Consider the following 115343-nt stretch of genomic DNA (forward strand, 5'->3'; position numbering starts at 1 on the left):
TGACTTATCCACGGAACCAGAAGTATCTATGGCAATAACAATACGTAGCAGATCTGACCCAAGGCTTGGCAGACAAATACCATGGTGAAGATATTTCATATTTGGTGGCATAAAACTATAGGCACTTTTGGCAAATTCGGCAATGTAGCGATAGAGTAATTCACGCCAATGTAGCTTGTGTACAAAGTACGCGGGAACAAGTATCTCTATTCCTTTGGGTAGTGCTTTTTGGCGTTTAAACTTTTGAAATATCTGCTCAAAGTACTCTTCAGCTTCTTTCTGCAATGCTGTCATCTCTTCTGCATCAATCTCTAGAAGAGAAGTCTGTTCATTGGGTGGTGTGTAGTTGCTATGGTGTTCTTCTTCACACTTTTGTTGTGATTCTTGTTCTTTATTCTGTTTCTCTGCTTTACTTTTGGCATCATCAGGCGTAGGTGCTTCAGCAGTATCAAGTGTCTGGTTATATATTAGCTCATCTTTAAGTACATCATAAATCTCTTCAGCATACATTCCATCAAACCGCTCATCATAATAGACATAGGGAGGAAGAATAAAGTTGTTCTTTACTAGTATATTGTTAACCAGCAGATCGGTTGCTGCTTGCCAGATACGACCAACCCGGTCATGTTGGCGTTGGGCATGTTTGAATACTGCATGCATTGCTCCATTAGCAAGTGCAAACTCTATCTCATCTAATGGTGCCTTTTCAATATATTCATTATTATATTTTAGGCTCACCCCATCACTACTAAAGGTTAGTGTCTCATGATTAACATCAAGATTCAGTACTGTTGCAATCGAACCAATATAAGGATGCTCAAGCATCAATTTTGCTTTTGCCTTGGCTAGCTTATCTTTATGTGTCATGGTACGATTATAACAAAGAATTTTACAAAAAAGAAGTAGAGGGAAAACGCTAATATATTTATATATTTTCGCTACAATATAGGACATGAAACGGATTGTTATCACTATTTTTCTTACCAATATTCTTTATGCTAATTTATCTACAATCGTAAGTATCTTGCCTGAAAAAATATTTGTTAAAGCCATTGGTGGTAACCGTGTCACTGTGTCACTCATGGTATTACCAAGCAATTCTCCACATACTTACGAACCCAAACCCTCTCAAATGAAAAAAGTATCACAGGCACAACTCTACTTTGCTATTGGTGTGGGATTCGAGAAGATTTGGTTACCCAAGTTTAAAAATCTCAATTCCAATATAAACATTATTGACCTTTCACAAGGTATTGAAAAATTACCCATGACAACAGGGCACCTTCATGAAGATATACATCACCACGAAAAAGAGGGTGAACTAGATCCGCATATTTGGCTCTCTCCTACCAATATTGCAAAGATGGCAGAGCATATCTATACTGCTCTTTCCCAAGCCGATCCCAGCAATCAAGCCTATTATCAAAAAAATCTTAAAATATTTCTTGCTACAGTTCAAGCAACTGACAAAAAAATACAAAAGATACTCTCTGTTAAACCAAAAGGGACGGCTTTTATGGTCGTTCATCCTTCATGGGGCTACTTTGCTAAAGCATATGGACTCACACAGCTCCCCATAGAAATAGAAGGAAAAGAACCTAAACCCAAAGAACTTATTATGCTTATTAAAAAGGCAAAGAGAAAAAAGGTTCATGCTATCTTTACACAACCCGAACTCTCTGACAATACAGCAAAAGTTATTGCTCATGAACTGCATATCTCCCTCATTAAGATTAGTCCACTTGCTTCAGATTGGTCTACTAATCTTATACGTATTGCCAAGGCAATCGTAGGAGAAGAGTAAATGGCTGTCATTGAGATAAAGAATCTTCTGTTCTCCTATGAAAAAGATATTATTTTGGAAAACATAAACCTTACCGTTAAACCACTTGACTTTCTTGCCATCATTGGTCCTAATGGTGGAGGAAAATCCACGCTCATTAAACTCATACTTGGGCTATTGAAGCCCACCAAAGGTACCATATGTACCCTTGGCAGATTATCCTCAAAACCCCTCTCCTCTATTGGCTATGTTCCACAAAACACTAATATCAATACCGATTTCCCTATCAAAGTACTTGAAGTAGTACTCATGGGACATGTAGACGGCAAAAAACCACTTTGGGGGTATGGCAAAGAGGAGATTGTGTGTGCCATGGGTGCACTCACTCAGGTTGGTATGGAACATTATGCCCAAAGCAAGATAGGTGATCTCTCGGGGGGTCAACGTCAACGTGTGATGATTGCCCGTGCACTCTGTGCATGCCCAAAGATCTTGATGCTTGATGAACCCACCTCTAGTATTGATATCAAAGGACAAAAGGAGATCTACGAACTGCTAAAGCAACTTAATAAAACCATTACTATCATTGTCGTTAGTCACGATATTTCAGTCATTCTTGAGTATGCCAACAAGGCTGCACATGTCAATAAAAGGCTTGCCTTTCATGATATTAGCAATAAGCAGAAGACATTCCATACACATGGAAATAATGAGCATTTCTGTGAGATAGAACTGTTACAACTTCTTGGAGCCGAGAACTGTGAATCTTGTTTACCTGCAGATACCATACCAGATGACACACCCTTAAATGGTATCATGGAGGCAAGAACATGATAGAGGCACTCCAGTTCACTTTCATACAACATGCGCTTATTGCAGGCATACTTGTTTCACTTGCAGCAGGAATTATTGGTTCACTGATTGTAGTCAATCGCATGGTCTTTCTTGCCGGTGGTATTGCACATGCCTCCTATGGAGGTATTGGCATGGCAGTCTACTTTGGTTTTCCTATATTTTTTGGTGCCTCCATTTTTGCAGTACTTTCCGCACTTATTATAGCCAACCTGACCCTATACAAGCGTTACCGTATTGATACCTTTATTGGTCTTATCTGGACAGCAGGTATGGCAATTGGTATACTCTTTGTCGATATGACGCCAGGCTACAATGTTGACCTCATGAGCTACCTCTTTGGTTCTATTCTCACTGTCAATACACAAGATCTCTACTTTATGGGTGCTCTACTACTCTTCATCATTTTTTCTATCACTTTTTGGTATCGAAACATTTTAGCTGTTAGTTATGATAGTGAATATGCAAGACTTAGAGGTATTTCTGTACGCTTCTTCTATACACTAATTCTCATTCTTTCGGCACTGACAGTAGTCATTGCCATCAAGGTAGTTGGACTTATTTTGGTAATTGCTATGCTCACTATCCCTGTTTACATTGCCGAGAAAATCTCCAATACACTATGGCAGATGATGATACTCTCTGGACTCATCTCCATACTCTTCACCGTAATTGGACTTTGGTTATCCTATACCTATAATCTCACTTCTGGTGCTTCTATTATTGTTGTTTCATCTATATCATTGGTTATCTTCTTGTTTCTTATTAAGAATAGATCATAAAAATATAACCATTTTCTTTACATTCACATATCTTGACAAGTAAAATATTTGGTGCTATAATGCCGTCCACATAAGCCAAATAGGTTAACATTGGGGTATAGCCAAGCGGTAAGGCAACTGGTTTTGGTCCAGTCATTCGGGGGTTCGAATCCCTCTACCCCATCCACAATAGATTTCAGCTTGAATATAATTATTCGGGCTATAATCGCATACTTCATTTGACGCGGGATAGAGCAGTTTGGTAGCTCGTCGGGCTCATAACCCGAAGGTCGGTGGTTCAAATCCGCCTCCCGCAACCAAAATCTTATCAAATACAATGATTATACTACTACAGATAAACAATATTTAGGAAATATTGACAACAATCTTACCATTTTGTACATCAAACTCAACACTACTGCCATCAATAACCTTATCTTCAAGAATAAGCTCAGCAAGTCTATCCTCAACCACTTCATAGAGTGCACGTTTCAAAGGTCTTGCACCATAAACAGGGTCAAATCCTGCCTCAGCAATATAGGTTTTGGCAGTAGTAGTAAGTGTAATAGTAATATCACGTTCTGCTAACTTGTTTTGAATACCCTTGAAGAGAATATTTACAATATGAGTAATTGCATCCAGATCAAGTGGATTAAAAATGACGATATCATCAAGACGATTAAGGAATTCTGGCTTAAAATAAAATTTCAACTCATCATTGACTGCTTTTCTTCTCTCCTGAGGATTATCAAATTCTACAATCTTGTCAGAAGCAATATTAGATGTCATGATGATAATGGTGTTCTTAAAATCTACCGTTACTCCTTTATTGTCTGTTAGACGACCATCTTCAAGTACTTGAAGTAGTATATTGAAAACATCTGGATGTGCTTTCTCAATCTCATCAAAAAGTACAACAGCATATGGTTTTCTTCTCACAGCTTCGGTTAGCTGACCACCCTCATCATACCCAACATATCCTGGAGGTGCACCAACCAGCCTACTTGCTGCATGCTTCTCCATATATTCACTCATATCAATACGGATAAGTGACTTTTCACTGTCAAAGAGGAATTTTGCCAATGTCTTGGCTACTTGTGTCTTTCCAACACCAGTGGATCCAAGAAATATAAAGCTTCCAATAGGGCGATTGATATCACTCAGACCTGCTTTATTGCGCTTGATAGCACGTGCGATGGCTCTCAGTGCCTCTTCTTGTCCGATGACCTCCTCTTCAAGGACATCCTCAATATGGAGAATTTTCTCTTTTTCACTTTGAAGCATCTTGTTAACAGGAATACCTGTCCAGCGACTAATAATACTGGCAATCATCTCTTCATCAACTGAGTTCTTTAGTAAAGTTCCCTCTCTCATCATATGTGTCCACTTCTCTTCAAATGACTTGAGTTCTGACTGCTTCTTGGGAATTTGACCATACTCAATCTCTGCTGCCTTATTAAAATCACCCTCTCGTTTTACAGTCTCTGCTTGATGCTTAAGTGATTCAATAGCAGACTTAGTCTCTGCAATATGACTAAATACCTGTTTCTCACTCTCAAACTGATTCTGGAGACTCATGCGATGCTCTTCAAGGTTGGCAAGCACTTTTTCAATCTCCTCAAGACGTACAGCATTTTTATTACCCTCTTCCATCTTGAGTGCCTCCTTCTCTACTTGAAGTGCAGAGATCTCACGCTTAACGCGTGCCAATTCGGTCGGCTCACTCTCAATTTGCATCTTTAGCTCTGCTGCTGCTTCATCAATCAAGTCAATTGCTTTGTCTGGTAGAAATCTGTCGGTAATATAACGGTCTGAGAGCTTCGTTGCCACAACAAGTGCACTATCAGTGATGATTACATTATGATGTGTTTCAAGACGCTCTTTAATTCCTCTGAGTATCTGTAGTGCTTCATTGATATTTGGCTCATCCACCTTAACTGGCTGGAAACGTCTTTGGAGTGCAGTATCTTTCTCAAAATACTTTCTATACTCTTTAAGTGTGGTTGCACCAATGGTATGCAACTCTCCGCGTGCAAGGGCAGGCTTAAGGATATTTGCCGCATCCATACTTCCTTCACTTGCACCCGCACCCACAATGGTATGAATCTCATCAATAAAGAGGATGATATTACTTGCCTCTTTCACCTCATCAATCACTGCCTTAAGTCTATCTTCAAACTCACCACGATACTTTGCACCAGCAATAAGACGGCTCATATCAAGTGAGACGACACGCATATTTTGTAAACTCAGTGGTACCTCTTTGCTAACAATACGTTGTGCCAAACCTTCGACAATGGCAGTCTTTCCTGTACCTGGTTCTCCAATGAGAATTGGGTTATTTTTGGTTTTACGAATCAGAATCTGCATCACACGCTGCACCTCTTCATCACGCCCAATCACTGGATCAAGTTCACCATCAATTGCTTTTTGATTCAGGTCTATTCCATACTGTGCTAGTGCCTCAAATGTTTCATCTGCAGACTGTGAGTCAATCTGCTTACCACCCCTGATGGACTCAAGTGTTTTTTTAAGCTCAGTAATATCCACATACTTTCCAATGGTATCTTCAATAAAACTCTCATTGATATTGGCAACGAGCCATGTGTCGACCGCAAGATACTGGTCTCCATTGGTTACCATAGTTCCTTCGGCTTTTTGAAGTGAATGTACAAAATTCTGACCAAGCCTAATGTTCTCCTTGGTCACAGTCGAAACCGAAGATAGTTTTTGTGCCATACTCTTGGTCTCAAGTTCAATGGTTGCTCTTTCTGTATTCATTCTATTGAGTGCTTGATTGAGAATGGAGTTACTATTGGTCAATAGTGCCCAAATAAGATGAATTGGTTCTACTTCTTGATTTTTATTATGTAGCGCAAGAGAAACCCCAGATTCGATGGTCTCTTGCATTTGATTGGTTAGTTTTTCTAAAATACTCATCATGACTCCCTTTTGGTTCATTTATATCGATAAATGCATTATATACCTTTAGTCATATATTGTCAAGTTTCTTTATAGAAATAATTTAATTTTAGTTACTTTTTCAAAATAAACCAAATTGATCCTAGTACTAGAACCATAATCATAGGTACCATCCACAGTCTTTCTTGCATGGTACTAAAAAAAGCTATGATTGTCTCACTGGCAAAATAGGCACTCAGCCCAATGACACAAACAAAGAAAACCGATGCAAATAGGTTGAAAAATATAAACTTTTTAAAATCATACTTTGCCAATGCCATAGAGATAGGTACGATTGTTTTTACCCCATAAATAAATTTTTGAATAAAAATTGCCAAAATACCATATTTCCGCATGATAAGTGTTGCTAGTGCTAATTTTCGTTTATGTTTGGCAAAGTATGGTTGTATCTCTTTTTTTTGATACTTTCCTAAATAAAACAAAACATTATCTCCCAAAAAGTTTGTTGTAGCCGCTATGACCAATACCGTAACAAGATCCATGTGTCCCATATAAGAGAAAACCCCTGCTGCTGCAACAATAACAAATGAGCCACCAAAAGAGAAAAATGCAACCGCAAGATATCCCCAAGTTTCAAGTAATGAAAAATCCATACATTATCCTATATTAAATTGAGAAATCATAACGAATTTTAGTTAATGCCAGCCCACAGGTACTAGATGAGTATTATAAAATTGTCTAAAGGAATGGGGGGGGGATTAAAGGGAAATATAAATAGATATGTTAGAGATAACATTTTATAAAACTTGGTGTACAGTTTTAGGGAAAGTAAGAAAGTGTATCATTTTAGTATACGATGAAGAAGTTTTGTATCTATCTCACTTAAGAGATAGATACAATAATTTAAAAAAGAGTCTTATTTGAGACCTGCAATATAGTCAGCAACTGCTTTGATATCTGCATCACTCATAGAAGCAACTTGACCTTTCATTAACTTACCCATACCATGTGTATTAAGTGTACCTGCTTTATAGCCTTTAAGTGCCTCAACTGTTTTTGCAGCACTCTGTCCTTGAATGACATTAGATTTACCAAGTGCTTTTTTCTCACCTTTTTGTCCATGGCATCCTGCACATTTAGCAAATAGTGCTGCACCGTCAGCCATAAGAAGTGTTGACCCTGCGAAGAGTGTTGCAATTATAATTTTTTTCATTTATGTATCCCTTAAGTTTGAATTTTGGCATTATTATGCGACATGATTATAGCGTATGTAATTTAAATAAATATTTAATATTGCATCAAATTATAACCACCTATCCTAAATGATACTCATAATATTATAGCAATTAGCAGGATGGAACATTGCCAGAATCAGAAGCATACTCATATGCAAAATCATACACATCATTTACATATTTGTTTTTCAATTTTGCCTTTGGGCATATCTTTTGAACCTCTTTTTGAAACTTACCCTCATCTTTAAGCTTTTCCCACTCATCTTGAGTATGCTTTATTGCAAACTTAGCACCATTAAATCCACATACAGATTTAAGTTTTTTCATGTAGATCTTTTTACCTTTCTCCACACTAGCAGATGCAGTCGATGAGAATACCACTACTCCAAGAAGTATTGCTACAATAAATTTAGTCATATGTATCATGATTTTTCTCCTTAATGTTTGTTGTAAAACAAAAGAATCATAACATATAATTGTAAAAGTATTATTTAGTATATAAGCAATTTAAAAATAAAATCTCTGATTATTTTTTAAAAGAATAGTATACCTCCAAGAGGAAAGCAAAAAATCAAAAAAAGGATAGAAAATGGCAATAAAGGAACTCATTGTAGGAGGTGGATGTTTTTGGTGTACTGAAGCAGTATTCGAAAGACTCAAAGGGGTCAGCGATGTAGAGAGTGGTTATGCCAACGGTGACACACCAAACCCAGACTACCGTTCTGTCTGTCGTGGTAACACTGGCTATGCAGAAGTAATCAAAATCACCTATAACAACGAGGTAATAGATCTTGACACTCTTTTTGATATATTTTTTGCCACACACAACCCAACACAGCTCAACCAACAAGGTGCCGATGTGGGTACACAGTACAGAAGTTGTATTTGCTATCAGAGCAATGAAGAGTTGGAAGCTGCAAAGTATGCCATGGAGCGCGCGCAGAAAGATTACACCAATCCTATTGTCACAACACTTGAGCCCCTAAAAAATTACTACCGTGCAGAAGATTACCACCAAGATTACTATCGCCAAAACCCTATGCAGGGCTACTGTAATGCTGTCATCCCGCCAAAGATTGAAAAACTGATGGAAAGGTTTGAAGACAAGGTAGCAAAATAAAAGCTACAGTTTTTTTTGGGGGGGGGTAGTAGCTTCAAGTAATCTCTTTCTCGCTCATACATAATATTAAAATATTTTACCTAAAACCACTTACCGGTCTCCCAACGGATTATCACTACGTTTTTTAACCTTATGCTTTTGCTCTTGATCAATGTGTAATTTACTGAAGGTTACCTGATTGGCAATAATGCACCCTTTGCAGCCTGGTTCACAGACATGGTGAAGTTTCATGCACCACTCTTTGATCTCACCATTTGTACCCAAAAATTGACACCCCCATCCACTTGACACTCTAAACTCCTTTTGCTACCTAATGACAAAACCGTCACTCTCTACTTCTACATCACCTATGCTCTCATAGTGAATATCTTCAACATCACTCGTGGGAGATCCCTCTTTAAGTATCTGCAATACACAAGGAAAGTCGGCATCTTCATCAACAATGAATGCCACTGTCTCCACTGTACCATCATTAAGATTCTGTATGTAACCATTGAAACCTGCACGCATCATCGCCTGAGAAACAGACTTTCGATAAAAGACACCCTGCACCTTGCCTATTGAGATAAATCTATACCACTCCATGACTAAACCTTGCACTCTTCTTTGAGCCCCTGAAGAAACTCAATAATACGAAGTTGAAAAAGGCGTTCCTCCTCATCTTTCTCATCAAGACACTCGTGCAGTTTTATTAAAAGTCCAATGTTAATCTTTTCACAAAAACGCTTCACTTCACACGCCTCTTTATTTACCTGCTGAACAAGATGCTCAAAGTCTAAACCATTATCTGTAATAATCTTTGCATGATACTCTTTAACCGTATCAATCAATAATGCTGCACGCTCTTGATCATCACCATAAATCTCATAAGCAATCTCTTTCATTTTCTGTTTTTCGCATTCACACATCTCTCCATTGCTTGAAATCATGAGTGTTAATATCTTTGCCCTAAACTCTAAAGAGCTGTGGTGATAAACCAGAAATTCACGAAACATCTTCATGATGGAACGCTTAAATGATTTAAACATTACTAATCCTCTGCGTTAATTAACATCATTTTAACAAAATAATACTATAGTTTTATAATTTTTCATAACTCAAATCTTGAAATAGGCTTCTTTAAGCATACACATAACATAAATCATTGTGGATATTATTTCAAATTTGAGTTAAAATGAGGAAATACATGAATAACATAGACCTTGTCATCATTCTCACCACAGCATTTCTTGGCAGTATTGGACACTGCATCGGTATGTGTGGCGGTATTGTTGTTGCTTACAGTTCTAGCAAAATTAATCAAAACTCCCCTTGGAGCCGTCAAGTTCTTTCACATCTAGCATACAATTTTGGGCGTATTACTACTTATGCTGTACTGGGAGCAATTTTTGGTTTTATAGGAAAGGTAATTGCCTTTACGCCTACCACCAAAGGAGTACTTTTTGTACTAACGGGAACCTTAATGATTCTCGCAGGTGCTTCATTGCTTGGTAATTTTACACTCCTCAGCTCTGCGGAGTACTCTATTTCCAAACAAGGGTGGTTTAAGAAGATGTTTCAAAAACTGATTAAAGATAGTTCTCTTTTTAGCTTCTATACGCTAGGAATGCTCAATGGCATCATTCCCTGTGGTCTGGTCTACTCTTTTGCCATCTTTGCTGCATCAACTGCCAACCCTCTGTGGGGAGCCATTGTTATGGCAACCTTTGGACTAGCAACCATCCCTGCCCTTTTCTTTCTTGGGGCCATTACCAAGTTTCTTCAGCATGGCAACCTACGTGGTACCATGATGAAACTTGCTGCTATGCTGGTAATTTTCTATGGGATTCTTACTCTTTACAAAGGGTATAAATTCATTGTCTACCCCAAAGAGACACAAAAGATGATAGACCAGATGCAATCAGGTAGTATCAAGAGTAAATTAGAGGGAAAGTGTGGTGGTGGCATGAAGTGTGAGCCAGGAAAATGTGGGTAAGTTGCTGCTGGTGGCTTTTACGCTATACTACACTTCATGAATCACATCAAACACTACGCCTACCCCCACACCCCTATACACTTTAATTTCAAGCAAACTATTACCAGATTTTTTGTAGAAGAGATACCTCTTTATTGCTTTACTCACAGTGGAAACCACCTTATACTCAAGATAAAAAAGACTGACATGAGTACTTGGAAACTTATTACTGTACTTGCCAAGGCAACAGGGCTTTCTGAGCGTGACATTGGTTATGCTGGACTCAAAGACAAAAGTGCCACCACTATTCAATACTTTTCCATTCCAAAACAGGCAGAAAAGATGCTCAATAAAAATCTTTCAACTGAGCGGGTAGAGGTACTTGAGCGTATACTCAACAAGGCGCCACTAAAAGTTGGGCATCTCAAAGGTAACCGCTTTTGCATCATACTGCACAGCATAAATGAAAAAGATGCAAAATGCTTTCATGTTACTGCCAAGATGATGCAGACAAAAGGTATTCCCAACTACTACGGCTACCAGCGTTTTGGAGAGGATGGCAAAAGCTATCTTCAAGGTAAAGAGATTGCTCACTCAGGAAAGAGACTCAAAGGAAGCCGTGAGAAACTGATGGTTGCCGCCTATCAAAGTTACCTGTTTAACAAATGGCTACAAAGTCGTGTGAAGCTCTCAAAGGTTATTCAGTCTGAAAAATTGAATATTGCTAGCAAAAAACTGAAGTATCCATTACCACTTGTAGAAGTACTTGCCAAACAGACACAATTTTTCAAACTCTTTTTAGGCGACATATTAATGCCTTATCCGTATGGAAAACCAGTATGCATTAAAGAGATGAGAGAAAGTGCAAAACAGTTTGAGAAGAAAAAGATTTCACCAACAGGGTTGCTGTGTGGTGCCAATGCACTGCGTGCACAAAATGATGCGTACCATCTTGAAGGATTTTTTGATGATGATGAGCTAACCAGTCTCAAAGGCGATAGACGTTTTGCTTGGATTTGGCCAAAAGAGGTCGAAACAGAATACAACAAAGAAAAAAAACAACTTACAGTAAACTTCTATCTTCCCAAGGGAGCTTATGCTACTACTTTTTTGGAAGAGATAGGAAAGTTTTCACTCAAAGAGTAAACTACTGCTTTTTCTTGGTCGTATCACAAAGCCTCCAGCCATCACGCTTAGTGGTTTTTCGCTTTTTTCCTCTTTTGTTTATGCCTTCTTTAGAAATAGGTTTCTTAAAGGCAGGTTTTTGTTTACGTTGTGAGGGTTGCAATAAATAGCCTCTAGATTTTACTTCTTTGGGAGCATACTCTGGCAGAATTACCTCTTTAATCTTACCATGAAGCACCTTCTGTAGATCATGAAGCTGCTCGATCTCGTCGGGGCTGACAAGGGTAATTGCTACCCCCTTCTTGCCTGCTCTCCCCGTGCGTCCAACACGATGAATAAAGTCATGCTTAACATGGGGGATATCATAGCTAATAACCACATCCAAATTGGTAATATCTAGCCCACGTGCAGCAATATCTGTAGCAACAAGTATCCGATAATGCCCATTTCTAAAAGAGAGTAGTGACTTTTTACGTTCTTGATGCATCCGTTCTCCATGGAGTATTCCAACCTTGTAGTCCCACTCTCTTAGCCCTTTGGCAACACCATCTGCAATCTCTTTTTTACGGACAAAAATAAGTACTTTTTTAAAATGATTAGAAGAGATAAGCCATGCTAGCAGTGCACCTTTTTTACTACGAACAACAGGATAGAGATACTGCGTAATAGTATCAGCAATCCTCCCAAGAGGATCAATCTCAATGCGTTTGAGTGGTTTAATATAAGTTTTAGTAAGCTTTACCACACGTGGCGTAATGGTTGCAGACACAATCACCTTCTGAGAACGTTCTGTCATCACTAAAAATATCTTTTTCAAATAAGGAACAAACCCCATATCAAACATCATATCAGCCTCATCCACAACAAGATGCTTAATACCTTTAATATCGATACGGTGTGCCTCTATGTGTTCAAGTACACGTTGCGGTGTTGCCACCACCACATCCATCCCATGCTCAAGACGCTTGATCTCATCTGTACGCTTACCTCCCCCTTGAAGCAGCACAATACGCAACCTTAGTGCCTCAACATAAGGCTTTGCCACTTCATACAGTTGTTGCGCCAGCTCTTTTGTTGGAGAGAGAATGAAAAGTTTAGGATAGTGGTGCATTGATGGTTCTTGGGGTACAATCATATCAAGTAATGGCAATAAAAAAGCAAGTGTCTTACCGCTACCTGTCTGTGCTGACGCAATAATGCTACTACCATTTTTGAGTACTGGTATCAGTTTTTTCTGAATGGGTGTTGGCTCTTTCAGTTCCTGTATCTCAAGGATTTCGAGTAGTGACTCAGAGAGCCCAAAAGAAGTAAAAGACATACTAATCGAGATTAAGGTCTTTTTTCTGCTGACGCCTTTGGAGACGCATCTTAAGCTTGGCAAGTTCACGCATATCAACATGCGTATCACTTTCATCAACAATCTCAACACCGAGAATGGTTTCAACACAATCTTCAAGTGTTACAATCCCTTCCATCTGATCATACTTATCGAGCACAAGAAACATATGTTCTTTCTTCTCAATAAAGAGATCAAGTGCCCACGAGACAGGCACCTGTTCATTAATACGATAGATATCTTTCTCGATATCATTGATTTTTCTGCTATCATCTTCAAGTGCTTGCTTAAAGAGTTGTTTTGTCAGTATCATTCCAGTAACATTCTCTATATTGTCATGATAAACTGGAATACGGGAATATTTAAAGATATCAGGCTCATTAGCAATAACATCTTGAATGGTACGGTTGTGTTCAATGGCAAAAACCACGCTTCTGGGTGTCAGAATGTTATGCACTTTAATATCGTCGAGTTTGAGAATATTCTCGATGATATCAGACTCCTGCTCGTCAAGTACTCCCTCATCTTCACTTAATAGTGCACTCTCAAGTAACTCTTCCTTACTTAAGCTTTGCCCTTCATTATCCTTTTTAATACGGTTTGTTACAAAGAGTGTTAGAAGAATAATGGGGTAGGTAAGCCAAATAAAAAATTTGATAATATATGCCGCCAAGGGTGAAAGTTGTTTCCAGTAGGTTGCACCAATAGTTTTTGGAATAATCTCTCCAAAAAAGAGGATGGCAAAGGTTAAAACAGCAGAGACCCAAAAAAGTGCTCCAGAACCAAATACATGTTCTGCCTGTACACCTACTGCTGCCGCACCAACAGTATTTGCAACAGTATTAAGAATGAGAATGGAGGCGATAGACTTATTGATATTCTTTTTATGCCATTTAAACAGTTTTCCCACTTTGGGATTCTCTTTTTCTAGTACAGAGATAAATGGTATCGTAATTGAAAGAAGAACCGATTCCAATACCGAACAAACAAAAGAGACAATAACTGCACCTAAAAAATATATTACCAGTAAATCCATAGTGTATTGCTATCCTTTTTAAAGTAAAATAATAGTCGCAAGACCCAAAAATACAAAAAATCCAACAATATCTGTTACTGTTGTCAGAATGACCGTACTACCAATGGCAGGGTCAATTCCAAATCGTTCTAGTAGTAGTGGAATAACTGAGCCAAAAAAACCGGCACTAAGTAGATTAATAATCATTGCCATTGCAATAACCACACCAAGCATCCCCTTATTAAACCATATTGCAGCAATAATACCAATAATAAGTGCAAAAATGAATCCATTAACAAGTGAAAGGATGACCTCCTTTCTAATAGTGCGATAAGCATCATTCTTGGCAATCTCGCCTAGTGCCAACTGTCGCACAACGACAGTTAAAGATTGTGTGCCAGCATTACCACCCATAGAGGCAACAATGGGCATTAGTACCGCTAGCGCCACATATGCTTGAAGTGTCTCTTCAAATATTCCAATGACCAGCGAAGCAATAATGGCTGTAGAGAGGTTAATTCCTAACCATATTGCACGTGCCTTTCCTGCTTTAAGAAGACCATCATCCTCTTCAGCATCATCATTAACCCCTGCTAAGTGGTATATTTGATCTGTCGCATGTTCATTAATGATATCATAAATGTCATCAGAGGTAATACGCCCAAGTAATTTACCATACTCATTGACAATTGGCATAGAGTTTAAGTCATATTCCTGAAACTTTTGAACAATCTCTTTAATATCATCATGATCATGTCCAATAATTGGTTTATACTTCTCAGGGTTCTCCCAAATATCCTCTCTGAGTGTCTTTTGCGGATCAAAAACAATCAAATCATCAAGCCCAACACCATAACGCAAATAGTCTTCATCGTCGGTTACAAAGAGGTAGTTAATATTCTCTAGTGCTCCTTCACGTTTAAGTTTGGCAAACCCTTTAATAACATCTTCAACCTTTTGATCAAGTTTGGCAGAGTAAACCTCCACCTGCATGTAAGCACCAGCTTCATCTTCTTCATACTGCTTAAGCTGAAGAATATCCTTCTGATCCTCTTTATCAAGCTTCTCAAAAACCTCTTTTGCCACAGAGTCATCATGCTCTTCAAGCTCCTGAATAAAGTCGGTCTGATCATCAGATTCCATTTCCGAAAGTGACTCTGCAATTTCCTGTGGGGTGAAGCTCTCAACAATATCCCCAAAGTAGCGATCAGGAAGTTCCAATGCAACATCGGCAATAAGCTCTTTGGGGATATGCTTCAGCGCTTCACCAAAGTCACTCTCATTCATATCCTTAAGAAGATTGGCAATCTCAGAAGGATGAAGCTCATCTTGTGGATGAATATTGAGATAATGTTTGAGCTTATCCATGCTATGCTTCCTTATTATAAAAATACGCAGTATTATACTCGAATTTGAGAGAGAATAAAAGAGATAAAGATTGTATCTATCTTGTTGTTTTAGTATAAAATCATATTGTAATACTTTAGAATTAATTAACTTCTACTATTTTTGTTCATAAAGGGGCACCCCCCTAAGCAATAGAGGGAAGATAATTTAAAGTTGTGGACCAGCAGATGCAAAATCAAACTCTCCACCTTTATCATCATAGCGGTGGAAGTTCTCGATAAACATCTTAGCAAGTTTTGCTAACATTGTGTCATATTCTACTTTATTAGCCCAAGTATTTCTCGGGTTTAGCACCATATTATCTTTAACGCCATCAAGTGTTTTGGGAATTTTCAAATTAAAAGTTGATAGTGTCTCAAACTCAGCATTATTAATGGAGCCATTGAGAATACCATCGATACATGCTCTAGTATCCTTGATGCTCATACGTTTACCTATGCCATAAGGACCACCTGTCCATCCAGTATTCACCAGATAGACATTGACGTTATGCTCATCAATCTTCTTCCCAAGAAGTTCTGCGTAGACAGTCGGGTGCAATGGTAAAAATGCTTCACCAAAACAAGCAGAGAAGGTTGCAACTGGTTCAGTAATGCCACGTTCAGTACCAGCAACTTTTGCTGTATATCCACTTAAAAAATAATACATTGCCTGTTCTTTAGTTAATTTACTAACTGGTGGCAACACCCCAAATGCATCAGCAGTAAGGAAAATAATATTATTAGGGTGACCTGCCTGCAAGTCAGGTTTATGGTTTTTAATGTGTTCAATAGGGTAAGAAACACGGGTATTTTCTGTTTTAGAGCTATCAGAATAATCAACATTTCCATTTTTATCTGCTACAACATTCTCAAGTAGTGCGTCTTTAATAATGGCACCATAAATTTCAGGCTCAGACTTAGGATCAAGATTAATTACTTTAGCATAACATCCACCCTCAAAATTGAAGACACCGTTATCATCCCATCCATGCTCATCATCACCAATGAGTGCACGATGCGGATCAGTAGAAAGTGTCGTTTTTCCTGTACCAGAAAGTCCAAAGAAGAGACAAACATCCCCTTCTTTTCCAACATTGGCAGAGCAATGCATAGAGAGCTTTCCTTCAAGCGGTAGCCAGTAGTTCATCATAGAAAAAATACCTTTTTTCATTTCACCACCATACCAAGTCCCACCAATAATAGAAATATTGTCTTCAATATTAAATACAACAAAGACATCAGAATTAAGTCCATGCTCTTTGTATTTCTCATCGACTACTTTACAAGCATTATAAACAGTAAACTCAGGCTCAAAACACTCCAATTCCTCTTCTGTAGGGCGAATGAACATATTTTTAACAAAGTGTGCCTGCCACGCTACTTCTGTAATGAAACGAATAGAACGCCTACTTGCCTTACTTGCGCCGGTAAAGACATCCATGATATATATCTTCTTGCCTGAAAGCTGATTTCTCGTAAGATCTAAAAGTTCTTCATAGACTTCTTTTTTAATTGATCTATTGACATCACCCCATGCAATATGCTCATTTGAAGGTGGCTGATCCACAAAATACTTATCTTTTGGACTTCTTCCAGTAAAGATACCTGTATCACACATTGCTGTGCCTGAAGTAGAAATCCTACACTCTTGTTTGTTTATCTCATACGATTGCAACTCATCATAACTCAAATTGTAATAGACTTCTTGAATGTCTTTTAACCCTAGTTTATCAAGTCTATTGGGCGTTCTGGTACTCATTGGTATCCTCTTTTATTTAAATGCTATGCCAAAAGCATATCTCAAAAAAAATACCTTTTCTGAAATATACCTTTTTATTATAAAGCAAGAAACCCTTACTTTATAATAGATTTCTATTTAAAAATAGAAAGAAGCACACCAGCTGCAACTGCTGAACCAATAACTCCTGCCACATTAGGACCCATCGCATGCATCAGTAGAATATTTCCTGGCTTTGCCTCGGAACCAACCTTGCTTGAAACACGTGCTGCCATTGGTACTGCAGATACCCCTGCAGACCCAATCAGTGGGTTAATAGGCTCGCTAGAGAACTTATTCATAACTTTTGCCATCAATACACCAGCTGCTGTACCTGCTGCAAATGCAAGTAGGCCAATAACCATAATACCCAGTGTCTCAGGAACAAGAAACTTATCTGCCTGTAGTGTCATACCAACACCAAATCCAAGAAAAATAGTTACAATATTAATCAGTGAGTTTTGCATCTCATTACTCAATCTATCCACCACACCAGACTCTTTAGCAAAATTACCAAACGCAAAGGATCCCATCAGTGGTGCTGCATCGGGTAGCACTAAAGTAATCATCATAATCACCACCAAAGGAAAGACAAGTTTTTCTAGTCTATGTACCTTTCTGCTCGTCTTCATCACAATCTTACGCTCTTCTTCTGTCGTTAATGCCTTCATAATTGGAGGCTGAATAACTGGCACAAGTGCCATATAAGAGTATGCTGCAACAGCAATTGCTCCTAACATCTCAGGAGCCAATGCTGAAGCAATGAAGATTGAGGTTGGACCATCCGCACCCCCAATAATAGAGATAGCTGCAGATTGTTTCAAAGTAAAGTCAACCATACCAGTGTATTGTGAGAGTGCTGCAGCACCAACCAAAGAACCAAAAATACCAAACTGTGCTGCACCACCAAGTAGTGCTGTTTTGGGGTTAGCAAGTAGCGGACCAAAATCAGTCATTGCCCCTACTCCCATGAAAATCAACAAAGGAAAAAACTCATTAGCAATACCCATACCATAAATAATCCCCAGCATTCCATGTGGTCCTGTCATATTGGCAATAGGAATGTTTGCCAGCAATCCACCAAAGGCAATAGGTAATAGCAACAATGGTTCAAATCCTTTACCGATCGCAAGATAGAAGAGAATAAAGATAATAATGAACATAATTACACGTCCCCAACTTTGGGAAAATTTACTCACCTCCACACCCTGACCATTTTTTACACCCTCTTTAGGATTGATGATTGCATCCAAACCTGTGGTGTGAAAAAAACTAACAATGAGCTCGGTCACACTTTTTGGATGATAGCTTGCTTTCTCTTCAGCGATTAACTGCTCTTGTGTCTTAAAGTGACGCATGCCACTTTCTTGTTCATTAGCAGTTGCTGTATTTGTTAAAAAGGCAAATATAAAAAGTGTAGAGAACAACAGATACTTAATCTTCATAATTACTCCATTGTAGCAAGTAGTTGTCCATCAGTGACCGCATCATTCACGTTGATATTAATAGACTTAATCGTACCTGCCTGAGGTGCTGCAATATCAATCTCCATTTTCATTGCTTCAAGAATCATAATCACCTCACCTTCTGCAACATTGTCTCCTGCATTTTTCAAAATCTTCCAAACATTACCTGGGGTCTGAGAATGGATTTCAATACTTCCCTCTCCACTAACCACAGGTGCTGCTGGTGCTGGTGTAGACGTAGGTGTTGTTGTCATCGGTGCAATTTGAACATCACCACTTCCCTCTGCCACTTGAACGCTATACTGCTTACCGTCAACTACTACCGTATAATTTCCTGCCATATTTCTTTCTCCACAATTATTTTCTTTACCTTTTCTTACCATCAATGGTGATTCACCCTTGAGGAACGCAATACCTTTCTGGTCACATGATGCTGCAATAAAAATATTTTCTTCAGTTGTTTCTAGACCTTCTTCTTCAAGAATTTTTGTCCAGTGCACGATAGATTTTGTCTCATCCCTGTCAGCAATATCAAGAGGATTTTCTATAGTCGGATCAAGCTTAAGCTTCTGGCTTGCCAACTCAACAATCTTACGATCTGGCTCCACCGGTGTCTTACCAAAGTATCCTAATACCATTTTTCCATAACCTGGAGCAATTTGCTTCCATGGTCCAAACATCACATTGGCATATGCTTGTTGCCAATAAAACTGACTGACAGGTGTTACTGAAGTACCATAACCGCCACGCTCAACAACCTCTTTCATTGCCTTAATGACTTCATCAAATTTATCAAGATCACCATTATCTCTCATCATCTGTGTATTGGCAGTCAGTGCGCCACCTGGCATTGGAGAGAATGGAATAAGTGGACTAACTTGTGTTGCCTCTGGTGGAACCATATATTCGGCTAAACACTCCTTAAGTCTCTCTTCATATTTGAGAACCTTGTCAAGCTTCAAATCACCAAGATTGTAGTTTGTCCCTTTTGTTGCATGTAACATTGTTAGAATATCAGGCTGGGAAGTACCGCCACTAACTGGACTTGCTGCCATATCAATACCATTGGCACCTGCTTCAAGTGCTGCAAGATAGGATGCTACAGAGACACCTGCTGTCTCATGTGTGTGTAACCTCAAATGAATACTGTCGCCTAAAAGATTTCTTGCCATTGCAATGGTCTCATAGACCTTATGAGGATTGGCTGTACCTGAGGCATCCTTAAAACAGACAGAATCAAACTCTATACCACTGTCAAGTATATTTCTCAGTGTTTTCTCATAGAATGGCACATCATGTGCTCCTTTGCATCCTGGAGGTAGATCCATCATGGTTACGACTACTTCGTGGTTCATGTTGTGCTTCTTGATACACTGTGCTGAATACTCAAGGTTATTAACATCATTGAGTGCATCAAAGTTACGTACCGTTGTAGTACCATGCTTGGCAAACATTTTTGCAAAAAGGTCAATCATCTCACGACTTCCGGTATCAAGCATAACCGTATTGATACCACGAGAGAGGACCTGAAGATTTGCTTCAGGTCCTACAATCTCACGGAATCCATCCATCATCTCAAATGCATTCTCTTGAAGATAAAAGAAAAGTGACTGAAAACGTGCACCACCACCAAATTCAAAGTGCGTAACTCCTGCCTCTTTCGCTGCCTCAACCGCTGGAAAAAAGTCGTCCATTAATACACGACCACCAAAGACAGACTGAAAACCATCTCTGAACGTCGTATCCATTACATCAATATATTTTTTAGCCATTTAAAACCTTTTATTTGTATTTATCTTTACGAAATTCTGCAATTGTTGCAACGATAGCAGCTATATGATGAGTGTCTTGTGTCTGATCAGATTGTAAAGATGAAGTTGATACTTCTGGTGTTTTTTCGAGGAAATACTTATTAATAATCTTTGCTTGAAGCTTCATGACTTGTACCAATACAAGTAAAAAAATAAAGACAATCAGCATACCAAGCATCATAAACTTGAGAGCTTCGCCTACGAGTGAATATTCCATTTATGGTTACCTTTATCAATTGGTTTACAAATTTTAAACCCGTTTTGCTTTGGGTTAGTTAAAAAATTTTGGTTATCTTCGCTTTTTTCTACGATTGTTGGAACGGGTAGCTTTTTGTTTATTTTCATAACCTTCTAACATGCCATCTACAGTCTGCTGATCAAAGCCTATCTGATCTCCAGTATTATACCGCTCTTGCTCAATCACCCTAGAAACAAGCTTTTCAAGAAGTACTTCCTTGTTTATGTCTCCAAGCACTTCAATAACCTGTTTTGCTTCAGTGTGAACCGATAATGCACGTATCTGATCAGCAAGATACCCTATGCTCGTATCATTCAGCTCTTCGTTGTCCTGAATAGTTGCCAAACACATCTGGGCTCCTACCTCTTTTTGAATACGCTGCAATTCTTTAAACTCTTCAGTGGTCACCAAAGTAATTGCTTGCCCTCTTTTGCCTGCACGTCCTGTACGACCAATACGATGGACATAGCTTTGTGGGTCAAAAGGAATATGATAGTTAAAAACATGGGTTACATCCTTGACATCCAACCCTCGTGCAGCAACATCGGTAGCAACCATAATTTTTGTCTCTCCTCTGCGGTAAGATCGAATGAGTACTTCACGATCTTGTTGCTCAAGATCTCCATGTAAACCCGTAGCATTAAAACCCAGTGCATTCAAGTGCTCTGTTAGTCTATCAACTTCACGCTTCATGCGACAAAAGATAATACATTTATTGATATCTTCTGTTTCTAACAGCTTTACAATGGCTGTATCACGTTGACTCTCATTAATAACACAATAGCGTTGCTCAATCACATTATTGGTTGTCTCTTCTTCACCAATAACTGAGATAAATTCTGGCTGATAGAGAATATGATTAGCAAGCTCCTTAATGGGTTCAGGCATCGTTGCTGAAAAAAGCAATGTTTGACGATTTTGTGGAATATATTCAAAAATATCCTTAATCTCATCAAGAAAGCCCATATCAAGCATCTCATCTGCCTCATCAAGTACAACAATCTCGGGATTGAGCACATCAATCTTTCCTTTATGATAGAGATCTTTCAATCTGCCTGGTGTTGCTACCACAATCTGTACTCCTTTATGAATAAGTGCAATCTGTCGACCATACCCTACCCCACCATAGACAGTCAGAGTACGTATACCAGCAAAACGCCCAAGATGATAAAGCTCATCACTCACCTGCGTAGCAAGCTCACGTGTAGGGGTAATAACAAGTGCACGCTCAATCTCACCTCTAGCAAGTTTGTCCATCATTGGTAGTCCAAAAGCTGCAGTTTTTCCTGTACCTGTATGCGCTTGTGCAACTAAGTCTTTTCCTTCCTCAATGATTGGAATTGCCATTTTTTGAATAGGACTTGGCTCTTTAAACCCTGCAATCTTTACCCCTTTAGCAATATCATGATGAAAGTTAAATTCATGAAATTTCATTCTCTTCCTTTGAATAGATACAAATCTACTTTTGCAAAATTTTGTCCAAAAGAACTTTTGAACTTAACCAAAGCTCCCAAAGGAGATTTTATAAATTCAATTATCCTATATTTACCAATAGGATGACTCCAAATATAATCCGATAGATACCAAATGCTACAAAGGTAAAGCGTTGTAAAAATACTAAAAAGAGCTTAATAGTCATATAGGCAACTATAAATGCTATCACAAATCCAACAAAAAATGCTCCCCAATTGGCATTGAAAAACTCGTGGTAGTATTTAAGCAATTGATATCCACTTACTGTTGCCATAACAGGAATAGCAAGCAAAAAACTAAATTCTGTTGAAGTCTTCCGGTTAAGCCCTACGAGCAGTCCTCCGATAATAGTAGCTCCTGCTCTACTCGTTCCAGGTATCAGTGAGAAAACTTGTGCTATACCAATCCAAAGTGCTTGCATATGAGAAACCTTTTCTGTATCCTTGATATGTATCTCCTTTCCTTCATAAAAGTACTCGACCGCCAGAAAAACAATACCACCGATAATAAACATCCATGCAACCGTCTGTACATTTAAAAGGGTTTTAATCTGGTCTTTAAAAATAAAGCCGACAACAGCAAGGGGAAGAAAGGCAACAAAAAGTTTCATCCACAAGTCAATCTTCTTGAAGGTAATCTTTTCTCTGTAGATAAGCATGACTGCCAAAATGGCAGCAAACTGGATAATAATCTCGTATGCTTTAATTAGGTCATTCTCCATTACCCCAAGAAATTTTAAAGCGATAATCATATGTCCTGTTGAGGAGATAGGCAGAAACTCCGTAAACCCTTCGATGATCCCAATGATCACCGCCTGAAAAATATCCATATATCAATTCCTTTGGAATTAAAGTGAAGAGTGAATGTCCTATATTTTTTAATGCTCAATGTTTTATTTTAATCACATTAAACACACATAAAGCACCATTGTATCATTAAAGAGTTTAGGGTGTTGCAAGATAAAAATAAATATTTCTCAAATAATCAATTTATCACACGCTTCCTAGATACACTTTAGTATCTCGCACAAATCCTTTACATCGACACAGTGTGTTGCCGCCTCCTTCAGTATAGACTTGGCACAAAATGCTATACGCGTATTGGCATGAGCAAACATACTTAAATCATTGGCACCATCTCCCACAACAAGTGTATCTTCATATCCAACACCAAGTAGCTTTTGTATGCGGATAGTCATATCGCCTTTAGCGTCAGAATACATCATCTCGCCTCCTACTTTTCCAGTTAATATACCATTTTCATCATGTAGGAAGTTAGAAAAATCTGCATCAATACCTAATCTCTCACAGATAGGCTTAGTAGCATTACGAAAACCGCCAGAGAAGCAGACAACAGTATAGCCTCTCTTTTTCAGCTCAGCCACTACTTCAGCTGCTCCGGGCATCAAAGGTAGATTTATACAAATATTATCAACTTTGACTTTCTCTAGTCCTTCTAGTAGTGCAACTCTAGCAACAAGTGATTTGAAGAAATCAAGCTCCCCTGCCATAGCACGTTCAGTAATAGTAGCTACTTGTTCTTCTATCCCTAGTGGCTTTGCTAAAAAATCAATGGTTTCTCCATCCATCAGTGTTGAATCAAAATCAAATATAGCCAACTTACCCATTTATGGTTACCTCTATGTATTATTTGGGTAAAATTATAGCCAAATGAAGCTTCTGAACTTTCTACTTCTTTATTGACGCAAGTAGCAAGAAGGAGAGAGTTTAAATGAAAGTGCTTAATGCAAAAATACTGTGATAATTCGCAACAATTATAAATATATTAATGTATAAGATAGGAAAATATGTTCGAAACATTCTGTGATTTTTTATGCAATAAAACCAAAAAATTTATTACTGTTGAAGTCAACCCGCCTCATGGGGCTTCTCTTGATAGCATCATCAAGGATATACGCAAACACAATCTACATGAAAAAGTTAGTGGTTTCTCTTGTACCGACAATCCTCTTGCTAAGCTCAAGATGAGTGGTGTACTCTCTGCCATTAAGCTTCAACAGACCTTTGGTAAACCTGTATTAGCTACCATGAGCATGCGCGATAAAAACAAGCTATCCTTGCAGTCAACACTACTTGGTGCCAATGATTTTGATTTGCGTTGTATTCTTGCGCTCACGGGTGACCCTGCAAAGTACTCTGACCAACCAGAGGTTAAGGGGGTGCTTGAACGTGACTCAACACTACTCTTGAGTATTATCTATCATCTTAATAATGGGGTGGACTACTCTAATAAACCACTTAATCCTTCCCCTAAGCCCATCTATCCCTTTGCGGTAAGCAATAGCTATGCTAAAGATATAAAAAAGCTCCAAAAGCGTATGGTTAAAAAACTTGACTATGGTGCACGTGCCATCATTACTCAACCCGTCTACGACATAAATAGTGCCAAAGAGCTTCTTGCTCTCTTTGAAGAGGCAAAAGAGATGAGTATCCGTGATACTGCCAAAGAGGCACAGATGGTTCTAGGACAATTTCCTATTGTTCGTGCAAAAACAGCAAACTTTATTGATGATAAAGTACCAGGTATCTCTGTCCCCAAGGAGATTATTGACGAGATGAATCTTGCAGCAATGGATAGCGAAACCAAAGAACAAGAGGTTGGATTTTCCCTCTCAAAACAGATATTTGATGCTGTAATGAAAGCACATGGAAAGGTACATTTGATGACACATAACCGATTTGATCTGTGTGCTAATCTTATTGGTGGCTGATAAAAAATAGATTTCTACTATATTCTGATGCTACAAAAAGTATATACATAGCATATTTCTAGGATATACCCCACGCATATCCACCTATAATAATACTATAGCGTACTCCTTTTGCTACAAAAACAATCCAAATAAACTTCTTAAGATCATACTTTAATACCCCAGCAACAAAAGTGAGTGGGTCACCAATAATAGGCATCCAACTTAATAGCAGTATCCAGCCACCCCATTTTTCAAAATACCTATGTGCTTGTGTCATCTTTTCCGAAGAAAGGTAATCCCGTTGCTTCAAAAAGTGCTCCCCTTTCAAGCCCAACCAGTAATTAAATAGTGAACCAAGCATATTGCCCATGGTTGCAAAGAGCCACAGAAGTATAGTAGAATAATTTTGAGAGAGATCATAAATCAATAATACTTCACTCCCTACAGGAAAGAGCGTAGCAGAGACAAATGCTACAAGGAAAAGACTAAGATAAACCATCAATATCTACAAATAAAATATTGCCCCCCTTGATGACTGCTACTTGTTTCTGGCAAGCGAGTGAAGGGAGTGAAACGTAGTCTCCTATCACCTTTGCTTGATGAAAATGCCCTTCAATCACCAAATCAACATTATCATAGTGTCTCATAATTGCCTCTACACGATCTTTGAGACCCTCAAAAGAGTAGCAAATATACTTTTGTGAGAGCTTTTTTATACGATGATTAATAATCTGTTTTTGAAAAGGACGAAGCACTTTAAGTGTAACAGCATTGCGTAGTAATTTGCAGTAAATATCATACACTAGCCCTGCAGCATACTTGTCTCCATGGGAAATGGCAACCTTTTTACTACCCATGGCAAACATAACAGGCTGTGCTTCTCTATTATAAACATGTATATTTGGAAAAATTTCTTGGAGACAGAAATCATGATTACCTTCAAAATAGTAGATCTCCATAGTTTGAGAAAGAACCTGTAATAGGCTTATTGCTTTCTTGGAAAAGGTTTGAATATAGTCATTGTATCCAAACAGAAGATCAAAGTTATCCCCCATCAAAAAAAGCTGCGAAGCTCTAATATTGCCAGAGAGAAGCTTCTGAAGCAAAAACGGAAATTCCTCCCCGTGATGAGGGTAATGGGAGTCCGCAATAAACAAGGCATCTTCTTTTAGTATCAACATTCCATCATCCTCTTCACCCATTAATCTTTCATTTTAACTATGGGACATATGCGATTGTAGGTATCCCCATCCCTTCATCATATCCACACATCAGGTTTGCTGCAACAAGTGCTTGCGAACTGGCACCTCGTAACAGATTGTCAATAGCAGAGCTAACAAAAAGTGTGTTACCATTAACCATAGCATAGATATCACAAAAGTGAGTGCCTGCAGTACTTTTAATATCAACTGGTTTTTCACATATACGAATAAATGGATCATCTATATAGATCTCTTTAAGTACTGCCAGTGGATCAATATCATCTTTAAGGGTTGCATAGATGGAGACAAGCTCTCCTCGTGTTGCAGGAATGAGATGTGGTACAAAGTTTACCTGCATCTTGGCACCGTGTATCTTCTCTATTTTCTCAGCTATTTCAGGTGCATGACGATGTTTGAGTGGATTATAGGCAAAGATATTATCATTAATGCCTACAAAGTGGGTCTCATTGCTCAGCTTCTTTCCTGCCCCACTCACTCCTGATTTGGCATCAATAAAAAGTGGCGCAGAGACATCAAGATAGGGAATAAATGGTAAAATACCGAGCAGGGTTGCTGTAGGGTAGCATCCCGGTCCTGCAGCAAGATTGGTATTTTTAAGCTCTTCGCGGTAGTACTCGATGAGTGCATAGACGGACTTTGAAAGGTGTGTCTTATCCTCATGTTTACAGTAGTATGCCTCGTAAGTTTCAAGCTCCAAACGATAGTCAGCTGAAAGATCAACCACCTTCAAGCCTGCCTCAATAAGATACTTAGCAAAACCCATAGAGGTTTTGTGAGGTAGTGCCAAAAAGACTAAATCACAATGTTTAATAACACTATCGATATCAGCTTTATCTACTGACATTGTTACTACCCCATTCAAAGAAGGATGAAGTTGTTCAATCATCGTATCACCTCGTGAAGTTGCCAGATAACTCAACTCAAAACCTGGATGCATTACCAACATCTTAACCAGTTCCAACCCTGTATATCCACTGGCACCCACAATACCTACTTTTACCATAAAAACTTTCCTTTACTTTATGTACTTAACAATAATTTAAAACTACTTTACAAACAGAAGTATTGTAAAACAATATATTAACACTTTTCATTCTTTACAGCTTAAGGACAATCTCCTCAAATAGCACCTCTTCAATCTCATATACTTTTTTACCACTTGGAAGGTTTAGCTCTACCTCATCTCCCTCTTCTTTTCCAATAAGCACGCGTGCCATGGGTGACTGGAATGAAATGAGTCCCCTCTCAGGCTGTGCCTCCATACTTCCAACAATAGTATATTTATTTTCCTCACCACTCTGCTGGCAGGTCAGGCAAATTGTTGAACCAAAGCTAATACGCTCATGTGCCAGCGCTGAAGGGTCAACCACCTGTGCACGCCCAATAATATCAGTTAATTCAGAAATACGTGCTTCCATTAATCCCTGTTTCTCTTTCGCAGCATGATACTCTGCATTCTCCTTAAGGTCGCCAAGTTCCCTTGCTTCATCTATCACCTTGGCAATCTTACCTCTTTCGTGAGTCTTCAGTTGTTCCAATTCTTCACTCAGATTGACATAAGTTTCACGCAACATCGGCTCTTTTTGCATGACTTTTCCTTTAAATATATTTAATTTAAGATAAACAATTAAAGTATTATAGCAAATATATTTATAGTGATAACTACACACAAATTATATCTCTAAGTTATCAAGGTATACAAAAGTCAAAAAATTTTTAGTATACTTCCTTTCAATATTTAAGTAAAGGCGGTCTATTATGAAAGTGCTTGTTTCTGCCCTTGAACCCTCTTCTAATCTCCATCTACATGAAGTACTTAAACATACACAAGGCATTGAGCTTATAGGGATTTTTGATAAGCACATTGATCAGGGAAGACCGCTCTACGACATTACCGAAATGGCAATCATGGGTGTGGTTGATGCCATTAAAAAGCTACGGTGGTTCTTCAAGGTGATAGATGAGATGGTTGATTTAGCGAAAGAAGCAGACAAGATACTTCTAATGGACTCTTCAGGCTTCAACCTGCCTCTTGCCAAAAAACTTAAAAAACGCTATCCAAACAAAGAGATTATCTATTATATCCTTCCTCAGGTATGGGCAAGTCGTCCTAAACGAGTCAAAAAACTAGAAAAATATTGCGATAACTTGCTAGGTATTTTGCCATTTGAGACTAGCTGTTATCCTAGTGGAAAAGCACGTTATATTGGACATCCATTACTTGATGAGATCACCTCTGCCTGTAACCCTAAAGAAAATAGAGGCTGCATTGCCTTCTTTCCAGGAAGTCGAAAAAGTGAGATAGAGCGTCTCATGCCTATTTTTCTTAAAGTACGCAAAAAATTACCCAATATCCGCCCTTTACTAGTCATACCGCCACACTTTAGTCGTAACCAAATTGCCAAGCTCTATATCGGTAACCGTAATTTTGAGATTGTCCGCAATACACACGAAGCTCTCATGTGTGCCGAATTTGCCTTTATTTGCTCAGGTACTGCCACACTTGAAGCGGCCCTCATGGGTACCCCTTTCACTCTCGCCTATATTGCTAAGCGTTTTGATTTTTTTATTGGTACAAAAATACTAGGTATTACACAAGTAGGACTGGCAAATATCATCCTTTCTCATTATAACAATACTACATTACACAAAGAGCTACTCCAGGAAGATGTTACTGTCAACAATCTTCTTGCAGAATATTACAATACCGACCAAAAACAATTTGCTAAAAAAGCCAAAGAGCTCAAAAAATATCTTGGGTATGGCAGCAGTAAAAATGTAGCAGAGATACTAATGAAGAATGAGGAGTTTTAATATAATGAAATATATATTTAAAGTTTTTTTTCAAAATAGAACTACTACCTTAGCAAGGAATACAACTTGCTAGTACATATCTGCTGTGCTGTTGACAGCCACTACTTTCTCCAAAAACTCCGTAATGATTATCCAAATGAGAGGCTAATTGGATTCTTTTATGACCCCAATATCCACCCCTACTCTGAATACTATCTACGGTTACTCGACGTTAAACGAAGCTGTAAAATACTCGATATAGAGCTCATCGAGGGAGAATACGATACCAAGGCATGGCTTGAGGCGGTTAAAGGATTAGAAAAAGAACCCGAAAAAGGTGCACGTTGTGCGGTTTGCTTTGATAGACGCTTTGAAGTAAGTGCACAAAAGGCTGCTGAGATAGGAGAAGAAGCTTTTACTTCTACCCTGCTTACTTCCCCCAAAAAGTCACTCAAACAGCTTAAAATTGCAGGTGAAACCCTTGCCAAGCGTTTTGGCGTACAGTTTCTTACCCTCGATTACCGTAAAGCCTCTGGTACACAAGAACAAAATGTTATAGCAAAAGAAAATCAACTCTACCGTCAAGACTACTGCGGCTGTCTTTTTGGGTTGACAATGCAACGCGAACAACAGCAAAAACTTGCTGACGAACTCTTTATGCCCATATCAGGACAGGTACAACCAGAGTCTATTGAAGCACGTATTGCATTATATGAAGAAAGGTGGCAACTCGAGACAAAGAAAACCCACTACCAAATTGTCAAACAACACTTTTTAAACTGGCGATTAAAATTTGCCACACTTCGTGTACGCAAGGAAGTCATTCCTGCACATATTCTACCTTACTCGGTACTCAAAAATAACTATACTAGAGGTAAAATAGAATACAAGATAGATACACTACACTACATGAACCGCAATGAGGTAAAATTTATTACACTTGAAAGCTATAATACCTTGAGCAAAACACACTATAAAAATGTAACCGAACTAATATTCTCTCCGCCCTCTTTTGATAAGGAAGTAGATATTAGAAATAAGCTAAAAATGGGTGCATACGATCTTTCTACTATACTTATTGTAGATGAGATACCAAATCATAAAATAGAACTATTTATTGAGAGTGAAATTTATAATGATGTTAAAGAGGTACTTATTACACTCTAATAAACTTTACGATAAAATACTCAAAATTTGATATAACAAAAGGTTTTTGCGTGCTTTATAATGTTGTTGATATTCAAAAAATTCTTCCTCATAGGTATCCCTTTCTTCTGGTTGATCGTATTACCAAATTAGAAGAGAAAGTTTGTATCGAAGGATACAAAAATGTCTCTATCTCTGAACCTGTATTTCAAGGACACTTCCCTGATCATCCTATCTACCCTGGTGTGATGATTATTGAGGGTATGGCACAGGCTGGTGGCATATTGGCATTCAAAAGTATGGATAATATAACCCAAGAAGAAATTGCCAACAAGGTAGTCTACTTTATGAGTATTGACAAGGCAAAGTTTCGTTCTCCTGTCACTCCAGGTGACCAATTGGTCTACAAGATTAATGTCATCAAAAATAAAGGTGCGGTATGGCAACTTAGTGCTGAAGCTTATGTTGATGATAAAATAGCTGCCCAAGCTGAGCTCAAAGCTATGATTGTGGATAGATAATTCCAAATGAAACATATTCATCCAACCGCTATTATCGAAGAGGGGGCTATTCTTGGGAAGAATGTGACTGTAGGTCCATTTACTTATATTGGATCACACGTCAAAATAGGTGACGAAACCTCTATTGCCTCCCATGCTGTTATTGAAGGTTTCACTACTATAGGAAAACACAATCATATCTTCCCACATGCAGCAGTAGGAACAGTCCCTCAGGACCTGAAGTATAGTGGAGAAGAGAGTGAGCTTATCATCGGTGACAATAACACTATCCGTGAATTTACCCTACTCAACTCTGGCACTAAGGGTGGTGGCATGGTTACTAAAATCGGTAACCATAATCTGCTGATGGGATATGTTCATTTGGGACATGATGTTATGCTTGGCGATCATTGTATCCTTGCCAATGGTGCAACCTTAGCCGGTCATGTTGAATTGGGTGACCATGTAGTTATCGGTGGGTTAACACCAGTACATCAATTTGTACATATTGGTGACTATGCTATGGTTGGTGGCGCAAGTGCTGTTTCTCAAGATATTCCACCATACTGTCTTGCAGAAGGAAACCGTGCCATACTTCGAGGGCTAAATCTAACTGGTCTAAGAAGAAAGATTGATCGAGAAGAAATCAATGCACTTAAAAATGCCTATCGCAAACTTTTTGAGCAAGGAGATCCTCTACAAGATATTGCACAGGAGATTCTCAAAAGAACTGACTCACTATATGTAAAATCTCTTTGTATGTTTATTGAAACATCTAAACGTGGTATACCATATACCAGAAAAGCATAATTAACCAAAAGGAATATGAATGCCACATAAAGCTTGTAGTTTCTGTGCTGCTACTGAAAATGAAGAGAATCCACTCATAGCTGGTGACAATGCTTATATCTGTTCAAATTGTGTCATTTCAGCATATAAGATTCTTTTGGGAGAAGAAGGAGAAAACGAATCTGAACAGGATGCCCAAACGCATATACTTTACACACCCAAAGAGATAAATGCCATACTAAATGAATATATCATTGGGCAAGAGAATGCCAAAAAAACACTCTCCGTGGCTGTATATAACCACTATAAACGAATTTTTAAGCACAGTACTAATGACGATACCCAAATTTCTAAATCTAATGTACTACTCATTGGTCCAACAGGCTCGGGAAAAACATTATTGGCACAAACTATTGCACATTTTCTTAATGTACCCATTGCCATTGCAGATGCAACCAATTTAACAGAAGCTGGGTATGTAGGTGAAGATGTAGAGAATATTCTTACTAAACTACTCATGGCAGCTGATGGAGACCCCAAGCGTGCCGAACAGGGCATTGTCTTCATCGACGAGATAGATAAGATTGCACGCATGGGTGAAAACCGTTCCATCACACGTGATGTTTCCGGTGAAGGCGTGCAGCAAGCACTTCTAAAGCTTATTGAAGGTTCTATTGTAAATATTCCGCCTAAAGGTGGACGCAAACACCCCAACCAAGACTTTATTCAAATTGACACCTCCAACATCCTCTTCATCTGTGGTGGTGCATTTGATGGACTTGATGATATTCTCAAGCGTAGGCTAGGATCCAATGTACTTGGATTTGGTCAGAAAAAACGTTCTAAAAAAGATGAGGAGAATCTACTCCATATGATAGAAGCAGACGATCTTGTTTCCTTTGGATTGATTCCTGAACTCATAGGACGCCTTCATATCCTTGCTACATTGGGAGAAATTACCAAGGAAAATATGGTTCGTATTCTTACTGAACCAAAAAATTCACTGGTTAAGCAATATCAAAAACTCTTTGAAATTGACAATGTTATCTTGACATTTGAAGCAGATGCACTCACGCTTATTGCCCAAAAAGCTCTTAATAGAAAAACAGGAGCAAGAGGGTTACGCTCTATTATGGAAGAAATTTTACTAAACATTATGTATGAACTTCCAGAACTTGAGGGCTATGAGGTAGTTATCACCAAAGATGTTGTGGAGCATGGTGCAAAACCACTCTATATTAAAGATAAAAAAATTGCATAGCGCATTAAAAAGGATTATAACATGTTCAAAAAACTATTAGGGGCATTTTCTACTGATCTTGCTATTGACCTTGGAACAGCCAACATACTTGTGCTCGTCAAAGATCAAGGAATCGTGATCAACGAACCCTCAGTTGTTGCCATTCAGTATGACAAACACGGACAAGAACAAATTCTTGCTGTTGGACAGGAAGCAAAAGATATGGTTGGAAAAACACCAGGAAATATCCGTGCTATTCGCCCCATGCAAGATGGCGTTATTGCAAATTTTGAAATAACAGAATTAATGATTCGTTACTTTATTGAAAAAGCACACAAACGTAAAGGATTCCTCTCTCCACGCATTATTATCTGTGTTCCCTATGGGCTAACACAGGTTGAACGCCGTGCAGTAAAAGATTCAGCCGAAAATGCTGGTGCACGTTATGTCTATCTAATAGAAGAGCCAATGGCGGCAGCAATTGGTGCGGGTATTTCAGTTAAAGACCCTAACGGGAACTTGGTTGTCGATATTGGAGGTGGTACTACCGAAATCGGTGTCACATCATTAGGAGGACTGGTACAGAGCAAATCAATTAGAGTCGGGGGTGATCATATCGATCGAGCAATTGTTGATTATGTTAAAAAAGAGTTCAACCTGGTTATCGGTGAGCGTTCTGCTGAAGAACTTAAAATTAAAATTGGTACAGCCATACCGTTAGAAGAAGAACTTGTAAAAACTGTTTGTGGGCGTGATCAGATAGAGAGAGGGCTCATATCAATTGAACTTACTTCAGAGCATCTTAGGATAGCAATGAAAGATTCTATTGAAGAAATAGTATCTGCAGTCAAAGATGTAATCGAACTAACACCTCCTGAACTTGTAGGTGATATTGTTGAAAATGGTATTGTCCTTACTGGTGGTGGTGCACTGATACGTGGACTTGACCAGTACATATCAAATATTGTCAAACTACCTGTCTTTATTGCCGAAGAACCGTTACTTGCTGTTGCAAAAGGAACAGGTAAGGCACTTGAACAATTAGATTTACTCCAACAAACGGCATATGAAGACTAGAATTTTTATTCTTATACTATTGTTATTGATATTAGGAATGTTTCTTTCAAGAAACTATGGGGAGCATATAGCCAGTACCATTCTTAATCTAATAAACCCTATCAAACAAAGCTATAGAGAATTAACTCAAGAGATTGAAGAAAAAGGAAATGGTTATCTCTTTCAAGAAAAGTTTATTAAAAAATTAAGAGAGGAAAACCATATTCTTCGCAAACAGTTGCTTGAGCAAGCACACTATATTCAACAAATACAACATACCCATCAGGTACTTTTTGGTTCTAAAAAACTTCCAGAAAATAATATTGTCTTTACCAATACCATCTCATATACTAAGCTCAATAATTTCTCCCAAATCATACTAACAAAACCAAAAGATATGCAACCAAATAAACTATATGGACTTGTTCAGAAAAATGTTGTTGCAGGAATCGCGTATTTAAATAGTGGTCAACTATATGGCTATCTTACTTCTGATGCAAAATGCCGTTTTCCAATCTTTATAGGCAATAAAAAAGCACCAGGCATTGCCTTTGGGCTTGAAAAGAATAAGATGATTGTTAAGTTTATTCCAAAATGGTATAACATCAAGAAGGGAGACAAGGTTATTACTTCGGGTCTTAATAATATTTTCTTTGCTGGATTGCCTGTTGGAATTGTAACAAAAGTTAATATGGAAAATGCCTATAAGGTTGCTTACATTAAGACTTATGCCGATCTATTTCATCCTGATGCATTTTTTCTTATTAAAGATGCAAAGATATCTCTAGCCAAACTATTGGGCAATAAACCAATCCATTCTATAGAGCCAATATCTCAAAAAGATCTTTCTCATGTCTCGAGCATTCCCTCACATATTGATCAGACACAAACAGAGGTAATAGAATTAAACAGCTCTAAACCAAAACTACAAAAAAATGGCTCTAAAAATAAATTTTATGATTTACTTGATTTCTTAAAAATATTCTAAATCCTTCCTATTTTAAGGGCACTTTTTACCCTTTTTTTGTATAATTTCAAACTAAAATTAAGGTGTAATTCTCCATGCCAAAACGCGAAGACATTAAAACCATTCTGCTTATTGGATCAGGTCCTATTGTTATTGGACAAGCTTGTGAATTTGATTACTCAGGAACACAAGCTGCCAAAACACTTAAAGAACTTGGCTACCGTGTTGTACTTATCAATTCCAATCCTGCGACCATCATGACTGATCCTGAGTTTGCCGATCGTACCTATATTGAACCAATCAACGAAGAGATAATTGCTCAAATTATCAAACAGGAGAATATTGATGCTATTCTTCCTACCATGGGTGGACAGACTGCACTCAATGTTGCTATGAGCATGCATGAAAAAGGAATGCTAGAGGATATTGAGTTTCTTGGAGCTAACCCCGCTGCTATTAAAAAAGGGGAGGATAGACAAGAGTTCAAAGAAGCAATGATTAAAATTGGAATGGATTTACCAATTTCTCAGTATGCCTACAATATAGATGAAGCACTTGATGCTGCCGCAAAGATTGGTTTCCCATTGATTATCCGTGCCTCATATACCCTTGCAGGTGGTGGCTCAGGTGTAGCATACAATATAGATGAGTTTAAAGAGATTGCCCAAGGCGGACTTGAAGCCTCTCCTATTTCGGAAATTCTCATCGAAGAATCACTCTTAGGGTGGAAAGAGTATGAGATGGAAGTTATCCGTGACCGTGAGGATAATTGTATCATCGTCTGCTCTATTGAAAATTTTGACCCAATGGGGGTTCATACCGGAGACTCTATCACTATTGCTCCTGCCATAACTTTGACAGACAAAGAATATCAGCACATGAGAGATGCCTCTTTTGCCATTTTACGTGAAGTTGGTGTTGACACAGGAGGAAGTAACGTACAGTTCTCCATTAATCCTGAAACGGGTCGCATGATTGTCATAGAGATGAATCCACGCGTGAGCCGCTCTTCTGCTCTCGCCTCCAAAGCAACTGGTTATCCTATTGCCAAAGTAGCAACTCTACTAGCAGTTGGCTATACACTTGATGAGATTACTAATGATATTACTGGTACGCCAGCTTCTTTTGAACCAGTCATTGACTATATTGTTACTAAGTTGCCACGCTTTACATTTGAAAAATTTCCAATGGCAGATTCTACTCTCACTACTGCCATGAAATCTGTTGGTGAGGCAATGAGTATGGGACGCACTTTCAAAGAGTCATTCCAAAAAGTACTCTGTTCACTTGAAACTGATTTAATAGGATTTAATGAAATCAAATGCAATGAAGAGACACTTATACGAGAGATACGTCGCCCCAATGCAGAACGTATGCTCTATGTCTATGAAGGACTCAGACGAGGCATGAGTGTTGATACCATCTTTAATCTATGTAAGATAGACCGCTGGTTCCTCTATCAGTTTGAAGAACTTGTTAAAGTTGAAAAAACAATGGATATCTCAGTACTTACCAATGAAAAACAACTTCGCTCCATTAAGGCAGATGGTTTCTCTGATGCTATGATTGCAAAAATTATCAATCAAAAAGATGGGTTAAATCTAACCGAGAATGATATCTATAATGCTAAAGAAAAACTTGGCATCAAACTAGAATACAATGAAGTTGATACTTGTGCGGCAGAGTTTAAAGCCCTTACTCCTTATCTTTATTCAACAACAAATATTAGTAAGTTACCTAACAGCGCAAAAGACAAAAGACAAAAGACAAAAGACAAAAAGGTTTTGGTTATTGGTGGTGGTCCCAATCGTATTGGTCAAGGAATTGAGTTTGATTATTGCTGTGTTCATGCAGCATTTGCACTTAAGGACATGGGTATTAAGTCGATTATGTACAACTGTAATCCTGAAACTGTCTCAACAGACTATGACACATCAGACATCCTCTACTTTGAGCCTATTGATTTTGAACGTGTAAGAAATGTAATAGAGACAGAAGAACCAGATGGGGTTATTGTCCATTTCGGTGGACAAACACCACTAAAACTAGCAAAAAACCTTACAGCAATTGGGGCAAAGATCAGTGGGACTTCTGCAAAAGTAATTGATCTTGCAGAGGATAGAGAGCTTTTTAGTAACTTTATTAAAGAGTTAGGGCTTAAACAACCCGATAATGGTACTGCCTTTGCTAAGGATGAAGCAATGGCAATTGCTAATCATATTGGTTATCCAGTTCTTATTCGTCCAAGTTTTGTACTTGGTGGGCGTGGAATGAGAACAGTCTATAATGATACCAAACTACGTGAGTACCTCGATGAAGCAGTCTCTGTCTCACATGAGGCACCAGTACTCATTGATAAGTTCCTTGACAATGCCATTGAGCTCGATGTTGATGCCATCAGTGATGGAAAAGATGTTTATATTGGCTCCGTTATGCAACATATCGAAGAGGCAGGTATTCACTCAGGTGACTCTGCCTGTTCGTTGCCCCCAGTAAGTATTTCCAATCAACTTATATCTGAGATCAAAGAACAAACAGCAAAGATTGCTCTTGGTTTAGGGGTAATTGGACTACTCAATATTCAGTACGCCATCCATAAAAATGAAATCTATCTAATAGAGGTGAACCCAAGAGCCTCCAGAACTGTACCATTTGTCTCAAAAGCAACAGGTGTGCCATTAGCAAAAGTTGCAACACGTGTTATGATACAAGGAGATCTCAAAGAGGCACTCAAGTACTATGATACTTTTGGGGTAGTTAACTTCGATAAAAAGATTATGGAACCTAATCTTAAAGGTCATATCGCAGTCAAAGAGGCAGTTTTCCCATTTAACAAGTTACCTGGATCTGATCTTATTCTTGGTCCTGAGATGAAGTCAACAGGGGAGGTCATGGGGATCTCAAAAAACTTTGGTATAAGCTTTGCAAAATCACAATTTGCCTCCAATAATAACATTCCACTTGAGGGAAAACTCTTTCTCTCTCTTACAGAGACAGACAAACCTTTTGCAGGTGAAATTGGACAGATGTTTGTTAATCTTGGTTTTGAGATTATCGCTACTTCTGGTACACATATTGCACTTGAAGCTTCTGGTATTCCCTCCACTAAAGTACTAAAAATTAGTGAAGGTCGTCCAAATATCAATGATATGATTAAAAATGGAGAGATTACTCTTGCCATCAACACCTCTGACAACAATGCAAGCAAGAGTGATGCAAAGATTATTCGCCAATCTGTTCTTGCCAATAATGTTGCCTACTTCACTACTCTTGCTGCAGCCAAAGCAACTGCACTGGCAATCAAAGAACTCAAAGCCAACAAAGATTGTGTTGCACCAAAAGCAATACAAGACTATCTTAGCTAGGCATAGACCCTCATGCGTGAGAAACTGAAGCAATATGTATTTCTCACCCAGACCGATACAATAGTTGGTTTTATCTCACAAAACAGTACCAAACTAACACAAATCAAACAGCGTCCACCACACAAGCACTATATTAGGGCGGTTAATTCTCTTCATCTACTTAAGTCGTTTACGCGTGTACCAAAAATACACAAAAAACGACTTAGACATAGTCAAAAAACAACATTTATTATGCCAAATACTTGCTCTTTTAGGGTAGTCAAAGACTCTCATCATTTGCTTCTTCTTAATCGTATAGACTGGGCATATACTACTTCAGCAAACCTAAGTGGGAATACATATGATGAGAACTTTTCCAAAGATGCTACTGATATTATTGTTGAACCATTACACAACGAGTGTACACCATCACGTATTATAAAACTTGGAAAATATAGTCTTAAAAAGATACGGTAATGTCTATTCTCTATAAAAATAGTACTATACGCATTGAGATAGAATCTAGCGAAATACCATGGCTAAAGATATTTACCCAGTACCCTTATCGAGAGATGAGCAGTGTACCCACTGAGATAAAGTTTGAAATCTATAATCTTCTTGACATGATTGAGAAAGAGATGATTGCATACTACAAGCCTGATAAGATCAATATTGCCTCTTTTGGTAACTATGTGCCGCATGTGCATTGGCACATCATGGCACGTTTTAAAGAAGATAGTTTTTTCCCTGAACCAATGTGGGGTAAAAAGCAGAGAGAAAGTAGACTCTCTCTCCCCTCTTTTGAAATATTCTACAATATGCTTCGACAAAAACTTCATTAAGGTAAAAAATGTCAGAAAAAGACCGTCAAAAATGGAATAAAAAGTATCATCAAAAACCACAGTTACTCGAGGAGCGTTCTCCAAGCTCTCTTGTAGTAGATTACTATACTGCTTCATCAGGGACAGAAGCCCTTGATGTTGCATGTGGTGGCGGTAGACATACACTCTTTCTTGCAAAAAAAGGCTTTCATGTCGATGCGGTTGATATCTCTGATGTTGCACTTGATGCACTTACACAAAAAAGCACATTACTTCCCATAACACCTATCAAAGCTGACCTTGAAACATTTATGCCAGTCAACAAAAAGTATGATCTAGTCATTATGACAAACTATCTTGACAGGGTACTCATTTCTCAAATTTCTACCACATTAAAAAAGGGTGCTCTTTTTATTGTTGAGACCTACATGGAAGATTCTAGGAATGAAAAGAAAGACTCAAATCCCGATTTTCTACTCAAAAAAGAGGAGTTAAAACATCTATTTCCAAAAACCTCTTTTGATATACTTTTTTATGATGAGTATTGGAATGAGTCTTACGAAATATTTAACATGAGAAAGCAGGGAATTGTGGTAAAAAAAATATAGATACTGAGTACAAATTTCTCAAGATTTATGCACGTTTATCCATAATCCAATCCTACTATTTTATCAAATCATTATCGCAAAAGTTTAGCAACAGTAGTCATCAGAAAAAGTAGACAATATTAATAGTAAACTATCTTGGGGCTAGCTCTTAATACTTCTTAAGCACAATCATATTCTTACCGTTATCTGCAATATACCCACAACCATATTTTTGTGCCAATGCTTCAAAAGTTTTACGTCTAAAAAAGGTAATATGTGTTGGGTCTTTATGGTAATACCATTTTTTAAATGCATCAACTTCATTGGGGTGAAACTGTGTCTGAAATGCTAAGTATCCATTTGACACCAATCGTTCAACCAACTGCTCAAAAATACTTCCTGGGTCATGCAAATGTTCAAAAACTTCTGTTGAAACAATAAGTTCATATTGCTTAGTATTCCATGCTGTGTTAGGATGATAGATGGGGTCATACACATCTGTATCAATATGCATAAATTTTAACATATTGGACAATAGTATACTTCTCCCACACCCAAAATCAAGTGCGTTTTTTGGCTTACCGACTAGAGGAATGACAAAGTCTAAAAAACGCTGAAAGTAAGCCCTATACTCTCCGTCTTCCTCATTATTTTCATGTAAATCATAGCGTAATTTTTGTTTTTTGATAGTCTGATAACATGAGGGTTCTTTAAAAATATACTCACAGGGCTTACAATGGTAATAGGTAACGCTGGTTTTTTCATCATGGAAAGTCATGGTTTTGTTTTGACAGATATGACACCGCACACAATATTCCTTCTTACCCACAAATCTTATCTACTATTTTACCAAATTCTCTCTGTATGACAAATAGCCCAATCATGCTAACTATAAAAAGTGGTTTATATTGAAACATGAAAAAATAGATCTTCATAAATACTCTTAGCCAATTGACATTTCACCAAAAATTAGTATAATCCTACATCAATAGACCATTTTATATAGGAAAAAATGTGAAAACAATTCCCATCAAACAAGCTATCTTTTTTGACCTTGACGGTACACTCATCGACAGTGTTCCTGATCTTGCTACTGCTGTAAACATTATGCTTGAAAAACTTGGTAGAAAAATCTATAGTGAAACAACCATACGAAATTGGGTTGGCAATGGATCGGTCACCATAGTCAAGCGTGCGCTACTTAATCAGTATGATGTAGACAATGAAAGCATCAATGGAGCACTTCTAGAAGAGGCACATGCACTCTTTCTTGAGGCGTATGAAACACACCTGTGCAACACAACCAAACCCTATCCCCATGTACTTGAAACACTCAAAGAGCTAAAAAATAGTGGGTACAGGCTTGCTATTATCACCAATAAACCACACCGTTTTGTTGGAACCATTTTACAATGTCTCCATATGGACAACCTCTTCTCTTTTTTCTTTGGTGGCGATACACTACCAAAGAAAAAGCCCGATCCACTACCACTACTACAGATGTGTGAACTGATGAATTTACCCAAAGAAGCATGTGTGATGGTCGGAGACTCAGGCAATGATATGCGTGCTGCTAATGCTGCTAATATTGATGCGGTGGGCGTTACTTATGGTTATAATCATGATGAAGATTTACAGCAGTATACACCTGCAGCAGTCATTGATAACTTTACCGAACTTCTCAAAATATTTTAATAGATTACAATGAAGAAAGAAACCCCTCAAATAGCTATTGTTGGTGGTGGAGTTTCTGGTGCAACCATGGCACTTCACTTTGGAAAAATGGGTATACCGTGTACCCTTTTTGAACAGGAGAGATATCTCATTTCAGGACCACCTTTTTGTCACCTGCATGCAGGTGGGAATCTCTACCGTGAAATCAGTGACATGCAATGCATCACACTGCTCAAGCAGTCTATTGACTTTATACGATATTACCCTTTTATTGTTGACTACCGCCCTACCGTCATTGCTATTCCCGTCGAAGACAAAGGAAGCCCTGAGGATCTGCTGCCACGCCTAAAACTACTTACCCAAACATATAAAACACATATTGCCAAAGATGCTGCCAATGAAGTATTGGGTGCGCCCGAAACATATTATCGCACTTACAGTCGAACAATGATGGAAAAACTGCGTCATGCAACAACAGTTACCAAACCAAAGACTTTTGATGAGTGGATCATTCCTGTTGCTAAACAAATTGACTTTGAAAAAGTGAAGTTTCCTCTCATCTTAGTGCAAGAGTATGGGCTCAATCTCTTCAGGCTCTCTGCGGGACTCTCTTTGGCATTAAGCAAAATAGGCTCTGTAAACCTCATGCCAGAAACCCGCGTAACCAGTGTCAAACATCAACATAAAAAGTGGTATATTACTTTTAAACAGAATGGACACACCAAAACAGAGACTTTCGACTACCTCATCAATGCTGCAGGCTTTAGGACTGGATATATTGATGACATGATTGGTGTCCCTTGCCAAAGTATGGTAGAGTTCAAGGCTGCATATGTTAGCAAATGGGAGAAGTGTTGTGATGCGCTTTGGCCAGAAATTATCTTCCATGGTGAACGTGGTACGCCACGTGGCATGGGGCAATTTACACCCTATCCTGAGGGGTATTTCCAACTACACGGTATGACTAAAGAGATTACCCTTTACGAAGATGGATTGGTTACCAACACACCTTTTAGTTGTCAGCCACAGCTCAAACAGGACTTTATTGAAAAAATAGAGCGACAATGGCGTACCGAAGAGGTTGAAGAGCGTACGCATAATGCTATTGAACATTTGGCAAAATATATTCCACACTTTTCTAAAGCACAAGTTGGCTCCAAGCCACTCTTTGGTGCACAGCAAATCCCAGGAAGCGACCCAACCCTACGTGTGGCAGAAGTCTCCTTTCCTGCTGAGTATTATGCCCGTTGCGAGGTTGTTAAGGTCTCTTCAGTACTCGATATGGTTGATGCCATACATAAAAAACTACATACATTAGGGTTGGTCAATGATGCACAAAAGGTAAGAAACTTGGAGCATCTCACACTGTTTGACGAAGAGACTTTGGCAACAAAAGCAGCACAAATTGCACAGGCTCGTCATTACCCTGTGGCACTTTCAAAACGTAATGTTACCCAGATTTCAACATAGGATTCTTCAAATTCATCATTTTATATACCAAATACTATTATATGGTACAATACCATACATTTTGAGGGAACATTAATGTATAGACTCTTTCTCTTTACTTTTCTTATACCAGTCGTACTCTTTTCTGCCGAATTCAAACGGCTTGGACTTAACAAAATAAGTGATACATTGTAAATGGTTCCACCAAACGGTGTGGTTTATTGCATAACAGTGCCTGTTCACCATTTTTTAGCCTTGGAGTGTTTCAAGCATGGGGATAGGGTTTGGTTGTGTTACACAGGTGTGTTTGCCTCAAGAAAGAGTGCATGTGCCTCTCTCTAGAAGTGCTCCATTGATGCTTTCATTGTCTAATCATACTGATTAAGTAGCGCACGCTTGACTATGGTGACCGATCCATCACAACCCAATTTCGTATTGTTTCAGCACTACAGATTTTCTACCAAGTTTTCAAGCATACTGTTGCAGCAGTAGCAAAGATCAGGAACACTGTCGATGAGTGTACCCCTCGTCAAGGTCAAAAAGATAGCTTGTTTGATGGGAATTGTTTTCTACATTTTTCCTATATAAAATGGTCTATTGGATGTAGGATTATACTAATTTTTGGGTGAAATGTCAATTGGCTAAGAGTATTTATGAAGATCTATTTTTCAAGCGTTTCCAACATAAAACCACTTTTTGGCAGTTAGTAATGATTGGGCCATTTGTCATACAGAGAGAATTTGGTAAAAATAGTAGATAAGACAGGGTAGAAGGAATATTGTGTGCGGTGTCATATCTGTCAAAACAAAAACCCATAACTTTCCAAGGATGAAAACCAGCGTTACTCATTACCATTGTAAGCCCTGTGAGTATATTTTAAAGAACCCTCATGTTATCAGACTATCAAAAACAAAAAATTACGCTATGATTTACATGAAAATAATGAGGGAGCTATTTGAGTATAGGGTTTACTTTCAGCGTTTTTTAGACTTTGTCATTCCTCTAGTCGGTAAGCCAAAAACGCAATTTGATTTTGGGTGTGGGAGAAGTATACTATTGTCCAATATGTTAAAATTTTATGCATATTGACAGATGTGTATGACCCTACTCCATCATCCTAACACAGCATGGAATACTAAGCAATATGAACTTATTGTTTCAACAGAAGTTTTGAACATTTGCATGACCCAGGAAGTATTTTGAGTTATTGGTTGAACGATTGGTGTCAAATGGATACTTAGCATTTCAGACACAGTTTCAATTCTAATGAAGTTGATGCATTTAAAAATGGTATTACCACAAAGACCCAACACATATTACCTTTTAGACGTAAAACTTTGAAGCATTGGTACAAAACATGGCTGTGGGTATACTAGTAGATAACGGTAAGAATATGATTGTGCTTAAGAAGTATTAAGAGCTAGCCCCAAGATAGTTTACTATTAATATTGTCTACTTTTTCTGATGACTACTGTTGCTAAACTTTATGATAATGATTTGATAAATAGTAGGATTGGATTATGGATAAACGTGCATAAATCTTGAGAAATTCTGTACTCAGTATCTATATTTTTTACCACAATTTCGCTTTCTATGTGTTAAATATTTCGTAAGACCTTATCTCCAAATACTCATCATAAAAAAGTATATCAAAAGAGGTTTTGGAATATGTTTAACTCCTTTGAGAAAATCGGGATTTGGAGCCTTTTCAATTCCTAGAATCTTCCATGTAGGTTCCTAAATAATAAAAGAGACCTTTTTAATGGTAGAAATTTGAGAAATGAGTAACTCTGTCAAGATAGTTTGTCATGATGTGACTAGATCATACTTTTATTGACTGGCATAAATGTTTCCAAGGTCAGCTGATAGGTGTTATGGGAAATAATGTGCTTTTTGTAAAGTGCATCATGCAACATCAGAGATATCAACTGCATCGACATGAAAGTTTCTTTTTGCAAGAAAGAGTGTATGTCTATCACACCACATGCAACATCAAGGGCTTCTGTCCCTGATGAAGCAGTATAGTAATCTACTAAGGAGAGCTTGGAGAACGCTCCTCGAGTAACTGTGGTTTTTGATGATACTTTTTATTCCATTTTTGACGGTCTTTCACATTTTTTTACCTTAATGAAGTTTTGTCGAAGCATATTGTAGAATATTTCCAAAAGAGGGAGAGAGAGTCTTCTCTCTCTGCTTTTACCCCACATTGGTTCAGGGAAAAACTATCTTCTTTAAAACGTGCATGATATGCCAATGCACATGTGGGTACATAGTTAAAAACTGTATTGAGAAATCCTTTTAATGTACTATTTTTTAGTTTGACGTAATAAAAATTTTTTTTCATACGTTGTTGTGTTGCTTCATCTTTGATGATAACCGTTAATGCACAAGTATCTGCCAAATTTTCAATCACATCTTCTATTGTTAGTTGACTATCAATAGTGACTGAAAAAAGTTTATTGGAGCAACTGCTAGCTGATGCCACATTCATAAAACCTAATATAAAAATATATATTATGGCAAATCTTATTTCTTTAAATTTTATATTTTTCATTCTAAAACTAAACTTATCAAATGTAAATTCTTTTGTTATGTACATCTTTTAAATCTCGCATATTTATGAATTTATCTTTATATTTTATTAAAACCTTTTTTGTATTTAGATATTAATTTATCAATTTCTTGATTATTCTCTAGCTTCCATCAGGTAATCTATATAAGTTTTGTTTTGTTTTCAAAGGTAAATTTTCTTATTTGAATTAAATGAATATATTTTATCTGCATCAAATAAAAAATAGATATGGAACATTGCATTTGAATAGGCAGGATTAATAAGAGAGCTTAATACATTGCTACTTGCACTGCAAATATCTATTCTTTTAATTCCTTTGGAAATTTCAAAAGTTTTTATTTCCAAAAAATTTCTAACTCTGTTTCTCCCTCAACGAAAAGTATAAAATTGCTAAAAAGAGTTTCCAGCCTCATTATCACTAAAAATATTCAAAAATCTACTATCTTCATAATGCTGATTCTACTTTTTGAACTCTAGTATTATCTTCCTGTTTTTAGGAAAAATGTAATATCTGTTGGTTAGCTTTCCAAAAAGTTTTATCACTTCTTTTACAATATTGGGTGAATGTGCTGCAAATATTATATTTGATATGGTGTTTTGTATTTACCTTTCTTAGTCTCCTTTCGTTTTTATAAGTGTTGTATATATCATGTGCTTGTAAATAAGCCTTCATTTCGTTTAGGATGTAGTCCTACTTCTGGTTCATCTATATATATCGTAGGATTAATACACCCTTCTCGTAAGAGAGATAAGTAACTCTAAAGCTATCTTTATAAATCTATAGGAGTTTGTACCCATCAGATTGCACTTCTAATGACTTCTCATCTATTAAAAATGTTTGTCCTTTTAATCCAGCTTTTATATAATTTTAAAACCTTTTCACGATAACTATAATTTCTATTGGTTTGGGTGGCATGTTGAATTTTTCTATATAATTTTATAGCCACTGCCATCAGATGATAACTTATTATTGAAAAAAATTTGATAACATCATCTTATGTTTTAGTTTGTTGATGGATGTTCGACTTTAATCTACTAACAATAATCCACAGTTTATTCCAGTCATAACCAACATGTCTAGTTTCAATATCGAAAATGGGTACAGGTAGTTAATGATATTCAGTATATCTCTTTGCTTTTAGTAGACCATTTTGTGAATCATCAGAATTTACTTGTAGAGTCAATTCATGTTCACCTTATCTTTATCAAGGATGAAAATATACCTATTCAAAAAAGTACATTGTAGATATGTTTAAAAAACTACTTTTACCTTTATTTGTTTCCAGATGTAACCATTTGCTTTATTCTTGATGTATCATACACCATCGTAATAGTACCAAAACGTACTATAGTTAGGAATTTAGAGTAGGTGGTAATTCCTTTACCTTCCAGTTTGTTGTAAAAAATCAATAAGTTTTAAAAGGTTTGATTTGCTCTGAATTGTTTCTTCCTACGATATGCCATCTTTAAAATCATCTATTATTAACTCAATAAAAAAAGATAGGAGATTTTTTAATTTTTATTGATTTGATACTCATTATTTATCTTTCAATAGTATTAAAACTACCATATACAAATAAATCCCCATGCTCTTGGCCTGTTTCTTGAAATTCATTATAACCATTTTCTCCCATGCTATCATTCTATGCTATGACTATGCTTCTCCTTCCTTACAAAAACTAAACAGATAAAAATTGACAATTTATCTGATTCTATCAATTTGCCTTTTACAAAACACACATCAAGACATAAAGTGGTGGCTTTTACAAGGAAAACGTTTATGGTTTTGTGCTACCTCTGCAAAAATGGTTACTCCTGTACCAGTCTCTTTTAGCAATCTTTTCTACAACCTCCTCTTTGGGTGGATCAAATGCAACGAGCATCTCATACTCCTCTCCACTAAACCCTATATTTTCATCAATACTCTAATACATGCATACCTTTTTATTGATATCGAGTAGTTTATTCGTATCACAATAAAGCCCTCCATCGGAATATCCATGCCACTGCGTAGATATCTCCCTGTTTCATAGATGAAATCTGCTCTTAATTGTGGCTCATAAACCGTGAACTCTCCGGATATCTTCTCGCCTCTGCAAAGTGCCTCAAGATCATGCTTACTCCCCTAGTCTACCCGTATAGGCAAGTAGATCGCTCCACTTTAAGTCCTGTACGTAGTAATGGATGATCACTTTCTGAAATGAGGTGGATAATCATGAAGCTTTTCAGATCCAATAGTATCGCCCCCAATAATCTCACAACCATACCTGAAGCTGTTTGATTTACACTTCCATTGTCAATCCCACTGGTACTCATTTCAGGAGGAATAGAAACAGTCAACAGTGCAAATTTTAAGTGTGCATTCATTGCCACTCACATCAGAGATACGACCAACATTGCCTGCGTCCAATCTGTGTCATGCCTCATCCATGACCGCCTAAAGTGTGTATCCTCAAAGAAGGCATCTGTACTATAGATTGTGTTGCTACCAAACAGCAGCATCATCTCCAATATAGTGAGAGTGAACTTTATTGAAAAAGTTAGGATGTTTCATTAAGAAATCCCTTTATTTTTTATAGGTATGGGATTATAGTTTAAAAATTTTAATAGTAGATTGACATGTATCAATCTACTAATTAATCCCTATTTAAGTATTTAGGAGTAAAATACTCCCAATTAAAACTAAATGTAAAAGGAACTATAATGATGCAAGGTGTGCCACAACCAGCCTTCTATATTTTCAAATGTCAACAATCAGCACCTCCAGGTATGCCAAAACCGTCGAAATACTTCCAAGAAATTAAAGTACAAAATGATGACTTTGCCTATCCTAAAAAGGAGACTTGTTTTAAAATCAATGGGCTTGTGGTCACAGGGAAGGAATCGATATTGGAAATTGTAGAGAGACTTGGAACAGAGCTTCTCATTAAACCTGTACTCTCTTATCGTTCCAATCACTGCCTTATTATTGATGACAGCGACTTTATGCAACGTTTTGAACTGCTTGCTCCTTACGCGACCGATAACGACAAGACTTACTATAAATCACTTTATGTACAACACTATGCTTCAGAGAGTTCCAAGTTTAACCATGCATACATTGGTGATGCTATTTTATTATTGGCACATAGAATGATAAGTAATGGCTCCAAAGACAAAGAGGCAATTCTTGCGGCCATCAACGATGAATATAATGGTCTTAATGCTTGTGAGTTTGAAAATAATGTATTTAAGGGAGAATCATATACTGAAACCATTGAAGCGTTGTATGCAATGTATGATCGTCCTGCACCTAACAAGCTTTTTCAAAAGATCAGTAAAAAACTCTCGCACAAAGTACGGGCAGCACATAGGGTTGAAACTATAAATGGTCTTGGGGTTGCGTTCTATCAAGGACATACTGTTGCACCATCCAAGGAAGAGGTCTTTTCTGCTATTGAAGCAGCAGATGCTAATGTGGTACGCTTCTCAAGAGAAACGAGACTTTGTGGTCGTTTGCTTATTGGTAGACAAAACAACCTTGCTTACCTTAAGGCTGCTACTACACTACTTGATGCACTCGACAGTGGTGCAGACGTACTCATTGTTGCAGATGAAAAAGATCTCAATATGTTCAATCAATATTTTACAAGCATACAAAAATATATTGGCAGAGAAATTCCTTTGGCACTTCTCTCTTTTGATGCATTCAAATCTCTTTTACAAAAGAAGAAAGTAGTATAAAAAATCTCTTTTCCTCAACATATTAGGTTGAATTATCTAACCTATAAACTGTTATTCTGATTCTTTTTATGTTCTGCAATATTCGGTAATTTTTGCCCTATTTTCCTATTTTTATTAATCATTTTAATATTAATGAAACGCTATAATGAAATCAAATTTGACATAAAAGGACCTAAGTATTATGGACGTTAAAATCTACGAATACGATGCTGTGATTGTCGGTGCTGGTTTGGCTGGTTTGGCTGCTGCCAAAGAGTTGACCGAAGCAGGCAAAAAAACAGCAGTCATCACCAAACTTCACCCTCTAAGATCTCACTCTGGTGCTGCACAAGGAGGTATCAATGCTGCTCTTGGCAAGGAGGATTCTATTGAATTACATATGTTTGATACCATTAAAGGATCTGACTATCTCGCCGATCAAGATGCGGTAGAACTCATGTGCACCAAAGCACCAGAAACCATCAGGTGGGCTGAGAGAATGGGTGCTGTCTTCTCAAGAGATGAAGAAGGAGATATTGCAATCCGTCCTTTTGGTGGTCAAAGTAAACCTAGAGCTTGTTACGCTAAAGATAGAACAGGACTGGCTGTTCTTCAGGCAATCTACGAACAGGCATTCCGTGCAGGTATTGAAGTATTTGATGAATGGTATTGTGCAGATCTACTCTATAGAGATGGTAAAGCTTATGGTGTTTCTGCTTATAACATCAGAAATTCAGAACCTGCAATATTTAATGCTAAAGTAGTTATGTTTGCTACTGGTGGACATGCAAGAGCCTATCGCTTTAACTCTAATGCCCATGCCAATACAGGTGACTCGCTCTCTATTGTAGCACGTCATGGTCTTCCACTAGAAGATATGGAGTTTGTACAGTTTCATCCAAGTGGACTGGGTGGTTCAGGTGTACTTATTTCTGAAGCAGCACGTGGTGAGGGAGGAAGACTCTTTAACTCTAAAGGTGAACGTTTCATGGAAAAGTATGCACCTAATGCTCTTGAACTTGCTTCACGTGATGTTGTTTCTCGTGCCATTATGGAAGAGGTACGCCAAGGGCGTGGTGTAGGCAAGGATGGACAATCAGTCAACCTTGACCTGACACATCTACCAAAAGAGATTATTCTTGAGCGTCTACCAGAACTACGAGAGCTTGCTATCGCTTTCCAGGGGCAAGATATGCTTAAAGAGCCTATTCATATTTCAGCAACAGCACACTACTCCATGGGAGGCATACCAACCAATATTAACTGTCAGGTACAAAAAAATACTGCGGGTGATCTTGTAGAAGGGTTTTATGCGGCAGGCGAATGCTCATGTGTCTCTGTGCATGGTGCCAATAGATTGGGTGCAAACTCAGTTCTAGAAGCCCTACTCTTTGGACGACATGCTGGGGAAAATATGCTCAAAGCACTTGAGGAGGGTGTCGCACTTAAAAGGGCAATGGTTTCTGATGCAGACAGAATGCTTCAAGAGCTTAACCGTATCAAATGTTCAAATGGTACAGAAAGTGTGCCATGTATCAGAGAGGATCTTCAGGATGGTATGACTGCCAATGCGGGTGTCTTTCGAAGTAAGAAGTCACTCGAGAAACAACTTAAACTGATCGATGAGCTACTCAAACGTTTCGAACATATTCGCATCGACGACAAATCTAATACATTTAACACCGATCTTCAGGAAGCATTGGAGCTTGGGCACATGCTAGAGTTTAGTAAATTTATTGTTGTAGGCGCACTCAATCGAGAAGAGAGTCGCGGAGGTCACTATAGGGAAGATTTTCCAAAACGTGATGACAAGAAGTTCCTCAAACATACTTATGCCTATATGGATGAAAACCTCAATATTGTAACCGAGTGGGGCGAAGTGACACTTGGTAAGTTTGAACCAAAAGAAAGATCATACTAAGGAGCCATAATGGGTACACATACCGAAGAATATGAAACATTAAATACCGATGAAACAGTCAGTATGAAACCAGACAGTGTCAAGGTCACACTCAAAACCTTTAGATTTAATGCTGAAACAGACTATCTACCCTACTATAAGCATTATGAGATGAAAGTGGGCAAAGATGAACTGATACTCGATCTGCTCAACCGCATCAAATGGGAGCATGATGGCTCTTTCTCCTACCGCCGTTCTTGTCGTCATGGTATCTGTGGTGCTTGTGGTATCAAGGTTAATGGAAGGGCAACACTTGCATGTAAGCAAAATGCACTTGAATTGGTTGAACTTTTTGGGAATGAGCTACTCATTGAACCTCAGAGCAAGAAGCGTGTAGTTAAAGATATGATTATTGACAAGAAAGATTTTTGGGACAAGCATGCCAAAGTAAAGCCTTACGTTGCAACAGATATTGATCCACATCCAGAGCATGAAACCAAGCAGAGCATTGAAGAGTTCAATAAATTTCTCGATTCTGACCTCTGCATCCAGTGTGGAAACTGCCACTATGCCTGCCCAGTTGTTGAGGTAAATGAAAACTATCTTGGACCTGCCGCATTTAATGCAGCCTACCGTTTCACTGTTGATACACGTGACGAGGTTGGAGAAGAGCGACTAAAACTTACTGCACAAATGGAGTCTGGTGTTTGGGACTGTGTGAAGTGTTTTGAATGTGCAGAAGCATGTCCTAAAGAGATTAACCCTATTGAGAAGATTACTAAACTACATAACCTACAGTTTGAACAAGGAGTTGCAGAGCGCAATATAGCAACTAGGCATGCTGAAGGATTCCTTAGAGGCATGAAGAAATATGGCTATCTTGATGAAGCAGATATTGTCTCTTACTCAGAAGGCTATCTTGGAATGTATAAACACCTTAAAACAGCGGCAAAGATGTTAAGGGCAGGTAAAATTCACTGGCATTCAGGTATTCCATTTATCAACAGTGTACCTAAGATCAAAAATCTTAATGAAGTACAAAAACTAATTAAAATTTCACAAACGAATAAATTGTAAGGAGAATGAGAATGAGTCAATTACATTATGCACTATTTACAGGATGTACTGCCAAGCAGTCTACACCAGAGCTACTCTCTTCCACCCTTGCAGTAGCCAAAAAGCTTGGTATTAAAATTACAATCCTTGAAGAAGCAAGTTGTTGTGGTGCAAGCCACCTACAAGATTTTGATGAATTTCTTGCACATGTACTTAATGCGCGTAATATCTGCTATGCAGAGAAACTTGGGCTGACTATGATTACCATCTGCAATACCTGTCAACTCAACTCAGCCATGACTAAACATGCACTTGATACCGATCCTAAACTTAAAGCACGTGTCAACGAAAAACTTGCTGAGGTTGGACTAGAATATAAAGGTACATCCGAAATCAAACACTTCCTTTACTGTCTCATTGATGAGTATGGGCTCGATAATATCAAAAACAGAATCAAAGTGCCACTGAGTCAGTTTAATATTGCACCATTCTATGGTTGTCACAACATCAGACCTTCAGAATTGCACAATAATGCCAATGGTAAAGAAAACCCCTATAATCCAACATCTCTTGATAAGCTCATTGAGGCACTTGAGGGGCATCCAGTCGATTATGCTCATAAGAATAAATGTTGTGGTTTTCACGTAGAGCTTCAGGCAAATCACACCTCAGAAGTACTAGCAGGAAACGCAATGGTTGATGCCATCGATAACAATGCTGATCTTATGGTTACTCCTTGTCCACTCTGTCACCTTAAGATGGATACCTATCAAGATGATGTTGGTCATGTCATTGGTCGTGACGTAGAGCTTCCAGTACTTCATATGCCTCAAATGGTTGCACTAGCACTCGGATGCACAGAGAAAGAGATTGGTCTCAATTTCCACGTTCAAAAAGCAACACATCTTTACTCAAAAACAGCATAACTTACTCAAAGAATAGGATTCTCTAGATCCCATTCTTTTCTCCAACTTATATAAAATACAGAAATATATTTTTTAGTATTAAGGAAAAGAATGATAACACATGCCTACAGCTACCTTGCATTACTTATTATACTGGCTGTCACTATTGCCTATATAGCAAAAAAAAGTCATCACAAACTCTTTGACTATCTACCCTCCATTGTAATTCTCTATTTTGTAGTCATGCTGCTCTCTACTTTGGGAGTGTGGCAAAAAAGTATGGAAATCACAATGGTGTACAAAATACTTAAAAACAACCTACTGCCAGCAATGATCTTTTTAATGCTACTTTCAGCAGATATACGTGAAATATTTAAGCTGGGTAAAAAAATATTGCTTACTTTTCTACTTGCTTCAGCAAGTATTGCTTTGGGTTTTATAGGGATGTATACCCTCTTTCATTATAGCTTTAAACCAGACGCATGGAGATCGTTTGCCGCACTTGCAGGCTCTTGGATGGGTGGTACGGGAAATATGATTGCTATTCAAGGGGCACTTGATGTACCAGATACCGATATGGGGTATGCTCTACTCATAGACTCCATTGATTATGCCATTTGGGTGATGATATTATTAGCATTGGTACCATTTGCTAAACGTTTTAATCACTGGACAGGTGCAGATACATATTTAATTGACAAGGTAGGAGAAAAGTTGATGCAAAAAGAGCAAGCACGCAACAAAGTAAATGTATCATCTGTGCTTTTACTATTATTCATTGGTACCATGGTCTCTCTTCTCTCTCAGTATATTGGCAATCTCCTACCCACAACAGATTTTCTGACCCATACCACATGGATAGTGATTATTGCAACTATCATGGGGGTTATTGGTGCAATGACCTTGATTGGCAAAATAGGTGGTGCCTCAGAAATAGGGATGGTTATACTCTATTTAATCGTTGCACTTATTGCTTCACGTGCCAATTTTAAAGAGCTCATTGAAGCACCACTCTATATATTTTCTGGATTTGTCATCATAGCTATCCATGTAGTTGTCATGGTACTTTTTGCCAAACTCTTCAAGCTCGATCTCTTCTCTCTTGGTGTAGCATCTTTGGCAAATATTGGAGGGGTTGCCTCTGCACCAATACTTGCTTCAACTTACTCCAAAGCACTCATACCCATTGGAGTTCTGATGGCAATGATGGGATATATACTAGGAACTTTTGGTGGATTAATGGTAGGAAAAGTATTGGAATTGATTGCCTCTTTTTAGGTGAAAATTGATGTTGTCTCTTTATGTTTCCAAGAGATACATAACATTTCTATGGCATCATTGCAATAGCACCAATGCTTTCATAGTCTGCAATTTTATTTTCCATACAATAGCTCGGTAAATTTTCTGCAGAAATCTAGCTCAAGGTACTATTTTATACTAAGTAAGAAAGAGTAGGAGAAACTACGTTAAGATGAAAATCACATCTATTTGGACAAAGCATCTCAAGGCACCACTAAAAACCCCTTTTGTCACTGCATTGCGCCGTGTAGAAGATTTGGAAGATTTAGTCATTATTATTGAATGTGACAATGGCATGGTTGGCTATGGCGAAGGGGCACCTACGCCACAGATTACCGGAGAGACTCTCGGTTCTATGCAATCAGCAGTTGATTTTATAGCACCACATCTTATTGGCAAAGAGATTGAAGCCTTTCCAGAAATTTTGCATTTACTGCACAGTATCATTAAACACAACACTACTGCCAAATCAGCACTAGAGATTGCACTCTATGACTTAAAAGCACAAGTTGCAAAAGAACCACTCTATCGTATGCTTGGTGGTGAAAAAAAAGAGTTTACAACTGATATTACTATCAGTATGGGTACGATAGAGAAGATGGTCTCAGATAGTCTTGATGCACTCTCTTTGGGATACGATACACTCAAAATAAAGATAGGAAGCAGTCCATACAAAGATGCTGAACGCATTGTTGCCATTTATGAGGCACTTCCTGCACCAATTAAGCTACGTCTTGATGCCAATCAAGGCTGGACACCACAAGAGAGTGTTACACTCTTGCAAACAATAGAGCATAGAGGCATCATTGCTGAGTTCATCGAACAACCCGTGTCTGCAGAGGATATAGAGGGATTAAAGTATATCAAAGAGAGGGTTCAAACCCCTATACTTGCTGATGAGTCAGTCTTTTCTCTATACGATGCTAAAAAACTACTTGAGATGGAAGCAGTCGACTACATCAATATCAAGCTTGCTAAAACAGGTGGTATTTCACATGCACTTGGGCTGGCTGATTTGTGTCACGATTATCAGACCAAGTGCATGATAGGTTGCATGCTCGAAGGACCCATTTCAGTAGCTGCAGGCATACATGTTGCCTCTGCCAAAGCTGACATCATCACCATGCTTGACCTCGATGCCGTCGCCCTACTCGCATCACATCCTGCCAAAAGCAATATATATTTTAATGAGAGTAAAATAACCCTCTGTAATACGCCAGGACTAGGTGTTTCTTTCTAATCTTCAATATCACATACTTATGATAAAATTCCGAAATTTTTACCCTAAGGAACTACTTTGGTCGATATTCAACGATATTCCAAACAGAACATTAAAAATGATATCCTTTCCGGTGCGCTAGTCTCCGTGGCACTTGTGCCAGAGGCAATTGCTTTCTCTTTTATTGCAGGAGTCTCACCTGTAGTTGGTCTTTATGCAGCATTTATTATTGGGCTTATTACCTCATTACTTGGTGGCAAACCAGGCATGGTCTCTGGTGCAACAGGTTCAGTTGCTGTAGTTTTTATTTCTCTTGGATTTTGGGTCAAACAACACTACCCAGAACTCGATGCTGAATCACTTTCCATGATGATCCTGCACTACATCCTCATTACCTCTATTTTTGCTGGAATAATTCAAACTGCTATTGGATTATTAAAGATGGGAAAGTTTATCCGTCTGGTGCCGCAACCAGCACTGTTTGGTTTCGTCAATGGTCTTGCTATCGTTATTGCTCTAGCACAGCTGCCTTTCCTTGCCCCTACACATATAGAGCAATACAATTCATGGCTGGAGATCATCAAGGCAAGCTTGAGAGAAAACTACATTATGTACACCATTATCGCCAGTACCATGATGACCATGCAATATCTACCCAAACTAAGCAAAGCTGTACCAGCAGGACTGGTTGCCATTGTGGTCATTACATTGATAGTCTATTTTAACCACATTGACACAAAAACTGTTGGTGACATGGCAGACCTCTCCAATGTCTCACTCCCACACTTTGTCATGCCTAACCTCTCAATACTTATAAACTGGGAGTCTTTAACGGTTATTCTCTCCACTGCTATCATTGTAGCACTTGTTGGGCTCATCGAGTCGCTACTAACCCTATCTGTACTCGACGAAATGGGTGGTAAACGAGGTTCAGGAAATAGAGAATGTGTTGCACTAGGACTTGGCAATACCACAGCAGGACTCTTTGGCGGTATGGCAGGATGTGCTATGATCGGTCAGTCAGTTATCAATTTTACTTCTGGTGGTTTGGGCAGACTCTCTTCCTTTACTGCTTCGGTCTTACTTATTATCCTCGTGGTAAGCTTTTCTGGTGTCATCTCGATTATTCCCATCGCTGTACTGGTTGGAATTATGTTTATGGTAAGCATTGGAACTTTTGAATTCTCTTCGGTAAAACGTTTAAAACATATGCCAAAGTCTGATGCATTTGTTCTCATGACTGTCACTATCATCACTATATTTTTTGATCTTGCCGTAGCCGTCATTGCCGGTATCATTATCTCGGCACTGGTTTTTGCTTGGAAACATGCCAAGATCTATGCCCAAATCAAAATGGAGGGGAATAAGAAAATTTATGAGCTCGATGGTCCACTCTTCTTTGGTTCAGTAACATCATTCAATGAACAGTTTGATGCAAAGAGTGACCCAGAAGAGGTGGTTATTGATTTCAAAAAGGCAAGAGTTATGGACTCTTCAGGTGCTGAAGCAATTGATGCTTTAACAGAAAAATACAAAAAGGCAGGCAAAAAGCTAACCCTTCGCCACCTCTCTGAAGACTGCAAAAAGACACTCAAGATTGCAGGACCTTTCTGTACCTATGAAGAGGATGACCCAACCTATAAGGTGGCAATGAATGTTTAACATGGAAATATAGTAGGGTAGGCATATTCCCTACACAAGATTAAAAAGTCCTATAAAAAGAACATTGCTACCATCAATCCAAAGAAAGGGATCATTGCAGCCATATAGATAACCTTTTGTGTTCTTAATGCTTTCCAAATACCCCAGAAAAAAAGTATCAAAGTCATTAAAAAAACCAATATGAGTATTAGATTATTCATGCACTAACTTCTCCAAATCCTCTTTGTAGAGTCTCTCAACCATCTCAATACTATCAAGTGCATTGAGGAGTATCTTTTTAGTAGAAGCAAGTGGTTTCATATGGATATTGGTAAACTGCTTATCGATAGTTTCATCTGAAACAATTTTCATTACCTCTTTTTCAAGTGAGTCAATAATCTCATAGATATTTCTTTCAATCAGTTGCATATTCATAACAAGCTCCTTCCTTGGCACACAAGATCTACTTGGTTTTAGGCCTAAAAACCTTAATAATATTTTCATTAACTTCCATATAGCATCCTCCTATGAGGTCAATACAGTACGGTACAGCAGGAAAAACCGCATCAAGGCACTCTCTAATGGACTTAGGCTTTCCTGGAAGGTTGATAATAAGTGACCCATTACAAATACCTGCTGTTTGACGGGAAAGAATAGCTGTTGGTACATACTGAAGACTTACTGCACGCATCTGCTCACCAAAGCCTGGTAGTAGTTTTTGACAAACATTCTCAGTTGCCTCTGTTGTTACATCTCTTGGTGCAGGACCTGTCCCACCAGTGGTAACAATAAGATCGCAGTTTTTGTCACGTGAAAGCTCAATAAGTGTCGTTTCAATGATATTTTGTTCATCTGGTATACAACGGTATTCATATTTGCACTCATTAAGTAGATACTCTTTCATTGTATCCATAATTGCCACACCAGAAATATCTTCATAGATACCTTGTGAAGCTCTATCGCTTGTTGTTACTACACCAATTCGTATTGTGTCCATAATCATCCTAGCTTTAGTAAAATTCTGTCGAGTAAAGTTGTACTCAAAATCCGCTTTAAATACCCTAAAAGATAGGTTGCCTTGGTGATGTAATAGCGAGGTTCAGGCTTGTCAGAGAGAATGATGTGGTGCACCATCCTCGCTACGGCATCGGCATCTTTGTTAAAAGGGACTTCGCTCTTTTTTGCCTTGAGGTTTTTCTCATACTTTTTCCTAAAGATAGAGTGTTCAATATTAACATTCTCTCTGAGTTTCTGCATTGCATTTTTTCTAAAATTGCTGGTGATAGGACCAGTGTTGAGCAGTACCACATGTATATCTGTTCCTGCTAACTCTAGACGTAGCGTATCGGAGAGTCCCTCAACAGCATACTTACTAGCATTATATGCACCACGCCCAAAGAGTGAAACAAGTCCTAGCACAGAAGAGTGCTGAATAACCTTTCCATGTCCCTGCTCTCTCATGATGGGAATAATTTGCCTTGTGCACTCATGTAGTCCAAAGACATTGGTCTCAAACTGTTCACGTAATATATCTGTATGAATATCCTCAATTACTCCAGGCTGTCCATATCCAGCGTTGTTGAACCATGTATCGATGGTGCCCTCTTTGATTAGAACTGTATTGATAACTGCTGTAATGCTTTCAGGCTTTGTCACATCTAACTGCATGGCATTTTCAAAACCCATCTCTTTAAGCCTCTTTACATCCTTTTTTTTTCGAGCAGTCGGGTAGACAGCAATGAACTTATCTCTTAGATATTTTGCTGTTTCCAATCCTATGCCACTACTGCATCCTGTTATAACAATATTTGACATCCCTATACCTCTTCATAAATATCAATATATGAATTATATCATGATTGATTCACAAGGAGGGATTAATCATATTAAAATCATAGATTGGATTTATATGGTTTTCTCATTTAGTTTTACAACAGCATCAAATACGTACTACATGGTTGAAAAATCAAATAGTGAAATATCTACTTTTTGTCCTCGAATATACTCTTTGGAAAACTCTACAATTTTGCCATGAAAACGAGCATAAATCTCGGGAAGAGAAATCTCTCGTTTGTAGAGCCCAACAATCCTATTTTCATGTGCCTCAATACCTTCATGTATCCATGCTTGTATATCCATATAATGATCAAATGTATAACCTAGTGCTACAAGTAGCCGATTGGTATAACTGTCAACAACCATGATGGGACGATAACAAGCATAGCAGAGAATAGAGTCAGCACTCTCCATACCTATACCTTTTTGCGAAAGAAGCCACTTTCGATCAGTACTCTTTTGAAAAGTCATAAAATTACCATAGGTTTCTAGTATATTCTTAGATAGTTGCTTGAGACGCTGAGCCTTCATGTTGTAAAAACCACTGGGGAAAATTGCTTTTCTAAGTACTGATAAACCAACATCGGCAATACCTTCAAGTGAGCAGATGCCAAGTTCCTCAAGGTTCTCCAAAGACTCTTCTACCCGTTCCCATTTCGTTTGCTGAGTTAAAATAGCACCAATAATGACTTTTGGGGTACCACTTTGTGGCCACCAGAAGGGGTCTTTTTTTATTTGTAAAAAGTCTTCCTCTTTCAATCTACATAAAAGTTCAAAACTATTATTAATCATATGCAATATCTCCAAAAAGTTATGTTACATGGTTCAGTAATGGTATTGGCGGTCAAATAGAGTATTTTAAGTACTATTTATCTTTTTAATAGGTGTCCTGCCTCTTTAATATAATATGTCGTTGCAAGTGGAGTAAAAAAATCAAGTGCTGCCTTAGCATCAACAATCTTGTCTTTCTCACCAAGAAAAACCTCAATGATTGTCCCTCGATTCTGAATAGTTTGAAGTTTATTGATATCCCATTTGTAGGTAAGCAGTTCTTCAAGTTCTTCTTTGCTGCCTATGTGTAGATAAGGCGTAATATCTACTTCTGAAGGATAGGAGATATTTTGAAGAAACTGCGACATATATAACTGTCTTGCTGTGTGAAAGTAATGAAGTTGTGCACGAACAAAACCAACTTTTTGATTATGGAAAAAAGCTGGAGAAAGAAGAATAAGCCTATCAATACGTTCTTTGCTTTTGAAGGTATATTCTAGTGCTTTCTGTGCACCATAGCTAAAACCAGCAACACAGAAGTCATTCTTAATAAGCCATGTATCAAAAAAAATCTCTTCTCCACAGAGAGAAAACCCATTAAAATATTTCAAGAAATATTTCTCTACATACTTCGTGGGTGATATTCTCATGTTCGAGTAGGTGGTCTGATATCTTTTTGAGAGCATGGTCAAGGGTCTTGAGTAATGCTTTGAGTTCAGAGACAGATTCTTTCATAAGCACCTCTTCTTCAACTGATGTAACAATGAAGTTCTCACTCATTGCATATTCATCAATAATCTTTTTGGCAAGCTCTTTTGCCATATGAATATCATAGCTAGCATTAGTAAACTGCTCACTATAATGTATCTGCGTAGCAATACTACCTGCAAGATAGACCTTCATGCGGTTAAGCAGTGTTGAACGAGAGAGTATCTCATGCTCCTGTATTGTGAGGCGGGTATTAACAATGCCTATTTTTTCAAACTCTACATCAAGCCATGTTGCAACAGCAGCTTTTGCTCCTTGGTAAATTGCCTGTATTTGGCGCTCTTCATCAGTAAAGCTAAGTATCTTACGTTTACCCAAAAGAACTTTTTCTTTCACTGATTCAAAATCAGATGTCTCCACCTCTTTACGTCCTTGACGCATGGCATGAATTGCTGCTTCATTGGTAAGGGTATCTAGTGCAGCAGAACTAAATCCGACTGTCATACGGGCAATATATTTGACATCTACACTATGTGGCTTGCGTGAAAGATAAAGTTCAAGGGTTTTGATGCGATCTTCAAGATCCGGCAATGATATATGTATTCGCCGATCAAAACGTCCTGCTCTTAGTAGTGCCTCATCAAGTACATCAATTTTATTGGTTGCTCCAATAACAATTACTCCTGAACTTTCCTCAAACCCATCCATCTCCATCAAGAGTTGATTCAGGGTTGCCTCACGTTCATCATTACGAAATTCACCACGGCTCTTACCTACTGCATCTATCTCATCAATAAATATGATACTTGGTGCCATTTGTTTGGCCTTACGAAAAAGTTCACTCACACGCTTAGCACCCATACCAACATAAATATGAACAAAGCCGGCACCACTTTGATAAAAGAATGGTACACCTGCCTCACCAGCAACTGCTTTAGAGATCAGTGTCTTTCCTACACCTGGAGGACCCACCAACAGTACCCCTTTGGGTAAGCGGATATCAAGATCGCAGTATTTTTTAGGTTCACGCAAGAAATCAATAATCTCCTCAAGCTCCTCTTTGACATCCTTAATACCTGCAACATCACTAAAGGTAACCGTTGAAGTAATTGCTTGTATGGGTGCGTACTGTACAATATCGCCCCCTTGTTGTGCAGTCTCTGTTTGATGCAACTGCTGTTTGCGACTCTCATTGATAAACCGAAAAAGATAAAAGAGGGTACCAATAAGCATTAATAGAGAAAGTAAATTATAGAGCCAGCTTAGATCTTTAGCAACTTCTACAGGATATTTATCAAAAAAAACTTTTTTGTCTATGGCATCTTTGTATATTTTATAAGTTCCATGAGTAGTAATAATACGTACATAGTCACCATCAATAACCAATTTTTCTATCTTTTCTTTGATATAAAGTGCATTAGCCTGCTTATAGGTAATGAGCTTATCCGTATCACGCAATAGTGAAAAAGCCAGCAAGAGCAACAAAACAGTAAACAAAGAGAGGATAATCTTCATATTTTTCTCTTGAAATAGGTTTGAATTAAACTGTTGTACGGTTGACATCTAATGCTACCTCCACATTATCTAAAAGTATCCAATTGCTACTAAGATCCTCACTGCTTTGTACCTCTACTTTGTTAAAATATTGGTCAAATCCATAAAAAATATCTTCATTACTATTTTCAAGCAATACTTCAAGATTATGTGTGTGCAAACGTCTAAAGGCATAGTTCTTTGCCTTAATAAGTTCAGTCAACTCTCTGTGTCGTTGCTTCACAATATTCCCATGTATTTCAGGCTTCATTGTTGCTGATGCAGTATTATCCCGCTTAGAGTAGGAGAAAGCATGCACATGTGTTAGTGGCAGTATTTTGATGCGCTCAATTGCTTTTTCCCACTCTTTTTTCTCTTCACCTGGATGCCCAACAATAAAGTCTGTTCCTAGTGCATAGTCATGTGATGCTATTTTTTCAAAAAGTGTGATATCCGTAGCAAACCTATTGCGACGATTCATCAGTTTGAGCATTTTGTCAGAAGTATGTTGCAACGCAATATGCAGATGCTTTGCCATCCATGGCTCATCAAGCAATTCCATAAAGGCATCATCAATCTGAATAGGCTCAAGGCTACCAATGCGAATACGTCGTACCCCTCGTATCATACTTATTTTTTGAAGCAACTCGGCTATGGAGGTGTTGTGGTCTTTACCATAGCTTCCCACATTAGTTCCTGTCAAAATAAACTCTCCAAAGCCATTTGCTGCCAGTTTGCGTACCTGCTCTAGTACAATCTCCTCTCCACAAGAACGTGCTCCACCACGTACAGTAGGTATAATGCAGTAGGAGCAAGAAAAATCACACCCTTCTTGTATTTTAATAAATGCTCTACTCTTACCCACAAACTCTTCAACAATAGTCGAATCAATATGTTCAAGATCGCCTATTTCATAAAAGCGGGTCTCTTTTTTGAGTATTTCATTAATCTTCTCCTTTTCGGAGTGTCCCATGACACCAAAAACTTTACCATTTTCAAAAAGAGACTCTCCTTTGGAGTGTGAGCCGCAACCTGCAAGAATTACCTTGGCATTAGGATTTTTACGTTTCATCGAAGAGATATAGTTTCGCACCGAAGAGTCTGCGCCATTGGTGACAGTACAAGAGTTAACCATAATAATATCTGACTTGCTTTCATCCATAGTCAGTTCAAACTCTTTTAGTTTTGACATCATCACCTGTGTATCAAATTGATTTGTGCGACATCCAAAGGTTTTAAAAAAGACTTTTTTCATGTGTCTATCTCATGATTAAAAAGTGTAGGTTCAGGCAGGGGAGGCTTTCTTACATCTTTATCCAGATAGATAGACTGTGTAGGAAATGCCAAATTGATATCCTCTTCAGCCTGTATGCGCTCAATCATCTCTATAGAGATGGTACTTCTAAGCGTTAAGGTTGCATAGGCATTCGTGTGATACCATGCTGAAATTTTAATACCATAGGGCTCAATAAATGTATAGATACGTGGTTCAACATTAGTATTTTTCATACTATACTGACTACGTAGTTTATTAAGCTGTTTACGGGTGATATCCGTATATCCCTTGGAGTATTTTTTGGTAATCTCTTTTGCAATGGAGGAAGCTTTTTGCACATTAGAATCAAAGGTAATCATAAAGTCTATACCATCCCAAACTGTTTTGAGTCCTGCATGCGAATAGTTGGCAATCATGTCGGTAAAAATATAATTATTAGGTACAAATATAATACGACCTGCCCTACGGTTATGCATATAGGTGGTTAGTGTAATATCTTCTTGGATGGTCATACGCAACAATGAGATATCAACAATATCCCCCACATACTCCATACCACTGCGTACAAATTTAACCCTATCCCCTACATGAACTGCACCACCAATAATGATAACAAACCACCCTATGAGTGACATAAACCAGTCCTTAAGTGCAATGGCAATACCTGCGGAAGCAAATCCTAAAATGGTTACAAGGTAATTCACATTTTCAATGTAGGCAAATAGTAATGTCAGTAGCAACAGTGAAAAAAAAGTAAAATTGAGAAATTTGTTGATTGTATAGAAACGGTCATTGTCTGACATATATCGCTTGACAAGATATTTGACAAGAAAAATAACAATTAAAAAAATAAGAATAATTATACCAATTATTGTTGCTTTTTCAATCTCTTTTCGTATCTCCTTCTGAAGGTTGAGACTTATCTCATCTATTTTCTTCTGATATACATTCTGTGTTGTTTTAAATATTTCTATCACTGGTATAAAAGTATTTATCTCCTCTTCTATATCAGTAAATTCTTTTTGTAGCTTCTGATTCTGTGGTTCTCTTTCAAGGATAGATTTAAGTACTCCCTTTTTCTCTTCCAGCTTTTCCATTAATTGTTTGATAGAGTGATATCGACTATAATACTCAGATTGATCATTTTTTAATCTCTCCATAAAAGAAAATGCTGAAATAATAGCAAATGGATTACCAACATGTGGGATTTCACCTATAGAAGGAGGCCTTAAGAACTTTTTAAATGGGTTATCTTCATACTCTTTAAGGAGTTGCAGTTTCCCTATCAATATCTTTTTTTCATTTTCAAGTATATTGAGTGTTTTTTGTTGCGATGCATTCAACCTTCTCTTGAGAGAAAACTTATTTATTTTTTTATCAAGTACTATTTTTTGATTTTTAAGCTCTTTATAGGTGTGATAATTGCTGTATATTTTTGACCAAGTACTATTCTCTTTAAGGCTCTCTTCTAGTATATTTTTTTTCTCTAAAAGTCCTTTCACACTGGTTGTATTTTGAAATTTACTCCTTTTGGGTATTACTTTTTCTTTATCAGGGCTCCCTTTTATTTTGATATCTTGTAATGTTGGTTGCTCTGCCATCAATAGACTCAATAAAAGTAGAAGTAAAGTAAAAGACTTAGGCATTATTCACCTCAAACTGTTGTAATACCTCCTTGACTAGTACCTCATCAACATCTTTCACAATCTTATAGCTTCCAATACCTTCTGGAAGAATAAATGTAATACTATTATTATTACTTTTTTTATCAAGAAAAAAATGTTCATAAAATACATCAATATCTGCTATGGCATAGTCTACTGGAAGTGATTGCCTCTGAAGTAATGTCTTCAAGTCTTGAGCTTCCTCTTTGGACAGAAGACCCAGCTTAACTGCCAAAGCATTTGCCATCACCATGCCAATGGCAACAGCCTCACCATGCAAATAGGTGGTGTAGTTTGTCTCATTTTCTACCACATGACCAAAGGTATGTCCATAGTTAAGTACAGCACGGATACCTGCCTCTTTCTCATCTTGATTAACTACCCATGCCTTAAGCTCTACACTGCGCCTAATAGTCTCTTTAAGTTGTGACTCATCATTTAGGTCTACTGTTTTAAGAAAACCAAGGTAATCTCTGTCAAACATCACTGCCATCTTGACAATTTCTGCAAATCCTGCAGCAAATTCACGTTTAGGGAGTGTTTTGAGAAATATAGTGTCTATATAGACTGCTTTAGGCTGATAAAATGCTCCTATAAGATTTTTCCCATGCCTATTATTAACCCCTGTCTTACCGCCGACACTGGCATCAACCTGACTCAAAAGGGTGGTTGGTATTTGCACAAAATCAATTCCCCGCTGGTAAAGGCTTGCTGCAAAACCTGTCATATCTCCAATTACGCCACCACCAAAAGCAATAAGTAATGATTTTCTATTGAGTTTTTGCCTAAAGCACTCATTGAGAATATTCTCTACTGTCTCAAGTGTCTTATATTGTTCTCCATCTGGCACTGTAATCACATGAAGTTCTATTGCATGCACCTTTTTAAGTAACGCATCAAGGTGATATTCCGCAATAGTAGGATTGGTCACAATAGCTACTTTGGCTTCAAAAGTTAATGAGGGCAGTGTATCGATCGTAATATTGTATTTGACAGGCTTAGGAGATAGAAGTTCAATAGGAACGATCATAGGCAGAACCTTCGTTAAGATAATAATGCGATTTATTTTATCTTATGATTCCTTAAAACGTGTTATCTACACATCTTCTTCTAGGGTATAAGGTACAAGAAGCTTAGGATGTTTTCTTGTTGTCAAAAGAAAGTCACTAATCTTTGTAGAGATAAATTTCCAAAAATTATGTCTGTGGAGTATTTTTTCAAAAGGAGCAATTTGAAGAACACTCTCCATATTGTCCAATTCACGTATAGGATTAGACACTCTCTGCTCTATCTTAATCTCCATATTAAAAATATGTGCAAGTGTCTCATAGTGCTCTACAATAATTTTCTTATTTTCAAACTCCCCTTCAGGATCAAAATCACATAAGTGTAGTGACATCTCTAACGATTCGGAAACATCAAAAGCAGTCGAGGAGATTGACTCCATTTTGCGTTCATCATCCATGAGTATTATACTCTTCTTGATATGATTAAGGTGTTGATCGCCAAAGAGATAAACTACTTTTCTTAAATTATAGAGTATTTCCATAAGTGTATCATCTGAAAAAGTCTTAATACTGCTCATGATAAGCCCAATATCATACTCTTGCATATCATACTCTATCATGTGTAATATATCTTTATCATCATAACAGACAGAAATAGTAATATTTTTAGACTCATATTGCCTTATACTATTGATGAGTTCAAAGTTATTGGGGCAAATTACACGAATAAACAGTTGCTTCTCTTCAAGTTTTTCCAATAGATAGAGACTCTCGTCAAGATAGAACTGTGCAAGTGTCTGATCGTGGCGAAAATCGAGAATAAGGTAGATATCCTTTCCAAATGGTTCAGGGAAAAGCCCGATACGCCTATTGATAGTACGATAAACTCCATCAAGAACCAATGGTTTTCCTATTACCAACAGGGTATCATTAGGGAGAATGGTTGTAGCATTAGTGGGAAGTATCTGTTTCTCGTGACGATATATTGCAACAATTTTCCATTTACGCTGAAGTATAGAACCAACATGACGAAATGCAAAGGTACTCCCAAAAGGAACATGGATCTCCATAATCTCACCTTTTCCAAGTCCTACATTCTGTGCCACAACAGGTGCGTTAGGAAGCTGATCATAGAGATGAGCTGTAATAAGCTCATCAACATTTATAAAGGTGACATTCTCCTCTTCTCTGTCTATTTCAGAGTCATCCCACTGATTAACAAGAATAATACGTATTTTATCTTCTACCATACGAATGTTCTTGAGTGTATAGACAGCATCCTCTCTATTCTCCATTACAATAAAGACATGGGAGAATTTTGCTTCGTCCATAATATATTTAATACGGATATAGCTTGTTGGGTCTGCCTCGATAAGTGTAATATTTTTACTCATTTTTTCAGGTATTGCATCTTCATGAAAATGGGCAACATAGTAGTGGTTGTCCATAACTCTTTTATGTCCAACCCACTCAACAAAGTGTCTTGCAATACTACCATCAGCAAATATTAATATGTTCTTCATTTGTACCCTATTTAGATATAATCCTGTTCACTATTTAAGAGGATATTATAACACAATGCAATTTCAGATAGATAAAACCGATGGAAGGGCACGTGCGTGCACTATCCAAACTACGCACTCTACAATACAAACACCAGTTTTTATGCCTGTAGGAACCGTTGGTGCAGTCAAGGCACTTGATGCAACCGACCTTGAGACTTTTATTAAGCCTGAGATTATTCTTGCCAATACATATCATATGTACATTCGTCCTAGTGATGATGTTGTCGCTAAGATGGGCAAACTACACGGTTTTACAAAATTTCCTAAAAGTTTTCTAACTGATAGTGGTGGCTTTCAAGCATTCTCTCTCTCGGACAATGTCAAAATAGATGAAGGAGGCATTACCTTTCGTAGCCATCTTGATGGCAGCAAACACTATTTCACCCCTAAAAAGGTTATTGATATCCAGCATAACCTCGGTTCAGATATTATGATGATTCTTGATGACCTTGTTGCCCTGCCTGCCACACAGGAACGCATTGCTGCCAGTATCGATCGTACGTCACGCTGGGCAAAAGAGTCCATTGATTACTTTAGGCAGAAACAGAAAGAGGGTATAGGTGTCAATCAAAATATCTTTGCCATCATTCAAGGCGGTACAGATAAAGCCTTCAGAGAAAAATCTGCCAAAGAGCTCTGTACACTTGACTATGATGGCTTTGCCATTGGTGGGCTCAGTGTAGGTGAGAGCAATGAAGACATGTATGAAACTGTTGCATGGACAACACCTTTCATGCCCAAAGAAAAACCACGCTATCTCATGGGTGTAGGCACGCCTGAAGACCTCATAGAAAATGTCTACCGTGGTATTGATATGTTCGATTGTGTCATGCCAACCCGTAATGCGCGAAATGGTACTCTCTTTACCTCTTTTGGCAAGGTCAATATCAAAAAAGCCTGCTACACCACTGACTTAGAGCCCATCGATCCAGAGTGCAACTGTATGGTCTGCCAAACCTACAGTCGTGCCTATCTACGTCACCTCTTCCGTGCCCATGAACTGACCTACTTTAGACTTGCAACCATCCATAACCTCTACTACTACCTGCACCTGATGAAGCAGATGAGGGAAGCTATACTCAAAGAACAGTTTGAAGTATTTAGAAAAGCATTTTATAAGAAGCGGAAGTAGGGATACTGGTATCGCTCATCTTTTTCTAGTAAAACAAAAAGCACCATTTGGGTATAATCGCGATACTACTAAAGTATTAAGTGATAAGCATTAAGAGGGACGCAATGAGTGAAACAAAAAAGAATGTCTATAATCCCAAAGAGATTGAAGAGAACTACTACAAGCTCTGGGAAGAGCGTGGTTATTTTGAAGTAGAAGGAAATAAGAAGATACAACAAGCAGATAAAACCTTCTGCATCATGATGCCACCACCCAATGTCACAGGGCATCTACATATCGGACATGGGCTTACTTTTACTCTACAAGATATCATTATCCGATACAAGCGTATGGATGGCTATAGGACACTTTGGCAACCAGGAACTGACCATGCAGGTATTGCCACACAAAATGTTGTCGAAAAACAGCTTTTAGCAGAAGGTACAACAAAAGAGGAGATTGGGCGCGAAAAGTTCCTTGAGCGTGCTTGGCAGCAAAAAGACAACTCTGGTAGTGCCATTACCAAGCAACTTCGTAAGCTTGGGGTCTCCCCCACTTGGAGCCGTGAACGTTTCACAATGGATGAAGGTCTTGCTAATGCAGTCAAGAAAGCCTTCAAACAGATGTATGATAACGGATACATTGTTCGTGGTAACTATATGATCAACTGGTGTACCCATGATGGTGCACTCTCAGATATTGAAGTAGAATATGAAGATCATGCAGGCAAACTTTACCATATCCGCTACCCACTCTCCGATGGTTCTGGTATCGTAGTTGTTGCTACAACACGTCCTGAAACCTACTTTGGAGATACTGCAGTCATGGTACACCCTGATGATGTACGACACAAACATCTTATTGGAAAGACTGTTACCTTGCCGCTAATCGGTCGTAAAGTAAAGATTATTGCAGATAAGCATGTTGATATGGAATTTGGTACAGGGTTTGTGAAGGTCACACCCGCACACGATCCAAATGACTACGAAGTAGGCAAACGGCATCATCTGGAATTTATAACTATTTTTGATGAAAATGGTATTCTTAACGAATATTGCGGTAATTTTTCAGGCATGGAGCGTCTTGAAGCACGTGAAAAGATTGTACAGAAACTTGAGGCAGAAGGCTTTATTCAAAAAATTGAAGACCACCAACATCAGGTAGGACACTGTTATCGCTGCAAGAATATCGTTGAACCTTATATCTCCAAACAGTGGTTTGTAAAAAAAACATTTGCTAAAGCTTCCATTGAAAAGGTCAACGCCAACAAAGCAACGTTTTTCCCTTCTCATTGGATCAATTCCTATAATGCATGGATGAACGACTTGCGTGACTGGTGTATTTCACGTCAGCTCTGGTGGGGACATCAAATTCCAGTAATGTACTGTAATGACTGTGGTGCTGAGTTTGCCTTTGACAATAAAAGACCAACTGTATGCAAAAAATGTGAAAGTAACAATATACACCAAGATGAAGATGTGCTCGATACATGGTTCTCTTCTGGGCTTTGGCCTTTTAGTACACTTGGATGGGGAAACGGTAACACACTTAAAGATAAAAAGTGGTTTGGGGATGACCTCAATACCTTCTATCCCAACCAATTACTCATCACTGGATTTGATATTCTCTTCTTTTGGGTAGCGCGTATGCTGATGATGGGTGAAAACATTACAGGTGAACTGCCATTTAAAGACATCTATCTTCATGCTCTTGTCAAAGATGAAAAAGGCGAGAAGATGAGTAAATCTAAAGGAAACGTTATTGATCCACTGGTAATGATAGAAAAATACTCTGCTGATGCACTACGTTTTACTCTTGCCATTTTAGCAGTTCAAGGGCGAGATATTAAATTGAGTGAAGAGAAGCTTGAGCAGAGCCGTAACTTTACCAACAAACTCTTCAATGCTGCAAATTATCTACAACTTAACCATAGTATATTTGCTGATCTCAGACAAGAAGAGATTCAAACTCCTTTAGGGCACTACATGCTCTCTCGTTTCAATCTTGCGGTCAAAGAGACACGTAACTACATCGATCAATACCGCTTTAATGATGCAGCAACCACCCTCTACCGCTTTCTTTGGGGTGAGTTTTGTGACTGGGGAATTGAGTTAAGCAAGGCAAGCAAAAAGAGTGTGGCAGAACTTGGCAGTATCTTCAAAGAGTCGCTCAAGTTACTGCACCCTTTTATGCCATTTATCACCGAAAACCTCTATCAAAGACTCTCAGGCAAAGTGCTTGAAGATAATACTTCCATCATGATAATGACATATCCCAAAGTATGGAAAGTTAATGAAGAGATTACCGAGCAGTTTAACCTTGCCATCGAGGCAATCGTCTCTGTGCGACGTTGCAAAACCCTCATTGAGAAAGGTAATCAACGTATCGAAAAAGCAACGATTAAATTCAACAAACCTGCCGATACGGCGCTACTAAAACCTTTTATTGAAAAACTTACCAAAGTTGATAAAATTGAGTTTGCCAACAAAAAGCTTGACAACTGTGTTACAGATGTTTCCAACTCTCTTGAAAGTATGATCTCCACTGATGATATTGACATGAGTGCTATTGTGAATAAGCTAACCAAACAAAAAGAGAAACTTGAAAAAGAGTTAACCAAACTAAATGGTATGCTATGCAATAAGAAGTTTGTTGCCAATGCACCCAAACAAGTTATTGCCCAAAACCGTCAACAGCTTGAAGAGATACAAGCAAAACTTGAAAAAGTTGAAACTGAACTTAAAGGGTTTAAGGTATAGCAATTTTGTAAATAGAAATACCTACCAAAAGGATATTTACCATGCAAAAGCAAGTACAAGAAGCTTATAATATACTTTTAGCCAAAGAGTATGACAAGGCTTTTGTTCTCTACTCTGACCTTGCTAAGCAGAAAGAGCCAAGCAGTTTTTACTATCTGGGCTTTCTCTACTTTAGGGGATTTGGAGTCAAGCAGAACCTTAAAAAGGCGTTTAAGTGCTACCTCGAAGCAGCAACACATGAAGTACCACTGGCACAATTTGAGGTAGCACTCATGCTTGAGAATGGAGATGGTTGTGAACAAAACTACTCCGAGGCGGCATTTTGGTATGAAGAGGCAGCGAAACGTGGAAATTTTGAAGCCTTCAATAATCTTGGCGCACTCTATCGTGAAGGTCTAGGAGTTGAACAAAATTACAAAAAAGCCTTCATCCTTTTCTCTAAATCTGCACAGGCAGGTATTGCTCAAGCACAGTTCAATCTTGGTGCACTCTATGACATGGGTTTAGGATGTGAAGAAAATAAAGAAAAAGCCATTGAATGGTGTCGTAAATCTGCCTACCAAGGTCACAAAAAGGCCAAAGAAATTATCAAAAGAATGCAACAAGATGGACAGATTGTTTTTTAAGCAGATAGAGATATATGCGGTACTATTTATCGGTAGATACAGTCATCTCTTCTGATAATTCCAAAGCCTCTATGTGACCAAGAGACCCTATCCCTGCAATACCTTGTAAAGACCCGTACATCTCAGTTGTATTTTGCAGTACACCGTCTATAAGTTTTTGTCGGCGTTTCCAGCTTGCCATAAGAGAACGTCTCTCTTTGTCTAGTTCGGTCTGCATTTGCATAAAGCCGTCTACAATAGCTTTAAGTTGCATCTGGAACTCATTGCCGGTAAGATAGCTGTAGAGCAAGACCATCTTGTCTCCACGATTCTCCTCTTTTTGTACTGTTTTGTGTACCCGTATAAGGCTCTCTCGCAACAAACTAACTGAGCCTTTAAACTCATCGAAAGAGCAAACCCAAATACCATCAACCCAGCCCATACGCTCCATACCGTTTGGATAAACCGAAGTAACAAGTACCCCAATGTCAGCATTAACTTTAAGCATATCCTGCTTGAGTTTATTGATCCAATTATCACTCCATGCTTTAGTATTTTTAGACTCATAGCAAAGCACACCACAGTTTTGTATCTCTCTCGTATGCACCGTCTGAACACAATCTGCTCCAAGACCACCCTTTTTAACCTCTTCAATAGTATCAAATGGAAATTGGCTACTTAACCAATCTTCTATGGCAAGCTCCAATACTTCGCCCTGTACCTGCATACTCCCCTGTTCTACTTTACGTTTGGCATCCTCGAGTGATCGCTTGAGTTGTTTGAGTTGTTCATCTTTCTCTTTGAGCTTAAGTATCTGTGTCTCTTCAATCTCTTTGAGTCTACGTGTTGCTACCTCATCAAGCATCTTTTGCATCCTTACTTTCTCATCAGACAATCTTGTGTTAAGCTCCTGCTCTGCTTCCATCTTTACTTTAAATACAAGCTCATTCTTTTCACGCTTGAGTCTCTCTATCTCAACTTTAGCAGTACTGAGCTCTTGTATCTGTTTGGACTTCTGCTCTAGCTCCTGTTGCATTTCTGCCATCGCTTCGCCCTGCTCCTGGGTAATTTGATACCTAAGCTCGTCAGCAATCTTGATACGCTCCTGTTTAATCTGTTCTCTTATTGCTTCACGTACTGCCTCTTCGGCCTGCTCTTTTTCTTTGTCAAGAGCCTCCTCTTTTGCTTTGAGAATTTTAAGTTGGCTCTTATGTTTTTGTTTAAACTTTTCTTCTATTTGATGGTAAAATATCTTATCAATATCAATCTGCATACTACAGCTTGGACACTGAATAGTACTAGGGGAAGACATGAGAAACTCCTCATTTGGTAATATGAAGATATTTTATCAAAAAAAGAGACTTTAGTAGAAAAAATGTCAAATTGTCATACTATTCCAAAAAGGAAAGCAGTGCAGCCGTAACTGCTACATTAAGGGACTCCACACCCCTACTCATTGGAATTGCAATACTCTCATTACATAAATGCTTCACAACAGTGGAGACCCCATCACTCTCATTTCCAAGTATAAATATAGTCTTTTTTGTATAGCGTTGTTCTTTGTAACTTTTTGTTGCATGAGAAGAGAGGGTGTAGAGTAAAGCACCATCTTGCTTGAAATCCAAGAGTGTCTCTTTCAGATTGGATGTTTTGAGAATAGGCATCTTAAAAAGCGTCCCCGCACTTGCTTTAATAACCAGTGGACTAATCTGTGAAACACCTTTGACTGGAAGCAAAATTGCATCAATGTTCCCCGCCGCACAGGAGCGGATAATCATGCCAAGATTTTGAGGATTTGTCACCCCGTCAAGTACAACAATACGGTAACTTTCATGTTGTGCTTTAAAAGATGCTATTGAATCAAAGTGCTCAAGTACAATGTCAAGCGCCACTCCCTGATCCTGCTTGGCATTTTTCGAGATATACGAGAGTACTTTTTTATCATGATATGCAATCTCTATATTTCTTTTTTTTGCCAATTTTGTTATCTGATCAAGTATTTTGGCAGGCTTATTGGAGCTAGAAAGATGGAGTTTATAGATAGAAATACATTTATCCTGCAGTGCTTCAAATACAGCATTTCGTCCATAGATAGTCAAAACTTTATCAAAGAAAGTTTTTTTCTCAAGGTAGGCTTTTGAATCTTTCAAGTACACCCTTTTTGGTGGGTAAAAATACCACTCTAATATCTAAATGTAATCGTAGTCATGTAAAATATTTTAATTAAAAAATAAATGGTATTTTATGATTCTCCATTCCATGCAATATGTGGTTTGCCACCATTGTCAAATTCAACTGCAGGCATTCCCATAATATTGAAACCACTATCAACGTAGTGAATCTCTCCAGTCACAGCCGAGGAGAGATCTGAAAGAAAATACATACCCGAATTTCCTACCTCTTCAATGGTAACATTTTTTTTCAATGGTGCGTGTGCCGCATTCCATTTAAGCATAAAACCAAAGTCACCAATACCTGCTGCTGCCAATGTTTTGATGGGACCAGCACTAATAGCATTGACACGAATACCATCTTGACCAAGGTCTTCAGCAAGGTATTTTACCGTCATCTCCAATGCTGCTTTGGCAACACCCATAAGGTTATAGTTTGGAATATACTTTACACCACCATAGTAACTCAAAGTTAATACTGAACAACTATTGGACATGATAGGTTTTAGCTCTCTTGTTATCTCAATAAGCGAATAGACTGAAATATCCATTGCTATATCAAATGCTTCTTTAGAGATATTCACAAATTGCCCATTGAGCCCCTCTTTGGGTGCAAATGCAATAGAGTGTACAACAAAATCAATTGTACCAAAATCTTTTTTAAGCGATTCTCTTAGTGTCCTAATCTCTTCGGGTTTACTCACATCACACGGATAGAGTCTTGCGCCACATCCAAGGTCTTCCGCAATAGGTGTAAGTTTTTGTTCAAAACGCTCATTAAGAAAGGTGATCGCCATCTCTGCCCCTTGTGCTTGGCACGCCTTTGCAATACCATATGCAATGGACTTTTTGTTAGCAATACCAAGTATCACTCCCTTTTTACCCTTCATAATCATCACTTTTTCTCCAAAATAAAATTTGGGTATTCTATCATATTTGAGGTAAAATATAGTACCATTGACAAAACCTAGGAGATACCATGAACAGTCTGCTTATCATTAACACTGGAGGCACATTCAATAAGCAATACAATCCTGTGAATGGTAAACTATACATCAATAAAATGGCTACTTTTCTTGAAACAATTGCTAAAAAATGGATGATCCACTTTAAAATTATTAATATCATTGGAAAAGATTCTCTAGAGATTACTAGCCATGATAGGCTAGAACTTCTAACAACTATTCACCAGGCAAAAGAGCAGAAGATTATTGTAGTACACGGTACAGATACCATGCATACAACAGCAACATATCTTGATGATGCAAAGCTCCAAAAGTGTATTGTTCTTACTGGTGCCATGGTACCCTACAGTATTGACCCAGTTGAAGCAACTGCTAATTTTTCTTCTGCGTATGGATTTTTATATACGCTAGAGAGAGACGGTATCTATATTGCCATGAATGGCATTATCTCCCCTTTTAATAAAATTACAAAAGACCGAAATGAAGGAAAATTTGTACAACAATAAATAGCTACTTTTATCTTGTTAAAAGTCAACAAAATATCGATTTACTTTAAAATATGATAAAATAGCACACTTTTTTTCAAGGAGCTTTTCATGTCAGCTAAAACCCTCATCATAGGTGCAGGTGGTGTCGGAAATGTCGTTGCTTTCAAATGTGCAATGAATATTGATGTGTTTGGCAATATTATCTTGGCAAGTCGCACACTTAAAAAATGTGATGAAATTGCAATCAATGTAGAGAAAAAAATAGGTATAAAAATTTCTACTGCTCAAGTTGATGCCGATTCCATACCTCAACTGACCAATCTTATCAAAAAAACAGAAGCAGATATTGTCATCAATGTAGCACTCCCCTACCAAGATCTAACCATTATGGATGCATGCATCAAATGCGGTGTAGACTACCTTGATACTGCCAATTACGAACACCCCGATGAGGCAAAGTTTGAATACAAAGAGCAGTGGGCACGCAATAAGGCATTTGACAAGGCAGGTATCATGGGATTGCTTGGCTCAGGATTTGACCCAGGTGTCACCAATGTATTCTGTGCTTATGCTCAAAAGCATTATTTTGATGAAATTCATACTATCGATATTCTTGACTGCAATGCAGGTGATCATGGCTATGCATTTGCCACCAATTTTAACCCTGAAATTAACCTACGTGAAGTTTCTGCCAAAGGACGCTACTGGGAAAACAATAGATGGATTGAAACAGAACCTATGGAAATTAAGCAGGTGTGGAACTACCCCGAAATAGGACCTAAAGACTCTTATCTGCTTTACCATGAAGAGATGGAGAGTCTGGTCAAACATATTAAGGGGCTTAAACGTATCCGCTTCTTCATGACCTTTGGTGAAAGCTATCTGACACACATGAAGGTACTGAAAAATATTGGTATGCTTGACATAGAACCAATTATACATCAAGGGAAGGAAGTTATCCCCATCGAATTCCTTAAAACTTTATTGCCAGACCCTGCCAGTCTCGGATCACACACCAAAGGCAAGACCAATATTGGTATTTTTGCCAAAGGTATCAAAGATAATAAACCAAGAACTATTTACATTTACCAAGTGAGCGACCACGAAAAGTGCTATGCAGAAGTAATGAGTCAGGCAATTAGTTATACCACTGGTGTACCTGCAATGATTGGAGCAAAATTAATGCTTGAGAAGCGATGGCACAAGGCTGGTGTATATAACATGGAAGAGTTTAATCCTGATCCATTCATGGAAGAACTTAACAAACAAGGGCTTCCTTGGAAAGTTAAAGAGCTTGATACCAACACCAGTCTAAGGGTAGATAAACCAAATGGTATATCAATTGCATAAAACTATCAGTAGTAAAGCCGTGGATAATATCCATAAACAAAGACCTTTATTTTTTGTCAAATAGTGATATACCTATAAGACTCATAAATCGCCCACTACACTTCTGCTCTTGACGGTAGGAGAAAAAGTGTTTTGTATCACAAGCAGTACAAATATCACTCATCTCAATATTCCTCTCTTGTAGACCTGCTTCCATTAGATGTGCCCTATTAATCAAAGGCAAATCAAGCATATATTTGTCTGCTTTTTGTTGTAGAGCATTGGAGTATTCACAAAAATGTACTGCAACCTCTTTACCCACCTCATAGCAACACTTTCCAATTGATGGAGCAATGCCTGCAATAATCTCTTCAGGGTTTGAACCATAAGTTTGTTGCATCTTCTTTACTGTTTTGAAAACAATTTTTGCTTTTGTGCCCTTCCATCCTGCATGGATAGCTGCTACGACTTGATGTGCATAATCATACAGCAATACTGGAACGCAATCGGCTGTCAGTATGCCGAGCATTACCTCTTTTTGGTTTGTGATGAGTGCATCACAGTTTTTTACGGCACTCTTCTGATCTTTCCAGCCAGCAGTTTCTCTCTTTGTTACAACATATATATTATCACTATGTATTTGGTTTGCTATTACAAAGTTAAGTTTTCCTGATGTATTAAATACCCTTTCTACCTGTCTCCTGTTTCTAAGAATATATTCAGGTGTCTCTCCTGTATGTAATGCCAAAGAGAATCTAAAAAATGCACTATTGGATTTCATAGTTACGGCATGAAAACATTTAGGATATGCTTCAAGCAATTTAAAACGGTAAAGGTTTATCATGATGATTATCCTTAATACTTTACGATATAATAATAACCAAATTTATATTGGGATAGCATACATATATGGAAGATTGGTTTATTAAAAATACTCTTAATAAAAGTAAAACATATACACTATATTTATTTAAGCACTTTTCCTACTTACTTATGCTTCAACTTCTGCCCATATTCATCATCTCCTCATATCTAATATATGAGATTAATATTAAACTTTTCAATAAGCAAATGACCTACTATCTTATTGCTTTTATTATTTTTATTGTTACTATTGTTATCCCATGGAGACGTATACTTTGGTGGATTACTCCACTTTTCTATCTTGTCAGTCTTGGGCTACTTATTGCAGTGGAATTTGTAGGAAAGACTATTCTTCATGCTAAACGATGGATAGAACTTCCTGTCATACATATAACCATTCAGCCTTCTGAATTAATTAAGGTCAACGTCATCATGATGCTTGCTTATCTCATACATAAAAAACCACCGCCAAAAGATGGGTATAGACTTTTTCAGTTCATTAAGCTTTCACTTATCATTATTATTCCATTTCTTATTATTGCCAAAGAACCTGATCTTGGTACAGCACTGGCACTGCTCATTACAGGCTATGGTATACTCTTTCTTGTAGGGATAAACTGGAAAATCTGGCTATCTCTATTTATTCTTATCAGTGCAGGCTCACCAATTATATATCAATATGGACTCAAGTCTTATCAGAAAAAACGTATCCATGATGTAATCAATAAACCAAGCTATCAAGTACGTCAAGCTCTCATTGCTATTGGAAGAGGAGGGATGGAGGGAAAAGATAAAGAGGATGCCACACAAACACAACTAAAATTCTTACCAGTCTCCTCCACTGATTTTATTTTTGCGTACCTTGGTGAGCGACTTGGTCTCAAAGGGATGATTATTGTTATAAGTCTTTATATTTTTCTCATCCTTAACCTACTCTATATCTCATGGAAACATAGGCGTGATTATCTCATCAAAACCTATGCAAGTGGGTTAGCTTTTCTTATTTTTGTCTATATGGGAGTCAATATTTTTATGATTATTGGACTTGCTCCAGTTGTAGGTCTCCCCTTACCAATGTTCAGTCATGGCGGAACCTCTTTTATTATTTTTACTATTATGTTTGGAATGCTACAAAATTTAATCACATTTAAAGACTACAATCGATATACTTCCGACGCAAAAATAACCATGCAGATACGAGGTACTTTTGTATCAACCTAAGGGCTCTTAGCTCAGCTGGTTAGAGCACTCGGCTCATAACCGAGTGGTCCAGGGTTCGAGTCCCTGAGAGCCCACCACTTCAATACCATCAAGTTAACTACTCCATATATTTATCTTTATGTGTGCTACATAAATATTTCGACAGTATCTCCACACTGGTAACTACCCCTTTTTTCTCAGTATGTTCAGTAAAACCCCAATCAACCATAATATAGTCAATGCCAGCATGCTTGGCAGCCTGTTCATCGCGTGGGCCATCGCCAATAAAGAGAGTCTTTTCTTTAGATATATTTAACCCATTGAGCAGTTTAAGCAACATATCTGGATATGGCTTGCCTTTACGAACATCATCATAACACGTAATGGCATCAAAATAAGTATAGATATTCAAATAGGTGAGTGACTCAATAGTAGAACGACGATAGGCATTGGTGGCAATTGCTAGCTTGAACCCCTTGTGTCTAAGTGATTCAAGCAGTGCCTTGATGCCCTCATAAAGCACCAGCTCTTTGTTGTGGTATTTGGTATAGTATTCAGAGAACCATCGTTCATGATCATGCTGAAAGGTTTTAGCATGGTAAAAAATCTGTGCTGGATTAACCGTATGATCATTGACTTTTGAAAGAATATATGTTGTATCCATAGGTTCAAATCCAAGCTGTTGTCGTACATAATTGATAGCATTGGCTATAGTAGTGGAGGAGTTGACCAGTGTACCATCCATATCGAAAATGATTAGTTCTTTGTTGACCATGAACTATTTACTTCTACCTTTTCTATCAGGGCGACTGAACTTAATATAGAGTGAGAGGCTTACCAGTAAAAGAGAAACACCGACAATAAGATAGACCGCATACTCAATTTTGGTTGGATCTATAAGTGCCGATTTAAAGACAAGCATCAAAGCTTCAATGGAGAGTGCAATGATTATAGAGCCCAAGAACTTCACCATTGTCTGGTGGGTATCATCTTCTGTTCCACCATACTTCTTCTCTTGTCCAAGCACCTCTTCAAGCATGATCGCTTTAACAAGATCAGCAATAGCAAGAGAGAGAGTCAACAAGATGGTAGACTTAAATACTTCATTGATGTCAATATTTGAAACATTGAGCCCAAAATGAAGAAAACTGGTAATACCTTTAATAAATAATAGTAGTGCTACACCCATTAAAGCAACCGAAAATGCCCCATAAATCCACTTATTTGCTATACCAAAGCTAGAATCAATAGAGCTTGGGTGTACCATTTTGAGGATATTTTTAAGTGTAATATCTACACAAATAACAGTGACCAAATGATTATTTGTATCATAAATGGGAAACGATGCTGTAACTACCATCTTATTGCTTCCCAATGAAGGGTATGGGTCGGTCAGAATACAGCGATGTTCTTTAAATGTACGGTAGTAATAAGCACGATCACTTCTGTCTTCTCCTTTCCCTGTACTGCTAAGCTTAGCGTTGCGAGAAATATTGTCTATTATCTGGGTACCATTACCATCAATGGCATAAATGACTTCTGCCAAAGGAAGCACCTCTTTAAGGTATTTAATCTTGCCAATAACCATATCAAGGGTAATACCCTCTTCGGTACCAATACTATGGGCAATATTTCTACTTAAAATATAGCACAAATAAGCCCTTGCCTTAGTACGTATCTGCGCATAATCCTGTATCTCTTTAACTGTAAGCATATCTCTTATATTCCTTCAAAATCTAATGAGTGTCTATACAACTCTTCCAATTACATCTGTAAATTTAACTTTCTGATTAACCGAAAGTGTTGGAACAATGGCACTTTTTTGTGCAAAATGTAAAACAGTTGAGCCCATCTCAAACCATCCCAAAAGCTCCCCTCTCTCAAGCATTACATTGTCATAAGTATAGTGTTGTGGTTTACAAATATCAGAATTGGTTTGCACCCTTGGCTCAAACATTACAACCATCTTGCCAACATTGAGTGCCCCTACAAGCACCAATACATGTGTACGTCCTCTCTCGTCTTCACATGCAATAATAATCCGCTCATTTTCAGTAAAAAGTGCTTTTTTATGCCTCAAAAATGGAAAATTAACGGGGTAGAGTTTCCCAGGAATATGTGTGAGTGAATGAACCTTGAGTGTCATAGGCATATGATAACGATGGTAATCTTTAGGAGAGAGGTAAAAATTCATAAACTCTCCCTCTTCTACTTGTTCTGCTGCTGCTGTATGATACTCACCAAATAGTCTCTTGATACTGTAGCCCATTCCCTTGATTTGGTAGGCCTTACCTTTCTTGATTGTACCATAGTCAGTTACAAGTGCATCGACACTGCTAATCAGTGCGTGCGGATCATTTGGTAAGATACGCTCAATTTCTAATGCACGCGTAAAGAGTGCATTAAGCGTCTTATAGCTTTTTGGATCACGAAATTCAGACATATCCAAACCCATAAGTTTCACATAGCCACTATTAATGATACCTTGAATAGCGGGGGGAAAAGGCTTAGAAGCAAACTTTCCAAAAACAAACGAGATTATAGAAGTAAAATCTCTTCTTCTCAATGGTTATCCTTTTTATATACAATTAGAGGTTAATTGGATTATACCATTAATGATTGAGGGTTAGGGACTATCAGTAGAAATTGGATATGATTTCGCAACCATTACAGAGGATTATTGATGGCAATTTATGTACTTTTTGATACAGAGACCACAGGCAATCAGGAACATGATCGTATTATTCAAGTGGGAGCAATGATTGTTCATAACCGAGAAAATATTGAGATTTTTGATGAACTCTGTTCAACTGAAGTTCCCATCAGTATTGAAGCAATGGAAATACATAACATCACCTCTGAACATATTGAAAATAAAGTACCCTTTTCCCAAACAGAATTCTTCAAAGAGATAGAAAAGTACAATAATAAGGAAAATTATCTCATCGCTCACAATATCAGTTTTGACCTCGGTATGCTTGAAAAAGAAGGATTTGTCAACCACTATACCCTCATCGATACCGTGCGTATTGCAAAACATCTTCTTCCAGATTCTCCCTACCACAGGCTTCAGTATCTGCGGTATTCATTAAAACTTTACAAAACTGAGATTGAGGAGGCAAAAAAGCTAGGTATCACTATCAAGGCACATGATGCCATCGGGGATGTGCTGGTTATGAAATTACTGCTAAGTAGACTTATACAATTGATACAGGAGCAGTTTCCTGGAATCAATCCAATGCAGAAGATGTCCGAACTAACCAAAGTACCTGTTCTAATGAAGACTTTTAAATTTGGAAAGTACAAGGATCGCAATATCGAAGAGGTCTCTAGGGAAGACATGGGGTATCTTCGGTGGATGTATAAAAATCTTGATCTTGATGAAGATATGCAATATACACTAGGGCAGTATTTGGGAGAATCGCTTAAATGCTAAGGTTTGTGGCTTCACCTACGGGCAATATGGATCTTGATACTCTGCATATAGCCCTTGTAAACTACCTTGTTTCAAGGCAACGCAATAAACCTCTTCTTGTACGTATTGATGATACTGAAAAAGAGGACGTTATAGAGGGAAAAGATACCGAAATAATAGAAATTCTTAAGAAATTTGCAATTAACCACGAGCGGACTTGTCACCAAAGTGAATATTTGCATCATTATCAAACCCTTGCTATTCGCTTACTCAAGGAGAAGAAAGCCTTCATCTGTACTTGTAATAGTATAGATTGTAATCAAATATGTCTCTCTCGAGATCAAAATAACTATGACCAGCTCAAGGAGAGTGGTGAACCTTTTACTATCCGCATAAGAAAACCTGATGAGGATATAGTCTACCATGACACAATACAAGACAAAGTGATTACTGCACCTCATAAGATTGGTAATTTTATCATTCTGCAGAATGATGCCACACCTACATCTAGTTTTGCTACAGCATGTGCGGATATCTTAAATGGTGTAGACCTAATCATTGAAAGTACCCAAAAGATACATGAAACTGCAAAACAAGTTTACATCAAAAAGTTACTCGGCTATCATGAAGCGTGCTGCTATGCACACCTCCCTTCACTGTTGAACTCTAAAGGGAAACCACTTGTTGAGGATGATAATTTTTCACTTCTAAGGCTCTTTTCGGATGGTTTCATTCCTGATGCTATCATCAACAATTTATTACTCTTACATATTACAGATTTCCCCAAAGAGATCTTTTATTTTTCAGAGATGGTCGAATGGTTCAAGCTTGAAGAAGCTCCCAAAGAACCAATGGTATTTGATATTAAAAAACTGCGGCACATCAACCGTATGCATCTACGTATGATGGATGACAAACAACTTTCGATACTCTTTGGATTTGCCGATGCTGACATCGGAAAGCTGGCAAAACTCTACCTCGATGAGGCTGCCACAATCAATGAACTTGCCACAAAAATTAGACCCATTCTTGCACCAAAAGTATTTGAAGGGGCTTGGGCAAAACAGATGCGACAGATACAGCAGGTACTTATTGATGCGCCAATGCTTGATACATTTGATAAACTTGAAGCATATGTTATACAAAAGACAAATCTAAGACACGAAAAACTTGACACTCCCTTACGTCTTCTATTAACCGGTACACAACAAGGACCAAGCCTACAAGATGTCTACACTTATATTCGATCTTATCTACTGGAGGTAATCTCATGATCAACGCACTAATCTACTCTTTTGTTAACATCATACATATGATTATTACACTTTATATTTGGGTGGTTATCATCTCAGCAGTGCTAAGCTTTGTTCGACCCGATCCAAGCAATCCAATTGTTCAGATACTTTACCGGCTCACTGAACCAGTCTACTACTGGCTACGACGTCATTTTCCATTTCTCATTATGGGTGGCATTGACCTTTCACCATTGGTCATTATCTTTGGGCTACAGTTTGTTGATCTCTTCATTATGAAACTTGTATTTGGATAAATATGATACAAAGAATCTTTTTGTTGGTACTTTTTATTTTGCTACCACTGGCAATATCACCAGTAATGGCAAAACATTTTACTTTCAAGCAAATACACAGTATGCCAAAAAGTACTGAAAAAGATTACTATATTTGGCGTTTTTTACAACAGAGGGGTACCACAGCTTACGAGGCTAAAGCCATTATCAAAGAGGTAAACTTTCTAAACAGAAAGCTCAAAACAGCTTATCGTACCAAAACAGGCTCTTTTTCAGGTCTTTATCAAGCTTTTGCTCATCGCAGCAATAATGTCCAAAAGCAAAAGAATCGTGCACAAGGAAGTCTTAACTTTAAAAAAGGCATCTCTATGGTTCAAAAGCATCGACTTAAGCTTGCTGCGCAATACTTCACCGCTGCTTACTATGCCTACAAAAAGCGACAAGAGAAAGATAAAGCACTTTTTTGGCTCTATCTTGTTACCAAAAAAAATCACTATTTAACAAAACTCATACAGAGTTGCCATGTCAATATATACACTTTTCTTGCTGCAGACATTAGAAAAAAAAAGTATCCTAATGCAATTGTAGTTCCAAAGGTATCCAGACGGCGTATACAGGGAGTTGATATCAAGGATCCAATCATTTGGGCAAAGATAAAACAAAAACTCTTTTTGGGGAATAGCGATATCAATAAGCTTGCTGAAGACTACAAATCAGAAGAGACTATTGGTATACATACCTACATTAAAACACATGTTCATAACTTTACCAAATCATACTTTCCTATGCCCTATCGTAATCTTATGAGACAGTATCCTATTGAGCGTCAAGCACTCATCTATGCCATTGCAAGGCAAGAGAGTCGTTTTATACCTGCATCTGTTTCACACTCTTTTGCATTAGGACTCATGCAGTTTATGCCCTTTTTGATCGATCATATTGCCAGGCAAAAAGGTGAAAAGCTTGACTATGATGATATATTTGATCCATATAAAGCTATCGAATATGCCAATATCCATCTAGACTACTTGACAAAATATCTCTACCATCCACTCTTCATTGCCTATGCCTATAATGGTGGTATTGGCTTTACCAAACATCTCATACGTCAAAAAAGAAATTTTAGACCTGGGTCATTCGAGCCCTACCTAAGTATGGAAAAGGTAAAGAATACCGAAACAGGCGAATATGGTAAACATGTCTTAACCAATTATATTGTCTATATGAATTTACTAGGAAAACCGATACGTCTACTACCCTTTATTGAGACACTCACCGACCCATCTATGACTGATTGCTTTAGAAAATAATGGTATATTAAAATACTTTTTGAGTAAAGGTGTATTTAAATTTCTTAGTAAAATAGAGTGCTCCTTCTCCATAGAGGTTACTTTTAAAAACCAACTTCAAGCGTTGTTTCATATCATGCGGAAAAGTAACAATAAAATAGCTTCTCCAATTGGAGACAAAGGAGAGCTCTTTTAGTCTGCTATCTGAAGAATCAATAGGTTTTATCTTTTTGGGTCTAACCCCATTGAGTGTAAAATTAAAATGGTGTATCCCACGTTTAGATGAGTCATCATCAATATATAACCCAACAATAAAACACTCATCCTCTTGATTATGTTGCATATTTTTAGAATCATAAAGATATGTTGCTATGAGGGATGCCCTTGTTAGATTTTCATCGTGCAGCTGTATCTTTTCAGTTTTTAGTAAATATTTATGATATGTTTTCTTTTTTTGATATGTTGCAAAAAGTTCAGACTGACCTTTACTACTACAACCTAAAAAAAATAGAGCAAAGGCAATCATCCATCCAATTGTACGCACTCTTTCTCCTTTGCTTGATTGTACGATTTTAACATAGTTTCAATAAAGATTAATGTATAATCCTATAGCATAAAATTGAAAGGACTTACGTGTGAAAACTCGAGTAGCTGTCGCATTTACTGGACCTTCAGGTAGTGGCAAAACCACGTTAGTCGAGAAGGTCTCCAAGGCATTGATTGGTACACAAAAAGTTGCCATTATCAAAAATGATCCTAAAGACAAAGCAGTTTTTGATATTGAAGGTAAAGATAGCCATACATTTTTTCAGACTGGTGCAGAGGTGGTCATCACCTCTCCAACACGAACAACCTACTTCTCACATAAAGAGAAGAGGCTTGACGAAATTATAGGCATGATTAACGATTTTGATATATTACTTGTAGAGGGTCTTAAAACACTACCTCTACCACGTATTGCCATCTTCCGTAACAAGATTGATGAGAGCTATTTTGATTACGTAGAAGCAATTGCAATTGATGATACTATCGATCACAGCAACTATGTCATTCCAAAGGATATCGATATTCTTGACCTCAATAATCTCAATATGATTCTAAAATGGATCAAAAAACACGCCAAGGCAATCTAAGGAAATATAATGTTGCGTATATTTGAAACCATTGAGCAGTGCGCCCTAAAGATAGATCACATCATTAAAACGGAAGATCTTGGATACTACAATACAGAAAATGCTTCTGGCGAAGAGCAGCTTAAACTTGATGTTAAAAGTGACCACATCATTGAAGAGGCCTTCAAAAGTATCTCTTTGGTCAAGTCTCTTGTAAGTGAAGAGAAGGAGGGGGAATTGCTGCTACATGAAGATGGCAAGTATACTATCTGCTACGATCCACTTGATGGATCCTCTCTTGTAGATGTAAACCTTTCGGTTGGTTCTATTTTTGGTATCTATGAAGGAGAGCTTAAGGCAAAGAACCTTGTTGCATCTGCCTATATTGTTTATGGTCCTCGTATAGAGATTATGCATGCTGTCAAAGGCGAATACCCCAAACACTACCGAGCACAAAATGGCTCTTTCAATCTTGTTTGCAAAGAAGTCATACTCAATGAAAAAGGTAAACTCAATGCACCCGGTGGTACACAGCAAAACTGGTCCAATTGCCATAAAAGCTTTGTTGATGGTCTGTTTTCTGAAGGTTATAGGCTACGCTACTCTGGTGGTATGGTACCCGATCTACACCAGATTCTACTCAAGGGAGGTGGTATCTTCTCTTACCCTGATACATCAGATAAACCACATGGTAAATTGCGACAACTCTTTGAAGTAATTCCTTTTGCCTTCATCTACGAACAAGCAGGTGGTCAAGCAGTTGACAACAAAGGCAGACGCCTTATGGAACTTGTGCCTACTCATCCACATGATACCAGCCCATGTTTTTTTGGATCAACGTATGAAATAGAAAAACTTAAAGAGGTTTATGGGGTAAAATTCTAATGGCACAAGAGAGAACTGATGAATGGGCTATTGCCCTACAGGAAAAAAAGCGTGAACTGCAAAAGTGTCAGCAAGAGCATAAAATTTCCAGTTGCCTTAAGTGCGAAAAACTACTTGCATGTGAACTGCGCAATGCCTATGTCAAATCTGTCTACAACAGTATGAACAAAGGTACAAGTGGTGGGTTTGAATTCTAAATATATGTTTCTATTAACTTTATTTTTCTTTCACGACACATCTTCTTTTTGATGTAGTACTCTCGTTTTGAAGCGCTGCTTCTATCCTTAAATACTTCACTATAGACTAGTTTTACGGGGCGTCTACTGCGAGTATATTTTGCCCCCTTATTGGAGTGATTATGCTCTTTGACACGACGCTCAAGGTTTGTAGTAATACCAGTATAGAGTGTCTCATCAGTACACTCAAGCATATAGACATAATACATACTGTTAGTTTACCCTCTCTACAGCACAATTTGGCTAAAATATTTTCTAATTTATAAACTCATTTGTTTAAGGATACTGCCATGCCATCTTGTCACAAAGCTTATATTACCACCCCCATCTATTATGTCAACGATATTGCCCATATTGGTCACGCTTATACAACTATTATTGCAGATACTCTTGCACGTTATTCACGTATGAGTGGTCTTGAAACTTTTTTTCTCACCGGTACTGACGAACATGGACAGAAAATCGAAGAGTCTGCTAAAGCCAAAGGGAAAAGTGCACAAGTGTATGCCGATGAGATATCTGCAACCTTTAAAAATCTCTGGGATACCTTTGATATCAGTTATGATAAGTTTATTCGTACGACTGATAAAGATCATATAAAAGGTGTGCAGAAAGTATTTAAAGTCATGTATGATAACGGTGACATCTACAAAGATGTCTATAAGGGGCACTACTGCATCTCTTGTGAAACTTTCTTTCCTGAAATTCAACTTGTTGATGGTGAATTTTGTCCCGAATGTGGCAAATCAACTACTGTCGTTGAAGAGGAGAGCTACTTTTTTAAACTCTCTAAATATGAAGATAAACTATTAAAGTGGTATAACGAGCATCCAGAATGTATTCTTCCACGCAGTAAACGCAACGAGGTTATCCGTTTTGTAGAAGGGGGGCTTGAGGACCTCTCTATTACCCGTACTAGCTTTGACTGGGGCGTTAAGTTACCTACAGAACTTAATGATCCAAAACATGTAATGTATGTTTGGCTTGATGCACTTATGAACTATGTTACTGCTCTTGGCTATGGTACCCATGAAGAAAATATGGATTTTTGGCCTGCACGTGTACAGGTTATTGGTAAAGATATTCTCCGTTTTCATGCCATCTATTGGCCAGCTTTCTTGATGAGCCTTGGACTGGAACTACCTAAACATATTGCGGCACATGGTTGGTGGACACGCGATGGGGAGAAAATGAGCAAATCTAAAGGTAATGTTATCGATCCCAAAGAGGTGGCAGATGCTTATGGGCTAGACAACTTCCGCTATTTCATGCTCAGAGAGGTACCTTTTGGTGGTGATGGAGACTTTAGTCAAAAGGCACTTATTGACCGTATTAATTCTGACTTAGGGAATGATCTTGGAAACCTACTTAATCGTCTTATTGGTATGAGCGGAAAGTACTTTGAGGGAGTAGTAGACTCCTCTCATGTTACCAAATACTATGAAGCAGAACTTCATGAAGTGGAAGTCTCACTCAATAAACTTGAACCACTACTTTTTGAAATGCAAATACACCGATATCTCGAAGAGCTCTGGAGACCATTAACCGTGGCAAACAAAGCTATTGATAAATATCAACCATGGACAATGATGAAAGAAGGAAAGGAGGAGGAAGCAATGGCACTTAATGGGCTCATTGCCAATATACTTTCCCAAGTTTCAATTATGCTCTATCCTGTGATGCCACAGGTTTGCCCTAAAATTGCTACAGCACTTGGCTTCACTATCGACCACAACAGTTGGCAACAGTACATCAAAAATAGACAGCTATTAGAGACATTTACCATAGAGAAGATTCCACCGCTCTTCCCCCGCATAGAAGAGCTACGGCTTAAACAAACAACACCAGAAGATACATCCGTCATCCCAGTATCTGAGAAAAAAGAGAAGAAACAGGAAACACAAAAAGAGGAAGGTGTAGCCCTCATTGGTATTGATCAATTTTTTCAAACCTCCCTAAAAATTGGTACAGTTATAAAAGCAGAAGAGGTGCCAAAAAGTAAAAAACTACTCCTATTGCAAGTGGATCTAGGTGAAGAGAATCCTAGACAAATTGTTGCGGGCATCAAAGAGTGGTACTCGGCTGAGGAGATTCTCAATACACAAGTCTGTGTAGTTGCCAACCTCAAACCTGCAAAACTCATGGGAATGATCAGCGAAGGAATGCTACTTGCCGCTAAAGATGAAGATGGTCTATGTATGATTCGTCCTGAAAAGTTGAAAAAATCTGGCACATCTATAGGATGAGCATGAAAATAGAAGATATCGTTAACCTTACAGAAGGTCAGTTGGTCAACTCGCCTAAGGTTGGTACCATTGAAGCAGCAACTGTCTATGCCTCCAAGATTGATCAAGGAGACCTCTTCTTCTCCTCTTCTCAAGAGGAGATAGATAAGGCACTTGAAAATGGTGCTTATGCCATCGTTTATGATAATGATAAAATACTTAAAAAAGACGAAGAGATTGCGTGGATAAAAGTAAGTAGTGTACAGCTAGCAGCATTTAAACTTATCCGCTACGTTGTACTCAAAAAAGAGGCAAAGTTTTATTATCTTTTAGAACATGAGATGAGTTTTTTAAAGATGATTCTCACCCACAAAGGGGGCATCGCTTTCATTACCAATGATTGGCGCAAAGCCTTTGAGAAGATACTCAACTCTGACAATACCCTGTTCGTAGGTACCGATAAAACATTACTACATATGATTAAACCTGATATACCGTATTTAAACAGAGAAGTTGAAGGATACCCCATCTCCGATACACTCTTTCGAACAACTTTTAAAGTCAATGGCTTTATCTACCAAGAAAAAAAGATGATTCCCTTTCACTTGGAGTATCTACTGCGAGTAGTACGTTTTTGCAATACTCACGAACTACCCTACTCAATTGATCGTATCAGATACACCAAACACTTTATTCCTACACATATTGATGGAAATCTAAATCATACTAAGTCTAGCAGAAGCGATAAGGTTGCTATCTTTGTTGATAACTTACCCGATATTGAGAAGGCGCGCGAATATGTTAAATGCTCCAATATGTGGGTTAAAAGTATTGTACTCACCCCCCCTAAGACCAAGGTACCAGGGATAGACCATCCTCACTGGTTTGAGGACGAAGAAGAGGTACGTGAGCTACTCAAGAGTATGCATTTTAATTATGCTTTTATTTACAACACCGATAAGCGTATACTCAATACAATAAAAGAGACGTATAGCCTATTTTAAAGGCTTGTCTGCTCTTACTCCTTACTTCCTAAACTACCTTAGTAATTCATACTTCATTGATTCCCAAAATCATTCAATATAGTGCGTATCTGGAGGTCATATCAAAAGGAGGGTAGCTAAAATATCATTTTGATACCCCCATTTCACATACAATCAATTAATTAATATTTAAAGAAGTGTTGTTAGAATACAATAGATACGAAGGGGGGGGGTATAATGAAAATATTTAAAAAAGTTGGAATTGCTTTAGTGATGATGATTGCTTTAGGTTTTAGTGGATGTGGAGACAGCAATACACAAAATGAAAATAATCCATCTGTTGAATATGGTGGAGATACAGAAGGAGATAATGATATATCAAAGTATACAAATGCAGATTGGTTATATCAAAATTATTTTGGAGAGTATGGATTCCCAAATGAATTAAAATGGATGATGCTACCAGAGCTTCAGATGATAGCAAATGGTTTTGCTATGCAGTATGCAAAAGGTGAAGATGTTCAAAAATCAATTTTACACTTAAATACCGCCATGACAACATCGTATTACAGTGGAAAACTTAATTCAATGGCTCAGTCAATGCAAGAAGGGTATCAAGAGGGTTTATATAATGTACATGATGTCAATCAAACCGTATTAAATCATCAAAAGACTACGCGAAAAATAACTGCAGAGACTCAAAAAAATATTAATGAATCAATAAAACGTAAAAAGCAGTATAAAAAAGAACAAGAAGAGTTGGTTAAAAAATATCACTTGCCATACAGCATACCAGATAAAGTAACAAAAACTATTATATATTCTCCAGCAATGAAAGACAGTGGAGGGAAGAGTGGTTTGGTTGATAAGATAAACAAGTATTCTCATGATACAAAATTTAGTGGGTTAGATAAATGGGATTGGTCAAATGCAGATTTCTTTTGGACAAATGGAACTGGTGGTATTGGGCATATGGGGTTAATTGATGCAAGTGATCGTAATGGATTTTGTGTGGTAATTGATTCAATGCCAGGTGTTGGTGTTCAATCTCATTATGGGCTTACTGATTATGCGAACAAAAGTGGAAATAGTGATTGGACCACCATTGAAGGATACGAATATACTGCATGGAGTCCCTCTGACTCAAAAAGAAATGATGTACTCCAATTTGCCTACAGTAGAGTAGGAAAAACGAGTTATAGCTTGCTGGTTAGTAAAAATAATAGAAATAAATCTTATTGTTCAAGTTTCATATGGCAAGCTTTTTACGATAGTGGAGTCAACCTTGATAGTGATGGTGGTTTTTTTGTATGGCCTAGAGACATAACAAATCACTCATCTGTAATGATGTTTAATAGTCAAAATCGATAACCATGAAACATGCATTGGTTTTAATATCATTATTACTCATTGGGCATGCTGCTAAAACTGATACCTCAAAGATAGTACAAAAATGTGAAAATACTTTTGTACTATCTGGATATGGGAATCAAATTATGCTTTTTGAGCATAAAGACAATAGCACAAAGTTTAACCTTTTAAAGATATACCATCAAGGAAATAATGCTTTTTATGATTGTAAAAGAAATATAATCATTGCTTTGCAAAATAAAAAGAGAAGGCTAAAAGAGGGAATTTTAATTTACAACATTAGCAACAATTCACAAAAACTATATGAAACAAATAGTGGATTTAATGGCATTATTGCTAAGTATAAAGATGGATTTATCTATAGCACCAGCAAAACCAAACTAAACAAAGTCAATAATAATCAATTTGGTTATATCCCAAAAAATAAAATATTTTCAAAAAGTTTGATTTTAAATAGCAAAAATAACGAATTGTGGTATCACTATACAGAAGATAGGTTTTTCGACTTAAACAAAAGGAGTGTAATCAAAACCTATCCATTTGGTATGTGGAAAATTTCCGAAATAATCAATCATGACCTATATGTTTATGCTGGAGATTTTTTAAAAATAAACCTAATAAACAAAAAAGCAACAAACCTATGGAGTATTGACCACCATATGTTAAAGCAAAATACAAAAGAGCTAAAATTACCCAAAGCAAGAGTTGGGCTTTTTGTAAATGGTGTCTATTTCATCATAACATCTTCCAAGAGTTGGGATACGGTTACAAATAGGAACAACACAAAAGCAGTCAAATTTAAAAAAGGTGCCATATATCAAATTAAAAATCAAAAACTTTCATTTACAACCCTATTACCTTTTGATGATATTGTTTATGCCAATAGTCCAGATAAAAAGTATTTATATATTTTTACAAAATCTAGAAAAGTAATCAAATACCATATTGAGAAAAATAAAATAGTACAAATATATAAATTGAACATTCATTTAGATCAAAAATTTGAATTAGCAACTGTTGGGTTTACTGATGATAATTTTATCATATCATTTGAAGAGGATAGATACAGAAATGCCTATATCGTATTAGCAAATAAAAATTTTACACATTTTAGCAAACCTTACAATATAAGAATGGGCGGCATAGACATAGCCACTCAAAAAAGTATTCATACAAACCATATGAGGGTGAACAATCTGTGAAAAGAACAGCTGTCTCGTTTAAGTTGTTGCCTATTTTTTGAGGTTATTTTGTCTGGAGATGAAAAATGCAATATTTTACCATTACTTTAGTTTTAAGCGTACAACTTTTTGCAAATAACCTATATTGGTATAACGATAATCAAAAAATACAAATTTACAATCTTGGTTATGATGAAAAGTATCATGCATTTTTTTACAGTAACTCTAAAAAGCGAAAAGCTAAAAAGATGGTATTAACAAACAATATCATTTTAGCTTTCAAGAAAAAAGTTGGTACCGATACATTAAATATGATACTAGATAAGTATCATTTACAATTGATTCAAGCAATGGCTATAGGTAATGGTTTTTATGTATTGAGATGTTTAGACAATAACCCTTTAGGCGTTGCAAATCAAATATATGAGAATGAAAATAATATTAAATCATCATATCCAGACTGGATGTATTCAAAGTAATGAAATTATTATTGATCCTATTATTGGCAATATTATTAATAGGTTGTGGAGAAAACAACAAAGAGGACCCACTCAAAAAAGACCAATGGTATTTAGATGGGTCAAAAAATGAATATATTGATATAAACTTACAACATAGTTTATATAGAGGGAGAAACGTATTGATAGCCATTGTTGATAATGGTATAGATATTTTTCATGAGGATTTAAAAGAGAATATTGGGGTTGGTAGCTATAGTTATCTCACAAAAGAGTATAGTTTTAATGATGCAAATCATGGAACCGCATGTGCTGGAATAATCGCAGGGGTTGAAGGAAATGGCAAAGGCATAAGAGGAATTGCTTCAAAAGCAAAAGTAATAGGCTACAATGCATTAAAAGTACCATCTATTAGTAATATTGCAGATGCGCTTATAAGAAATAAAGAAAAAGTTTGGATTTCAAATAATAGTTGGGGTGATTTTAATTCATGGGGTGAGCCATTATTATTAAGAAGCATCGAAGAAGAGGCCTTAAAAGATGGTGTGCGGTATGGTAGAAATGGAAAAGGTATTATTTATGTATTTAGTGCGGGAAATGGTTCAGCAGACGAGAAGAGTGTGCCAACTGACAATGTCAATTATAGTGGATTAGTGAACAACAGATATACAATACCAGTTGGTGCAGTTGATGAATTTGGTAAAAAAGCCCACTATTCAGAAGTGGGTGCTACATTAATTGTTGTTGCTCCATCAAAAGGGAGTACTGAAGGGGCTGGAATTGTTACAACAGATGTGACAGGAGAAAAGGGTTACAACCCTGAAACTTTCCCTAGTGATTATAAAAATCACAGTTATACCAAGAATTTTGGCGGAACTTCTGCATCAGCACCCATGGTAAGTGGTGTTGTTGCATTAATGCTTGAAGCAAATTCGCATTTAACTTGGCGAGATGTTAGAATGGTATTGGCTCAAAGTGCTACTAAAAATGACCCCAACGATAGTGATTGGGAGTACAATGGTGCAAATTTGCATATTAACCATAAATATGGATTTGGTTTAGTCAATGCAAAAGAAGCCATAGATTTAGCATTAAATTGGAAGGGTGTAGCAGAGGAAAAATTGATAGAAAAATTTCAAGATGTTAATGTATCAATTCCTGACAATAATGACAATGGGGTAGATGGTGTTATCAATATAGAAAAAAATATTTCTATTGAATTTATTGATATTTATTTTAATACAAATGATCATCAAAAATTAGGAGATTTAGAAATTACTCTCATATCACCATATGGAACAAAAAGTATATTGGCACAAAGACATGAAGAAGCGTTTGAGGGTATTTTTAAATATAATAATTGGAGGTTTGGAACAATGAGACATCTTAATGAGTATTCAAAGGGTGAATGGAAATTGCAAGTAAAAGATTTACGAGAAGGCAATAGTGGTACTTTTATATCGTGGGGATTAAAAATTTATGGGCATTAGGTGCAACAAAACCTCATATTAAAAATAAATGTATCAATAAAATCGATTTAAGCGAAGATACTATTGCCCATCAAAAAACAAAAAAATAGTTTCGTTAGATTATGTTAGCAGATATCTATTTTGAAGATAAGGCATACGAGAATAAAAACAACGATAGATCAAGGGGTGCGTACAACTATATATTTTAAAATGTTTTGTTATCATAGACCTAAAAAGAAGCAAACGCACGCATTAGGACATAGGAAAGATGGGTATGTATGTCAATATGTTCGATGACTTAGAGATAAACAAGGCAGAAGAAGCAGAGCTAGATGGGAAGGGTTATACACCTACCTTACTCTTCCCATACTCTAGTCTTATACATGCAAGGTAAACTCCCTATTTTATAAGCATATTCTTTAAATCATTTAAAAAATATTCTGGTCCAATATACCCAACATTTTCATAAATATTTTTCTCTGTATTGGGATCAATATAAAGAATGGAAGGGAAAAAACTTCTCTTAAAAACTACAGGATAAGTATCATCTTTGTCAACAATAAGCGTCACATAGTCTTTTTTTAAGCGTGCTTTGACTTTTTTGTCTGCCAATGTGTGCTTAACCAATTTGTGGCACCATCGACAATGCTCCTTAACAAGAACCATTACCAACATCCTCTTTTTTGCCTTAGCCTTGGCTATTGCCGTAGCATAACTATGCTGTACACCTAACTGTTTAGCAGCTTGTGTTGCATCGGTTGCCAAAAGAAAGGAGCTAAACAGAAAAATCATCAGATACCATCTTGCCACTTTTCAACCTTATTAATATTCTTAATAGAAATTGTAGCCAAAACCCTCTAACCATTTATTAATGTTTGTAGGGTATTTTTTGATATAATGACCGCCATCGAAACACAGGAGAGAAATATTATGAGACTACACTATGTATCAATTGTCGCATTAAGCATTGCACTTTTATTGACAGGATGCTCTAGCAGTCTATGGAAACCTTTTCCTTTTACAAAAGAACAAAGATTTCTTCATGCCATGGTCAAGGTAGCAAAAGACATAAAGAGTAATCCAAAATACCACAAAATGGCACTCCGCACTCCTGCAAAAAAGCTATGGCTCAGAAATCTAATGTATAAACTGTGGGATAAGCAGATTACACGTAAACAGTTTATTGCAAAAGGTGTAGCCAAATATCCAAAACGTAAATATGAATTTACCTATATTGCAGATGCTTATGAGAAAAATAAATTTACATTTCAGAAATGGATAGGATCTTTGATTCCCGCCTCCTTAAAACCTTGAAGCCTTAGCCGACAACTGTCACAGACACCACAAGCCTTATCTTCAGACTGGTAGCAACTCCATGTCGATTCAAGTGGCACATTGAGCTCTAGTGCTTTGGCAACAATCTCTCTTTTTTTCAAGTGGACCAAAGGCATCTTTATTTCAATATGGGTCTTCTCTTTTGTACCTAAATTGATTGCTCTCTCCATCTTCTTTATATAATGCTCTCTGCAGTCAGGATACCCAGAACTATCCTCTTCGACTACACCAATAAAAAGTGTTTCAGCCCCATGTTTCTCGGCTATAGATGCAGCAATAGAAAGAAAAATACCATTTCTAAAAGGTACATAAGTTACAGGTACACCATCCTCTAATCCACCCACAGGTACATCTATGCTTCTATCTGTCAAAGCAGAGGCACCAATTTGTGAGAAAAACGGTAAGTCTATCTCATATCGCCTAGAAGCCTCTACAGCATCTGCAATCTTCCTATAGCACAATAGTTCTTTCGATTCAGTTCTCTGCCCATAGTTAAAATGGAGTGCAATAATCTCATACCCTTCATTGCGTGCAATCATTGCACTAAGTGCACTATCCATACCACCAGATATAATACAAACTGCTTTTTTTATCATATATTAAACCTCCATATCAACACCTAGGATCTTTGCTGCATTTTACCAAGATTTGGGTAAAATGGTGCCCATGTTGATAGATTTAACAAACAAGACAGACTTGCCAGTAGATATTGATTCTCTTGAAAAAATTGTAGAAGATTTGACACAACACAAAGTAGAGTTAATTATTACAGACAATGAAGAGATTAAAGTGCTTAATATGGTACATCGAAACAAGTCTGAGCCAACCGATGTGCTCAGTTTTCCAATCAAGAGCGATGTGCTGCATGTACCACTTGGTTCTATTGTTATCTCTAGAGAGTATGTAGTTAAAAATGCTAACTTTTATGGGCACAGTGAGCAAGAAGAACTTACCTTGCTTTTTATGCATGGGCTGCTTCATCTCATAGGGTATGACCATGAGACAGATGCAGGAGAGATGCGTCACAAAGAGGAGGCATTAATTGATACATGGAAGTTACCCAAAAGTCTTATTGTTCGCAATCAGGAGAAACAACTATGAGTTTTCTTATTTTTGTCACCGCCATGGGTATTCTAATTTGGGGTGCAGATATACTCATCTATCAAAGTGAGAAGATCGCATTACGTTTCAATATTCCTGAGTTTATTATTGGTGCTACCCTCATTGCACTAGGAACATCTCTGCCTGAAATGGCTGCCTCCATTGCTGCAAGTGCTGAAAATAAGACCGATATTGCTATCTCTAACGTGATTGGAAGCAATATTTTCAATATTACATTGGTACTGGCTTCTGTTTTTCTTATAGCACGAAATATCTCACCTAGTAGGGACTTTTTTTCCAAAGACAGTACTTGGATACTAATGCCAGTCTTCACATTCATACTTGTAATCTTGGATGATATAATTTCACGTTTTGATGCCATACTACTACTGCTACTCATGGGATCCTATGTATTTTTTTTATTTCAAGATACAAGAAATATGCCCAAGGAAGATCTTGAAGATGTTGCAAAAAAACCCTTTGTTTGGGTTTCAACTCTTTCAATGTTAATACTGGGTTTTATACTTGTCATTATCGGTGCTCATTTCACTGTAGAGAGCGCATCAGATATTGCTAAAAGTTTTGGTATATCCGAATGGGTTATTGGAATTATCCTGATCTCCTTAGGAACATCACTTCCTGAACTGGTCGTCAGTGTTTCTGCAGCTATAAAGGGTAAAGTTGATATGGCGATTGGGAATATTATTGGTTCAAATATGGCCAATATTTCTGTAGTACTTGGATCAGCAGCTCTCATTAAACCGTTACCCATTAAATCACTTCATTATATTTTTGATATTACCGTGATGGGTATTGCCACACTATTGCTTGTCTTTCTTGTGGCGAATAAACTCTATACTAAATCTGCTGGTACTATCCTGCTGATCATTCTTGGTCTTTTTCTAGAACATATCATACAAGGTTTCTAGAAAACTACGTTCTCCTTAGGAACATCACTTCCTGAACTGGTCGTCAGTGTTTCTGCAGCTATAAAGGGTAAAGTTGATATGGCGATTGGGAATATTATTGGTTCAAATATGGCCAATATTTCTGTAGTACTTGGATCAGCAGCTCTCATTAAACCGTTACCCATTAAATCACTTCATTATATTTTTGATATTACCGTGATGGGTATTGCCACACTATTGCTTGTCTTTCTTGTGGCGAATAAACTCTATACTAAATCTGCTGGTACTATCCTGCTGATCATTCTTGGTCTTTTTCTAGAACATATCATACAAGGTTTCTAGAAAACTACGTTTTAATGGGTAACGGTTTAATGAGAAGCTGCTGATCCAAGTACTACTATATTGGCCATATTTGAACCAATAATATTCCCAATCATATATCAACTTTTTTTCTGCTTGTTGCTTTTCTGAAAGAACAATATAGTTATGTTTGTATAGCCACTTATATATTTTTGCTGCCATAGGTCCTGCTGTACTTCCACCATGACCGCCATGTTCAATGAGTACCGTGACCACATATTGGGGATCTTCATAGGGTGCATAGGTTGTAATCCAAGCATGCGATCGGTGATAATAGGCAAGTTCAGACTCTTTTAGACGTTTGGCAGTCGACTGGGGAATAGATTGTACCTGTGATGTAGCAGTTTTTCCGGCAACCACAATAGGTAAATTATGCATTGTTTTATATGCGGTTCCTCTTCGAGAGTTACATACATCATACATGCCTTTTTTAATTTCTGAAATAGCATATGGATTCAGAGACATGGGTACAATCTCTGGTACTGTTGCATTACCATCTACCAGTTTTGCAACACGAGGCTTAACTAAATTTCCAGTTGCTATCAGTGCTGTATAGCGTGCAATCTGAATCGGCGTAACCAAATCATACCCCTGACCGATAGAAGCAATGGCTGTTTCACCTTTATACCATGGCTGTCCAAAACGACGCCTCTTCCATGCCTTATCAGGCATAACGCCAATATATTCTCTGGGTAAATCTACACCTGTTTTCACTCCAAGCCCAAAAGAGCGCAGATACTTTGCTGCAGCATCAATACCTACCTTGAGGCTTTTGTCGTAAAAGTAGACATCACAACTCTCCCTAATTGCCTTTCTGAGTGCAACCTTACCATGCCCAAAATGTTTCCAACATCGAAACTTATGGCTACTTTTTCCTATAGTAATATATCCCTTACAGTGATCTGAGTTTTTTAAAATACCAGGATGGGTTTCCTCGAAGGCAAGTGCCATTCCCATTTTAATAGTTGATCCTGGAGGATAGATTCCATGTACAATCTTATTGGAAAAAGGGTGAGAAAAATCTTCCCTTAATGCATGCCAATCTTTAAAACTGATTCCTCCAACAAAAAGGTTTGGGTTGTAAGCGGGGTAACTCACTGCAGCAACAAGTTCTCCTGTAACACGCATTACAATAGCAACACCTGTTTCTTTCTTCTTTTTAAATATATTATGGATCATACGTTGCAAATCAATATCAATGTTCAGTGTTAGATTTTTATTATCTTGTGGTGGTACTTTCTTAAGAACTTCTATTGCTCTATTGGTTGCTGTTACCTTGCTGACAACATAGCCATATTCCCCCTGAAGTACTTTATTGTAATACCGTTCTAAACCTGTTTTTCCTACTTGTCCAACAATACTTACAACCTTATCAATACTGTTTTCTTTTGGATTGGAGCGACCAGTATATCCAACAAGATGAGCAGCATAGTTTCCATATGGATAGTAACGTTTTGTTTCTACTTCAATTTTAATATTAGAATTAAGACTCAACTTTGCATACGCACCCATCATCTTTGCATAAGGAATAAAATCTACGACCTTAATAAACTTGTGATTGTACAGCGAACTATACTTTCTGTAGACTTTGTACAGTAAGATGATATTAAGATCAGGAAATGCTTCAGAGAGTATCTCTCCTACTGTCTCAAGTGCCTTGCTTCCACTCTTTAGGTGTGGTCGTATCGAGATAGAGAATCCTATTTGATTCATTGCAAGTAGCTTTCCGTGCACATCAGAGATACTGCCTCGAATAGGCTTAATAAACTCTTTATGCTCTACATTTTCCTTGGCAAGTTTCTCATAGTAATAGTTAGATTTAATGCTAATATGATAGAGTCTTGCAATCATAGTGACCCATACAGAAACAAAAATAAAAAATATCAATTGATATTTCATAAAACTACCGCCACAAGAAGGTCAACAATCAAAGAGTAAAAAAGAATACTATCTAAAATAATATTATTGGTTTGAAAAATAAAATCAAATATCAATAAAAAAACCAAATAAACAAGATCGATCGTCAATACAGTTAAAAGCGATATACACACTTTACATCTTATAAAATATATAAAGTATGGGTATATAAACGCATAAACAAAGAGGATTGCTATAAAAACCAATAATAGTGGCAATGAAAGATTGAACTCCATATTTACAAGATATAAAGATGCAACAATAAAATAAAAAATATTTCCCTTTTCAATCTCCACAATTATTATATATCCCATTATGCCAACAAAAAGAGGAAGAAGTACATAAATAGAAACAAGCATTGGATAAAAGAGTACAAAGAGTATGAGGAGGATCCGTAATAACCTTTGCAAAAAAATCTTTATCGTACTACTTGTCATCTATATCTACACCTTATAGACTAGTGCCACTTCATTGCATGAAGGAAAGTGGATGCACTTAATACAGTCTGCCCATATCTTATGTTCAGGAATAGTCTCTTTGTTTATTTCATAAAATCCAATTTTCTCAAAAAAATCTGGTAGATAGGTTAGAACCAATACATCCTCTTTGACTCCTAGTGCTTTTGCTTCTTCAAGAGAAAATTCTACCATCTGCTTACCAATATACTTTCCACGGTAAGCCTTGTTAACAATAAGACTGCGTATCTCAGCAAGACGCGAGGAGTGGATATGTAGTGCCGTATAGCCTACAAGTTTTTCTCCTTGTTTAGCAAGGACGTAGGATCGTATATTGGTGGCCATCTCATCTTCACTACGTTCAAGTATGGTCCCGTCTTTTACCTTTTCGTCTACCAGTGCCTGCATGGCAGGAATATCAGTAAGTTTTGCTTTGACTAGTTTAATCACTTCTTGCTCCCTCATCTCTTCCTACACCAAAAATTGTATGCATAATCTCACGATGTATGCTTTCATATCCATTCTTTTTTAGATTGGAAAGTGTCATTGAATTAGGAAATTCACGTTTGAGTTTATTGCGTTCTTTTTGATTGAGCTTGTCTATTTTAGTAAAAACCATTAAATAGCGTTGATCAGGTCTGATAAATTTTAAAATATAAGCCTCCATATCATCATCAATCTTTGCATATGGGTGTCTTGCATCACGTAGATGAATAAATAGTCTGATAGAAACACGATGCTCAATGAACTCTACCAGATTCTTTTGCCACACTTCTTTAAGTGATTTGGAGACCTTTGCATACCCAAATCCAGGAAGGTCCACAAAGCGTACAGGATAGCTCTGCTCTTTATAAAGGTAGCGAGTCTCAAAAAAGTTTATCAGCTGTGTTTTTCCTGGTGTTGCAGAACTTTTAGCAAGATTTTTCCGATGGGTCAATCCGTTCAGTGTTGAACTTTTGCCCACATTAGAACGTCCAAGAAATACCACTTCACTCATATCTTCATGTACTGAATCGACGATACTCTGTGCAGATTTAATAAATGATGCTTCTACAATCTGTGGATTACTCACGTCTCTTCTCCAAATTAAAAATAAACTTTACTGGTTTCTTCTTCTTCCCTTTGATATCACCATTTCCAGTATGCATATTTAAAATAACTTCATCACCATTAATATAACTTTTATTTACAAGATCTTCTATGGCAACTTCACCTTTAAGGATATATGTAACATTTTTGGGAAGATATGTAATTTTCTGCGCACTCCCCTTGTAAAAAGTATTCTTATATTGTAACTCAAAGGTTACGCTTCCAATTGCTTCATACTTCTTTGTCTTATTATTTTGATTAAGGTAAACAATAATTTCATCTGCATGTATCCAGTTTTTCATCTGAATCACTTTAGTATTTCCCGTAAAGTGAATCTCCTTTTTGAGATCTATTATCTTCATAGTGTCAGAAGTAATCTGAACACTCTCTGCAAAGAGTAAGGAATGTCCTAAAACTGCTGTTAATAAAATGATTATATATTTCAATCTGTACCCTTTGTCTTAGCCTTAGAGATATTATTTTCTTCAGCATAGAGCGTTGCATTCACGCCGGTTGCTTGTAGCACTTGTCTGTCGGCATAGTATGTCATGCCCTTACCGTATATAACACTTTTTCCTTTCGTTGCAACAAAAGAAGAGGTCGTATAAAGTATGGTGCTCTTCTTATCATAACGGGCATGTTCTGTCCGATAACTAAACCCTTCTCTTTGGTGCATCGTCACATTACCATCAAGGTAGAGACTATCTCCTTTATATATTCCACTATCAGCAAAAAGCTGATAGATATTCTTATTGTGATAACGTAAATGGTCTACTTTTAAAACAGTACCGGCTCTAACACCATGGGCAGCAAATGCTATCCCTTCCCTGTTAGATATGGTTGCTTCTGTAAAAGTTGTATTGGAAAACTCCAACTCTTTTTGTATATTTTTTTCTACTATTTTCTGAGAATTTAACTTAATTGACATTGTTATAATCGATGTCAGTATGATCAAAGTCACCAAAAATAATTCTAATTTTAATCCCATAATGCCAGATACTTCTTTTCAAGTCCCTCTTGTTTGATGAGATATTCAATCATCTCACGTACCGCACCATCACCACCTTTTTTTGTCAGAACAATATCTACAGTGTCATTAATATGGCTACTTGCATCTCTTGGAGCAAAAGAGATTCCTGCCATCTTAAGCATAGAAATATCATTGAGGTCATCACCGATAGCAGCAATATGTTTCATTTCAATATCTAGTTTTTCTAGAAGCTTCTCAAGAACCTCTCTTTTGTTTTCTACACCTTGATAGAGGTGTTCTATATGTAACTCTTTTGCTCGCCGTGTAACAATATCAGATTTACGCCCTGTAATAATAGCTACCTGTCGCCCAAGACGTCTCCATGAGGCAATCGCTAAACCATCTTTTACATTGAAAGACTTTATCTCATCTCCATCAGCACTATAGGTAATACGACTATCAGTCATGGTGCCATCAACATCAAGAATGATTAACTGGATACTCATAAGACACCTTTTGTACTTGGAATACCGCTATTTTCATTGATTGCAACTGCACGCCTTAAGGCAACTGCAAGTGCTTTGAATGATGCCTCAATAATATGGTGCTTATTTTTACCTCTATTATAAATAAGGTGCAATGTCAACGAAAGATTGGATGTAAATGCACGAAAAAACTCCTCAACAAGCTCCACATCAAATGTTCCTACTTTGCCACCAATAGGTAACTCAAAGACGAGAAAACCACGGTTTGACAGGTCAATATCACAAGTAATGCTTGCTTCATCCATTACCACTGTTGCATTACCAAATCGCTCAATGCTTTTAACTGGATAGATTACTTCACGAAGTGCCTGTGCAATGACTATCCCCACATCTTCAACTGTATGATGATCGTCAATATGTATATCACCATTACATTTGACCTCCATGTCAATATGTGCATGTTTGGTAAAAGCTTCAAGCATATGATCAAAAAATCCTATACCGGTATCAATCTTTGCTCTCCCTTTACCATAAAGGTTTACTTTCACACTAATTTGTGTCTCTTTTGTTTCTCGTCTTTTCTCAATCATCTTTTTCCTCGCTTCCATGCTTAACTTCGTAAAATCGGTGCCCCTGATAAACCTAAATAGTTATCCCTGTAATCCCGAGCTGCCTCTTTACTCTTAAAACCCATCATAAAAACCCTATAAAGTGTACGACCGGCATTATCTTGTGCTCTTTTAATTACAACATGGTACCTGTTCATTCCAATTCTCTTATACTTTTTCTTAGTAATTTTTGCACCCTCATAACGACTAAAAGCACCTACTTGAATACCAAAATTTGTCAGCCTGATACGCTCTATTTTCTTTTCTGCTTTGGCTTTAGTAATCTGTTGTGATGTCTGCACCTTTCCTGCAAAACCAACTACCTCAATTTTTACCTTAGCAATCCCAGTCTTATCAAGTCCAAGTTCTTTGCCTGTTGCGTAGCTACAATCAATAATGCGTCCTTTCACAAAAGGACCTCTATCATTAATACGAGCAATAGTACTTTTTCCATTCTGAAGATTGATAATCTTTACCATAGTATCCATCGGCCAGGTCTTGTGCGCTGCCGTCTTTGCATACATATTATAATGCTCACCACTGCTGGTATATTTACCATGAAAGTTTGGTCCATACCAACTTGAAATACCCCTCATGGTTTGCCCTACTGAGACATAAGTCGGTCTATAGGACTTTCCAAGCACCACATAACTACGCATAGCTGCCCTCTTCATAGAAGGACTAGTATAACCCTTGTCAGGATAGTTTGCATATCGATTTAAACAACCTGTCATTAGCAATAAAATTAAAAGGACTTCTATGGAAAAGAGGAAGAAAAGGCGTTTACTTGACATAAAGTCCCTTATACTTATGATAGTGAAGATATTATCTCATATTTGACTTTATAGCTGCTTGAAACCATTCAAAGTAAAGCAAGTTCTTCTTAAATACCATTTCTAAATATTTGGTATATTTTGATATTTTAAATACCAAAAAGTCTCTGTGTATTTGATGCTATTGTCTCTTCCATATGACTCCTCTCCATACCACTTAGCTCACACATTTTTTCAACAATAAGGGTACAGTATGAGGGCTCATTTTTTTTCCCTCGGAATGGATGTGGCGTTAGATAAGGAGCATCTGTCTCTACTAAAAGTCTCTCATGAGGAATTTCTGGGAAAATATTAAGCAATTTACGAGCATTCTTAAAGGTAAGTACACCACCTATACCATAGTAAAAATTCTTTTTAGAGAGCGCAAGAAGCGACTCATCAGCATTATAGCAGTGCAATACACCGCCTGCTTCTCCTGCATATGTATGCAACATCTCCAGACAATCAATACTCGACTCTCTTACATGTACAATGAGTGGTTTTCCTAATACTTTTGCCCACTGAATTTGGTCAAGAAATACCTCCTTCTGTAGTGCCTTTTCGGCACGAATTGCTTCCTCTTCTTCAGGTAGTCTATAGTAGTCAAGTCCACACTCTCCAATTGCCACACATTTTGGATGTGAAACAAATCTTTCAAGATAGCTCCGATCATAGCGTGAAGCATCATAGGGGTGTACTCCTACAGCAAAATAGACAGATGAAAATTTCTCCGAAATTTCAACAGCACGCTCCAGTGTACGCGGATCTGCACCCGGTATGATAAATTTTTTTATCCCACTTTGTTTGGCTCTTTGTAAAACCTCATCAAGATCCTCATTGTAACGACAATCATCAAGATGGCAGTGAGTATCAATAATCATGAAAAAATACTCCTTATTTTTTAATATGAATTAAATCAAAACCCTACTTAAACAATAGTTTATTATTTGCTACTTCGTAACTTTTGTGCAAATGCTACTGCCTGTTCAGTTGGGGATTCTCCAGCAACAATACGGGCAATCTCATCAATACGCCCCTCATCATCAAGTATGCGTGCACGACTAATGTCTCCTTTTCTTTCTACAACAATATGCTGTGTTGCCTTGGCAGCAAGGTGTGGCTGATGAGAAATGGCAAAGACTTGATACCCCCTTGCGAGTGTCTCAATCATCCCTGCAATAGCAATGGACTCATCACCACTAACATTTGCATCAATCTCATCAAGTATGAGTACACCTTGTTCTTCTTTTTCTTTTGGCATAGTTGTAGCCATCAGTGCCAATCTAACACGGTTAAACTCTCCACCACTAAGTGTTTTAAGTGATGAATCACCAAGTTTTATCTCCACACTATCAAGCCCCTGCTCGCCAAGTGGAACCGAAGAAAATACAAACTCCAATGCGGAAAGTTTTAAACTAGAGAGATAGTGTTCAAGGGTTTTTTCAAGTCTTTTTGCCTCCTCTTTTCTCTTCTGTGAAAGATGAGAGGCAATCGTGTGCAATTCTACATATTCCACCTCAAGAAACTGCTCAAGCAGACTTTTGTCCTGCTCTGCATGTTCATATCCTGCCAACTCACAGATTTTCTCCTCCTTGTAGGCAAGCGCCTCCTCTATGGAGCCATAACGATTCTTTAATCCTGTAAGGTCACTTAATCTGTTGAGTACCTCTTCTACATTTACCTCTTTAAGCTCATCAGCAAGCAGTTCACTCTCTTCAAAATCTGCACGGAGTTGATTCATTGCCTCTGAAAAGGGTGTTATATTTTTATCGAGTAGTCGATAAATCTCCTCCACACTACTCTCATATTTGAAAATCTCATTTGCCCGCACCAATGCATCACGAATCTTATCAATACGTGAGAGTTGTTGCTTTACTTTTAAAAGCTCCTCTTCTTCTCCAGATTTAGGGTTGATCGTATGAATCTTCTCTATCTCATAACGTATCAATTCGATCTTCTCCGTCAGCCTCTTCTCTTCATCTCGTATCTTCTCTAATTGAAGTATCTTCTGTCGATAATTTGTATATCGTTTTGCATACTCTCTAAGAGATTTTTTAAAGCTACTCTCCTTGGCAGAGAGAGATGCGTCTATCATTTTGAGTAAAGAGGCTACATCTATTCCCTCTTGATCGCGTACAGAAAGATATCTGACAAACGGTGAAAACATCTCTAAGAGTATTTTTTTAGAGATGTTTTGTCCATCAATAAAATAGCGTAGCTTCTCTCTTTTTATGGTTTTAATACAGAGTTTCTCCTCTAACATATAAGCATCACTTTTCAAATTTGTAGGCTTTTTTAGGTCGAGCTCACAAAGTGTTGCAACACTCTTTATTGTATGCCCAAATGCAGAAAGTATTGCCGAAATAAGTACTGATTTACCCGCACCACTTGATCCACTAAATACGATAAGTCCTTGCTTGAACTCAAGTTCAAGTGTCTGAAAGGTTACAAGATCACGCAGATGGAGTCTCTCTATCAATTTCTATCTCCCCAGTGTAGTTTTTCACGCAAAACAGAGAAATAATTATGCTCTTTGCGGTGTATAAGAATTGCCCCTTTTTTTGCCCCCGCAATATAAAGAATATCACCCTCTTCTAGCTCATAGACTTCCTGTCCATCAATGGAAGCAATGGCACGATACTTTTCTACATCAAGCTCAATACTAAAATCTGCAGGCACTACTAGCGGTCGCTGATTGGCAAGTGAGTGTGTCAAAACAGGGGTAATAATAAATGCTTGTGTCAATGGATAGAGAATAGGACCACCGGCAGAGAGATTGTAGGCAGTAGAGCCTGTTGGTGTGGAGATAATAAGTCCGTCTCCAGTATAAGAATTAAAACGCTCTCCATCGATAGAAGCATTAACCTTTACCATTTTGGAGGGCTCAGGAGAGGTAATAACTACATCATTAAAGGCAATAAAGCTAATTTTACTACCACTACTTTTTTGGATATATCCCTCAATCATCATACGGTCATCAATACGATACTCTCCCATGAGCAGTCGGTCAAGAAATGTATCAACTTCACCAATAGTAATATCGGCAAGAAATCCCAATTTGCCCGCATTGATCCCAACAACCGGTTTATCGTAACCATAGCTTCGACGCACAAGAGAAAGAAGTGTGCCATCTCCTCCAAGAGAGACAAGAAAATCAATCTGGCAGCACATCTCTTCAAATAGAATACCTTTTAGCCCTATCATCTTTGCCGAACGCTCTGAAAGCAATACAGAGATACCCCTGCTCTCAAACTGTTGTCTAATATGCTCATAAATTGACTTAATCTCTGGTGTATTTGGCTTAAGAATGAATCCTACTGTTTTCACCTGTTGCAACTGTTTCACCATATTTTCTCCATCTATGTCTTGCTTAATGACAGCCTAACATATTCTTGCTTGAGTGGCTCAAAAATATGTCATATTGTCATTTTTTTAATGGCTAGGGTTTAAGGATGTAACAATATATTCGTCATCAATGTTTGCCCCTAAACAACTTTTTGATATAATCGCGCTACTTAATTCATTACGAGGAATAGACGTGAGAACACACTATTGTGCCGAAATCCATGAAATACATATTGGTGAAGAGATTACCGTAGCAGGATGGGTCGCCAGCCGGAGAGATCATGGGGGTGTTATTTTTATTGACCTTCGCGATAAAGACGAGGTTGTACAACTTGTCTGTGACCCTGCAGATAATATGGATGCACACAAGATAGCTGAAGAGGTACGTGATCAGTTTGTCCTTATTGCAACCGGAAAGGTACGTGCCAGAGGCGAAGGACTCGAGAACCCCAACCTTAAAACAGGAAAAATTGAGATTGTTATTCATCAACTCATTATTGAAAATCGATCCAAACCAATGCCATTTGATTTGGGAGACGAGAAGGTTAATGAAGAGATTCGGTTAAAGTATCGCTATCTTGAACTACGCAATCAAAAATCTTATAATATTTTTAAACTTAGATCAAAAGCAACCATTGCAGCACGAAACTCACTTGATGGTCTTGGATTTCTTGAAGTAGAAACACCCGTACTGACTAAATCTACCCCTGAAGGTGCACGTGATTACCTTGTACCTAGCCGTGTACATCTTGGTGAATTCTATGCACTACCACAATCCCCACAACTTTTTAAACAACTACTGATGGTCTCTAGTTTTGATCGGTATTTTCAAATTGCTAAATGTTTCCGTGACGAAGATCTCAGGGCTGATAGGCAACCAGAATTCACCCAGATAGATGTTGAAATGAGCTTTTGTACAGAAAATGATGTTATCGGTGTAGCAGAAAACCTTATCGGCGATATCTTTACACAATGTGGATTTAAGATCCCTAAAACTTTCAAACGCATGACATACCATGAAGCTATGGAGAAATATGGAACAGACAAACCTGACATGCGTTATGAACTTGCAATGGTCGATGTAATCGATATTTTTGAGCACTGTGATAATGAGATATTCTCCCAAATTGCTTCTGAACCAAAGAAAAACCGTATCAAGGCACTCAAGGTTCCCAACGGTGACAATATCTTCTCTAAGCGTCAAATGAAAGGGTTTGAAGATTATGTTAGAAAATTTGGTGCACAAGGGCTTGGCTACTTTCAAATGAAAGAAGATGGGCTCAAGGGACCACTAACGAAGTTTTTTTCTGAAACAGATCTTAAGGCGATCATTGACCGCTGTGATTTGGCTGTAGGCGATGTAGTCTTCTTTGGTGCAGGAGAGAAGAGGGTAGTGCTTGATTACATGGGTCGATTCCGTATCTATCTAGCAGAATTAATGAATATCATCCCCGAGAATACCTTTGAGTTCCTCTGGGTTGTTGATTTCCCAATGTTTGAAGTGGAAGATGGGCGTGTAAAAGCACTTCATCATCCTTTTACGCAACCAAAATCACTTGATTTTAAAGAAGATCTTGAAGAGATTGAGTCAATTGCTTACGATATTGTACTTAACGGTACAGAGCTTGGGGGTGGTTCCATCCGTATCCACAAAGAAGAGATACAAGGGGAGATCTTTAAACTGCTTGGCATCTCTGAAGAGGAGGCACAGGAGAAGTTTGGTTTCCTACTTGATGCCTTAAAGTTTGGTGCACCGCCACATGGTGGATTTGCACTTGGTCTTGATAGACTCATAATGCTCATGGCAGGTACGGACAGTATCCGTGATGTCATTGCTTTCCCTAAAACACAACGTGCACAGTGTCTACTAACACAAGCACCAAGTCCAGTCGATACAGAACAACTTAAAGATTTGGGTCTACGTATCAGGCAAGCACCGACAGCATAAGTCATTAATATAGTAAACGGTTGGTGTTTGTGCAAACATTTCAATTTGCTTTTATTAGCGTAACAATATCTACTAAAAAAGGATAAATATTTATGAAAAAACTCTTTTTAATTATCGGTGCACCAGGCTCTGGAAAAACGACAGATGCGAGTATCATAGCAGAAAAACACAAAAATAAGATTGTTCACTACTCTACAGGTGACATGCTTCGCGAAGAGGTAGCAAGTGGTTCTGAACTTGGAAAAGAGATAGAGAACTACATCTCCAAAGGTGCACTTGTACCACTAAATATTATTGTTGATACTATTATCTCGGCAATCAACAATGCGCCTGTAGACAATATTCTTATCGATGGATATCCAAGAAGTGAAGAGCAAATGACTACATTTGATGAAATTGTAGGCAGGGAAGGAAATATTGACCTTGCTTCTGTTATTGAAGTACGTGTTAGTGAAACAGTTGCCAGGGAACGCATTTTGGGTCGTCGTGCTGAAGCGGCTCCAGGTGAAGAGAGAAGTGATGATAGCGAAGAGGTCTTTGTAAGTCGTATGAAGATATATACGGAACCACTTCCAGCTATCCAGAAGTTTTATAAAAATAAAAATCTTCTCAAGATTATAGATGGAGAAAGGGTACTTGAAGAAGTTGTTGCAGATATGGAAACATTCATTTTAAAAAGTATATAGTTATGACCAAACCTCTATGTAGAGAGTAGCAAGACTTGGGTCGTCATGACTACTCTTTAAAATTATCAATATATTAACTTAATATAGATAAAAATTATTTTCCATGCTCCTATCTTTTTGTGTCTGGAAAATTTGCTACCATTTGGGCATAACATCTATTGGTTTTTAGTACTTCCATTACTCCCCCTAAAGACTCACTTAAAATCCCAAACATATTGAACTCATTTTTACAAGGCAGATACTCTTTTTCTACTTGAGTGTATTAGAGGCTTGGTAGGTGGTAATTTCTGCTTGGTAGCCACCAGAAAGAGAGGGTTGCTAAACTTTTTCACCCTATATGACTCTTTGTTTAAACTTTTAAGCCAATTATTGTAATATATAAAACACTTAATTTACATCAATTTTTTTGATCAATAATATGGAGCTCTCATGAATAAAATACTATTCATCATAACCCTTTTAACCCTATGTGCTTATGCAAATACACTCACCGTAACTGGTACTATTGTTTCTGATAATAAAAAATATATTGGTGCACGCTACATGGGGTATGTTAAAGAGGTCTACAGGGAAGTAGGAGACTCGGTAAAGCGGGAAGATACACTTTTTAAGATGGATTCTGCAGAGTTTGACATACTCAAAGAGCAAGTCAATCTTGGACTCGAACAAGCTGAGATACTCACTGATGTCTATCGTAGTAAACTTGATGAAATCAGACGTGAAAAGATGCTACTTAGAGAACGTAAAATATCGGGAGCTAACTTTAATTTCGATGATATGAACGATAACCTTTCCATTACAGCAGAACACACACAGTCAATGCTTAAGGCAATGCAGGCTATTGTCAAGAATGCTGCACAGAAAGTCAAAGAGGTTAGTGTTATCTCTCAGTATCTTGAGGTCAAGGCACCAAGTGATGGTATTATTGTACAGAAAAATCTACATGTGGGGGATATGGTCATGCCGGGCTTTCCTGTAATGGTTTTAGTCGACCTTAACCATCTTGAGATAGAAGCACAAGTTGCAGAGACTGATTTACTTAAGATAAACAAAGGGGATTTTATTAAATTTGAGATTCCATCTATCCACTACAAAGGTCATGGACGCATTAAATCTATTGTTCCTAGTGCTAATCCTATGACACATACTTTTTTGGTACGTATTTCTTTCCATAAAGACCACAAGAAGATTTACCCAGGTATGTATGCCAAGTTGTACATCGATTATACACCTTCAAAAAACAGATAGAGGTGTATTTCTATTTTATAAGAGTATATTTTTAATTTTTCTAAATATAGATTTCGTCAACCTCTTTTGCGTATACTCTCCCACAGATGAATGAGACGTTTTTTTACTAAAGTAAAGATATCATAGTTATGTGATATCTCTTCATTGCTCTCATCCTTGCACGCTTTTGGCAATACAAATACCTGCTTAATGCTGTTTGCTAAAATACACATTAGACCATCTGGCTCATCATCAATATTCTTACAATACTCTTTTTTTTCATGCTGTATATCCATTGCCTTGGCATTAGACATCAGTACAGGAATAAAAAAGAGCGCAACAGCAGTTGCAGCAATGCTTCCAAAAATAAGTGCAATCCCTAGTCCACCGAAAATTGGATCAGTAGAGAGTAGCAGTGAACCTAAAATAATTGCAACTGCTGTCATCAAGATTGGCTTGGCGCGAGTTGCCGTTGCTTTAGCAATAGCCCGATTCTTCTCCATCTTCTCCTCTTTCATTAAAGAGCGTGAGAAATCAATCAGTAGCAATGAACCACGTGCACTAATTCCCATAAGTGATATAAACCCGATTAATGAGGTTGCAGTTAGAAAAAAGTGGACATCAGCAAATGCTAAAGATATCTTGTCAGTAATCCAATGCCCAACAATCACTCCAATAATGGAGAGAAAACTACCTGCTAAAACAATACCACTAAGTGCAAATGATTTATAGTAGACCACCATTAATAAAAACATCAATATCAATGCAGCAATAAACGCACCACCTAAATCACGGAAAGTATCGAGTGAAACTTTCATCTCTCCATCCCAACGTATCAGTATCTTCTCGCCACTCTTTTTATCTACTGCATGTAAATCGAACATATACGTACTTATACCAGGATCTTTGGTAATATTGTACTCCTTCTTAAGTACTTCTAGCATCCTATCCCGTGCCTCAAGTAGTGGGTAGACTTGAGAGACAAGATCACATTCTGCGGTAATCGTTGCCATATTCTTGAGGTTTTTTCTAAAAATTGTTGGGCTTGAAGGCATCTCTTTAATATCCACAACCTCAATAAGTGGCACCATCATCCCTTTTTGATTCATGAGTCGCAAACGTGAAAACTTTTGCTTTAATGTCTCCTTACTCTCGCCTTCAATAATGCGAGACTCATTATCAAAGCGTACAAAGATTGGAACCTGATCCTGCTGATTCTTAGTATTTTTAACTGCTACTGGCATCCCCTTAAATGCCAAGTAAATAATCTGATTAACCTGTTCAACACTGAGTTCACTTCGTATGATCTTCTCTTTATTTGGAAGAAGCATATAAGTAGTATAGATATCATCCATCATCACATCAATATCAACCAACCCTTCTGTATTTTGAAGTATGGTAGAAATTTTTTGTGCCATATGACGTAGCTGTTCATCACTTTTAGTATAAAGCTCTACAATGATTGTCGCAAGTGTCGGAGGTCCCGAAGGCATCTCAATAAACTTAATATTGGTATGCGGTACAATCATCTCACAGCGACGCTGAATAAGTGGGCGGATACGATGCACCATCATAAAAGAGGGTTCATTCCTTGTATGCTTACCTGTCAGATTGACTACAATCTCTGCTTGATTCTGAAACCGCTTAAAGGCACTCCCCTTGACAAGTCCAGCATAATCTAATGGTGCCCCCTGCCCCAAAAAGACTTCCATGTCAGTTACTTCTGCCTCTTTTCTAAGCATATCAACCACACACTGTGTCACCCGACCCGTCTCCTTGATGGAGGCATCGGTCGCAGTATCAATATAGATAGTGAAGGTATTGGCACTTTTTCCTGGAAGCATTTTTGCAAGTACCAGTTTAGTTGGAAACATCATCACTGAACCCATTAAAGAGACAAGTACAATACCAATAACAACCCAGCGTTTACGCCTATTTTCCAATATACCATAAAGGAAAGATTCAAATCGTGTCATTTTATTTTCTCTCCTTCTTTTTTGGGTTTCTCTTCTGCTTGCTTATGCTCCTTTGTATGGTGGGAAATTACCTCTTTCTTTATCTTCTTAAAGTTGAGGAATTTTCTTGCCATATAGGGAGCAAATACATATGCAACAAAGAGTGAAACAGCAAGTCCTACAGGCACATTAAGAGGAATAGGTTTCATAAACTGCCCCATCATCCCCCCAACAAAACCCATAGGCACCATTGTCAAGATAATGGCAATAGTGGCAACATTGGTTGAGGGGCCTATTTCGTCTGTTGCCTGCACAATAATCTCATCAACACTCTTCTTCTCAATGTCTAGATGTAACCGCCGATGAATATTCTCAATAACAATGATAGCATCATCAACAATGAGCCCCAAAGAGAGCAAAAAGGCAAAAAGGGTGATACGGTTAATCGTCTGATCTGTCAGTTGTGCTATAAAAAGTGTTGTTGCTAAAATCATTGGTACAGCAATAGTCACAACCATCGACTCTCGCCATCCCAAAAATGGGATGAGTATTAACATAATAATAAAGATAGTAATCTCTAAATGATGTACTAGTTCATTAACTGCCTCATCGGCCCTAACACCATAGTTTCTGGTAACAATAAATCCAACACCTGCAGCATTAAGCTGTGCTTTAGTAGCCTGTATCTTCTCTATAGCCTCTTCTGCAATAAGGACTGCATTGGTTCCTTTGAGTTTAGAAATAGTCATCGTAATTTGTGTATCAAGCCCCCTAAATGAACGGTCAGCTACTTCATGCTCCCCATCTTCTCTTTTCTCTTCTTTATAAGTATTCTCCCTAATTGCTACTGGATCAATATCCATTCTTTTTCTATAGTCTATCTGTGTACTCTGGTAATTTTGTATATCGTAGCCATACTCCACCTTGGCAATACTCTTGAGATAGATAGGTGAATCCATATATTGTGCAATAATCAGATTTTGAAGATCCTCAACCGTATTGATGGCATTCTCTATTCCAAAGACAACCAATTTTCCCAGTTTGTTTTCTGTATCAATCATAGGTGCATTAGTAGAAATAGATTTAATTGCACTGGCAACTTGCCCCAAAGAGATATGGTAGGCAGAGAGTTTATTGAGATCTACCAATACATTAAACTGTGGACGCTTAACGCCTTTAAGTGTAGTCTTTGAAACATTATCTAGTGCATTGATTTCCTGCTGAAGTTCACGGATAGTACGGTAGAGTTTAACCACATCAGATTTAATATTGGGAAGTTGGTAAAA

At 37.7% G+C, this 115343-nt stretch carries 109 protein-coding genes, 3 tRNA genes and 2 pseudogenes (2 of these 114 only partly in view); 56 read left to right on the forward strand and 58 right to left on the reverse strand.

All coding sequences use genetic code 11. The features are described from left to right. Positions 1 to 867, reverse strand: the 5' portion of a protein-coding gene (locus LGB01_06290; GenBank protein ID MCB4753807.1) for a VWA-like domain-containing protein. The gene continues 339 nt to the left of window position 1, outside the view; 867 of the gene's 1206 nt are visible here — the first part of the coding sequence; it begins with the start codon at positions 865 to 867; the stop codon falls past the left edge of the window. An 85-nt stretch (positions 868 to 952) separates the two neighbouring features. Here LGB01_06290 and LGB01_06295 point away from each other — a divergent pair, with 85 nt between their 5' ends. The 5 genes from LGB01_06295 (at position 953) to LGB01_06315 (ending at position 3716) form a co-directional block, all read left to right on the forward strand. Then, positions 953 to 1804 (forward strand): zinc ABC transporter substrate-binding protein, encoded by an 852-nt coding sequence (locus LGB01_06295; GenBank protein MCB4753808.1) that lies wholly within the window; start codon positions 953 to 955, stop codon positions 1802 to 1804. Continuing rightward, entirely contained in the window at positions 1805 to 2617 is an 813-nt protein-coding gene (locus LGB01_06300) for an ABC transporter ATP-binding protein (protein MCB4753809.1), read from the forward strand. It abuts the gene before it with no gap. After that, positions 2614 to 3417: a metal ABC transporter permease gene (locus LGB01_06305; protein MCB4753810.1), complete on the forward strand. Its 804-nt coding sequence runs from the start codon at positions 2614 to 2616 to the stop codon at positions 3415 to 3417. Before LGB01_06300 ends, LGB01_06305 begins: the two co-directional genes overlap by 4 nt. Before the next feature lie 91 nt (positions 3418 to 3508). Next, positions 3509 to 3583, forward strand: a tRNA-Gln gene (locus LGB01_06310). 56 nt (positions 3584 to 3639) lie between these two features. Continuing rightward, positions 3640 to 3716 (forward strand) — tRNA-Met (locus LGB01_06315). A 46-nt stretch (positions 3717 to 3762) separates the two neighbouring features. On the opposite strand, the gene LGB01_06320 is transcribed toward LGB01_06315, so the two are convergent. The 4 genes from LGB01_06320 to LGB01_06335 form a co-directional block, all read right to left on the reverse strand. Continuing rightward, positions 3763 to 6336 carry an AAA family ATPase gene (locus LGB01_06320; protein MCB4753811.1) on the reverse strand — a complete coding sequence of 858 codons (2574 nt, stop codon included), beginning with the start codon at positions 6334 to 6336 and terminating at the stop codon, positions 3763 to 3765. 95 nt (positions 6337 to 6431) lie between these two features. Next, positions 6432 to 6971: a DedA family protein gene (locus LGB01_06325; GenBank protein ID MCB4753812.1), complete on the reverse strand. Its 540-nt coding sequence runs from the start codon at positions 6969 to 6971 to the stop codon at positions 6432 to 6434. A 263-nt stretch (positions 6972 to 7234) separates the two neighbouring features. Then, positions 7235 to 7531, reverse strand: coding sequence for a c-type cytochrome (locus LGB01_06330; GenBank protein ID MCB4753813.1), 297 nt, complete (start codon positions 7529 to 7531; stop codon positions 7235 to 7237). Between the two features lie 133 nt (positions 7532 to 7664). Continuing rightward, positions 7665 to 7979: a cytochrome C gene (locus tag LGB01_06335; protein ID MCB4753814.1), complete on the reverse strand. Its 315-nt coding sequence runs from the start codon at positions 7977 to 7979 to the stop codon at positions 7665 to 7667. A gap of 169 nt (positions 7980 to 8148) precedes the next feature. Here LGB01_06335 and msrA point away from each other — a divergent pair, with 169 nt between their 5' ends. After that, a complete protein-coding gene (gene msrA / locus LGB01_06340) occupies positions 8149 to 8673 on the forward strand; it encodes a peptide-methionine (S)-S-oxide reductase MsrA (protein MCB4753815.1) in 525 nt (174 codons plus the stop codon). Positions 8674 to 8763: 90 nt separating this feature from the next. On the opposite strand, the gene LGB01_06345 is transcribed toward msrA, so the two are convergent. The 3 genes from LGB01_06345 to LGB01_06355 are packed head-to-tail and all read right to left on the reverse strand — an operon-like array spanning position 8764 to position 9701. Next, positions 8764 to 8964 carry a hypothetical protein gene (locus LGB01_06345; protein MCB4753816.1) on the reverse strand — a complete coding sequence of 67 codons (201 nt, stop codon included), beginning with the start codon at positions 8962 to 8964 and terminating at the stop codon, positions 8764 to 8766. Positions 8965 to 8979: 15 nt separating this feature from the next. Then, complete coding sequence (locus LGB01_06350) at positions 8980 to 9258, reverse strand: acylphosphatase (GenBank protein MCB4753817.1); 279 nt, start codon at positions 9256 to 9258, stop codon at positions 8980 to 8982. Between the two features lie 2 nt (positions 9259 to 9260). Further along, positions 9261 to 9701 carry a hypothetical protein gene (locus tag LGB01_06355; GenBank protein MCB4753818.1) on the reverse strand — a complete coding sequence of 147 codons (441 nt, stop codon included), beginning with the start codon at positions 9699 to 9701 and terminating at the stop codon, positions 9261 to 9263. A gap of 158 nt (positions 9702 to 9859) precedes the next feature. On the opposite strand from LGB01_06355, the gene LGB01_06360 reads away from it, so the two are divergent. Further along, the gene (locus LGB01_06360) at positions 9860 to 10648 is read left to right on the forward strand and encodes a sulfite exporter TauE/SafE family protein (protein MCB4753819.1); all 789 of its coding nucleotides are present in this window, start codon (positions 9860 to 9862) and stop codon (positions 10646 to 10648) included. A gap of 36 nt (positions 10649 to 10684) precedes the next feature. Then, positions 10685 to 11773: a tRNA pseudouridine(13) synthase TruD gene (locus tag LGB01_06365; GenBank protein MCB4753820.1), complete on the forward strand. Its 1089-nt coding sequence runs from the start codon at positions 10685 to 10687 to the stop codon at positions 11771 to 11773. A 1-nt stretch (position 11774) separates the two neighbouring features. On the opposite strand, the gene LGB01_06370 is transcribed toward LGB01_06365, so the two are convergent. The 10 genes from LGB01_06370 to serB all read right to left on the reverse strand — a co-directional run bounded on the left by LGB01_06370 (position 11775) and on the right by serB (position 23883). Then, complete coding sequence (locus LGB01_06370; protein MCB4753821.1) at positions 11775 to 13070, reverse strand: DEAD/DEAH box helicase; 1296 nt, start codon at positions 13068 to 13070, stop codon at positions 11775 to 11777. Between the two features lies 1 nt (position 13071). After that, complete coding sequence (locus LGB01_06375; GenBank protein MCB4753822.1) at positions 13072 to 14124, reverse strand: CNNM domain-containing protein; 1053 nt, start codon at positions 14122 to 14124, stop codon at positions 13072 to 13074. 18 nt (positions 14125 to 14142) lie between these two features. Then, positions 14143 to 15507, reverse strand: coding sequence for a magnesium transporter (gene mgtE, locus LGB01_06380; protein MCB4753823.1), 1365 nt, complete (start codon positions 15505 to 15507; stop codon positions 14143 to 14145). Between the two features lie 150 nt (positions 15508 to 15657). Next, positions 15658 to 17250, reverse strand: coding sequence for a phosphoenolpyruvate carboxykinase (ATP) (gene pckA / locus LGB01_06385; protein MCB4753824.1), 1593 nt, complete (start codon positions 17248 to 17250; stop codon positions 15658 to 15660). A 113-nt stretch (positions 17251 to 17363) separates the two neighbouring features. Beyond that, entirely contained in the window at positions 17364 to 18713 is a 1350-nt protein-coding gene (locus LGB01_06390; GenBank protein ID MCB4753825.1) for a sodium ion-translocating decarboxylase subunit beta, read from the reverse strand. A gap of 2 nt (positions 18714 to 18715) precedes the next feature. Beyond that, the gene (locus LGB01_06395) at positions 18716 to 20506 is read right to left on the reverse strand and encodes a biotin attachment protein (protein ID MCB4753826.1); all 1791 of its coding nucleotides are present in this window, start codon (positions 20504 to 20506) and stop codon (positions 18716 to 18718) included. Positions 20507 to 20516: 10 nt separating this feature from the next. Next, on the reverse strand, positions 20517 to 20762 hold the full coding sequence (locus tag LGB01_06400) for an OadG family protein (protein ID MCB4753827.1): 246 nt from the start codon (positions 20760 to 20762) through the stop codon (positions 20517 to 20519). Between the two features lie 72 nt (positions 20763 to 20834). Beyond that, a complete protein-coding gene (locus tag LGB01_06405; protein ID MCB4753828.1) occupies positions 20835 to 22217 on the reverse strand; it encodes a DEAD/DEAH box helicase in 1383 nt (460 codons plus the stop codon). Positions 22218 to 22317: 100 nt separating this feature from the next. Then, complete coding sequence (locus LGB01_06410) at positions 22318 to 23085, reverse strand: undecaprenyl-diphosphate phosphatase (protein ID MCB4753829.1); 768 nt, start codon at positions 23083 to 23085, stop codon at positions 22318 to 22320. Positions 23086 to 23259: 174 nt separating this feature from the next. Further along, on the reverse strand, positions 23260 to 23883 hold the full coding sequence (serB, locus tag LGB01_06415) for a phosphoserine phosphatase SerB (protein MCB4753830.1): 624 nt from the start codon (positions 23881 to 23883) through the stop codon (positions 23260 to 23262). A gap of 180 nt (positions 23884 to 24063) precedes the next feature. On the opposite strand from serB, the gene LGB01_06420 reads away from it, so the two are divergent. After that, positions 24064 to 24987 carry a methylenetetrahydrofolate reductase gene (locus LGB01_06420; protein MCB4753831.1) on the forward strand — a complete coding sequence of 308 codons (924 nt, stop codon included), beginning with the start codon at positions 24064 to 24066 and terminating at the stop codon, positions 24985 to 24987. A gap of 58 nt (positions 24988 to 25045) precedes the next feature. Here the strand turns inward: LGB01_06420 and LGB01_06425 are convergent, their stop codons facing one another. From LGB01_06425 to greA, 4 genes are all read right to left on the reverse strand, one after another. Then, positions 25046 to 25468, reverse strand: coding sequence for a DedA family protein (locus LGB01_06425; GenBank protein ID MCB4753832.1), 423 nt, complete (start codon positions 25466 to 25468; stop codon positions 25046 to 25048). Continuing rightward, on the reverse strand, positions 25455 to 26150 hold the full coding sequence (locus LGB01_06430; protein ID MCB4753833.1) for a UDP-2,3-diacylglucosamine diphosphatase: 696 nt from the start codon (positions 26148 to 26150) through the stop codon (positions 25455 to 25457). Before LGB01_06430 ends, LGB01_06425 begins: the two co-directional genes overlap by 14 nt. Positions 26151 to 26187: 37 nt before the next feature. After that, positions 26188 to 27195, reverse strand: a complete 1008-nt coding sequence (gene argC / locus LGB01_06435; protein ID MCB4753834.1) for an N-acetyl-gamma-glutamyl-phosphate reductase — start codon at positions 27193 to 27195, stop codon at positions 26188 to 26190. A 94-nt stretch (positions 27196 to 27289) separates the two neighbouring features. Continuing rightward, positions 27290 to 27781, reverse strand: a complete 492-nt coding sequence (gene greA / locus LGB01_06440) for a transcription elongation factor GreA (protein ID MCB4753835.1) — start codon at positions 27779 to 27781, stop codon at positions 27290 to 27292. 169 nt (positions 27782 to 27950) lie between these two features. On the opposite strand from greA, the gene lpxB reads away from it, so the two are divergent. From lpxB to LGB01_06495, 11 genes are all read left to right on the forward strand, one after another. After that, positions 27951 to 29006 carry a lipid-A-disaccharide synthase gene (gene lpxB / locus LGB01_06445; GenBank protein MCB4753836.1) on the forward strand — a complete coding sequence of 352 codons (1056 nt, stop codon included), beginning with the start codon at positions 27951 to 27953 and terminating at the stop codon, positions 29004 to 29006. Between the two features lie 66 nt (positions 29007 to 29072). Next, positions 29073 to 30152: an epoxyqueuosine reductase QueH gene (locus LGB01_06450; protein ID MCB4753837.1), complete on the forward strand. Its 1080-nt coding sequence runs from the start codon at positions 29073 to 29075 to the stop codon at positions 30150 to 30152. 50 nt (positions 30153 to 30202) lie between these two features. Further along, entirely contained in the window at positions 30203 to 30652 is a 450-nt protein-coding gene (gene fabZ / locus LGB01_06455; GenBank protein MCB4753838.1) for a 3-hydroxyacyl-ACP dehydratase FabZ, read from the forward strand. Positions 30653 to 30658: 6 nt separating this feature from the next. Then, positions 30659 to 31441, forward strand: a complete 783-nt coding sequence (lpxA, locus tag LGB01_06460) for an acyl-ACP--UDP-N-acetylglucosamine O-acyltransferase (protein MCB4753839.1) — start codon at positions 30659 to 30661, stop codon at positions 31439 to 31441. A gap of 19 nt (positions 31442 to 31460) precedes the next feature. Beyond that, on the forward strand, positions 31461 to 32681 hold the full coding sequence (gene clpX / locus LGB01_06465) for an ATP-dependent Clp protease ATP-binding subunit ClpX (protein ID MCB4753840.1): 1221 nt from the start codon (positions 31461 to 31463) through the stop codon (positions 32679 to 32681). A gap of 21 nt (positions 32682 to 32702) precedes the next feature. Beyond that, on the forward strand, positions 32703 to 33737 hold the full coding sequence (locus tag LGB01_06470; protein ID MCB4753841.1) for a rod shape-determining protein: 1035 nt from the start codon (positions 32703 to 32705) through the stop codon (positions 33735 to 33737). Further along, the gene (gene mreC / locus LGB01_06475; GenBank protein ID MCB4753842.1) at positions 33727 to 34704 is read left to right on the forward strand and encodes a rod shape-determining protein MreC; all 978 of its coding nucleotides are present in this window, start codon (positions 33727 to 33729) and stop codon (positions 34702 to 34704) included. The genes LGB01_06470 and mreC overlap by 11 nt, the downstream gene beginning before the upstream one ends. A gap of 74 nt (positions 34705 to 34778) precedes the next feature. Next, positions 34779 to 38048 (forward strand): carbamoyl-phosphate synthase large subunit, encoded by a 3270-nt coding sequence (gene carB / locus LGB01_06480; protein MCB4753843.1) that lies wholly within the window; start codon positions 34779 to 34781, stop codon positions 38046 to 38048. Between the two features lie 12 nt (positions 38049 to 38060). Then, entirely contained in the window at positions 38061 to 38504 is a 444-nt protein-coding gene (locus LGB01_06485) for a Sua5 YciO YrdC YwlC family protein (protein ID MCB4753844.1), read from the forward strand. Continuing rightward, positions 38504 to 38869, forward strand: coding sequence for an HIT family protein (locus LGB01_06490; protein MCB4753845.1), 366 nt, complete (start codon positions 38504 to 38506; stop codon positions 38867 to 38869). The genes LGB01_06485 and LGB01_06490 overlap by 1 nt, the downstream gene beginning before the upstream one ends. 8 nt (positions 38870 to 38877) lie before the next feature. Continuing rightward, positions 38878 to 39456, forward strand: a complete 579-nt coding sequence (locus LGB01_06495; GenBank protein ID MCB4753846.1) for a methyltransferase domain-containing protein — start codon at positions 38878 to 38880, stop codon at positions 39454 to 39456. 148 nt (positions 39457 to 39604) lie between these two features. On the opposite strand, the gene LGB01_06500 is transcribed toward LGB01_06495, so the two are convergent. Further along, the gene (locus tag LGB01_06500) at positions 39605 to 40243 is read right to left on the reverse strand and encodes a class I SAM-dependent methyltransferase (protein ID MCB4753847.1); all 639 of its coding nucleotides are present in this window, start codon (positions 40241 to 40243) and stop codon (positions 39605 to 39607) included. A gap of 206 nt (positions 40244 to 40449) precedes the next feature. Here LGB01_06500 and LGB01_06505 point away from each other — a divergent pair, with 206 nt between their 5' ends. Both LGB01_06505 and LGB01_06510 read left to right on the forward strand, forming a co-directional pair. After that, positions 40450 to 41130: a phosphoglycolate phosphatase gene (locus LGB01_06505; GenBank protein MCB4753848.1), complete on the forward strand. Its 681-nt coding sequence runs from the start codon at positions 40450 to 40452 to the stop codon at positions 41128 to 41130. 9 nt (positions 41131 to 41139) lie between these two features. Continuing rightward, a complete protein-coding gene (locus tag LGB01_06510) occupies positions 41140 to 42579 on the forward strand; it encodes an FAD-binding oxidoreductase (protein ID MCB4753849.1) in 1440 nt (479 codons plus the stop codon). A gap of 2098 nt (positions 42580 to 44677) precedes the next feature. Here LGB01_06510 and LGB01_06515 read toward each other — a convergent pair. Together LGB01_06515 and LGB01_06520 are read right to left on the reverse strand one after the other, a co-directional pair. Then, positions 44678 to 45043, reverse strand: coding sequence for a hypothetical protein (locus tag LGB01_06515; GenBank protein ID MCB4753850.1), 366 nt, complete (start codon positions 45041 to 45043; stop codon positions 44678 to 44680). A gap of 2217 nt (positions 45044 to 47260) precedes the next feature. Next, entirely contained in the window at positions 47261 to 47497 is a 237-nt protein-coding gene (locus LGB01_06520; GenBank protein ID MCB4753851.1) for a hypothetical protein, read from the reverse strand. 336 nt (positions 47498 to 47833) lie between these two features. Here LGB01_06520 and LGB01_06525 point away from each other — a divergent pair. From LGB01_06525 to LGB01_06555, 7 genes and pseudogenes are all read left to right on the forward strand, one after another. Next, positions 47834 to 47914: pseudogene (locus tag LGB01_06525) on the forward strand ((2Fe-2S) ferredoxin domain-containing protein). A 1120-nt stretch (positions 47915 to 49034) separates the two neighbouring features. Then, positions 49035 to 50753, forward strand: coding sequence for an FAD-binding protein (locus LGB01_06530; GenBank protein ID MCB4753852.1), 1719 nt, complete (start codon positions 49035 to 49037; stop codon positions 50751 to 50753). A gap of 63 nt (positions 50754 to 50816) precedes the next feature. Continuing rightward, complete coding sequence (locus LGB01_06535; GenBank protein ID MCB4753853.1) at positions 50817 to 51809, forward strand: succinate dehydrogenase/fumarate reductase iron-sulfur subunit; 993 nt, start codon at positions 50817 to 50819, stop codon at positions 51807 to 51809. Between the two features lie 11 nt (positions 51810 to 51820). Next, positions 51821 to 52714 (forward strand): CoB--CoM heterodisulfide reductase iron-sulfur subunit B family protein, encoded by an 894-nt coding sequence (locus tag LGB01_06540; protein ID MCB4753854.1) that lies wholly within the window; start codon positions 51821 to 51823, stop codon positions 52712 to 52714. 90 nt (positions 52715 to 52804) lie between these two features. Beyond that, entirely contained in the window at positions 52805 to 53971 is a 1167-nt protein-coding gene (locus LGB01_06545; protein ID MCB4753855.1) for a DUF819 family protein, read from the forward strand. A gap of 193 nt (positions 53972 to 54164) precedes the next feature. Beyond that, positions 54165 to 55232 carry a dipeptide epimerase gene (locus LGB01_06550; protein MCB4753856.1) on the forward strand — a complete coding sequence of 356 codons (1068 nt, stop codon included), beginning with the start codon at positions 54165 to 54167 and terminating at the stop codon, positions 55230 to 55232. A 57-nt stretch (positions 55233 to 55289) separates the two neighbouring features. Beyond that, on the forward strand, positions 55290 to 56873 hold the full coding sequence (locus tag LGB01_06555) for a SulP family inorganic anion transporter (protein MCB4753857.1): 1584 nt from the start codon (positions 55290 to 55292) through the stop codon (positions 56871 to 56873). A 192-nt stretch (positions 56874 to 57065) separates the two neighbouring features. On the opposite strand, the gene LGB01_06560 is transcribed toward LGB01_06555, so the two are convergent. From LGB01_06560 to LGB01_06605, 10 genes are all read right to left on the reverse strand, one after another. Next, positions 57066 to 57287: a hypothetical protein gene (locus tag LGB01_06560; protein MCB4753858.1), complete on the reverse strand. Its 222-nt coding sequence runs from the start codon at positions 57285 to 57287 to the stop codon at positions 57066 to 57068. Between the two features lie 28 nt (positions 57288 to 57315). Continuing rightward, the gene (gene mog, locus LGB01_06565; protein MCB4753859.1) at positions 57316 to 57849 is read right to left on the reverse strand and encodes a molybdopterin adenylyltransferase; all 534 of its coding nucleotides are present in this window, start codon (positions 57847 to 57849) and stop codon (positions 57316 to 57318) included. 2 nt (positions 57850 to 57851) lie between these two features. Continuing rightward, positions 57852 to 58667, reverse strand: coding sequence for an SDR family NAD(P)-dependent oxidoreductase (locus LGB01_06570; GenBank protein MCB4753860.1), 816 nt, complete (start codon positions 58665 to 58667; stop codon positions 57852 to 57854). Between the two features lie 135 nt (positions 58668 to 58802). Further along, positions 58803 to 59480, reverse strand: a complete 678-nt coding sequence (locus LGB01_06575; GenBank protein ID MCB4753861.1) for a 3-methyladenine DNA glycosylase — start codon at positions 59478 to 59480, stop codon at positions 58803 to 58805. A 77-nt stretch (positions 59481 to 59557) separates the two neighbouring features. Further along, entirely contained in the window at positions 59558 to 60070 is a 513-nt protein-coding gene (gene bioV, locus LGB01_06580; GenBank protein ID MCB4753862.1) for a pimelyl-ACP methyl ester esterase BioV, read from the reverse strand. Beyond that, complete coding sequence (locus tag LGB01_06585) at positions 60057 to 61730, reverse strand: ATP-dependent metallopeptidase FtsH/Yme1/Tma family protein (GenBank protein ID MCB4753863.1); 1674 nt, start codon at positions 61728 to 61730, stop codon at positions 60057 to 60059. The genes bioV and LGB01_06585 overlap by 14 nt, the downstream gene beginning before the upstream one ends. After that, positions 61708 to 62955, reverse strand: a complete 1248-nt coding sequence (gene mtaB, locus LGB01_06590) for a tRNA (N(6)-L-threonylcarbamoyladenosine(37)-C(2))-methylthiotransferase MtaB (GenBank protein MCB4753864.1) — start codon at positions 62953 to 62955, stop codon at positions 61708 to 61710. Before mtaB ends, LGB01_06585 begins: the two co-directional genes overlap by 23 nt. Continuing rightward, entirely contained in the window at positions 62952 to 64622 is a 1671-nt protein-coding gene (locus LGB01_06595) for a mechanosensitive ion channel (protein ID MCB4753865.1), read from the reverse strand. Before LGB01_06595 ends, mtaB begins: the two co-directional genes overlap by 4 nt. Further along, positions 64615 to 65670 carry a 3-dehydroquinate synthase gene (aroB, locus tag LGB01_06600; GenBank protein MCB4753866.1) on the reverse strand — a complete coding sequence of 352 codons (1056 nt, stop codon included), beginning with the start codon at positions 65668 to 65670 and terminating at the stop codon, positions 64615 to 64617. The genes LGB01_06595 and aroB overlap by 8 nt, the downstream gene beginning before the upstream one ends. A gap of 66 nt (positions 65671 to 65736) precedes the next feature. Beyond that, the gene (locus LGB01_06605) at positions 65737 to 67170 is read right to left on the reverse strand and encodes a hypothetical protein (protein MCB4753867.1); all 1434 of its coding nucleotides are present in this window, start codon (positions 67168 to 67170) and stop codon (positions 65737 to 65739) included. Between the two features lie 55 nt (positions 67171 to 67225). Here LGB01_06605 and tgt point away from each other — a divergent pair, with 55 nt between their 5' ends. The 3 genes from tgt to LGB01_06620 all read left to right on the forward strand — a co-directional run bounded on the left by tgt (position 67226) and on the right by LGB01_06620 (position 71708). Further along, a complete protein-coding gene (gene tgt / locus LGB01_06610; protein MCB4753868.1) occupies positions 67226 to 68344 on the forward strand; it encodes a tRNA guanosine(34) transglycosylase Tgt in 1119 nt (372 codons plus the stop codon). A gap of 104 nt (positions 68345 to 68448) precedes the next feature. Then, on the forward strand, positions 68449 to 71082 hold the full coding sequence (locus LGB01_06615; protein ID MCB4753869.1) for a valine--tRNA ligase: 2634 nt from the start codon (positions 68449 to 68451) through the stop codon (positions 71080 to 71082). A gap of 41 nt (positions 71083 to 71123) precedes the next feature. Continuing rightward, positions 71124 to 71708, forward strand: coding sequence for a sel1 repeat family protein (locus tag LGB01_06620; GenBank protein MCB4753870.1), 585 nt, complete (start codon positions 71124 to 71126; stop codon positions 71706 to 71708). Positions 71709 to 71730: 22 nt separating this feature from the next. Here LGB01_06620 and LGB01_06625 read toward each other — a convergent pair whose 3' ends face one another. The 3 genes from LGB01_06625 to fabI all read right to left on the reverse strand — a co-directional run bounded on the left by LGB01_06625 (position 71731) and on the right by fabI (position 74754). Beyond that, positions 71731 to 72999: a DUF2130 domain-containing protein gene (locus LGB01_06625; GenBank protein MCB4753871.1), complete on the reverse strand. Its 1269-nt coding sequence runs from the start codon at positions 72997 to 72999 to the stop codon at positions 71731 to 71733. Positions 73000 to 73078: 79 nt separating this feature from the next. After that, positions 73079 to 73837 (reverse strand): 23S rRNA (guanosine(2251)-2'-O)-methyltransferase RlmB, encoded by a 759-nt coding sequence (gene rlmB / locus LGB01_06630; GenBank protein MCB4753872.1) that lies wholly within the window; start codon positions 73835 to 73837, stop codon positions 73079 to 73081. Between the two features lie 92 nt (positions 73838 to 73929). Beyond that, complete coding sequence (gene fabI / locus LGB01_06635) at positions 73930 to 74754, reverse strand: enoyl-ACP reductase FabI (GenBank protein MCB4753873.1); 825 nt, start codon at positions 74752 to 74754, stop codon at positions 73930 to 73932. An 83-nt stretch (positions 74755 to 74837) separates the two neighbouring features. Between fabI and LGB01_06640 the strand changes: the two genes are divergently transcribed. Both LGB01_06640 and LGB01_06645 read left to right on the forward strand, forming a co-directional pair. After that, positions 74838 to 75329 carry an asparaginase gene (locus LGB01_06640; GenBank protein ID MCB4753874.1) on the forward strand — a complete coding sequence of 164 codons (492 nt, stop codon included), beginning with the start codon at positions 74838 to 74840 and terminating at the stop codon, positions 75327 to 75329. A gap of 90 nt (positions 75330 to 75419) precedes the next feature. Further along, positions 75420 to 76661 (forward strand): saccharopine dehydrogenase family protein, encoded by a 1242-nt coding sequence (locus LGB01_06645; protein ID MCB4753875.1) that lies wholly within the window; start codon positions 75420 to 75422, stop codon positions 76659 to 76661. Positions 76662 to 76707: 46 nt separating this feature from the next. On the opposite strand, the gene pgeF is transcribed toward LGB01_06645, so the two are convergent. Next, positions 76708 to 77484, reverse strand: a complete 777-nt coding sequence (gene pgeF, locus LGB01_06650; GenBank protein ID MCB4753876.1) for a peptidoglycan editing factor PgeF — start codon at positions 77482 to 77484, stop codon at positions 76708 to 76710. Positions 77485 to 77549: 65 nt separating this feature from the next. Between pgeF and LGB01_06655 the strand changes: the two genes are divergently transcribed. After that, a complete protein-coding gene (locus LGB01_06655) occupies positions 77550 to 78725 on the forward strand; it encodes a rod shape-determining protein RodA (GenBank protein ID MCB4753877.1) in 1176 nt (391 codons plus the stop codon). Further along, positions 78726 to 78802, forward strand: a tRNA-Ile gene (locus LGB01_06660). 20 nt (positions 78803 to 78822) lie between these two features. Here the strand turns inward: LGB01_06660 and LGB01_06665 are convergent. The 3 genes from LGB01_06665 to LGB01_06675 are packed head-to-tail and all read right to left on the reverse strand — an operon-like array spanning position 78823 to position 81270. Then, positions 78823 to 79479 carry an HAD family hydrolase gene (locus LGB01_06665; GenBank protein MCB4753878.1) on the reverse strand — a complete coding sequence of 219 codons (657 nt, stop codon included), beginning with the start codon at positions 79477 to 79479 and terminating at the stop codon, positions 78823 to 78825. A 3-nt stretch (positions 79480 to 79482) separates the two neighbouring features. Continuing rightward, complete coding sequence (locus tag LGB01_06670) at positions 79483 to 80418, reverse strand: PDC sensor domain-containing protein (GenBank protein ID MCB4753879.1); 936 nt, start codon at positions 80416 to 80418, stop codon at positions 79483 to 79485. Between the two features lie 33 nt (positions 80419 to 80451). Then, a complete protein-coding gene (locus tag LGB01_06675; protein ID MCB4753880.1) occupies positions 80452 to 81270 on the reverse strand; it encodes a phosphatidylserine decarboxylase in 819 nt (272 codons plus the stop codon). A gap of 117 nt (positions 81271 to 81387) precedes the next feature. Between LGB01_06675 and LGB01_06680 the strand changes: the two genes are divergently transcribed. Genes LGB01_06680 through LGB01_06695 form a run of 4 tightly spaced genes read left to right on the forward strand, consistent with a single transcriptional unit; the run spans position 81388 to position 84957 of the window. After that, positions 81388 to 82140: a 3'-5' exonuclease gene (locus tag LGB01_06680; protein MCB4753881.1), complete on the forward strand. Its 753-nt coding sequence runs from the start codon at positions 81388 to 81390 to the stop codon at positions 82138 to 82140. Next, positions 82134 to 83393: a glutamate--tRNA ligase gene (locus LGB01_06685; GenBank protein MCB4753882.1), complete on the forward strand. Its 1260-nt coding sequence runs from the start codon at positions 82134 to 82136 to the stop codon at positions 83391 to 83393. Before LGB01_06680 ends, LGB01_06685 begins: the two co-directional genes overlap by 7 nt. Continuing rightward, positions 83393 to 83668, forward strand: a complete 276-nt coding sequence (locus LGB01_06690; GenBank protein ID MCB4753883.1) for a YggT family protein — start codon at positions 83393 to 83395, stop codon at positions 83666 to 83668. Before LGB01_06685 ends, LGB01_06690 begins: the two co-directional genes overlap by 1 nt. A 2-nt stretch (positions 83669 to 83670) precedes the next feature. Continuing rightward, positions 83671 to 84957, forward strand: coding sequence for a transglycosylase SLT domain-containing protein (locus LGB01_06695; protein MCB4753884.1), 1287 nt, complete (start codon positions 83671 to 83673; stop codon positions 84955 to 84957). Positions 84958 to 84964: 7 nt separating this feature from the next. Here LGB01_06695 and LGB01_06700 read toward each other — a convergent pair whose 3' ends face one another. Then, positions 84965 to 85480: a hypothetical protein gene (locus LGB01_06700; protein MCB4753885.1), complete on the reverse strand. Its 516-nt coding sequence runs from the start codon at positions 85478 to 85480 to the stop codon at positions 84965 to 84967. Positions 85481 to 85571: 91 nt separating this feature from the next. Here LGB01_06700 and mobB point away from each other — a divergent pair, with 91 nt between their 5' ends. Genes mobB through LGB01_06715 form a run of 3 tightly spaced genes read left to right on the forward strand, consistent with a single transcriptional unit; the run spans position 85572 to position 87130 of the window. Then, positions 85572 to 86069, forward strand: a complete 498-nt coding sequence (gene mobB / locus LGB01_06705) for a molybdopterin-guanine dinucleotide biosynthesis protein B (GenBank protein ID MCB4753886.1) — start codon at positions 85572 to 85574, stop codon at positions 86067 to 86069. Between the two features lie 9 nt (positions 86070 to 86078). After that, positions 86079 to 86933 carry a class 1 fructose-bisphosphatase gene (locus tag LGB01_06710; protein MCB4753887.1) on the forward strand — a complete coding sequence of 285 codons (855 nt, stop codon included), beginning with the start codon at positions 86079 to 86081 and terminating at the stop codon, positions 86931 to 86933. Next, a complete protein-coding gene (locus LGB01_06715; GenBank protein ID MCB4753888.1) occupies positions 86933 to 87130 on the forward strand; it encodes a hypothetical protein in 198 nt (65 codons plus the stop codon). Before LGB01_06710 ends, LGB01_06715 begins: the two co-directional genes overlap by 1 nt. On the opposite strand, the gene LGB01_06720 is transcribed toward LGB01_06715, so the two are convergent. After that, positions 87127 to 87378: a GIY-YIG nuclease family protein gene (locus LGB01_06720; protein MCB4753889.1), complete on the reverse strand. Its 252-nt coding sequence runs from the start codon at positions 87376 to 87378 to the stop codon at positions 87127 to 87129. The two genes, LGB01_06715 and LGB01_06720, sit on opposite strands and share 4 nt — an antisense overlap. 81 nt (positions 87379 to 87459) lie before the next feature. Between LGB01_06720 and metG the strand changes: the two genes are divergently transcribed. The 6 genes from metG to LGB01_06750 all read left to right on the forward strand — a co-directional run bounded on the left by metG (position 87460) and on the right by LGB01_06750 (position 94877). Then, complete coding sequence (gene metG / locus LGB01_06725) at positions 87460 to 89415, forward strand: methionine--tRNA ligase (protein MCB4753890.1); 1956 nt, start codon at positions 87460 to 87462, stop codon at positions 89413 to 89415. A 2-nt stretch (positions 89416 to 89417) separates the two neighbouring features. Further along, entirely contained in the window at positions 89418 to 90398 is a 981-nt protein-coding gene (locus LGB01_06730) for a hypothetical protein (protein ID MCB4753891.1), read from the forward strand. Positions 90399 to 90614: 216 nt separating this feature from the next. Then, positions 90615 to 91748, forward strand: coding sequence for a hypothetical protein (locus LGB01_06735; protein ID MCB4753892.1), 1134 nt, complete (start codon positions 90615 to 90617; stop codon positions 91746 to 91748). Positions 91749 to 91750: 2 nt separating this feature from the next. Beyond that, a complete protein-coding gene (locus LGB01_06740) occupies positions 91751 to 92950 on the forward strand; it encodes a hypothetical protein (GenBank protein ID MCB4753893.1) in 1200 nt (399 codons plus the stop codon). A 65-nt stretch (positions 92951 to 93015) separates the two neighbouring features. After that, positions 93016 to 93408, forward strand: coding sequence for a hypothetical protein (locus LGB01_06745; GenBank protein MCB4753894.1), 393 nt, complete (start codon positions 93016 to 93018; stop codon positions 93406 to 93408). Next, complete coding sequence (locus LGB01_06750) at positions 93408 to 94877, forward strand: S8 family serine peptidase (GenBank protein MCB4753895.1); 1470 nt, start codon at positions 93408 to 93410, stop codon at positions 94875 to 94877. The genes LGB01_06745 and LGB01_06750 overlap by 1 nt, the downstream gene beginning before the upstream one ends. Positions 94878 to 95255: 378 nt before the next feature. On the opposite strand, the gene LGB01_06755 is transcribed toward LGB01_06750, so the two are convergent. Beyond that, the gene (locus tag LGB01_06755) at positions 95256 to 95666 is read right to left on the reverse strand and encodes a thioredoxin family protein (GenBank protein MCB4753896.1); all 411 of its coding nucleotides are present in this window, start codon (positions 95664 to 95666) and stop codon (positions 95256 to 95258) included. 120 nt (positions 95667 to 95786) lie between these two features. On the opposite strand from LGB01_06755, the gene LGB01_06760 reads away from it, so the two are divergent. Next, the gene (locus LGB01_06760) at positions 95787 to 96170 is read left to right on the forward strand and encodes a hypothetical protein (protein ID MCB4753897.1); all 384 of its coding nucleotides are present in this window, start codon (positions 95787 to 95789) and stop codon (positions 96168 to 96170) included. Here the strand turns inward: LGB01_06760 and queC are convergent. Continuing rightward, positions 96125 to 96787, reverse strand: a complete 663-nt coding sequence (gene queC, locus LGB01_06765; protein ID MCB4753898.1) for a 7-cyano-7-deazaguanine synthase QueC — start codon at positions 96785 to 96787, stop codon at positions 96125 to 96127. The two genes, LGB01_06760 and queC, sit on opposite strands and share 46 nt — an antisense overlap. 73 nt (positions 96788 to 96860) lie before the next feature. On the opposite strand from queC, the gene ybeY reads away from it, so the two are divergent. The 3 genes from ybeY to LGB01_06780 are packed head-to-tail and all read left to right on the forward strand — an operon-like array spanning position 96861 to position 98542. Further along, the gene (ybeY, locus tag LGB01_06770) at positions 96861 to 97292 is read left to right on the forward strand and encodes an rRNA maturation RNase YbeY (GenBank protein ID MCB4753899.1); all 432 of its coding nucleotides are present in this window, start codon (positions 96861 to 96863) and stop codon (positions 97290 to 97292) included. Then, the gene (locus tag LGB01_06775) at positions 97289 to 98221 is read left to right on the forward strand and encodes a calcium/sodium antiporter (GenBank protein ID MCB4753900.1); all 933 of its coding nucleotides are present in this window, start codon (positions 97289 to 97291) and stop codon (positions 98219 to 98221) included. The genes ybeY and LGB01_06775 overlap by 4 nt, the downstream gene beginning before the upstream one ends. 36 nt (positions 98222 to 98257) lie before the next feature. After that, positions 98258 to 98542, forward strand: a complete 285-nt coding sequence (locus LGB01_06780) for a hypothetical protein (GenBank protein ID MCB4753901.1) — start codon at positions 98258 to 98260, stop codon at positions 98540 to 98542. Here LGB01_06780 and mrdA read toward each other — a convergent pair. From mrdA to LGB01_06835, 11 genes are all read right to left on the reverse strand, one after another. Next, complete coding sequence (gene mrdA / locus LGB01_06785) at positions 98516 to 100459, reverse strand: penicillin-binding protein 2 (protein ID MCB4753902.1); 1944 nt, start codon at positions 100457 to 100459, stop codon at positions 98516 to 98518. The two genes, LGB01_06780 and mrdA, sit on opposite strands and share 27 nt — an antisense overlap. A 461-nt stretch (positions 100460 to 100920) precedes the next feature. Beyond that, a complete protein-coding gene (locus LGB01_06790; protein MCB4753903.1) occupies positions 100921 to 101382 on the reverse strand; it encodes an N-acetyltransferase in 462 nt (153 codons plus the stop codon). After that, positions 101375 to 102004, reverse strand: coding sequence for a ribosome biogenesis GTP-binding protein YihA/YsxC (gene yihA / locus LGB01_06795; protein ID MCB4753904.1), 630 nt, complete (start codon positions 102002 to 102004; stop codon positions 101375 to 101377). Before yihA ends, LGB01_06790 begins: the two co-directional genes overlap by 8 nt. Next, positions 101997 to 102467, reverse strand: a complete 471-nt coding sequence (locus tag LGB01_06800) for a lipopolysaccharide transport periplasmic protein LptA (protein MCB4753905.1) — start codon at positions 102465 to 102467, stop codon at positions 101997 to 101999. The genes yihA and LGB01_06800 overlap by 8 nt, the downstream gene beginning before the upstream one ends. After that, positions 102464 to 102949, reverse strand: a complete 486-nt coding sequence (gene lptC, locus LGB01_06805; protein ID MCB4753906.1) for an LPS export ABC transporter periplasmic protein LptC — start codon at positions 102947 to 102949, stop codon at positions 102464 to 102466. Before lptC ends, LGB01_06800 begins: the two co-directional genes overlap by 4 nt. Before the next feature lie 50 nt (positions 102950 to 102999). Continuing rightward, complete coding sequence (locus LGB01_06810) at positions 103000 to 103497, reverse strand: HAD-IIIA family hydrolase (GenBank protein MCB4753907.1); 498 nt, start codon at positions 103495 to 103497, stop codon at positions 103000 to 103002. Next, a complete protein-coding gene (gene hisB / locus LGB01_06815) occupies positions 103494 to 104066 on the reverse strand; it encodes an imidazoleglycerol-phosphate dehydratase HisB (protein MCB4753908.1) in 573 nt (190 codons plus the stop codon). Before hisB ends, LGB01_06810 begins: the two co-directional genes overlap by 4 nt. Before the next feature lie 20 nt (positions 104067 to 104086). Further along, a complete protein-coding gene (locus LGB01_06820; protein ID MCB4753909.1) occupies positions 104087 to 104878 on the reverse strand; it encodes a septal ring lytic transglycosylase RlpA family protein in 792 nt (263 codons plus the stop codon). Between the two features lie 128 nt (positions 104879 to 105006). Continuing rightward, entirely contained in the window at positions 105007 to 105777 is a 771-nt protein-coding gene (locus LGB01_06825) for a TatD family hydrolase (protein ID MCB4753910.1), read from the reverse strand. A gap of 62 nt (positions 105778 to 105839) precedes the next feature. Next, positions 105840 to 107375: a DNA recombination protein RecN gene (locus LGB01_06830; protein ID MCB4753911.1), complete on the reverse strand. Its 1536-nt coding sequence runs from the start codon at positions 107373 to 107375 to the stop codon at positions 105840 to 105842. Next, a complete protein-coding gene (locus tag LGB01_06835) occupies positions 107372 to 108244 on the reverse strand; it encodes an NAD(+)/NADH kinase (protein MCB4753912.1) in 873 nt (290 codons plus the stop codon). The genes LGB01_06830 and LGB01_06835 overlap by 4 nt, the downstream gene beginning before the upstream one ends. A gap of 190 nt (positions 108245 to 108434) precedes the next feature. Here LGB01_06835 and aspS point away from each other — a divergent pair, with 190 nt between their 5' ends. From aspS to LGB01_06850, 3 genes are all read left to right on the forward strand, one after another. Then, entirely contained in the window at positions 108435 to 110189 is a 1755-nt protein-coding gene (gene aspS, locus LGB01_06840; protein MCB4753913.1) for an aspartate--tRNA ligase, read from the forward strand. A 92-nt stretch (positions 110190 to 110281) separates the two neighbouring features. Continuing rightward, entirely contained in the window at positions 110282 to 110875 is a 594-nt protein-coding gene (locus LGB01_06845; protein MCB4753914.1) for an adenylate kinase, read from the forward strand. 429 nt (positions 110876 to 111304) lie between these two features. Continuing rightward, entirely contained in the window at positions 111305 to 112123 is an 819-nt protein-coding gene (locus LGB01_06850) for an efflux RND transporter periplasmic adaptor subunit (protein MCB4753915.1), read from the forward strand. A gap of 59 nt (positions 112124 to 112182) precedes the next feature. Here the strand turns inward: LGB01_06850 and LGB01_06855 are convergent. Continuing rightward, positions 112183 to 115343 (reverse strand): annotated as a pseudogene (locus tag LGB01_06855) (efflux RND transporter permease subunit) (it continues 424 nt past the right edge of the window).

Source organism: Sulfurovum sp. (genome assembly GCA_020525365.1).
In the GTDB taxonomy this organism is placed as follows: Bacteria; Campylobacterota; Campylobacteria; order Campylobacterales; family Sulfurovaceae; genus Sulfurovum.

What these genes read in the sequence shown, in the direction of transcription:
- LGB01_06295 (MCB4753808.1), top strand. Translation starts at nt 953, where the DNA reads ATGAAACGGATTGTTATCACTATTTTTCTTACCAATATTCTTTATGCT.
- LGB01_06300 (MCB4753809.1), top strand. Translation starts at nt 1,805, where the DNA reads ATGGCTGTCATTGAGATAAAGAATCTTCTGTTCTCCTATGAAAAAGAT.
- LGB01_06305 (MCB4753810.1), top strand. Translation starts at nt 2,614, where the DNA reads ATGATAGAGGCACTCCAGTTCACTTTCATACAACATGCGCTTATTGCA.
- LGB01_06320 (MCB4753811.1), bottom strand. Translation starts at nt 6,336, where the DNA reads ATGAGTATTTTAGAAAAACTAACCAATCAAATGCAAGAGACCATCGAA.
- LGB01_06325 (MCB4753812.1), bottom strand. Translation starts at nt 6,971, where the DNA reads ATGGATTTTTCATTACTTGAAACTTGGGGATATCTTGCGGTTGCATTT.
- LGB01_06330 (MCB4753813.1), bottom strand. Translation starts at nt 7,531, where the DNA reads ATGAAAAAAATTATAATTGCAACACTCTTCGCAGGGTCAACACTTCTT.
- LGB01_06335 (MCB4753814.1), bottom strand. Translation starts at nt 7,979, where the DNA reads ATGATACATATGACTAAATTTATTGTAGCAATACTTCTTGGAGTAGTG.
- LGB01_06350 (MCB4753817.1), bottom strand. Translation starts at nt 9,258, where the DNA reads ATGGAGTGGTATAGATTTATCTCAATAGGCAAGGTGCAGGGTGTCTTT.
- LGB01_06355 (MCB4753818.1), bottom strand. Translation starts at nt 9,701, where the DNA reads ATGTTTAAATCATTTAAGCGTTCCATCATGAAGATGTTTCGTGAATTT.
- LGB01_06360 (MCB4753819.1), top strand. Translation starts at nt 9,860, where the DNA reads ATGAATAACATAGACCTTGTCATCATTCTCACCACAGCATTTCTTGGC.
- LGB01_06365 (MCB4753820.1), top strand. Translation starts at nt 10,685, where the DNA reads ATGAATCACATCAAACACTACGCCTACCCCCACACCCCTATACACTTT.
- LGB01_06370 (MCB4753821.1), bottom strand. Translation starts at nt 13,070, where the DNA reads ATGTCTTTTACTTCTTTTGGGCTCTCTGAGTCACTACTCGAAATCCTT.
- LGB01_06375 (MCB4753822.1), bottom strand. Translation starts at nt 14,124, where the DNA reads ATGGATTTACTGGTAATATATTTTTTAGGTGCAGTTATTGTCTCTTTT.
- pckA (MCB4753824.1), bottom strand. Translation starts at nt 17,250, where the DNA reads ATGAGTACCAGAACGCCCAATAGACTTGATAAACTAGGGTTAAAAGAC.
- LGB01_06390 (MCB4753825.1), bottom strand. Translation starts at nt 18,713, where the DNA reads ATGAAGATTAAGTATCTGTTGTTCTCTACACTTTTTATATTTGCCTTT.
- LGB01_06395 (MCB4753826.1), bottom strand. Translation starts at nt 20,506, where the DNA reads ATGGCTAAAAAATATATTGATGTAATGGATACGACGTTCAGAGATGGT.
- LGB01_06400 (MCB4753827.1), bottom strand. Translation starts at nt 20,762, where the DNA reads ATGGAATATTCACTCGTAGGCGAAGCTCTCAAGTTTATGATGCTTGGT.
- LGB01_06405 (MCB4753828.1), bottom strand. Translation starts at nt 22,217, where the DNA reads ATGAAATTTCATGAATTTAACTTTCATCATGATATTGCTAAAGGGGTA.
- LGB01_06410 (MCB4753829.1), bottom strand. Translation starts at nt 23,085, where the DNA reads ATGGATATTTTTCAGGCGGTGATCATTGGGATCATCGAAGGGTTTACG.
- serB (MCB4753830.1), bottom strand. Translation starts at nt 23,883, where the DNA reads ATGGGTAAGTTGGCTATATTTGATTTTGATTCAACACTGATGGATGGA.
- LGB01_06420 (MCB4753831.1), top strand. Translation starts at nt 24,064, where the DNA reads ATGTTCGAAACATTCTGTGATTTTTTATGCAATAAAACCAAAAAATTT.
- LGB01_06425 (MCB4753832.1), bottom strand. Translation starts at nt 25,468, where the DNA reads ATGGTTTATCTTAGTCTTTTCCTTGTAGCATTTGTCTCTGCTACGCTC.
- LGB01_06430 (MCB4753833.1), bottom strand. Translation starts at nt 26,150, where the DNA reads ATGTTGATACTAAAAGAAGATGCCTTGTTTATTGCGGACTCCCATTAC.
- argC (MCB4753834.1), bottom strand. Translation starts at nt 27,195, where the DNA reads ATGGTAAAAGTAGGTATTGTGGGTGCCAGTGGATATACAGGGTTGGAA.
- greA (MCB4753835.1), bottom strand. Translation starts at nt 27,781, where the DNA reads ATGCAAAAAGAGCCGATGTTGCGTGAAACTTATGTCAATCTGAGTGAA.
- lpxB (MCB4753836.1), top strand. Translation starts at nt 27,951, where the DNA reads ATGAAAGTGCTTGTTTCTGCCCTTGAACCCTCTTCTAATCTCCATCTA.
- lpxA (MCB4753839.1), top strand. Translation starts at nt 30,659, where the DNA reads ATGAAACATATTCATCCAACCGCTATTATCGAAGAGGGGGCTATTCTT.
- clpX (MCB4753840.1), top strand. Translation starts at nt 31,461, where the DNA reads ATGCCACATAAAGCTTGTAGTTTCTGTGCTGCTACTGAAAATGAAGAG.
- LGB01_06470 (MCB4753841.1), top strand. Translation starts at nt 32,703, where the DNA reads ATGTTCAAAAAACTATTAGGGGCATTTTCTACTGATCTTGCTATTGAC.
- mreC (MCB4753842.1), top strand. Translation starts at nt 33,727, where the DNA reads ATGAAGACTAGAATTTTTATTCTTATACTATTGTTATTGATATTAGGA.
- carB (MCB4753843.1), top strand. Translation starts at nt 34,779, where the DNA reads ATGCCAAAACGCGAAGACATTAAAACCATTCTGCTTATTGGATCAGGT.
- LGB01_06485 (MCB4753844.1), top strand. Translation starts at nt 38,061, where the DNA reads ATGCGTGAGAAACTGAAGCAATATGTATTTCTCACCCAGACCGATACA.
- LGB01_06490 (MCB4753845.1), top strand. Translation starts at nt 38,504, where the DNA reads ATGTCTATTCTCTATAAAAATAGTACTATACGCATTGAGATAGAATCT.
- LGB01_06495 (MCB4753846.1), top strand. Translation starts at nt 38,878, where the DNA reads ATGTCAGAAAAAGACCGTCAAAAATGGAATAAAAAGTATCATCAAAAA.
- LGB01_06510 (MCB4753849.1), top strand. Translation starts at nt 41,140, where the DNA reads ATGAAGAAAGAAACCCCTCAAATAGCTATTGTTGGTGGTGGAGTTTCT.
- LGB01_06520 (MCB4753851.1), bottom strand. Translation starts at nt 47,497, where the DNA reads ATGAATGCACACTTAAAATTTGCACTGTTGACTGTTTCTATTCCTCCT.
- LGB01_06530 (MCB4753852.1), top strand. Translation starts at nt 49,035, where the DNA reads ATGGACGTTAAAATCTACGAATACGATGCTGTGATTGTCGGTGCTGGT.
- LGB01_06535 (MCB4753853.1), top strand. Translation starts at nt 50,817, where the DNA reads ATGAAACCAGACAGTGTCAAGGTCACACTCAAAACCTTTAGATTTAAT.
- LGB01_06540 (MCB4753854.1), top strand. Translation starts at nt 51,821, where the DNA reads ATGAGTCAATTACATTATGCACTATTTACAGGATGTACTGCCAAGCAG.
- LGB01_06545 (MCB4753855.1), top strand. Translation starts at nt 52,805, where the DNA reads ATGATAACACATGCCTACAGCTACCTTGCATTACTTATTATACTGGCT.
- LGB01_06550 (MCB4753856.1), top strand. Translation starts at nt 54,165, where the DNA reads ATGAAAATCACATCTATTTGGACAAAGCATCTCAAGGCACCACTAAAA.
- LGB01_06560 (MCB4753858.1), bottom strand. Translation starts at nt 57,287, where the DNA reads ATGAATATGCAACTGATTGAAAGAAATATCTATGAGATTATTGACTCA.
- mog (MCB4753859.1), bottom strand. Translation starts at nt 57,849, where the DNA reads ATGGACACAATACGAATTGGTGTAGTAACAACAAGCGATAGAGCTTCA.
- LGB01_06570 (MCB4753860.1), bottom strand. Translation starts at nt 58,667, where the DNA reads ATGTCAAATATTGTTATAACAGGATGCAGTAGTGGCATAGGATTGGAA.
- LGB01_06575 (MCB4753861.1), bottom strand. Translation starts at nt 59,480, where the DNA reads ATGATTAATAATAGTTTTGAACTTTTATGTAGATTGAAAGAGGAAGAC.
- LGB01_06585 (MCB4753863.1), bottom strand. Translation starts at nt 61,730, where the DNA reads ATGTCAACCGTACAACAGTTTAATTCAAACCTATTTCAAGAGAAAAAT.
- mtaB (MCB4753864.1), bottom strand. Translation starts at nt 62,955, where the DNA reads ATGAAAAAAGTCTTTTTTAAAACCTTTGGATGTCGCACAAATCAATTT.
- LGB01_06595 (MCB4753865.1), bottom strand. Translation starts at nt 64,622, where the DNA reads ATGCCTAAGTCTTTTACTTTACTTCTACTTTTATTGAGTCTATTGATG.
- aroB (MCB4753866.1), bottom strand. Translation starts at nt 65,670, where the DNA reads ATGATCGTTCCTATTGAACTTCTATCTCCTAAGCCTGTCAAATACAAT.
- LGB01_06605 (MCB4753867.1), bottom strand. Translation starts at nt 67,170, where the DNA reads ATGAAGAACATATTAATATTTGCTGATGGTAGTATTGCAAGACACTTT.
- tgt (MCB4753868.1), top strand. Translation starts at nt 67,226, where the DNA reads ATGCAATTTCAGATAGATAAAACCGATGGAAGGGCACGTGCGTGCACT.
- LGB01_06615 (MCB4753869.1), top strand. Translation starts at nt 68,449, where the DNA reads ATGAGTGAAACAAAAAAGAATGTCTATAATCCCAAAGAGATTGAAGAG.
- LGB01_06620 (MCB4753870.1), top strand. Translation starts at nt 71,124, where the DNA reads ATGCAAAAGCAAGTACAAGAAGCTTATAATATACTTTTAGCCAAAGAG.
- LGB01_06625 (MCB4753871.1), bottom strand. Translation starts at nt 72,999, where the DNA reads ATGTCTTCCCCTAGTACTATTCAGTGTCCAAGCTGTAGTATGCAGATT.
- fabI (MCB4753873.1), bottom strand. Translation starts at nt 74,754, where the DNA reads ATGATTATGAAGGGTAAAAAGGGAGTGATACTTGGTATTGCTAACAAA.
- LGB01_06640 (MCB4753874.1), top strand. Translation starts at nt 74,838, where the DNA reads ATGAACAGTCTGCTTATCATTAACACTGGAGGCACATTCAATAAGCAA.
- LGB01_06645 (MCB4753875.1), top strand. Translation starts at nt 75,420, where the DNA reads ATGTCAGCTAAAACCCTCATCATAGGTGCAGGTGGTGTCGGAAATGTC.
- pgeF (MCB4753876.1), bottom strand. Translation starts at nt 77,484, where the DNA reads ATGATAAACCTTTACCGTTTTAAATTGCTTGAAGCATATCCTAAATGT.
- LGB01_06655 (MCB4753877.1), top strand. Translation starts at nt 77,550, where the DNA reads ATGGAAGATTGGTTTATTAAAAATACTCTTAATAAAAGTAAAACATAT.
- LGB01_06665 (MCB4753878.1), bottom strand. Translation starts at nt 79,479, where the DNA reads ATGGTCAACAAAGAACTAATCATTTTCGATATGGATGGTACACTGGTC.
- LGB01_06670 (MCB4753879.1), bottom strand. Translation starts at nt 80,418, where the DNA reads ATGCTTACAGTTAAAGAGATACAGGATTATGCGCAGATACGTACTAAG.
- LGB01_06680 (MCB4753881.1), top strand. Translation starts at nt 81,388, where the DNA reads ATGGCAATTTATGTACTTTTTGATACAGAGACCACAGGCAATCAGGAA.
- LGB01_06685 (MCB4753882.1), top strand. Translation starts at nt 82,134, where the DNA reads ATGCTAAGGTTTGTGGCTTCACCTACGGGCAATATGGATCTTGATACT.
- LGB01_06695 (MCB4753884.1), top strand. Translation starts at nt 83,671, where the DNA reads ATGATACAAAGAATCTTTTTGTTGGTACTTTTTATTTTGCTACCACTG.
- LGB01_06710 (MCB4753887.1), top strand. Translation starts at nt 86,079, where the DNA reads ATGTTGCGTATATTTGAAACCATTGAGCAGTGCGCCCTAAAGATAGAT.
- LGB01_06715 (MCB4753888.1), top strand. Translation starts at nt 86,933, where the DNA reads ATGGCACAAGAGAGAACTGATGAATGGGCTATTGCCCTACAGGAAAAA.
- LGB01_06720 (MCB4753889.1), bottom strand. Translation starts at nt 87,378, where the DNA reads ATGTATTATGTCTATATGCTTGAGTGTACTGATGAGACACTCTATACT.
- metG (MCB4753890.1), top strand. Translation starts at nt 87,460, where the DNA reads ATGCCATCTTGTCACAAAGCTTATATTACCACCCCCATCTATTATGTC.
- LGB01_06730 (MCB4753891.1), top strand. Translation starts at nt 89,418, where the DNA reads ATGAAAATAGAAGATATCGTTAACCTTACAGAAGGTCAGTTGGTCAAC.
- LGB01_06735 (MCB4753892.1), top strand. Translation starts at nt 90,615, where the DNA reads ATGAAAATATTTAAAAAAGTTGGAATTGCTTTAGTGATGATGATTGCT.
- LGB01_06740 (MCB4753893.1), top strand. Translation starts at nt 91,751, where the DNA reads ATGAAACATGCATTGGTTTTAATATCATTATTACTCATTGGGCATGCT.
- LGB01_06745 (MCB4753894.1), top strand. Translation starts at nt 93,016, where the DNA reads ATGCAATATTTTACCATTACTTTAGTTTTAAGCGTACAACTTTTTGCA.
- LGB01_06750 (MCB4753895.1), top strand. Translation starts at nt 93,408, where the DNA reads ATGAAATTATTATTGATCCTATTATTGGCAATATTATTAATAGGTTGT.
- LGB01_06760 (MCB4753897.1), top strand. Translation starts at nt 95,787, where the DNA reads ATGAGACTACACTATGTATCAATTGTCGCATTAAGCATTGCACTTTTA.
- queC (MCB4753898.1), bottom strand. Translation starts at nt 96,787, where the DNA reads ATGATAAAAAAAGCAGTTTGTATTATATCTGGTGGTATGGATAGTGCA.
- LGB01_06775 (MCB4753900.1), top strand. Translation starts at nt 97,289, where the DNA reads ATGAGTTTTCTTATTTTTGTCACCGCCATGGGTATTCTAATTTGGGGT.
- mrdA (MCB4753902.1), bottom strand. Translation starts at nt 100,459, where the DNA reads ATGAAATATCAATTGATATTTTTTATTTTTGTTTCTGTATGGGTCACT.
- lptC (MCB4753906.1), bottom strand. Translation starts at nt 102,949, where the DNA reads ATGTCAATTAAGTTAAATTCTCAGAAAATAGTAGAAAAAAATATACAA.
- LGB01_06810 (MCB4753907.1), bottom strand. Translation starts at nt 103,497, where the DNA reads ATGAGTATCCAGTTAATCATTCTTGATGTTGATGGCACCATGACTGAT.
- hisB (MCB4753908.1), bottom strand. Translation starts at nt 104,066, where the DNA reads ATGATTGAGAAAAGACGAGAAACAAAAGAGACACAAATTAGTGTGAAA.
- LGB01_06820 (MCB4753909.1), bottom strand. Translation starts at nt 104,878, where the DNA reads ATGTCAAGTAAACGCCTTTTCTTCCTCTTTTCCATAGAAGTCCTTTTA.
- LGB01_06825 (MCB4753910.1), bottom strand. Translation starts at nt 105,777, where the DNA reads ATGATTATTGATACTCACTGCCATCTTGATGATTGTCGTTACAATGAG.
- LGB01_06835 (MCB4753912.1), bottom strand. Translation starts at nt 108,244, where the DNA reads ATGGTGAAACAGTTGCAACAGGTGAAAACAGTAGGATTCATTCTTAAG.
- LGB01_06845 (MCB4753914.1), top strand. Translation starts at nt 110,282, where the DNA reads ATGAAAAAACTCTTTTTAATTATCGGTGCACCAGGCTCTGGAAAAACG.
- LGB01_06850 (MCB4753915.1), top strand. Translation starts at nt 111,305, where the DNA reads ATGAATAAAATACTATTCATCATAACCCTTTTAACCCTATGTGCTTAT.